Annotated in this window: 109 protein-coding genes, 3 pseudogenes and 1 riboswitch (1 of these 113 only partly in view); of the genes and pseudogenes, 42 read left to right on the top strand and 70 right to left on the bottom strand. The window is 59.6% G+C overall.

What is annotated here, in order from left to right; all coding sequences use genetic code 11:
• The 5 genes from GA0061102_RS02650 to GA0061102_RS02670 all read left to right on the top strand — a co-directional run.
• A protein-coding gene (locus tag GA0061102_RS02650; RefSeq protein WP_092843815.1) for a glycoside hydrolase family 15 protein crosses the window boundary here: on the top strand, positions 1-1,102 show its 3' portion. It extends 1,367 nt beyond the left edge of the window; the window shows 1,102 of its 2,469 coding nt (coding positions 1,368-2,469); the start codon falls outside the window, past its left edge; its stop codon occupies positions 1,100-1,102.
• 16 nt (positions 1,103-1,118) lie between these two features.
• A complete protein-coding gene (locus GA0061102_RS02655; RefSeq protein WP_245297903.1) occupies positions 1,119-3,020 on the top strand; it encodes a GMC family oxidoreductase in 1,902 nt (633 codons plus the stop codon).
• Positions 3,021-3,046: 26 nt separating this feature from the next.
• Positions 3,047-4,387 (top strand): ferritin-like domain-containing protein, encoded by a 1,341-nt coding sequence (locus GA0061102_RS02660; protein WP_092843819.1) that lies wholly within the window; start codon positions 3,047-3,049, stop codon positions 4,385-4,387.
• A complete protein-coding gene (locus tag GA0061102_RS02665; protein ID WP_092843821.1) occupies positions 4,380-4,847 on the top strand; it encodes a hypothetical protein in 468 nt (155 codons plus the stop codon). The genes GA0061102_RS02660 and GA0061102_RS02665 overlap by 8 nt, the downstream gene beginning before the upstream one ends.
• 311 nt (positions 4,848-5,158) lie before the next feature.
• Complete coding sequence (locus GA0061102_RS02670) at positions 5,159-5,389, top strand: DUF2934 domain-containing protein (protein ID WP_092843823.1); 231 nt, start codon at positions 5,159-5,161, stop codon at positions 5,387-5,389.
• Positions 5,390-5,564: 175 nt separating this feature from the next.
• On the opposite strand, the pseudogene GA0061102_RS02675 reads toward GA0061102_RS02670, so the two are convergent.
• A pseudogene (locus GA0061102_RS02675) lies at positions 5,565-5,832 on the bottom strand (transposase family protein); the annotation flags it as partial.
• A 222-nt stretch (positions 5,833-6,054) separates the two neighbouring features.
• Here GA0061102_RS02675 and nuoH point away from each other — a divergent pair.
• The 3 genes from nuoH to GA0061102_RS02690 are packed head-to-tail and all read left to right on the top strand — an operon-like array spanning position 6,055 to position 8,119.
• Positions 6,055-7,056 carry an NADH-quinone oxidoreductase subunit NuoH gene (gene nuoH / locus GA0061102_RS02680; RefSeq protein WP_092843827.1) on the top strand — a complete coding sequence of 334 codons (1,002 nt, stop codon included), beginning with the start codon at positions 6,055-6,057 and terminating at the stop codon, positions 7,054-7,056.
• A gap of 10 nt (positions 7,057-7,066) precedes the next feature.
• Complete coding sequence (locus tag GA0061102_RS02685) at positions 7,067-7,633, top strand: NADH-quinone oxidoreductase subunit I (RefSeq protein ID WP_092843829.1); 567 nt, start codon at positions 7,067-7,069, stop codon at positions 7,631-7,633.
• Positions 7,634-7,678: 45 nt separating this feature from the next.
• Complete coding sequence (locus GA0061102_RS02690; protein ID WP_092843831.1) at positions 7,679-8,119, top strand: CBS domain-containing protein; 441 nt, start codon at positions 7,679-7,681, stop codon at positions 8,117-8,119.
• Positions 8,120-8,133: 14 nt separating this feature from the next.
• On the opposite strand, the gene nuoG is transcribed toward GA0061102_RS02690, so the two are convergent.
• The 15 genes and pseudogenes from nuoG to GA0061102_RS02765 all read right to left on the bottom strand — a co-directional run.
• A complete protein-coding gene (gene nuoG, locus GA0061102_RS02695) occupies positions 8,134-10,740 on the bottom strand; it encodes an NADH-quinone oxidoreductase subunit NuoG (protein ID WP_092843833.1) in 2,607 nt (868 codons plus the stop codon).
• 32 nt (positions 10,741-10,772) lie between these two features.
• Positions 10,773-12,038 carry an NADH-quinone oxidoreductase subunit NuoF gene (nuoF, locus tag GA0061102_RS02700; RefSeq protein ID WP_092843835.1) on the bottom strand — a complete coding sequence of 422 codons (1,266 nt, stop codon included), beginning with the start codon at positions 12,036-12,038 and terminating at the stop codon, positions 10,773-10,775.
• 4 nt (positions 12,039-12,042) lie between these two features.
• Positions 12,043-12,555, bottom strand: a complete 513-nt coding sequence (gene nuoE, locus GA0061102_RS02705) for an NADH-quinone oxidoreductase subunit NuoE (RefSeq protein WP_092843837.1) — start codon at positions 12,553-12,555, stop codon at positions 12,043-12,045.
• A 16-nt stretch (positions 12,556-12,571) separates the two neighbouring features.
• Entirely contained in the window at positions 12,572-13,786 is a 1,215-nt protein-coding gene (gene nuoD, locus GA0061102_RS02710) for an NADH dehydrogenase (quinone) subunit D (RefSeq protein ID WP_092843839.1), read from the bottom strand.
• A gap of 29 nt (positions 13,787-13,815) precedes the next feature.
• Positions 13,816-14,352 carry an NADH-quinone oxidoreductase subunit C gene (locus GA0061102_RS02715; protein ID WP_092843841.1) on the bottom strand — a complete coding sequence of 179 codons (537 nt, stop codon included), beginning with the start codon at positions 14,350-14,352 and terminating at the stop codon, positions 13,816-13,818.
• Positions 14,349-14,852 (bottom strand): NuoB/complex I 20 kDa subunit family protein, encoded by a 504-nt coding sequence (locus tag GA0061102_RS02720; RefSeq protein WP_092843843.1) that lies wholly within the window; start codon positions 14,850-14,852, stop codon positions 14,349-14,351. Before GA0061102_RS02720 ends, GA0061102_RS02715 begins: the two co-directional genes overlap by 4 nt.
• Positions 14,840-15,205, bottom strand: coding sequence for an NADH-quinone oxidoreductase subunit A (locus tag GA0061102_RS02725; protein ID WP_092843845.1), 366 nt, complete (start codon positions 15,203-15,205; stop codon positions 14,840-14,842). Before GA0061102_RS02725 ends, GA0061102_RS02720 begins: the two co-directional genes overlap by 13 nt.
• A 154-nt stretch (positions 15,206-15,359) precedes the next feature.
• Complete coding sequence (locus GA0061102_RS02730; protein WP_092843847.1) at positions 15,360-16,799, bottom strand: NADH-quinone oxidoreductase subunit N; 1,440 nt, start codon at positions 16,797-16,799, stop codon at positions 15,360-15,362.
• Entirely contained in the window at positions 16,796-18,271 is a 1,476-nt protein-coding gene (locus tag GA0061102_RS02735; RefSeq protein WP_092843849.1) for an NADH-quinone oxidoreductase subunit M, read from the bottom strand. Before GA0061102_RS02735 ends, GA0061102_RS02730 begins: the two co-directional genes overlap by 4 nt.
• A 9-nt stretch (positions 18,272-18,280) precedes the next feature.
• Positions 18,281-20,056, bottom strand: a complete 1,776-nt coding sequence (locus tag GA0061102_RS02740; RefSeq protein ID WP_092843851.1) for a Na(+)/H(+) antiporter subunit D — start codon at positions 20,054-20,056, stop codon at positions 18,281-18,283.
• A complete protein-coding gene (locus tag GA0061102_RS02745; RefSeq protein ID WP_092843853.1) occupies positions 20,049-20,303 on the bottom strand; it encodes a hypothetical protein in 255 nt (84 codons plus the stop codon). Before GA0061102_RS02745 ends, GA0061102_RS02740 begins: the two co-directional genes overlap by 8 nt.
• The gene (locus GA0061102_RS02750; RefSeq protein WP_092843855.1) at positions 20,300-21,763 is read right to left on the bottom strand and encodes a monovalent cation/H+ antiporter subunit D family protein; all 1,464 of its coding nucleotides are present in this window, start codon (positions 21,761-21,763) and stop codon (positions 20,300-20,302) included. The genes GA0061102_RS02745 and GA0061102_RS02750 overlap by 4 nt, the downstream gene beginning before the upstream one ends.
• A 4-nt stretch (positions 21,764-21,767) precedes the next feature.
• A complete protein-coding gene (gene nuoK, locus GA0061102_RS02755) occupies positions 21,768-22,070 on the bottom strand; it encodes an NADH-quinone oxidoreductase subunit NuoK (protein WP_092843857.1) in 303 nt (100 codons plus the stop codon).
• A complete protein-coding gene (locus tag GA0061102_RS02760; protein ID WP_092843859.1) occupies positions 22,070-22,570 on the bottom strand; it encodes an NADH-quinone oxidoreductase subunit J in 501 nt (166 codons plus the stop codon). The genes nuoK and GA0061102_RS02760 overlap by 1 nt, the downstream gene beginning before the upstream one ends.
• Positions 22,571-22,832: 262 nt before the next feature.
• A pseudogene (locus GA0061102_RS02765) lies at positions 22,833-23,160 on the bottom strand (IS6 family transposase); the annotation flags it as partial.
• Positions 23,161-23,654: 494 nt separating this feature from the next.
• Here GA0061102_RS02765 and GA0061102_RS02770 point away from each other — a divergent pair.
• Positions 23,655-25,961 (top strand): methyl-accepting chemotaxis protein, encoded by a 2,307-nt coding sequence (locus GA0061102_RS02770; RefSeq protein WP_092843861.1) that lies wholly within the window; start codon positions 23,655-23,657, stop codon positions 25,959-25,961.
• 115 nt (positions 25,962-26,076) lie between these two features.
• On the opposite strand, the gene GA0061102_RS33830 is transcribed toward GA0061102_RS02770, so the two are convergent.
• The gene (locus GA0061102_RS33830) at positions 26,077-26,199 is read right to left on the bottom strand and encodes a hypothetical protein (protein ID WP_280949788.1); all 123 of its coding nucleotides are present in this window, start codon (positions 26,197-26,199) and stop codon (positions 26,077-26,079) included.
• Positions 26,200-26,273: 74 nt separating this feature from the next.
• On the opposite strand from GA0061102_RS33830, the gene GA0061102_RS02775 reads away from it, so the two are divergent.
• A complete protein-coding gene (locus GA0061102_RS02775) occupies positions 26,274-27,209 on the top strand; it encodes an alpha/beta hydrolase (protein WP_092843863.1) in 936 nt (311 codons plus the stop codon).
• A gap of 125 nt (positions 27,210-27,334) precedes the next feature.
• The gene (locus GA0061102_RS02780; RefSeq protein WP_092843865.1) at positions 27,335-28,282 is read left to right on the top strand and encodes a sigma-70 family RNA polymerase sigma factor; all 948 of its coding nucleotides are present in this window, start codon (positions 27,335-27,337) and stop codon (positions 28,280-28,282) included.
• Between the two features lie 375 nt (positions 28,283-28,657).
• Here GA0061102_RS02780 and GA0061102_RS02785 read toward each other — a convergent pair whose 3' ends face one another.
• The 4 genes from GA0061102_RS02785 to GA0061102_RS02800 form a co-directional block, all read right to left on the bottom strand.
• Positions 28,658-28,867, bottom strand: a complete 210-nt coding sequence (locus GA0061102_RS02785) for a hypothetical protein (protein WP_092843867.1) — start codon at positions 28,865-28,867, stop codon at positions 28,658-28,660.
• Positions 28,868-28,912: 45 nt separating this feature from the next.
• Positions 28,913-29,155: a 30S ribosomal protein S21 gene (gene rpsU, locus GA0061102_RS02790; RefSeq protein ID WP_075852593.1), complete on the bottom strand. Its 243-nt coding sequence runs from the start codon at positions 29,153-29,155 to the stop codon at positions 28,913-28,915.
• A 28-nt stretch (positions 29,156-29,183) separates the two neighbouring features.
• A complete protein-coding gene (locus tag GA0061102_RS02795; protein ID WP_092843869.1) occupies positions 29,184-29,471 on the bottom strand; it encodes a cold-shock protein in 288 nt (95 codons plus the stop codon).
• A 110-nt stretch (positions 29,472-29,581) separates the two neighbouring features.
• On the bottom strand, positions 29,582-29,791 hold the full coding sequence (locus GA0061102_RS02800; protein WP_075852595.1) for a cold-shock protein: 210 nt from the start codon (positions 29,789-29,791) through the stop codon (positions 29,582-29,584).
• Positions 29,792-30,010: 219 nt separating this feature from the next.
• Here GA0061102_RS02800 and GA0061102_RS32490 point away from each other — a divergent pair, with 219 nt between their 5' ends.
• Together GA0061102_RS32490 and GA0061102_RS02805 are read left to right on the top strand one after the other, a co-directional pair.
• Entirely contained in the window at positions 30,011-30,463 is a 453-nt protein-coding gene (locus GA0061102_RS32490; protein WP_139115015.1) for a hypothetical protein, read from the top strand.
• Positions 30,430-31,239 carry a class I SAM-dependent methyltransferase gene (locus tag GA0061102_RS02805; RefSeq protein WP_092843871.1) on the top strand — a complete coding sequence of 270 codons (810 nt, stop codon included), beginning with the start codon at positions 30,430-30,432 and terminating at the stop codon, positions 31,237-31,239. Before GA0061102_RS32490 ends, GA0061102_RS02805 begins: the two co-directional genes overlap by 34 nt.
• 530 nt (positions 31,240-31,769) lie before the next feature.
• Here the strand turns inward: GA0061102_RS02805 and GA0061102_RS02810 are convergent.
• The 9 genes from GA0061102_RS02810 to urtA form a co-directional block, all read right to left on the bottom strand.
• Entirely contained in the window at positions 31,770-32,669 is a 900-nt protein-coding gene (locus tag GA0061102_RS02810; RefSeq protein WP_167667879.1) for a shikimate dehydrogenase, read from the bottom strand.
• A 110-nt stretch (positions 32,670-32,779) separates the two neighbouring features.
• On the bottom strand, positions 32,780-33,451 hold the full coding sequence (locus GA0061102_RS02815; protein WP_092843874.1) for a TetR/AcrR family transcriptional regulator: 672 nt from the start codon (positions 33,449-33,451) through the stop codon (positions 32,780-32,782).
• 83 nt (positions 33,452-33,534) lie between these two features.
• Positions 33,535-35,421, bottom strand: a complete 1,887-nt coding sequence (locus GA0061102_RS02820; protein WP_092843876.1) for a bifunctional sugar phosphate isomerase/epimerase/4-hydroxyphenylpyruvate dioxygenase family protein — start codon at positions 35,419-35,421, stop codon at positions 33,535-33,537.
• A gap of 108 nt (positions 35,422-35,529) precedes the next feature.
• Entirely contained in the window at positions 35,530-36,870 is a 1,341-nt protein-coding gene (locus GA0061102_RS02825; protein WP_092844234.1) for an MFS transporter, read from the bottom strand.
• 532 nt (positions 36,871-37,402) lie between these two features.
• A complete protein-coding gene (gene urtE, locus GA0061102_RS02830; protein WP_092843878.1) occupies positions 37,403-38,098 on the bottom strand; it encodes an urea ABC transporter ATP-binding subunit UrtE in 696 nt (231 codons plus the stop codon).
• A 1-nt stretch (position 38,099) separates the two neighbouring features.
• Positions 38,100-38,855 carry an urea ABC transporter ATP-binding protein UrtD gene (gene urtD, locus GA0061102_RS02835; protein ID WP_092843880.1) on the bottom strand — a complete coding sequence of 252 codons (756 nt, stop codon included), beginning with the start codon at positions 38,853-38,855 and terminating at the stop codon, positions 38,100-38,102.
• A 4-nt stretch (positions 38,856-38,859) separates the two neighbouring features.
• Positions 38,860-40,020, bottom strand: coding sequence for an urea ABC transporter permease subunit UrtC (gene urtC / locus GA0061102_RS02840; protein ID WP_092843882.1), 1,161 nt, complete (start codon positions 40,018-40,020; stop codon positions 38,860-38,862).
• Entirely contained in the window at positions 40,017-41,642 is a 1,626-nt protein-coding gene (gene urtB / locus GA0061102_RS02845; RefSeq protein WP_092843884.1) for an urea ABC transporter permease subunit UrtB, read from the bottom strand. The genes urtC and urtB overlap by 4 nt, the downstream gene beginning before the upstream one ends.
• Before the next feature lie 70 nt (positions 41,643-41,712).
• Positions 41,713-43,002: an urea ABC transporter substrate-binding protein gene (gene urtA, locus GA0061102_RS02850; RefSeq protein WP_092843886.1), complete on the bottom strand. Its 1,290-nt coding sequence runs from the start codon at positions 43,000-43,002 to the stop codon at positions 41,713-41,715.
• Positions 43,003-43,232: 230 nt separating this feature from the next.
• On the opposite strand from urtA, the gene GA0061102_RS02855 reads away from it, so the two are divergent.
• Together GA0061102_RS02855 and GA0061102_RS02860 are read left to right on the top strand one after the other, a co-directional pair.
• The gene (locus GA0061102_RS02855; protein ID WP_092843888.1) at positions 43,233-46,622 is read left to right on the top strand and encodes a hybrid sensor histidine kinase/response regulator; all 3,390 of its coding nucleotides are present in this window, start codon (positions 43,233-43,235) and stop codon (positions 46,620-46,622) included.
• The gene (locus GA0061102_RS02860; RefSeq protein WP_092843890.1) at positions 46,615-47,538 is read left to right on the top strand and encodes a response regulator transcription factor; all 924 of its coding nucleotides are present in this window, start codon (positions 46,615-46,617) and stop codon (positions 47,536-47,538) included. Before GA0061102_RS02855 ends, GA0061102_RS02860 begins: the two co-directional genes overlap by 8 nt.
• Before the next feature lie 83 nt (positions 47,539-47,621).
• Here GA0061102_RS02860 and GA0061102_RS02865 read toward each other — a convergent pair whose 3' ends face one another.
• Together GA0061102_RS02865 and GA0061102_RS02870 are read right to left on the bottom strand one after the other, a co-directional pair.
• Complete coding sequence (locus GA0061102_RS02865) at positions 47,622-48,053, bottom strand: ArsR/SmtB family transcription factor (RefSeq protein WP_092843892.1); 432 nt, start codon at positions 48,051-48,053, stop codon at positions 47,622-47,624.
• Positions 48,050-48,697 carry a peroxiredoxin gene (locus GA0061102_RS02870; protein ID WP_092843894.1) on the bottom strand — a complete coding sequence of 216 codons (648 nt, stop codon included), beginning with the start codon at positions 48,695-48,697 and terminating at the stop codon, positions 48,050-48,052. Before GA0061102_RS02870 ends, GA0061102_RS02865 begins: the two co-directional genes overlap by 4 nt.
• A 177-nt stretch (positions 48,698-48,874) precedes the next feature.
• Here GA0061102_RS02870 and GA0061102_RS02875 point away from each other — a divergent pair.
• From GA0061102_RS02875 to GA0061102_RS02895, 5 genes and pseudogenes are all read left to right on the top strand, one after another.
• Positions 48,875-49,003, top strand: a pseudogene (locus tag GA0061102_RS02875) (MBL fold metallo-hydrolase); the annotation flags it as partial.
• A 5-nt stretch (positions 49,004-49,008) separates the two neighbouring features.
• Positions 49,009-49,440 carry a YeeE/YedE family protein gene (locus tag GA0061102_RS02880; RefSeq protein WP_092843896.1) on the top strand — a complete coding sequence of 144 codons (432 nt, stop codon included), beginning with the start codon at positions 49,009-49,011 and terminating at the stop codon, positions 49,438-49,440.
• On the top strand, positions 49,437-49,877 hold the full coding sequence (locus GA0061102_RS02885) for a YeeE/YedE family protein (RefSeq protein WP_092843898.1): 441 nt from the start codon (positions 49,437-49,439) through the stop codon (positions 49,875-49,877). Before GA0061102_RS02880 ends, GA0061102_RS02885 begins: the two co-directional genes overlap by 4 nt.
• A gap of 486 nt (positions 49,878-50,363) precedes the next feature.
• A complete protein-coding gene (locus GA0061102_RS02890; protein ID WP_092843899.1) occupies positions 50,364-51,575 on the top strand; it encodes a glycosyltransferase family 4 protein in 1,212 nt (403 codons plus the stop codon).
• A 13-nt stretch (positions 51,576-51,588) separates the two neighbouring features.
• Complete coding sequence (locus tag GA0061102_RS02895; RefSeq protein WP_245297904.1) at positions 51,589-52,629, top strand: NAD-dependent epimerase/dehydratase family protein; 1,041 nt, start codon at positions 51,589-51,591, stop codon at positions 52,627-52,629.
• A gap of 182 nt (positions 52,630-52,811) precedes the next feature.
• On the opposite strand, the gene GA0061102_RS02900 is transcribed toward GA0061102_RS02895, so the two are convergent.
• Together GA0061102_RS02900 and GA0061102_RS02905 are read right to left on the bottom strand one after the other, a co-directional pair.
• Positions 52,812-53,282: a chromate resistance protein ChrB domain-containing protein gene (locus GA0061102_RS02900; RefSeq protein WP_092843901.1), complete on the bottom strand. Its 471-nt coding sequence runs from the start codon at positions 53,280-53,282 to the stop codon at positions 52,812-52,814.
• Between the two features lie 14 nt (positions 53,283-53,296).
• Positions 53,297-54,247 (bottom strand): Fe-Mn family superoxide dismutase, encoded by a 951-nt coding sequence (locus GA0061102_RS02905; RefSeq protein WP_245297905.1) that lies wholly within the window; start codon positions 54,245-54,247, stop codon positions 53,297-53,299.
• Positions 54,248-54,358: 111 nt separating this feature from the next.
• On the opposite strand from GA0061102_RS02905, the gene GA0061102_RS02910 reads away from it, so the two are divergent.
• From GA0061102_RS02910 to GA0061102_RS02920, 3 genes are read left to right on the top strand one after another with little or no spacing between them, the layout of a single operon-like run.
• Complete coding sequence (locus GA0061102_RS02910) at positions 54,359-55,348, top strand: chromate resistance protein ChrB domain-containing protein (protein WP_092843904.1); 990 nt, start codon at positions 54,359-54,361, stop codon at positions 55,346-55,348.
• A gap of 18 nt (positions 55,349-55,366) precedes the next feature.
• A complete protein-coding gene (chrA, locus tag GA0061102_RS02915) occupies positions 55,367-56,782 on the top strand; it encodes a chromate efflux transporter (RefSeq protein WP_092843906.1) in 1,416 nt (471 codons plus the stop codon).
• A gap of 52 nt (positions 56,783-56,834) precedes the next feature.
• A complete protein-coding gene (locus tag GA0061102_RS02920; RefSeq protein ID WP_092843908.1) occupies positions 56,835-58,040 on the top strand; it encodes an MFS transporter in 1,206 nt (401 codons plus the stop codon).
• A gap of 326 nt (positions 58,041-58,366) precedes the next feature.
• Here the strand turns inward: GA0061102_RS02920 and GA0061102_RS02930 are convergent, their stop codons facing one another.
• From GA0061102_RS02930 to GA0061102_RS02945, 4 genes are all read right to left on the bottom strand, one after another.
• The gene (locus GA0061102_RS02930; RefSeq protein WP_092843912.1) at positions 58,367-61,537 is read right to left on the bottom strand and encodes an efflux RND transporter permease subunit; all 3,171 of its coding nucleotides are present in this window, start codon (positions 61,535-61,537) and stop codon (positions 58,367-58,369) included.
• On the bottom strand, positions 61,534-62,961 hold the full coding sequence (locus GA0061102_RS02935) for an efflux RND transporter periplasmic adaptor subunit (RefSeq protein ID WP_245297906.1): 1,428 nt from the start codon (positions 62,959-62,961) through the stop codon (positions 61,534-61,536). The genes GA0061102_RS02930 and GA0061102_RS02935 overlap by 4 nt, the downstream gene beginning before the upstream one ends.
• Positions 62,958-63,362, bottom strand: a complete 405-nt coding sequence (locus tag GA0061102_RS02940) for a FixH family protein (RefSeq protein ID WP_425348508.1) — start codon at positions 63,360-63,362, stop codon at positions 62,958-62,960. Before GA0061102_RS02940 ends, GA0061102_RS02935 begins: the two co-directional genes overlap by 4 nt.
• Before the next feature lie 131 nt (positions 63,363-63,493).
• Positions 63,494-63,880, bottom strand: a complete 387-nt coding sequence (locus tag GA0061102_RS02945) for a hypothetical protein (RefSeq protein ID WP_092843914.1) — start codon at positions 63,878-63,880, stop codon at positions 63,494-63,496.
• Between the two features lie 674 nt (positions 63,881-64,554).
• Between GA0061102_RS02945 and GA0061102_RS02950 the strand changes: the two genes are divergently transcribed.
• From GA0061102_RS02950 to GA0061102_RS02960, 3 genes are read left to right on the top strand one after another with little or no spacing between them, the layout of a single operon-like run.
• Complete coding sequence (locus tag GA0061102_RS02950; protein WP_092843916.1) at positions 64,555-66,051, top strand: sugar ABC transporter ATP-binding protein; 1,497 nt, start codon at positions 64,555-64,557, stop codon at positions 66,049-66,051.
• 16 nt (positions 66,052-66,067) lie between these two features.
• Positions 66,068-67,138, top strand: coding sequence for an ABC transporter permease (locus tag GA0061102_RS02955; protein ID WP_092843918.1), 1,071 nt, complete (start codon positions 66,068-66,070; stop codon positions 67,136-67,138).
• A 38-nt stretch (positions 67,139-67,176) separates the two neighbouring features.
• Entirely contained in the window at positions 67,177-68,271 is a 1,095-nt protein-coding gene (locus GA0061102_RS02960) for an ABC transporter substrate-binding protein (protein WP_092843920.1), read from the top strand.
• A 51-nt stretch (positions 68,272-68,322) separates the two neighbouring features.
• Here GA0061102_RS02960 and GA0061102_RS02965 read toward each other — a convergent pair whose 3' ends face one another.
• The 5 genes from GA0061102_RS02965 to GA0061102_RS02985 form a co-directional block, all read right to left on the bottom strand.
• Positions 68,323-69,348, bottom strand: coding sequence for a LacI family DNA-binding transcriptional regulator (locus GA0061102_RS02965; RefSeq protein ID WP_092843922.1), 1,026 nt, complete (start codon positions 69,346-69,348; stop codon positions 68,323-68,325).
• A 133-nt stretch (positions 69,349-69,481) separates the two neighbouring features.
• On the bottom strand, positions 69,482-69,814 hold the full coding sequence (locus GA0061102_RS02970; protein ID WP_092843924.1) for a hypothetical protein: 333 nt from the start codon (positions 69,812-69,814) through the stop codon (positions 69,482-69,484).
• On the bottom strand, positions 69,811-70,698 hold the full coding sequence (locus GA0061102_RS02975; RefSeq protein WP_092843926.1) for an NAD(P)-dependent oxidoreductase: 888 nt from the start codon (positions 70,696-70,698) through the stop codon (positions 69,811-69,813). Before GA0061102_RS02975 ends, GA0061102_RS02970 begins: the two co-directional genes overlap by 4 nt.
• Positions 70,695-71,237 carry a gluconokinase gene (locus GA0061102_RS02980; RefSeq protein WP_092843928.1) on the bottom strand — a complete coding sequence of 181 codons (543 nt, stop codon included), beginning with the start codon at positions 71,235-71,237 and terminating at the stop codon, positions 70,695-70,697. The genes GA0061102_RS02975 and GA0061102_RS02980 overlap by 4 nt, the downstream gene beginning before the upstream one ends.
• Positions 71,206-71,964, bottom strand: coding sequence for an SDR family oxidoreductase (locus GA0061102_RS02985; RefSeq protein ID WP_092843930.1), 759 nt, complete (start codon positions 71,962-71,964; stop codon positions 71,206-71,208). The genes GA0061102_RS02980 and GA0061102_RS02985 overlap by 32 nt, the downstream gene beginning before the upstream one ends.
• An 86-nt stretch (positions 71,965-72,050) precedes the next feature.
• Here GA0061102_RS02985 and GA0061102_RS02990 point away from each other — a divergent pair, with 86 nt between their 5' ends.
• Entirely contained in the window at positions 72,051-72,998 is a 948-nt protein-coding gene (locus tag GA0061102_RS02990; protein WP_092843932.1) for a 2-hydroxyacid dehydrogenase, read from the top strand.
• Between the two features lie 10 nt (positions 72,999-73,008).
• Positions 73,009-74,040 carry an L-idonate 5-dehydrogenase gene (locus GA0061102_RS02995; protein ID WP_092843934.1) on the top strand — a complete coding sequence of 344 codons (1,032 nt, stop codon included), beginning with the start codon at positions 73,009-73,011 and terminating at the stop codon, positions 74,038-74,040.
• 64 nt (positions 74,041-74,104) lie between these two features.
• Here GA0061102_RS02995 and GA0061102_RS03000 read toward each other — a convergent pair whose 3' ends face one another.
• Entirely contained in the window at positions 74,105-74,524 is a 420-nt protein-coding gene (locus GA0061102_RS03000; RefSeq protein ID WP_092843936.1) for a GlcG/HbpS family heme-binding protein, read from the bottom strand.
• Positions 74,525-74,614: 90 nt separating this feature from the next.
• Between GA0061102_RS03000 and GA0061102_RS03005 the strand changes: the two genes are divergently transcribed.
• On the top strand, positions 74,615-75,505 hold the full coding sequence (locus GA0061102_RS03005; protein WP_092843937.1) for an SMP-30/gluconolactonase/LRE family protein: 891 nt from the start codon (positions 74,615-74,617) through the stop codon (positions 75,503-75,505).
• 78 nt (positions 75,506-75,583) lie between these two features.
• Here the strand turns inward: GA0061102_RS03005 and GA0061102_RS03010 are convergent, their stop codons facing one another.
• The 6 genes from GA0061102_RS03010 to GA0061102_RS03035 all read right to left on the bottom strand — a co-directional run bounded on the left by GA0061102_RS03010 (position 75,584) and on the right by GA0061102_RS03035 (position 80,224).
• Positions 75,584-76,258 carry a 4-carboxy-4-hydroxy-2-oxoadipate aldolase/oxaloacetate decarboxylase gene (locus GA0061102_RS03010; protein WP_092843938.1) on the bottom strand — a complete coding sequence of 225 codons (675 nt, stop codon included), beginning with the start codon at positions 76,256-76,258 and terminating at the stop codon, positions 75,584-75,586.
• A 95-nt stretch (positions 76,259-76,353) separates the two neighbouring features.
• The gene (locus tag GA0061102_RS03015; RefSeq protein ID WP_092843939.1) at positions 76,354-77,190 is read right to left on the bottom strand and encodes an ABC transporter substrate-binding protein; all 837 of its coding nucleotides are present in this window, start codon (positions 77,188-77,190) and stop codon (positions 76,354-76,356) included.
• A 31-nt stretch (positions 77,191-77,221) separates the two neighbouring features.
• Positions 77,222-77,989, bottom strand: a complete 768-nt coding sequence (locus tag GA0061102_RS03020; protein WP_092843940.1) for an amino acid ABC transporter ATP-binding protein — start codon at positions 77,987-77,989, stop codon at positions 77,222-77,224.
• On the bottom strand, positions 77,986-78,744 hold the full coding sequence (locus GA0061102_RS03025; RefSeq protein WP_092843941.1) for an amino acid ABC transporter permease: 759 nt from the start codon (positions 78,742-78,744) through the stop codon (positions 77,986-77,988). The genes GA0061102_RS03020 and GA0061102_RS03025 overlap by 4 nt, the downstream gene beginning before the upstream one ends.
• On the bottom strand, positions 78,741-79,448 hold the full coding sequence (locus GA0061102_RS03030) for an amino acid ABC transporter permease (protein WP_092843942.1): 708 nt from the start codon (positions 79,446-79,448) through the stop codon (positions 78,741-78,743). Before GA0061102_RS03030 ends, GA0061102_RS03025 begins: the two co-directional genes overlap by 4 nt.
• Complete coding sequence (locus GA0061102_RS03035) at positions 79,445-80,224, bottom strand: SDR family oxidoreductase (RefSeq protein WP_092843943.1); 780 nt, start codon at positions 80,222-80,224, stop codon at positions 79,445-79,447. The genes GA0061102_RS03030 and GA0061102_RS03035 overlap by 4 nt, the downstream gene beginning before the upstream one ends.
• Positions 80,225-80,465: 241 nt before the next feature.
• On the opposite strand from GA0061102_RS03035, the gene nac reads away from it, so the two are divergent.
• Positions 80,466-81,371 carry a nitrogen assimilation transcriptional regulator NAC gene (gene nac, locus GA0061102_RS03040; RefSeq protein WP_092844240.1) on the top strand — a complete coding sequence of 302 codons (906 nt, stop codon included), beginning with the start codon at positions 80,466-80,468 and terminating at the stop codon, positions 81,369-81,371.
• A gap of 62 nt (positions 81,372-81,433) precedes the next feature.
• Here nac and GA0061102_RS03045 read toward each other — a convergent pair whose 3' ends face one another.
• The 8 genes from GA0061102_RS03045 to GA0061102_RS03080 form a co-directional block, all read right to left on the bottom strand.
• The gene (locus GA0061102_RS03045) at positions 81,434-82,639 is read right to left on the bottom strand and encodes a pyridoxal phosphate-dependent aminotransferase (RefSeq protein ID WP_092843944.1); all 1,206 of its coding nucleotides are present in this window, start codon (positions 82,637-82,639) and stop codon (positions 81,434-81,436) included.
• Positions 82,640-82,686: 47 nt separating this feature from the next.
• A complete protein-coding gene (locus GA0061102_RS03050; protein ID WP_092843945.1) occupies positions 82,687-83,454 on the bottom strand; it encodes a 5-oxoprolinase subunit PxpA in 768 nt (255 codons plus the stop codon).
• Between the two features lie 23 nt (positions 83,455-83,477).
• Complete coding sequence (locus GA0061102_RS03055) at positions 83,478-84,473, bottom strand: 5-oxoprolinase subunit C family protein (RefSeq protein WP_092843946.1); 996 nt, start codon at positions 84,471-84,473, stop codon at positions 83,478-83,480.
• Positions 84,470-85,177, bottom strand: a complete 708-nt coding sequence (gene pxpB / locus GA0061102_RS03060) for a 5-oxoprolinase subunit PxpB (RefSeq protein ID WP_092843947.1) — start codon at positions 85,175-85,177, stop codon at positions 84,470-84,472. Before pxpB ends, GA0061102_RS03055 begins: the two co-directional genes overlap by 4 nt.
• Positions 85,174-85,602 (bottom strand): acetyl-CoA carboxylase, encoded by a 429-nt coding sequence (locus tag GA0061102_RS03065; protein WP_092843948.1) that lies wholly within the window; start codon positions 85,600-85,602, stop codon positions 85,174-85,176. The genes pxpB and GA0061102_RS03065 overlap by 4 nt, the downstream gene beginning before the upstream one ends.
• A complete protein-coding gene (locus tag GA0061102_RS03070; RefSeq protein WP_092843949.1) occupies positions 85,599-86,990 on the bottom strand; it encodes an acetyl-CoA carboxylase biotin carboxylase subunit in 1,392 nt (463 codons plus the stop codon). Before GA0061102_RS03070 ends, GA0061102_RS03065 begins: the two co-directional genes overlap by 4 nt.
• Positions 86,990-87,430 carry an acetyl-CoA carboxylase biotin carboxyl carrier protein gene (locus tag GA0061102_RS03075; RefSeq protein WP_092843950.1) on the bottom strand — a complete coding sequence of 147 codons (441 nt, stop codon included), beginning with the start codon at positions 87,428-87,430 and terminating at the stop codon, positions 86,990-86,992. The genes GA0061102_RS03070 and GA0061102_RS03075 overlap by 1 nt, the downstream gene beginning before the upstream one ends.
• 361 nt (positions 87,431-87,791) lie before the next feature.
• Positions 87,792-88,274: an Lrp/AsnC family transcriptional regulator gene (locus GA0061102_RS03080; RefSeq protein ID WP_092843951.1), complete on the bottom strand. Its 483-nt coding sequence runs from the start codon at positions 88,272-88,274 to the stop codon at positions 87,792-87,794.
• 172 nt (positions 88,275-88,446) lie between these two features.
• On the opposite strand from GA0061102_RS03080, the gene GA0061102_RS03085 reads away from it, so the two are divergent.
• From GA0061102_RS03085 to GA0061102_RS03105, 5 genes are all read left to right on the top strand, one after another.
• Positions 88,447-89,226 (top strand): ABC transporter ATP-binding protein, encoded by a 780-nt coding sequence (locus GA0061102_RS03085; RefSeq protein ID WP_092843952.1) that lies wholly within the window; start codon positions 88,447-88,449, stop codon positions 89,224-89,226.
• A 43-nt stretch (positions 89,227-89,269) separates the two neighbouring features.
• Positions 89,270-90,043, top strand: a complete 774-nt coding sequence (locus GA0061102_RS03090; RefSeq protein ID WP_092843953.1) for a transporter substrate-binding domain-containing protein — start codon at positions 89,270-89,272, stop codon at positions 90,041-90,043.
• A gap of 12 nt (positions 90,044-90,055) precedes the next feature.
• Positions 90,056-90,781, top strand: coding sequence for an ABC transporter permease (locus tag GA0061102_RS03095; RefSeq protein WP_092843954.1), 726 nt, complete (start codon positions 90,056-90,058; stop codon positions 90,779-90,781).
• 11 nt (positions 90,782-90,792) lie between these two features.
• Positions 90,793-91,482, top strand: a complete 690-nt coding sequence (locus GA0061102_RS03100; protein WP_092843955.1) for an ABC transporter permease — start codon at positions 90,793-90,795, stop codon at positions 91,480-91,482.
• Between the two features lie 62 nt (positions 91,483-91,544).
• Positions 91,545-92,465 carry a homocysteine S-methyltransferase family protein gene (locus GA0061102_RS03105; RefSeq protein ID WP_092843956.1) on the top strand — a complete coding sequence of 307 codons (921 nt, stop codon included), beginning with the start codon at positions 91,545-91,547 and terminating at the stop codon, positions 92,463-92,465.
• Positions 92,466-92,534: 69 nt separating this feature from the next.
• Here the strand turns inward: GA0061102_RS03105 and ribB are convergent, their stop codons facing one another.
• The 7 genes from ribB to GA0061102_RS03140 form a co-directional block, all read right to left on the bottom strand.
• On the bottom strand, positions 92,535-93,161 hold the full coding sequence (ribB, locus tag GA0061102_RS03110; RefSeq protein WP_092843957.1) for a 3,4-dihydroxy-2-butanone-4-phosphate synthase: 627 nt from the start codon (positions 93,159-93,161) through the stop codon (positions 92,535-92,537).
• A gap of 112 nt (positions 93,162-93,273) precedes the next feature.
• A riboswitch (FMN riboswitch) is annotated at positions 93,274-93,419 on the bottom strand.
• Between the two features lie 106 nt (positions 93,420-93,525).
• Complete coding sequence (locus tag GA0061102_RS03115; protein ID WP_092843958.1) at positions 93,526-94,308, bottom strand: SDR family oxidoreductase; 783 nt, start codon at positions 94,306-94,308, stop codon at positions 93,526-93,528.
• A 75-nt stretch (positions 94,309-94,383) separates the two neighbouring features.
• Entirely contained in the window at positions 94,384-95,121 is a 738-nt protein-coding gene (tpiA, locus tag GA0061102_RS03120; protein ID WP_092843959.1) for a triose-phosphate isomerase, read from the bottom strand.
• Between the two features lie 4 nt (positions 95,122-95,125).
• Positions 95,126-95,914 carry an SDR family oxidoreductase gene (locus GA0061102_RS03125; RefSeq protein ID WP_092843960.1) on the bottom strand — a complete coding sequence of 263 codons (789 nt, stop codon included), beginning with the start codon at positions 95,912-95,914 and terminating at the stop codon, positions 95,126-95,128.
• A 20-nt stretch (positions 95,915-95,934) separates the two neighbouring features.
• Positions 95,935-97,413, bottom strand: a complete 1,479-nt coding sequence (locus GA0061102_RS03130) for a sugar ABC transporter ATP-binding protein (protein ID WP_092843961.1) — start codon at positions 97,411-97,413, stop codon at positions 95,935-95,937.
• A gap of 28 nt (positions 97,414-97,441) precedes the next feature.
• Positions 97,442-98,371, bottom strand: a complete 930-nt coding sequence (locus GA0061102_RS03135; RefSeq protein ID WP_092843962.1) for a sugar ABC transporter substrate-binding protein — start codon at positions 98,369-98,371, stop codon at positions 97,442-97,444.
• Positions 98,372-98,486: 115 nt separating this feature from the next.
• Positions 98,487-99,467: an ABC transporter permease gene (locus GA0061102_RS03140; protein ID WP_092843963.1), complete on the bottom strand. Its 981-nt coding sequence runs from the start codon at positions 99,465-99,467 to the stop codon at positions 98,487-98,489.
• A 224-nt stretch (positions 99,468-99,691) separates the two neighbouring features.
• Between GA0061102_RS03140 and GA0061102_RS03145 the strand changes: the two genes are divergently transcribed.
• From GA0061102_RS03145 to GA0061102_RS03160, 4 genes are all read left to right on the top strand, one after another.
• Positions 99,692-100,501 (top strand): transketolase, encoded by an 810-nt coding sequence (locus tag GA0061102_RS03145; RefSeq protein WP_092843964.1) that lies wholly within the window; start codon positions 99,692-99,694, stop codon positions 100,499-100,501.
• A complete protein-coding gene (locus GA0061102_RS03150; RefSeq protein WP_092843965.1) occupies positions 100,501-101,457 on the top strand; it encodes a transketolase family protein in 957 nt (318 codons plus the stop codon). Before GA0061102_RS03145 ends, GA0061102_RS03150 begins: the two co-directional genes overlap by 1 nt.
• A 65-nt stretch (positions 101,458-101,522) precedes the next feature.
• A complete protein-coding gene (locus GA0061102_RS03155; protein ID WP_092843966.1) occupies positions 101,523-102,989 on the top strand; it encodes an FGGY family carbohydrate kinase in 1,467 nt (488 codons plus the stop codon).
• A 22-nt stretch (positions 102,990-103,011) separates the two neighbouring features.
• Positions 103,012-103,965, top strand: a complete 954-nt coding sequence (locus GA0061102_RS03160) for a sugar-binding transcriptional regulator (protein ID WP_092843967.1) — start codon at positions 103,012-103,014, stop codon at positions 103,963-103,965.
• A gap of 2 nt (positions 103,966-103,967) precedes the next feature.
• Here GA0061102_RS03160 and GA0061102_RS03165 read toward each other — a convergent pair whose 3' ends face one another.
• Entirely contained in the window at positions 103,968-104,456 is a 489-nt protein-coding gene (locus GA0061102_RS03165; protein ID WP_245297907.1) for an FAD-binding oxidoreductase/lyase, read from the bottom strand.
• Between the two features lie 87 nt (positions 104,457-104,543).
• On the opposite strand from GA0061102_RS03165, the gene GA0061102_RS03170 reads away from it, so the two are divergent.
• Both GA0061102_RS03170 and GA0061102_RS03175 read left to right on the top strand, forming a co-directional pair.
• Positions 104,544-104,783 (top strand): hypothetical protein, encoded by a 240-nt coding sequence (locus GA0061102_RS03170; RefSeq protein ID WP_092843968.1) that lies wholly within the window; start codon positions 104,544-104,546, stop codon positions 104,781-104,783.
• Between the two features lie 781 nt (positions 104,784-105,564).
• Complete coding sequence (locus GA0061102_RS03175) at positions 105,565-106,275, top strand: gamma-glutamyl-gamma-aminobutyrate hydrolase family protein (protein ID WP_092843969.1); 711 nt, start codon at positions 105,565-105,567, stop codon at positions 106,273-106,275.
• A 231-nt stretch (positions 106,276-106,506) separates the two neighbouring features.
• Here GA0061102_RS03175 and GA0061102_RS03180 read toward each other — a convergent pair whose 3' ends face one another.
• Positions 106,507-107,766, bottom strand: a complete 1,260-nt coding sequence (locus tag GA0061102_RS03180) for a dihydrolipoamide acetyltransferase family protein (RefSeq protein WP_092843970.1) — start codon at positions 107,764-107,766, stop codon at positions 106,507-106,509.
• A gap of 2 nt (positions 107,767-107,768) precedes the next feature.
• A complete protein-coding gene (locus tag GA0061102_RS03185; protein ID WP_092844242.1) occupies positions 107,769-109,847 on the bottom strand; it encodes a transketolase C-terminal domain-containing protein in 2,079 nt (692 codons plus the stop codon).
• 121 nt (positions 109,848-109,968) lie between these two features.
• Here GA0061102_RS03185 and GA0061102_RS03190 point away from each other — a divergent pair, with 121 nt between their 5' ends.
• A complete protein-coding gene (locus GA0061102_RS03190; protein WP_092843971.1) occupies positions 109,969-110,436 on the top strand; it encodes an Lrp/AsnC family transcriptional regulator in 468 nt (155 codons plus the stop codon).
• A gap of 358 nt (positions 110,437-110,794) precedes the next feature.
• Here the strand turns inward: GA0061102_RS03190 and GA0061102_RS03195 are convergent, their stop codons facing one another.
• On the bottom strand, positions 110,795-112,777 hold the full coding sequence (locus GA0061102_RS03195) for a copper amine oxidase (protein WP_208858603.1): 1,983 nt from the start codon (positions 112,775-112,777) through the stop codon (positions 110,795-110,797).
• Positions 112,778-112,807: 30 nt separating this feature from the next.
• Entirely contained in the window at positions 112,808-114,217 is a 1,410-nt protein-coding gene (locus GA0061102_RS03200; RefSeq protein WP_092843972.1) for an aldehyde dehydrogenase family protein, read from the bottom strand.
• Positions 114,218-114,323 lie beyond the last annotated feature (106 nt).

Raw genomic sequence — 114,323 nt, forward strand, 5'->3', positions numbered from 1 at the left:
TTCGCCCTCCACCTTGGCCTCCAACATTGCCGGCCTCATCTGCGCCGCCGATCTCGCGGAACATAGCTGGGGTGATCCCGCAACCGCCCAGTTTCTGCGAGAACACGCCGACTTCCTCGAATCCCACCTGGAAACTTGGTGTGTCACCACTGAGGGTAGTCTCGTCGCCGGGATCACGGAATATTATATCCGCATTCTCCCTACACAGGTGAAATCGGTCGGCAACAACCGCAACCCTTCGCTGCCGGAGGACCCCAACGCGGCCACCGTTTATCTCAAGAACATCCCTCAAGGAGGCGCGTTTCCCGCCCGAGACGTGGTCGATGGCGGCTTCCAGGAGCTCGTCCGTCTCGGCATCCGTTCCGCTGACGACCCCATCATCAAGAATACGATCAACGTCATCGATGCCGTCCTCAAGGATGATCTGCCGAACGGCCCCTGCTACCGCCGCTATAACCATGACGGCTATGGGCAAGGCGACCAGGGCCAGGCCTTTGGTCCGCAAGGCGTCGGTCGGCCTTGGCCCTTGCTCACGGGAGAACGCGCCCATTATGAAGTCGCCGCCGGACGGGATGCGAAGCCTTATATTCGCTATCTGGAGGCCTTTGCCGGCACACGCGGCTTGCTCGCGGAACAGCTTTGGAATGCCCCCGACCTGCTCAATATTTATCCTCCGCTTATAAAGGGCGGCCCAACCGGATCCGCCATGCCTCTGGCTTGGGCCCATGCCGAGTATATCAAACTTGTCCGCTCTGTCTCCGATGGCCGGGTCTACGACCGACTCGATATCGTCGCCGATCGCTATCAAAAACCGCACCCCAAGAGTTTGCTCGAGGTGTGGAATTTCGATCGCCAATTCCTGTCGATGAAGGCCGGCAAGACGGTCCGAATTCCCATGACGACACCGTTCCGTCTCCGGTGGACTGATGATGGTTGGAACAGCTGGCAGGATATCACCACCACGGACACCGTCGTCGGCATCCACTATGTCGACCTGCCTACGCAAGTTGCTCAGGCAGGCTCATCGCTCACCTTCACCTTCTTCTGGCTCTCCAGCCAAATCTGGCAGGGGAGCAACTTCTCAATCGATCTTCACCCCTGAAACACGCGGCGAGCCCATGTCCCAGCACATGTCAGATGCAGAACATCACAGCGCGCCCCTGGCGCCCACCATTGCTGCGGAAGAAGCCGCTGCAAAGAGTTACGATGCCGTCATCGTCGGCGCCGGCATTTCCGGCGCCATCCTGGCGCACGAGCTCACAAGCAAGGGATATCGCGTCCTTATCCTGGAGGCAGGGCTCGGGCGCGATCTTTCGCAGGACGGCTATCAACGGTACCTGGAAACGTTCTATTCCAACCCAAACAAGGACAATAACGCACCCTTTCCGCGCAATCCCAATGCCGAAATGCCCCGTGGTCCCGACCTGCGGAAGCTCGCTCCCGGAGAAACAAATACCGAAGCCTATTGGGTGCAATCCGGCCCTTATGTCAGCGATTCGGTTTACACGCGTGTACTCGGCGGTACCACCGTCCACTGGGAGGCCAAGGCCATTCGCATGCTGCGGGAGGACTTCAGGCTGAAAAGCAATTTTGGCCAAGGCCTCGACTGGCCGATCGGTCTCGACGATTTGATGCCCTTCTACGACAAGGCGGAGTTCGTCCTCGGCGTCTCGGGTGATGCCGCAGCCCAGAGAAAGGTTGGTGTGGAGTATAGCAGCGACGACTACGTCTACCCGATGGTCGAGCTGCAAGCCAGCTATCTCGATCAGATCGTCTCCAACGGCCTCAAGGGCATGCAGGCGCAGATCGACGGCGAAAAGATCGACATCGATTGGATCACCTTTCCTCAAGCGAAAAATGCCGATCCCAATCCCGACTATGCCAAATGGAACGACGGCCGCCCTTATCAACCGGTGGGCGCCATCAGCATGCACCAAAACCAGGAAGGGGAACGGTGCCAGGGCAACACCAACTGCGTACCGCTCTGTCCCGTCCAGGCGCGATTTGATGCACGCAAGGTCCTGATCAAGGCAATCAAGACCGGGCGGGCCGAGCTCGTCAACCAGGCTGTGGCGAGCCGCGTCTTCATTCATCCGGAAACGGGGGCGGTGACGGAGATCGAAGTCAAGCGCTACGAAGATCGCAAATCCCCCAATTACAAGAGCTATCGGGTACGGGGCAAGATCTTCATCCTTGCAGCGAATGCCGTCGAGAATGCTCGGCTTATGCTCGCCTCCGCGGTCCAGAACGGACAAGCCGTCAACGATCTTATGGGCCGCCATCTCATGGACCATCCATACCTGCTGTGCTGGGGTCTCCTCCCGGTCGACGCCGGCGTCGGGCGCGGTCCCTCCTGCACCTCCGGACTTTGCAATTTCCGCGGCGGCAATTTTCGCCGGAAATTCGCTTCCTTTGCCGCCGACATCCACAATGATGGCTGGGGTTGGGCGACCGGTTCCCCCGGCGCCGATCTCACGGAGTTCGTCGACGCTCGGAACCTTCACGGTCGGGCTCTCCGCAAAGAGCTTACCGAGCGCCTTTCCCGGCAGCTATTGCTCGCCTACATGATCGAAATGCCGGCCGATCCAGAAAGCCGTGTCACAGTCGACGAGCAATACATCGATCGATTGGGCAACATGCGGCCCGTCGTTAGTTTCAAGCTCTCCGACTATAGCATGGCTACCGCCGAGTTCGCGCGTGGGCTTTCGAAGGAGATCTTCCAGAAACTGGGTGCGCGAGATTACACCCAGTACAATAGTTCGGATTACGGCTACGTCACCTACAACGGCAATGGTTACGCCATCCGGGGCGGCAACCATCTCTCGGGCACGCACGTCATGGGCACCTCGAGCAGCAACTCTGTCGTCGATGTCGATCAAAAGTCTTGGGATCACCGAAACCTCTACATCATCGGCCCAGGCAGCATGCCTTCGATCGGATCTTCCAATACCACTCTCACGACGGCGGCGCTGTGTCTCAAAACGTCTGAAGCGGCCCTTAAACACCTGACATATCTGTGATCAATCAATAGGAGCGTAGCGCCATCATGCAAACGCCAAGCACTGTAATCGAGAATGTCGAGCAGCTGAAAGAATACCTTCAGGTCGCCATTCAGCTCGAGCATGCCACGATTCCGCCCTATCTCACCGCCGCCTATAGCGCGAAGATCGAGGTCAACAAGCCTTCCATCGACATCATCAGTGCGGTCGCCAAGGAGGAAATGCTCCATTTGACCCTTGCGGCCAACCTATTGAACGCTATCGGCGGTCAGCCCGATCTCATCTCGGCCGATTTCGTCCCGCATTACCCCGCGCATCTGCCCACCGGTCAGGACGACTTCGATGTCAGCATCGAAAAACTCTCCGATCACGCCCTTCAAACATTTCTCGCGATCGAACGGCCGACCTCGCTAAAACCCGAACAGGCGGATGCTGTCCAGTACATCGAGAAAACTATTCCTGTTTCAGGCCAGCACATCGATAAACCCATGCTCGAGAGCGAAAATCCATTGGTCCCGATCACCGAGGCGGGGGACGGAAACTATGAGTTTCACTACAAGATCGCGGTCGTCCCGCATCATCAGCTGACCGCCTATCGTCGGGGGATCTCGGAGGCAGGCAACTCGCTCGTGCCTCGTGTGCCGACAACGAGCTCGCCGGAACACCATCTTGAACTTCATTATTGGAGCATCGGTGAGTTCTACAAGGCCATTCACCTCGGCTTCGTCGAGCTAGCTAACAAGATGGAAATGAAAGCCCTCTTCGCCGGCGATCCGAAGAGGCAGGTCGATCCTAAATACTACTATTCGGCCGGCGGTGAATTGACGGCCATTACCGACCTCAAGAGCGCTCTCATGGCCATCGACTTCATTGCCGACCAGGGTGAAGGCAGCAATCAGCGCGTCTATGACGCGGAGGGCGAACTTGCCCATTATTACCGGTTCGATCAAATCCTGAAAAAACGGTACTACCGGGATCCGAGTCGGGATGGCGCTCGCGATAGCGCCGGGGATCCTCAAGGCGGGAGGTTTCCAGTCGACATGGAAGCGGTTTTTCCGATCAAGGCCAATGCAAAGATCAGCGACTACGACGGCTATCCAGAGCTGAAGGAAAACGCTCTTCTCTTCAACGGCCAATACAAGCGTTTCCTCGGACACCTGAACACAGCCTTCAATGGTCAACCGGAACTCTTGGGTGGTGCGTTTACCGCGGAGATGTTCCGCATCAAGGTCGCCATGGAACGGCTCATTCACTACCCGATTCCCGGTACCGGCGAAAATGCGGCGCCCACCTTCGAGATGGACCAATTCAAAGACCCACCGGCTGTATTGCCGTCGTCGTCCGCACCCGCTCCAGCCACTCCTGCTACAAGCGTGTCCCATGTCTGATCATTTTGAGAATTTCCTCCGTCTCTCCGTGCGGCTCTGCGGAATATCGAGCTATGATCTGATGGGAACCGGCTACGCCAGGCGTTACTTCGAGACGATCGAGCGCATCATTGGCCATGATCTGCTTCATCGGCTGCTGGAGACATTCAGCGCCCTGCCCTCTGCCTCGACCGATAAGGCATTGAAGGCGGCCATCCTCAATCATCCGGAATTCGGTCCGATAGCCCGCAATATCATCAAGCTTTGGTACACCGCGACCTGGTTTCAGCTACCACCCACATGGCGGGAGAATTTTGGCGCGCTGCATGAGGACCGGACCTTTGTTCCTTACCCCTATGCCTACACCGAATCTCTGCTCGGACCTGCCGTCGGCGCCCACCCGGCCGGCGCTAAGCCGACAGGCCATCAATCTTGGACACTCCCTCCGGTGTTTCTGCCAATTCCACCCGAGTGCGAGTAACCCTATCGGCGTTGCCATGTTTGGATGACGTCCGTTCGGTAATGTGATTTTGGCCATACTTACACTTCGTGGGCCGGATGCTGTCATGTCGCGCGGTCTTTTATATTTGCCTGCTTGATTGCGTGGCCTGCTGCTGGCTTTTCGATGTGCTCGCCCCGACAAATTCCGGGCTTTTCTTCATGTGAGCAAGGCTTGCCAATCTGTTTGTGAAGTTCGGGACACAACCTGTAATCCGTCGGCACCATTATTATCCCGCACCGAGAACATTCATCCTTACCCGCAGTTCGAAACGTCCACTAAGGAGGAGAAAAATGACGGATGAACGGTTCGAATGGATCAGCAAGCGAGCCTATGCCATTTGGGAGGCAGCCGGGCGCCCCTTGGGACACAGCCAGCATCATTGGGAACAGGCGGTCAGCGAGCGTGAGATCATGGAACGAACGCGAGCGTCAGTCGATGGCGAGGAGATACTTGTAAGGCTTCGACAGAAGACTGCAATGAACCAGCCTGAGCGCAATGCACCCTATAGCGCCAGAGGCTAGCGCCCAACGGCCGTCGCTTCGAATAAATCCTGTTCACAGGCAATTCTTGCCGCGCATATTCCTGTTCCCACCCTTGAGCACAATCGTCGATCATGCCGCCTCTTAAGGCGATCTCCCAATTCTGCGTTCCATCGCGGCTCGACTCGGCCGACGTGCCGTTTTGCATTTAATCAGGGTCTTCCTCAATTTGCCGTCTGCACTGCCGATATGTGCAACGCCAGCGGCTTAGCTGGAGCCTCACCGTCGCGGCATGACCTTGGATCGAGAGGTCTTGAAGACTGCGGTACGACCAGCCGTGCCGATTTCTGCTCCAGCATCCGCAATCAGGGCATATGCCCGGACGTTGGCCCGCGAGCAGACACAACCCATTTGCCTTCATCGCCAAATACGATGCTCTGCACTGTGACACCCGGACCGGGCGACCATTTCGATTTCGTTCGCATGCCGGCCCGTAGCCGCGTCATCGCCAATGGGCTGTTAACCACACAAAGTGAGGAAGACCCTGGTTAACTGCCAAACCACATAATAGCCAGGTCGGCATAATTGTAATGGCATTGTCTGAGGGGCGTCGCCGCTGTAGCCTGACGCGTGCGCAAAGTGCTATAATGCATAGCCGGAGCCAAAGTCCGGTCGCGTTTCAACCCGTGAATAAGTAGCCGCGGATCATGGAACTCATCGTCGCCCTTGGCTTGATCGTCTTCAAGGTCGCGTTTCTGATTGCGATCCTCCTGCTGCTGCCCTTGCCGCTAACCTGGCTGGAACGAAAGATCGCCGGGCACATGCAGCAGCGGATGGGGCCGATGCGTGTGGGGTGGCACGGGCTGCTGCAGCCGATGGCAGACGGAATCAAGCTCTTAACCAAAGAGGACCATATCCCGGCCGAGGCCGACCGCTTCCTGTTCAAACTGGCGCCAATCCTGGCGCTCGTCCCGCCCTTTGTGGTGTTCGTCACAATCCCCTTTGGCGAAACTGTCTCGGTCCTCGGCGCAGAGATCACGCTTTACGTCTCCAACATGAATATGGCGCTCCTTTTCGTCTTCGCGGTGATCGGGATCGAGGTCTATGGCGTCATCTTCGGTGGCTGGGCCGCCAACAGCAAATACGCTGTCCTGGGTAGCCTCAGGACCTGCGCGCAGATGATCAGCTACGAAATCCCGATGGGGTTCGCAGTCATCGGCGTGGTCATGTTGGCGCAATCCATGAGCCTGCTCGACATCGTGAGGGCACAAGCCAATCTCTGGAACGTCGTCTACCAACCGGTCGGCTTCTTCGTGTTCTTCGTCGCCGGACTGGCCGAGGCGCAACGCATTCCCTTCGACCTGGCTGAAGCGGAAGGCGATCTGGGGGCCGGGTTCCATACCGAATACAGCGGTATCCGCTTTGCGTTTTTCATGATCAGCGAATATGCCATCGTGTTGCTGGTATCGGTCCTGGTGGTGATCCTGTTCTTCGGCGGCTGGAACGGCGTGCTGGTCCCCTTGCCATCGCTCCTCTGGTTTCTGCTCAAGGTCGCATTCTTCGTCTATTTGTTTATCTGGTTCCGCTTCACTTTCCCCCGCTACCGCTACGACCAACTGATGGCGATCGGATGGAAAGTCTTGCTTCCTCTTTCGATGGCGAACATAATTATAACCGGTGTACTTTTGGGGGCCGTAGCGGCTCCCTAGCGAGGCGGCGATGTCGCGCGCACAGGACAGAGTTGGAGCATGGATTGGCTGGGCGTTCTTCGCCGATTTGGCGAACGCTTTGGTTCTGACCTTCGGCTACATGTTCTCCAGATCCGTGACCATGCAGTATCCGGACAAGGAAAAATGGTTGCCCTATTCGCGCTATCGCGGGCATCACTTCCTTACGCGTGATGAAGAGGGCGAGATCAAGTGCGTGGCCTGCGAACTCTGCGCGCGGATCTGTCCCTGCGACTGCATCGAAGTCGTCCCCTACGAGGACGAGAAGGGTAACCGGCACCCGGCCAAATTCGAAATCGACACGGCCCGGTGCCTGTTCTGCGGACTGTGCGAGGACGCTTGCCCGGCGGACGCAATAGCGCTTGGGCAGCAATATGAATTCTCGAGTTTTTCTTCCCGCGACTTGGTGATCGGGCGCGACGACTTGCTCGGCAAGCCAGGCAAGGCGGCAACTGGCGGCGGCGTAGTCGCTGCTCGCCTGAACACTGAAAAGGCCGTTCTGGTCGAGACGAGCGAGTCGCAGGGGTACAATTGGTGGCGGAATATTCGGCGAACGTAAACGCGCGCAATCCGTCAAGCCGAAGCGCGCAGACAGGAGGCTCAGATGCTTGTCGGCGAAATCATGAAGAACAAGGGTGTCGGTGTCATCGCGGTTGCTCCCGATCAAACGATGGTGGAGGTCTTGAAGTTGTTTCGCGACAACAATATCGGCTTCGTCGTCGTCAGCCGACCGAGTGGCAAACACGTGGGTACGCTGTCGGAGCGGGATTGCTGCAATGCGGTGGCGGAATACGGGGCCGAGGCGACGATGATGCGAGCCGCGGATATCATGAACCGCAACGTGGCGACCTGTTCGGTCCGGGATTTGCTGCCCGTCGCGATGGGGATCATGACCCAGCGGCGTACGCGTCATGTGCTGGTCATGGATGGGAACGATGTCGTCGGCGTGGTCAGCATCGGCGATGTGGTAAAACACAGGCTCGACGAAGCGCAGCGCACGGAGCAGGATCTGCAGGATTACATCTGCGGGAACAGGTATCACTAGTCTAATAGGACGGGTCAGGGCAAGCGACCGGCCATGTCTTGGTCGTGATCCTCAGGGCTCGACGCAGAGCCGGTGGGGCGGGCGGCGGCCGTGGCTGGATGAACCTCCACTGGACACGGGTATTCGCCCCGCCGCATCAATCCGTTGAGACGCAGGGCTCTGTAGTTTTCGGGAACAAACACAACGCCCATGGGAAAACGTTTGTTGACTTTGAGCTTCGCAGTCAATTCGCCCTGAGCGGATCGCACGACCACCTGATCGCGATCCGAGAGGCCAAGTTGCGCGGCATCCTGTACGCTCATCTCCACGTAGGGATCATCCGCGACCGTATTCAGGATCTCCGAGCGTTCGGAAAGATATCCGTTGTGGAACAGGCAGTCGCCGGTAACCAGCATGAGTCGGTCAACTGCTTTCGGGACAGATGGCGGCGCGAAGAGCTCGCCACCCGGGGGCGTCGGGACCGCTTTGGTGAATGCACCGTCGGCGGCAAGCGCTTCCGGCGTCAACTCATGGTAGGCGGGAACCAGCCGGACAATCTCGTCGAAAATCTCGCCTTGCGTGGCCGGCTGCAGCGCTTGGTTGCGGAGCGCCGCGACGAAGTCGAAGATCGCCAAATTGCCTTGCGCCTCGAACGCGGGTTCGCGGAATTTGCGGACCTTCTGGGTCCGGCCTTCGTTGTTGGTGAAGGTGCCGGATTCCTCGCCGTAACCTGCCGCTGGCAGGACGACCTCCGCCAGGCCCGCTGTATCCGTGAGGAAGGCGTCCTGAACAATCAGGAGATCGGCGGCGCCAAGTGCCTGTGTCACGAAATCCCTGTCGGGATAGGCGATCAGGGGGTCGGCTCCGGCGATGTAGAGTGCGCCCATCCGCCCACTGATGCAGAGCTCCAGCATGGCGTCGAGACCCGCGCCGGGTTCCGATGGGATTTCGGCGCCCCAGTTCCGTGCAAGAGTTATGCGCACCGCATCATCGCGGACCGCCCGCAGCCCTGGCAGAGCCGCCGGCAGAACCCCCATGTCCCAGGCACCCATCTGGTTGGCACGGTCGAAGAGGAACTGCATTGCAGGGCCCTTGTCGAGCAGGCGGAGAACCAGCAGCAGGTTGTTGAGCTGCCGCAGCGTCGCGTGCGCTTTCGGTGATCTCAGGAGGCCGATGCTGACAAGCACGGTGACGCTGCGACCTTCCTTGAGTGCCGTGGCCAGACGATCCGGCCCATCACTGCCGTTGCTCGCCGCCGGCCTTGCGATTGTCGCGCCGAACTGCGCTAAAGCATCGCCCGGCAAGGTCTCGCCGGCGGCTGCTACGAGCCCTGCTACCACCGCCGCAAGGCAAGTCGCTTCTCCGCCCGGGGGAACGCGAACGACCGTCCGGGCATCTGCGTCCAAACGGGATGGCCGTGCCGAGAGCATAAGCAATGTAGTCTGCCGCCTTCGCGCGCCGTCCCGCAATAGGTATTCGGTGACCGGGTTCTCCTCTGTGACGTTGCCGCCAACGATGAGGACGCAGTCGTTGCCGATCACTTCGTCGAGCGGCGCGCGGCTGTAGAATCTTGCCACCAACGGACCAAGTATATCAAAGGGCGTGGACCAGCGTGTCGAGCAGTCGATGTTGTTGGTCCGGAACACCGTCCGCATCAGCTTCTGGAACTGATAAAGCACCTCGTTGGGCAGGCGCGGCGAGGCCAGCCCGCCGGCAACCTTGCTCTCGACAGCCGACAGCCGCCGGCGCAGATAGTCCCCCGCTTCGTCCCAGGATACCGGAACCAGGGCGCCGTCACGACGGATCATCGGCCGCCTGATCCGGTCCCGGCTCACGATGAAATCGAGGCCGAAGCGTCCCCGCACGCAAAGCGTTTCGTGGTTGACCCCTTCGTCCCATTTCGAGCGCACCCGCATGAACTCACCCTTGCGCGTGCCCACCGTGAGCTGGCAACCGGTGCCACAATGCGGGCAGACCGTGTCGGTCTCGACCAGGTCCCAGGGCCGCGCCTTGTAGCGATAGGGGAAGCTCATCAGCGCACCGACCGGGCAGACCTCAACGCAATTGCCGCATTGGTCGCAACTCGCGAGACTGCCCTCGAAGCCGGTGACGGCGGTATCCATGCCCTTTTCGACGGTACCCAGGGCAACCGCGCCGACGACCTCCTCACACATCCGGACGCAGCGCTGGCACTGGATGCAGCGGTTAACGTTCATGATGATGACCGGGCTGAGACGGATATCCTCGGAGTGGAACACACGTTTGTCATCGCGAAACCGGCTTTCGCGGGGCCCGTAGGCCATCACCATGTTCTGAAGCTCGCATTCGCCGCCCTTGTCGCAGATCGGGCAATCGAGCGGGTGATTGGCGAGCAGCATGTCGAGCATGGAAGAGCGCGTTTCCTCGATCAGCGGCGTGTTGGTCCGCACCACCATACCGTCGATGACCGCAGTGGCGCAGGACGGCTGCAGCCGCCGCTGCCCTTCGATCTCCACCAGACACATACGGCAGGAGGCCAGCGCCGGCAGGCGCTTCAGATAGCAGAAAGTGGGGATGTCAATGCCCAAACGCTGGGCGACCTGCAGCACTGTCGAGCCAGCCTCAACTTCCAACGTCTGTCCATCGATCATAACGCTAACCATACGTCCTCGCAGTCCTATCCCAGCGCACTCCCTTAGTGAAACGGGCACCTCCGCTCCTCGATATGGGCGACGAACTCCTCGCGGAAATGCGCGAGTGCAGCCCGCAATCCCATCGCTGCGCCGTCCCCCAAGGCACAAAACGTATTGCCGAAAATGCCTTTGCAGAGCATCTCCAACTGCTCCAGATCGCCGGGTGCGCCGTCCCCGGCCTCAATCCGGCGCAGGACCTTCACCACCCAGTTCAATCCTTCCCGGCATGGCGTGCACTTGCCACAGGATTCATGGTGGAAGAACTCGATGATCCGGGTGGCGACCTTGACCATGCAGGTTGAGTCGTCGATCACGACAACGCCAGCCGAACCGAGCATCGAGCCGGCAGCAGCCAGCGAGTCGAAATCCATTCCCACCCCCAGCCCATGCTCCGGAATTACCGGCGCTGAGACGCCGCCCGGGATCACCGCCTTGATTCTACGTCCCGGCAGCACGCCCCCTGCGTGGGTCTCGACCAGTTCGCGCAGCGGTATCCCCATCGGCAACTCGTAGAGGCCGGGTTTGCGCACCTGGCCGCTGACGCAGTAGAGCTTCGGGCCGGGGCTCTTATCCGGGCCGATGCCGCGAAACCAATCCGGCCCCCGCATAACGATATGCGGCACGCAAGCGAGCGTCTCGACATTATTGATCACGGTAGGGCTGGCGTAGAGCCCGGCCACCGCCGGAAAGGGCGGCTTCAACCGCGGCTGCGCCCGCTTGCCTTCGAGCGACTCGAGCATCGCAGTCTCCTCGCCGCAGATATAGGCGCCAGCGCCGCAGTGGATGTGGACGGTGAAATTGAAATCCGAGCCCAGAATGCTCGTTCCCAGATAACCTTTTTCGTGAGCCTCTGCGATCGCCTGCTCAAGATGACGGATCGCCGTCACATATTCTCCGCGGATGTAGACATAGGCGGTTTGGGCCCCGATCGCGTAGGCGCTAACCGCCAGCCCCTCTATGAGTTGATGCGGGTCGCGCTCCATGATGATCCGGTCCTTGAAGGTGCCCGGCTCGCCTTCATCGGCGTTGCAGCACAGATATCTCGGCTTGTCGCCCCGCTTCGGCACGAAACTCCATTTCATGCCCGTAGGGAATCCGGCACCGCCGCGACCGCGCAGGTTGGATCGTTTGACAAGGTCGACGACCTCGTCGGGCGTGTACTCGCGCAACACCTTCGCCAGCGCCTGGTAGCCGCCGCCGGTCTCATAGGTCGACAGCAAGTGACTGCCCGACATGCCGACATTTTTGAGAAGAACTGGCTCGAACATGGCGTTATTCTCCCGGCGGTCGCGGAGCGGCGTGCTCAACGCTCGCTACTCGTTCCGCCTTTGCCCGGAGGCCGTCCAAGAGTGCGTTTATCCGCGTGACATCGAGGTTGCCGTGGTAGTCGTCGCCGACTTGCATCACCGGCGCCATCTCGCAGGCGCCGAGGCACTCGACAGTCGAAAGCGTGAACAGCCCGTCCGGGGTGGTGTCGCCCTTCTTGATCCTCAGCACCGCTTGCAGATGCTTCAGCAGGTCCTCGGATCCACACAACATGCAGGAAATATTGTCACAGAGCTGCAGGTGGAACTTGCCCACCGGCTCGGTATGAAAGAGCGTGTAAAAGGTCGCCAGCTCGTAGACCCAGATCCGCTGGACTCCGAGAATGTCGGCAACCTCCTGCAGCACCGGACCAGGCAGATGGCCATGCTCCTTCTGCGCGATCAGAAGCGCGGGCATGATCGCGGAGCGCTGGTCGGGATACCGCGCCGCCACCTCTTCGATCTTTTCGCGCATGGTCATCGCGTCCAAATCCCTGCTACTTGTCCACCTCCGCCATCACGGGGTCGAGGCTGCCGAGCACGGCGATCATGTCCGCCAGGTAGCGGGCGTTGGTGACCCCGAAGAGTGCCTGAAGGTTGACGAACGACGGTGCCCGCACCTTCATGCGGAACGGTTTTGGCGACCCGTCGCTGATGATGTAGAAGCCAAGCTCGCCCTTTGGCGCCTCGATCGCCGAATAGACCTCGCCCTTCGGCACCTTGAAGCCATAGGCCGACAGGTCGAAATGCTGGATCAGCGCCTCCATCGAGCAGTGCACCCGACGCTTGTCCAGCGGGAAGGCGATTGTCGGCATGTCGATCTGGAACGGCCCCTCGGGCATCTGGTCGATGCATTGTTCGATAATCCGGAGGCTTTCGCGCATCTCGTCGACCCGACACCGCCAGCGTGCATAGCAATCGCCCTCTTTGCGGGTGATGACGTTGAAATCGAGCCGATCATAAATTTCGTAGGGTTCGTCACGGCGGATGTCCCAGTCGACGCCCGAGGCGCGCAGGTTCGGGCCGCTCAGACCGAGATCGATAGCGTCCTCGGCCGAGATCACGCCGACCCCTTTCGTGCGCTTGAGGAACACCCGGTTGTTCTCGAGCAAGAGTTCATAGTCGCGAATCCGGTTCGGGAAGATGTCGCAGAACTCCCTGATCTTGGGCAGGAAACCATCAGGCAGGTCCTCGCGCACCCCGCCAACCCTGCAGAAGGACGTGTGCATGCGCGCACCGCTGATCATTTCCAACAGATCCATGATCATTTCGCGCTCGCGCATGACATAAAGCAACGCTGTCATCGCACCGAGGTCCATCGGCAACGCGCCGGTGATCAGGAGATGACCGGAGATCCGCGCCAGCTCGGCCATCATCACGCGGATATACTGCGCCCGCAACGGTGCTTCTATGCCGAGGAGTTTCTCCACCGCCAGCGCAAAGGCCAGGTTGTTCGACGGCGGACAGAGATAGTCGAGACGATCCGTCAGCGGGAAAATCTGCGTATAGGTGAAGCTCTCTGCCAGTTTTTCGGTGCCGCGATGGAGGTAGCCGATATGCGGGTCCACGCGCTCGACATACTCGCCGTCCAGTTCGAGGACAAGCCGAAGAACCCCATGAGTGCTGGGGTGTTGCGGGCCGAGGTTGAGAAGCACTTCCCTGGTATTGAGCGCTTCGCCTTCTGGCCTGCTGAGCTCGGTGACTTCGGTCATCTCAACTTTCCGGCGTCGAACGGCCTCCCTTACGGAATGTCCCTGGTGGCGAGGTCGGGTTGTGTTGGTGGCGGACCTTCCGCACCAAAGGGATTCAACTGATCCTTGTAGCCACGCAGGGGGAAATCCTTGCGCTGGGGAAAGCCCTCGAAGCCCTCCCACATGTAGATCCGGCGCAGATCGGGATGTCCCTCGAACCTGATGCCATACATGTCCCAGGCTTCGCGCTCATGCCAGTTGGCCGTGCGCCAAACTCCCGTGACTGAGGGAACCTGCGGAGGATCGCCGAGCCGGCACTTGATGCGAACCCGCCACCTGTTGGGCAGCGAATAGAGGTGGTAAACCGCCTCGAACCGCGGCGTTTCGGGATAATGATCAACCCCGCAGATGTCCGAAAGGAAATTGAACTGCAGCGCCGGATGTTCTTTCAGAAACCGGCAGAACGCGACGATCTCCGCAGGTGGAACAGCAAAAACGTGAGTGCCGTGTGCGGCGCCGAGATCCTCGATTGCTCCCCCGAAACGCTCCATGATCAGAGCGCGATTGAGAGGCGGCTCCACACTCATGACGTTGCAACCCGATCGAGAGGCGTCCGGGCCAGCGCGCGGGACCTCTTGATCTTCTCTTGAAGCAGGAGGAAGCCGTGCATCAGCGCCTCAGGCCGGGGCGGACAGCCGGGCACATGCACGTCGACGGGCACGAAGGTTTCCGACCCCTGTACCACGGCGTAGGTGTTGTAGACTCCGCCCGAAATAGCGCAGGTGCCCATTGCAATCACCCAGCGCGGCTCCGGCATCTGGTCGTAAAGCCGCCGCACGACGGGCGCGAATTTCCGGGTCACGGTGCCGGCGATGATCATCACATCGGACTGTCGCGGCGAAGGGCGAAACACCACGCCGAACCGGTCGAGATCATAGCGGGCGCACCCCGCCGAGATCATCTCGATAGCACAGCAGGCAATTCCGAAGGTCTCGGGCCAGAGCGCCGATCTCCGGCTCCAGCCAATAATGCTATCGGCCGTGGTGAACAGCACGCTATCGCGGATCGCGTTGTTTACGCCTCCCATTCCAGCGCTCCCTTCAGCCAAGCGTAGGCGAAGCCCACGAGAAGCAGCAACATGAAGACGAACATCTCGACATAGCCGACCAGCCCGATTTCTTTCAGGACGACAGCCCAGGGAAAGAGGAACATTGCCTCGACATCGAAGACGACCAGCAAGATGGCAAGAATAAAAAACGGCACCCTGAAGCGACCCGCGGCGGCCTCGCCCGCCGCGTCCATGCCGCATTCATAGGGCATGTTCTTCGCGGCATAAGGATTGGACGGTCGCAGCAGCGAGGAGACGAAAAGCGTCGCCCCCGCCACCAGAACAACTCCAGCGACCATGAAAAGAACCGGCAAGAATTCCATTGCAGTCATATCGCACTGCACCGGTCACCCAACTGGGGGCTTTCCTCGGACGGCACCGACCTCGTTTGGGACCGGTAGCGCGGTCGCCCCGGCAAGCGCTTGGGCAATCCTTTCTTGAAGCGTCAGTTTATTCCGTCGGGCGGATCATTGCAAATCCAATCGATCAGCCGCCAAATACCGAATGTTGGGCAAGCCTCAGAAACCACGACGGAAATAGGCCGATACCGATGGTGCCGGCGGCGGTAAAGGCGAGCGTGGCGCGCACCAGGGGCGTCAGCGCCGGGGCAAAGACCCTCCCTGGCTCGCGCATATAGATCACCATGACGATGCGGATGTAAAAGTAGGCAGCAACGACGCTCAGCAGCACTGCGATCACCGCCAGCACGACGAAACCTCGATCGACGAGCGCGACCAGCACATAGAACTTGGCGAAGAACCCGGCCGTCGGCGGAATGCCGGCCAACGAGAACAGAAAGAGCAGCATCAGAAGGGCAAGCCCGGGATGCGACTTGGCCAAACCCGCATAGTCTTCTATGGCCTCGCCCGAAAAATCGGCATTCCGCATCATGATGACAGTACCGAAAATTCCGAGATTCATGAAAGAATAGATCAGCAGGTAGAGCATCACGCTGGCGATGCCGTCCGGGCCGCCGGCCACCACGCCGAAAATGGCGAACCCGGCATGGGCTATGCTGGAATAGGCCAGGAGGCGTTTGATGTTATCCTGTACCAGCGCCACGAAACTGCCGAGCGCCATCGTCGCCACGGCAATGACTGCAACGATGATCCAAACGTCCGAGGCTGCGACCAGAGGGTTGAGGAACACCCGCAGGATTACCGCGAACCCCGCCGCCTTGGGACCTACCGACATGAAAGCGGTGATCGTCGTCGGCGCGCCTTCATAAACGTCCGGCACCCACATATGGAACGGCACCGCGCCGACTTTGAAAACCAGCCCCGCGACAATGAAAACCACCGCCAGCAGCAATCCGGGATCGAGTGGACCGCCTGTCACCGCCGCAGCCATCCCGTCCAGTTGCGTCGTACCGGTCAGCCCATAGACCAGAGAAACGCCGTAAAGGAAAATCCCCGTCGAGACCGAGCCGAGGATCACATATTTCAGCGCCGCTTCATTCGACCGACGCTGCTGGCGCAGGAAGCCAGTCAGCACATAGGTGCAGAGCACCATCAGTTCGAGACCCACATAGATCGACAGGAGATCGGTCGCCGACGCCATGATCATCATTCCTGAAAGCGCAAAGAGCAGTAGAACATAGTATTCGCTGCTCCCGATCCTTTCGATATCGGCATATTTTCGTGAAAGGAAGAATGTCAGAATGGTGGCTAGGTAGAACACGAACTTGAAGAAGACCGCAAAGCGGTCGGTGATGAACATACCGGCATAGGCGGGCCGCACCTCGCTTGCCAGCATGAGCGTACCGAGAGCGGCAATCAACACGACTGCGACGGAGGCCCAGACAAGGAAATATTCCTGTTCCTTGCGCACAAACTGTCCCAGAATCAGCAGAATGCAGGCCCCAGTGACCACCACGATTTCGGGCACACTCGCTAAGATCGACTGGACAAGCGCGGCGGCGGTCATTGGCCGCTCCCCCTACCATGCACCTGCGCCAGCAGATGCTGCACCGAAACATCGATGATGTTGAGAAAGGGTTTCGGATAGAGCCCGACCCAAAGCACGAAGACGGCTAGCGGCAAGATCGCAATCATTTCGCGGGCATTCACGTCGCGTACCTTGACCCGGACGCCGACGCTGGGCGGACCGAGTGCGACTTTCCCATACATGCCAAGCAGATAGGCGGCACCCAGCAATGCACCCGAAACAGCGGCGGTACCGGCCGCCAGGTTGGCCGCAAACCCGCCCGACAGCACCAGCAACTCGCCCACGAATGAATTCGTCCCCGGCAACGCCATCGACGACAGGGTGAACAGCGCAAGGAACGCGGTATAGACCGGCGCCAGCTTCATCAGCCCGCCATAATCCGCGATGCTGCGAGTATGCGTCCGCTCGTATATCAGGCCGACGAAGAGGAACAACGCGCCCGTCGTTACGCCATGATTGAACATTTGCAGGATGCCGCCTTCGAGCCCGCGGAGGTTCAGCGCAAAAATTCCGAGCGTCACGAAGCCCATGTGGCTGATGCTGGAATAGGCCACCAGCTTCTTCAGGTCGTCCTGCGCCAGCGCAAGCAACCCGCCATAGACGATCGCAACCGCCGAAAGCACGAGCATCAGCGGCGAATAATGCACCGAGGCCGCCGGCAGCATCGGCAGGGAGAACCGCAGGAATCCGTAGGCGCCCATCTTCAGGAGCACACCGGCGAGAATGATGCTGCCCGCCGTCGGCGCCTGCACATGAGCGTCCGGCAGCCAGGTGTGGACCGGGACCATCGGCACTTTGACCGCGAAGGCGATCAGGAAGGCAAAGAACAGCCAGGACTGGACCTGGAACGGCAAATCCTGCGCCGTCAGGGCGATAATGTCGAAGGTCTTGCCGCCATGGAAATAAAGCACGATGACACCGATCAGGAACAGGAGGCTGCCCGCCAGCGTGTAGAGGAAGAACTTGAATGCGGCATCGACCCGTCCGTCGCCGCCCCAGATGCCGATGATCAGGTACATCGGGATCAGCATCGCCTCCCAGAAGACGTAGAACAAGAACAGGTCGAGCGCGCAGAACACCCCCAGCATCAGCGCCTGCATGACCAGCAGACTGACCATAAACTCCTTTACCTTGCGATCGATCGCGACCCACGAGGCGAGCACGCAGATCCAGCCCAACAGCGCCGTCAGGAACACGAAGAGTGCGCTGATCCCGTCGATGCCAAGCGCATAAGCGATGCCGAGAGCGGGCACCCACGGGCGTGTCTCGGTGAACTGCATCGCGTGGCTGGTGGTGTCAAAGCTAGCCAGCATGACGATGCAGAAAGCGAGGTCGAGGACGGTGACGCAGAGCGCCGTCCACCGCACTGTGTGGTCGCCGCGCAGAAACATCAGAACCGCCGCCCCGGCGGCAGGCGTGAATACGATGAAGCTCAGGAGCGGGAACCCCATGCCACCCCCCTACCGCCATGCCACTGCGAAGACAACGATGGCTGCGGTCACACCGACGATCATGGCGAGCGCGTAATGGGTGACGACGCCGGTCTGGAGCCGCCGTAGCCTTGCGCCGCCACGTAAGATCGAGCGGGCAACGCCGTTTACGACGGCGTCGACGCCGGTGAGATCGATCCGCAGTCCCGCCCGCGCCGCGCCATGCAGGAAGGGCAGGGCTGCGGTCTCGGACACGTCGCTCACCGCCTTTTCGTAGCGCGCCAGCGGTTTTTCGGCGAGCCACATAAAGTATCGCGCGCCCTTGCGATAGAACCAGTCGGTGTCGATGCTGATCGTGTTCTCGGGGTCGAGCGCCTTGAGGAACAGCACGAAGCCCAGGGCGGTGAACATCAGCAGACCGAGGCTCTCCGTGACATGGAGGCCTGTATAGGGTTCGAAGTCGACCGGATAGGGCAGAAGCGCATAGAGCGGCTGGGGGAACACTCCGATCGCAATGCAGAGCACCGCCGCCATGGCCATCGCAACCAGCATGTTGCGCGGCGGCTCCCGCGCCTCCAGTTTCCGATCCGTGCCGAAAAACATGTAATACGGGAGCTTGAGTCCGGTGTGCAGGAACGTCCCAGACGACGCCATCGTCAGCGCCAGCACCACCAGCGCCCGATGATCCGCTCCAGCAGCTGATATCACCATCGATTTGGTGACAAAGCCCGAGAAGAACGGAAATGCCGAGATCGCGAAAGCGCCGACCATGTAAAGTGCCACGGTCAGCGGCATGGTCTTGTAGAGCCCGCCAAGCTCGGTGAGCTTGCGCCGCCCGGTGACGTGGATCACCGCCCCGGCCCCCATGAAGAGCAGCGCCTTATAAAGGATATGCGCGAAGGCATGACTAGTGGCTCCGTTCACCGCCATCTCGGTGCCAATGCCAATGCCTGCCACCATGTAGCCCACCTGGCTGACGATGTGATAGGCCAGGAGGCGCCGGCAGTCGTTCTCCAGCACCGCATAGATAACACCGTAAAGCGCCATCGCCGAGCCGAGCCAAACCAGAAGCTCGGTGCCCGGAAACGCCCGCGCCAGGACGTAGACCGCGGTCTTGGTGGTGAAGGCGCTCATGAACACCGCGCCGGTGACGGTCGCCTCCGGATAGGCATCGGTCAGCCAGGCGTTGAGCGGCGGCACCGCCGCGTTGAGGACGAATCCGGCAAGGATCAGATAGGCGCCCACGCCCATCCCGCCTTCGATCGAGCCCCGCGCCATCGGGCCAAAGAGCAGCGAACCGGTGGCGATCCCGTGGAGAATGATGCCCCCGAGCAGAACGACACCGCCGGTGATATGGACCATGAGATAGCGGAACCCTGCCCGGATCGCCGGTCCGCCGCGCTGCGCGAAGACCAAGTACGCAGAAGCGAATGCCATGGCTTCCCAGAACATGTAGAGGGTCAGGTAGTCGCCGGCAAATACCACGCCGAGTGCGCCGCCGACATAGACGAAGGCTGCCACGTGCTGGCCAGCATCCGTCAAGTGCAGCGCATAGACCATGCCGATCAGCGCCATGATGGTGAAAACGGTGGCAAAGACGATGCTCAGCTTGTCGACCTTCGCGATCAGGATTTCCTGCCCGATGAACCGCGCTTCGCCATAGCTGCCCGGCTGCATCGTGAGCACGGCGAGGATCGCCAGGGCCGGGATCAGCAGCAGATAGGCCTTGCGGATCGACCCGCTGAGGAAAGGGATCGGCAGAGCGCCGAGAATGAAGAGCAGGGCCGGATGGATGAAGTCAGTCATAATAATCCTCGCGCCGCATCAGCCCGACCCGATGGCCGAGAAACTTGGAAACGAAGATGAGCAGTATGCAGGAGCCGAAGCCGTAGACGGCGGACCAGCCAGGCAGGCGGTCCCACAGGTATTCCGCGTGTTCGCGAAAGACCAGAAAGTCAGCCGCGAAGATCAGAACGAGCACCAGATAGAACAGTCGGCGCCGGCGCCTCGCATAGTCTTCGTCACCAAAGAAGTGGATGACATGCTTGATCATCTGACCACTCCGTCCGCCAGGGTGAGGAAATAGCCGGGGAAGATGCCCATCAGCACCGACAGGATGGCGGTCGCGACGAGCGGGATCGTGACCATCGGAATTTCACGGACCGTCGGAGGGCTTTCCTGCGCCTCCGTCCCGAAAAAGGCGGCATAGCTGACCGGCAGGAAATAGGCGGCGTTCAGGATCGAGCTCGCCAGGAGCACGACAAGGAAGGCGATCTGCCCCGCCTCCACGGAGCCCAACGTCAGATACCACTTGCTGACGAAACCCGCGGTCGGCGGCACCCCGATCATGCTCAGCGAGGCGACGAAAAAGGCACCCATCGTCCAGGGCAGCCTGCGGCCGATACCGGCCATGTCGCTGATGTTTCGCTTGCCGGACGCGCAATAGATCGACCCGGCGCAGAAAAAGAGCGTGATCTTGGAGAATGCGTGCGCAGCGATGTGGATAATGCCACCGACCATCGCGACCGGCGACAGCAGAACCGCGCCCAGCACGATATAGGAGAGCTGGCTGACTGTCGAATAGGCGAGCCTCGCCTTCAGGTCGTCCCGCGTCAGAGCATAGACCGATGCCATCAGGATCGTGAACGACAACAGATAGGCCGTAGCGATGCCGAGACCCAGCTCCCCGACCAGCTTGACGCCGAAGACATGGAAAACAACCCGCAGCAAGCAGAACACGCCCATCTTGACCACTGCCACTGCATGCAAGAGCGCGCTGACCGGCGTCGGCGCCACCATCGCGGCGGGCAGCCAGGCGTGTATCGGCATCACCGCAGCCTTGGCGAAGCCGAAGAGATAGCAGAAATAGACGACCGTCAGTAGCGGCGCCGAGGCATTGACGCCCGCCAAAAGCCCCCCCTGTCTAAAATCGAGCGATCCTGCGATGGAATAGGTCAGCGCCAGCGCGGCGAGCAGCACGCTTTTTGACGCGCCCATCAAATAGACGAGGTACTTGCGGCTGCCCGTCCATCCCTCTTCGTCCTCATGGTGGTAGACGAGCGGATAGGTAACGAGACTTAGCGCTTCGTAGAATATGACCAAGGTGAACAGATTGGCGGCGAAGGCTCCCCCGACGGCGGCCGCGAGGCTGGTGGCGAAGCAGGCAAAGAACCGGGTCTGCGCATGCTCGTTCAGGTGCCGCATGTAGCCGATGGAATAGATCGCCGCCACGATCCACAGCAGCGACGAGACGGTGGCGAAAACCATGCCGAGCGCATCAGCCCGGAAAGCAAAGTCAATCCCCGGCAGGATCTCGAACAGGCGCAAATCGACGGTCCCGCCCGAAAGCACCGTGGGTGCCATCGAGGCGACAATGGCGAACAGGACGATTGCGGCCAATGGCGAGACGGCATCGCGGAGTTTCTCGCGGTTGTTAAGAAGCAGAATTGCTAGGGCCGCCAGGCCTGGGACGGCGACGGCTAGTAGTGGCCGGATCGATATCACCGGGTCCAAGCCGCTATCCTTTCATCATGGTCACGTCGTCGACCTTGAGGGTGGATTTATTCCTCACAAGGGCGACTAAGATGCCGAGGGCGACGGCAACCTCCGCCGCGGTGATTGCGATGACGAAGATCGCGAAAATCTGCCCGCGGAAATTGTTGTAGTAATGCCCGAAAGCGATGAAATTGATGTTGACCGAGTTGAGTAGCAGCTCCAGCGACATCAGCACAACCAGAATGTTGCGCCTGAGCAGTACGCCCGCCGCTCCGATTACGAACAGGGCCACGCCGAGCAAAATATACCACCAGAGCGGGACCATCACCCCGGCTCCTTCCGCGCCAGCACGATGGCGCCGACCAGGGCGGCCAGCAGGATCACGGAGGCAGCTTCAAACGGCAGAAGATAGTCGGCAAAAAGTGTCGTGCTGAGCTGCCTAATCTCATCGCCGCCAGGCGTAGCGACGGTCGCTGTGGCCGAAAAGCGGCCGCTCCAGAGCACCAGCGCAAGCATCTCGGCCCCAAGCAGAACGAGCAGCACGAGGGCCGGCAGGTTGCCGCCCGGCAAGAACCGCTGCAACACCGCTTCGCGCACATCGATCATCATGATCACGAATAGGAACAGGACCATGATCGCGCCGACATAGACGAAGATCTGGATGACCGCGAGGAACGGAGCCTCAAGCAAGACGAAGATTGCGGAGATCTGCAGGAAACAAGCCATCAGCGCCAATGCGCTGTGAACCGGATTCCGCGCCAGGACCATAGTCAGTGCCGCGATCACGGACACCGTTGCGAACAGAAGAAAGAACCCCTGATCCATCGACGCAACCCTCCCCCGCGAGCTGCCGCTCGGCGCGAGACGGCCGGATTTGAGGTAGCTCCGCACTTCAGGTGCATTTACAAATTGTGCGCCAGTATTGTCTTTTTCACAAGATTATTGTCGTTGGCGGCGCGAAACTAGGCCGGCCCGGATGTGACGAAAGCCGCGCGCGAACTGCGCTCTTTCGACTGTGCTTCTGTAACGGGCCTTTGCTCGTCAAGTCCCTCAGCACCAAAATCTCGTCACCAGGTCATGCTTCTATCCGTGTTGGCGACAGATAGAAATCAATCGTATTCCCGAATTTGTCGACGGCCCTATAGAGGTATGGCCATTGACCGCGGAGCTTCACACAGGTTTCATCGATGCACAGCTCGTCGATTGTGGACGGCGCCAGTGCCAGCGCAGCCGTTTTTCGATCTCAGGCGGCACTCCTGGACCCTGCGGTCGATCGTGCAATGATCGACCGGTGCGCCTCGTTCACCCATCATCTGTTCAAGATCGCGGTAGCTGACACCATAACGGCAATACCAACGGACCGGCCAAAGGATAATCTCACCCTCAAAATGACGCCACTTGAAATCCGACGTCACCAGCGCCGGCAATCAAATGACGTTTTCGCCAATCAGCCCGATTTTTTTGCAACGGAGCCAGGTAGTGCCCTACTGAGGGTCTTGAACGGAATCGAACCGCCGCCTGGATATCGGTGATGGGATAAGGTCTTATTCTGGAACAGAAATCAGTGATTATCTACCAGCTGAAAGATCAACATCAATTGTGCCCTGTCAACGGCGCTAAATGGACTGTGGGCAAAGTGACAATCCGCACCAATTAAGCCGGAAAATGTGTGTTCTCGATAGTATTATTGCAACGACCGTAAGCAGCGCAACGTGGCGAGAGTGAAAGCCCACTATATCAGTAGGGCTGTTTACGGCTATTTAAGCTCCATGGCTGACTTTTGATCCGCAAGATGCGCATGTGAGTTCCCTTCCAGAGAAGGCAGGGCTCCTGTGTTTTGTTTATAGGTCAGCCGGCTGGACGCCCCGCGCCCCGCCGATATGGGACGTTCCGGAAGGCAACATCGTTCATGATTCAGAGATTTCAATCCCTGTCCTTCAAGGTCATCGCCACCTTCATTCTACTGACCGCACTGTCGATCGCGGTCATCAACGTTCTCGCCTATTTTGCGAGCAACCGCATTTCCAGCGAACAGGCGCTCAAGGCAACGGAGAGTGTCCTGATCTTCCGAGGCGACATGCTGCGGGATCAACTGGACCAACTGGAAAACCAAGCAAACTCGATTGCGCGTATCGAAGCGATACAGATGTCGATAACAAAGCTGAAAAGCGGCTGGAACTCCATCGGGAAGACCGGCGATGCCCGCACCGAATTGAAGAAGGTGTTCATCACCAACAATCCGAACCCGGCCGACCAGCGCGAGAAGCTGATGAAGCCAGAGGCACCAAGCGGCTTTTATTATTCCAACCATGAGGCGACACAGAGCGAGGTCGCGCGTGACCTTGAAAGCACCGCCTTCAGCGACCTGTTGATTGCAGATCTCGACGGCAACGTCCTCTACTCCTATAAGAAGAATGACGATTTCGCCGAGAACCTGAAGGCCGATGTGTGGAAGTCGACCGGCGCCGGGCTCGCATTCGCAAAGGCTATCGAAAACACCGCCAAAGCGACTGACAATTCCGCGCCGACTGGCTTCTCCGGTCTTCGCATCGATGCAAGAAGCGGCAAGTCGGCGATCTTCTATGCTGTGCCAGTCGTCAGGCTTGGTGCCGCGAAGGGCATTATCCTCTTCAAGGTGCGCGACGATATCATCAGCAGCATCCTCACCAAGGGCATCGCGGCCGGCAGCACAGCGCAGGCCGCTATCATCTCGGAAGACGGCTCGGCTATCGGCGTGAACGCGGACGATCAGCTTGTGACGCTTGATGCCGCGCCTTTCACATTCGCGAAGGACGCGCTTTCGGCAAAAACCATGACGGTCAGCGACTTCGATCGTGCCGATGGTTTGGCGCGGGCCTATGTCCGCGGTATCGACTACAAAAATTCCCGCTTCCTTATTGTGGAAAGCGTGCGTCTCAGCGAACTAAATGCCGGCTCTCTCGAAATCGCAACCTTGTTGACGATGATCGCGTTCGGCGTTCTCGCCTTCATGGCCGCGGCGACCTGGGTCATCACCAAACCGCTGTTCTCGCCGCTTGCCCGCCTTGCCCGCGTCACCCGCGATGTTGCCGATGGCAATCTTGACGTCGAGATCGGCAGCCAGAATCGCGGCGACGAGATTGGCACGATGGCGAAAGCACTGGCACGATTCAAACAATCGCTCATCGAAAGCCGCGAGCTGGAAGCTGCCAGCAATGACATGCGTATGCATGCCGAGCGGGATCGCCAAAAGCATATGGCCGAGCGTGAAGCTGAGGCACAGACACTGCAGGAGGTCGTTCAATTGATCGACGATGGTCTGCGCCATCTGGCCAGTGGCAACCTTGCCTATCAGATAGAGACCCGTTTCCCGACCGAACTCGAAGGCCTTCGCATAAATTTCAACGATGCATTGACGGCCCTCAGCGAAACGATGACGGCGATCGGAGGAAACTCCATGGCGATGCGTGCAGGCTCAGAAGAAATGCGCACCGGTGCCGACGAACTAGCCGAACGCACCGAACGGCAGGCTGCCTCGATCTCCGAGACGGCAAGCGCGATCGATGCGATCACCCAGTCGGTTCGCATTCAGATCGAGCGCGCTGAGCAGGCCGAACGTATTGCCCGCGACGCCAAGCGGGAAACCGTGGGGTCCAGCCAGATTATGCGAGAGACGATTGCCGCGATGGAAGCGATCCGGGCTTCGTCGCGCCAGATCAACTCTATCATTGCCGTGATCGACTCGATTGCCTTCCAGACGAACCTTCTGGCGCTCAACGCCGGGGTCGAGGCGGCGCGCGCCGGTGAAGCTGGCAAGGGATTTGCCGTCGTTGCGATGGAAGTACGCGAACTGGCCCAGCGCTCGTCCGGCGCAGCAAAGGAGATCACGAGCTTGCTGCAAAAGTCCACACATGAAGTTGAAACGGGCGTATCGCTCGTCGAGCGTGCCGGCGCCGCGCTGACCGGTATCGGCAGCCACGTCGAGGCAATCAACGGCCAGATCAGCGAGATAATGGAAACAACCAGCGAGGAAGCTGACACGCTGCGTCAAATCAATGTGGCCGTTTCCGAACTGGACGCGATGACGCAGCAAAATGCCGCCATGGTCGAGGAGACGACCGCAGCCATCCACCGGCTTGCCGCGGAAGCTGCCGAAATGGACGTTCAATTGGCGAACTTCACGCTGACACAGGAGCATCGGGGTGCCGAAGTACACGTCTTGAGACGTCGGGCGTAGGTGTGCTTCAAGGAAGAGCTCATAGACCGGATAGGGCCACTTGGCTTGATCCAGGTTGCTTGCAGCGGCGCGAAGATTAGCCGCTGCTCGGTCGACATTGCCGGCCCCGCGGCAATCACAGCAAACGCAACGCTACCGACGAGCGCGGCCTTACCGAAGCGAGGATGCCGAGCTGCTCCATGGCACCCGTGTCAAGTCGCTTCTCGCCTCCGTCATCGACCCGCGTATCCTTTTTCATCTCGGTCTCGTCTTGAGGATAACGTGCTGCCCAGATTGGCGGCCGGCAATCCGAGGCAGAAGGAGACCCATGAAATGGCAAGTAAGCAAAGCGAAGCGAACAAAAGGCATTACGAGACTCTTACGACCCATGCGCAGAACGGCGAACAACTGTCGCCTAAGGAGGCCGCCGCCTGGAACGACGCCGAATGGACCAAGCTGACGGCGGAACCGGGTGGCGTGGACTTTCTGGAGGTGGAGGTTGCCGACAGGCCGGCGCTTTGGATCGTCCCGAAAGGTGCTACGCATGACCGTGTCATCTTCTATATTCACGGCGGCGGATTTGTAGGTGGCTCAATCTACACCCACCGCAAGATGATCGCCCATCTCGCCAAGGCGGCCGGCTGCCGAGCCCTCGCCATCAGCTACGACTATGTTTATCAGGGGCGGCACTATCCCGCCCAGCGCAATCAGGCCGTTGATGCCTATCGCTGGCTGCTGGATCAGGGCATCGAGCCTCAACATATCGCAGGCGCCGGGGATTCAGCCGGCGTCACAATTCTATTTGGCGCACTTCTGGTGTCCCGTGATCGGGGGTTGCCGCTTCCAGCTGCGATCATCAGCATCTCCGGCTGGTACGACCTGGCAGCAAGCGGCGCGAGCTACCAGTCGAACAGCCAGAAGGATCTCTTCTTCCAGAAGGGAACGGTCGAGTGGCTGGCCGGCTTGGTGCTCGCCGGGGTAGACCCACGCGACCCCTATGCGAGCCCGCTCTACGCAGATGTCGCCGGCTTCCCGCCGATCTTCCTGCAGGCCGGTGGCGATGAAACACTGCTCGACGATAGCCTCGTCTTTGCCGAACGCGCCAGGACTGCCGGCGTCGATGTAAGGATCGATGTATTTCCGCAGATGCTTCATTCCTTCCAGATGATGGCCGGCCGCGCCCCTGAAGCGGACGATGCGATCGGCAGGTTCGCCGCGTGGGTAAGGCCGAAGCTCGGGCTACCCGGGACGGAAAGCAACGCCTCATGATTATCACGAGGCAAAAGGCCGGCGGACCGGATTTCCTTTGCTCTGTCGGCTCGGGTACGATGAAGGCGGCTAGGGAGCTTGCGACAAGGGTCGCAGCTCCGTGTGCGATTTTGGATGGATAAAACATGAAGTCTCAGCCGCGCGTCAAACCCACCGGTCTCTTCGATGTCCAATATGCCGCTTTTCTTAAGACGGTCTCGCATCTGCGCGCCCGGCTTCATCGCTATTGCACACGCATGGTCGGCTCGGCCATGGATGGCGAGGATATCATGCAGGAAGCTCTGTTCGAGGCCTATCGCAAGGTCGATCAGCTGGAGGATCCCGGAGCTTTGCAGGGGTGGTTGTTCCGCATTGCGCATAATCGGTGCATCGACTTTCTGCGCAATCGCAAAGCGCGGGAGCGGGCCGAGGCGAATTATGCGGAGGAGGAGATCATCCTGCCGGTCGAGCCGACCGGGTTCGGCGCTGGCCGGGCGATCGAGCGCCTTGTCATCCATCTGCCGCCGAAAGAACGGGCCTGCGTGCTGCTCAAGGATGTATTCGACTATTCGCTGGAGGAGATTGCCGAACTGGTCGATTCGACTGTCGGCGGCGTCAAATCGGCGCTCAATCGCGGCCGGACGAAGCTCGCTTTCTTGCCTGCACAACCCTCCGCACCTGTCGCGATTGTCGCGCCCGATCCCCAGTTGTCGCGGCTGCTGAACCGCTATGTCAATCTGTTCAATCAACGCGACTGGGACGGCGTTCGCGCGCTCGCAAGCGCCGACGCAAGACTGCGCGTGTCCGATTGCTTCAATGGCCTGCTGGTCGATTCGCCCTATTTCCTTGAGTTCGACCGGGCACAGACGCCATGGCGAATCGACATCGGCGAGGTCGAAAGCGAGACCGTGCTGATCGTTCTATTCGAGAAGCACGATGGCTGGATGCCGACCTATCCCGTGCGCGTGCACGTTCGAGATGGTTTGATCGACGCCATTACCGATTACTATGCCTGCCCATGGTTGTTGCCGGCAGCGGATAACGTTCGCGTCAATGGCCGCCCGATTTTCGATAAGGTCGAGAGAGGCTCATAATGGGCCTCCGCCAGATCAGTTGTCTTAAACGGATTAGAACCTGCGGCCGTTCCGTCGCCAACGACCTGAAATCCCGCGTCTTCACCTTGATCACGTCGAGATGCAGATAGAGATCAACGATAGACGAGAACCGACATGCCACCGTCGGACGGAGATGCCCACGGTAACGTGCCACAAGCAGTCACTCATTTGAGGACTGGTATATTTGCCCATCTTGCCGGAATAGTGCCTGCGGTTACCCTGAACAGAGGAACGCATAAATCCCCTTGCGGTGGGGCTCCATGGCGACGTGGTATGAGGTGAGCGGACCTCGAACCGCGTTGTCCGCTCACAAAGGGTACGATCGAAGGGCGCGCGGCCGCACTCGGGCAATCGCTATCCCTTCTTGCTCTTCCTTTTTGCCTTCGGCGCTGGCGCTGGCTCCGTCTCCTGCGCCAAACGGAGCGCACGAAGCCTGTCCGTTTTTTTCTGCCGAGCAGACGCCTCATCGGCCAGGATATCCCTGGCAATCGATGTCGTCTGCTCGGACTTGGCCAGTGCCGACAGCTTTTCAGGCTTGAACAGATTGTCTTTCGTCTTTGTCATGCTTCCTCCATTTCAGCAGGCGCGTTTTCCAAAAGACGGCGGACGTTAGCGAGCTCGCGCTATGACTTTCTTCTTGGGTGCAGGCAGCAGGCCTTCACGCTGAGCCTGCTTACGGGCAAGCTTCCGGGCGCGGCGGATCGCCTCGCCCTTTTCGCGGGCGCGCTTTTCGGACGGCTTTTCATATGCGCTGCGGGCCTTCATTTCCCGGAACACGCCTTCCCGCTGCAATTTCTTTTTGAGGACGCGGAGCGCTTGATCGACGTTGTTATCTCTGACCAGAACCTGCAAAGTGTCTCCTTCTCAGCTCGCGCTGCGTTTATTTCTTGGTACGGATTGCATTCGAGTTGATCCAACTCGATTTCGATGCTTCCGGTACGTCGGGTTGGGATGGCAAAAGCGAGGATGGTGACGCTTCAACGTCGATATCATCCTGACGGATGCTCCGCTCGTAACTCTCGTTTTGGAAGCGGACGCGGTAGTGAACAACGCCCTGCGAGACCGGCAGGACAGACACAATGCCGCCGGCGCCAGTGGGTTGGGCATTTCCAAAAATTCCGGGCTTCAGGACGATGCTGTCGCCCGGCCGGTAACGACCATGTGCCATGTCGTTCTCCGCTTGAAATGAAAAACAAAAGGCCGGGACGTATCCCGACCTTCCTCGGTCATGGCTTCAGCGCACCAGTACATCCGTGGTCGCGCGTAACCGTGACAAACTTATGCGGCCCGAAGATTGTCAGCCGAACTCTTGCCAGATCTACGATCCTGCACGATGTCGTAAGTGATCTTCTGACCATCGTTGAGCGAACGCATACCGGCACGCTCCACCGCTGAGATATGGACAAAAACGTCCGTGCTGCCATCGTCAGGCTGAATGAAGCCGAAGCCCTTGGTGGAGTTAAACCATTTCACAGTACCAGTGTTCATAACGATTTCCTTTCAAAGCAATCGTTGTTTGTTCCGCGATACCTTGCGGAGTTAGATCGATTATTTGAGAGGAAATCCGATAGAGCCCTGCGGCTCTTGAGCGTCATCACAAGCAATGGTCGATACCGGTCACTATAGGTTCTATTCGGAATTTTGGCAACAGTGGCGGTCAGAATGACAGTTCCCTGCGCTCGGCGCGCTTTCGGACAGGGGACGATCATGGATAGGAAGATCGACGTGTCAAAAGATCCGCGCCTTCGCGCTTCCGATATCGACACCAGTGCGCTAGGCGCATGTGCGTCGAAGGGCGTAAAACTACTCGATGATCTTGATACGGCGGTGTCGGCTCTCATGACGCTTCCGCGCGATCTGAACGGACAAGGGATAGAGAAAGCGGTTGCAGCATGCCGCCAAGTGCACAACACGAGCGGCAGCGAGACTTTTGCAAGGGCGAGTCTTCCCGACAGTCGCGCACGCTATATGCCGATGGCGACCAGAGTTTGCAGCGCGGCGAAACGACGTGGCGGGCCGGGAGCGGAATTCAGCATCGACTCTCCCGAATTCGCCCGTTTCCAAATGCTCGCGAAAGAGATATTTTGGGGGATGTCAGGCTGCTCATCAGACCGTGGAGAAGCGCCATGTCATCGACCATTGATCCATTCGCAGATCTAAAGACGCGCCAGCGCGAAATGTGGGCGTCGTTTGCGCCGACCGCTACTTTCACCACGCCGGTTGCCGCACATCTCGTCGAGTTCGCGGAAATCAAACACGGCGAGACCGTGCTCGACGTCGGAACCGGCACAGGTGTCGTTGCGATTACGGCAGCGCGGGCGGGCGCTTTGGCGACGGGACTCGACCTGACGCCAGCTCTGCTCGACGTCGCGCGCGAGAATGCGCGGATAGCTAAGTTAGCCAACACGCAATGGCTTGAAGGGGACGCCGAAAGTCTTCCATTCCCTGATGGCCACTTTGATGTCGTTGTTAGCCAGTTCGGTCACATATTTGCGCCCCGACCTGAAGTGGCCGTCGCGGAAATGCGCCGTGTTTTGAAGCCAGGCGGTCGCATAGCATTTGCGACTTGGCCGCCGGAGCATTTCGTCGGCCGCCTGTTCAGTTTCGTTGCTAAGAACTCGCCGCCACCGCCACCAGGCGCCGCACCACCGCCACAATGGGGCAGCCCGGACATCGTTGCTGAGCGCCTCGGTGACAAGTTCGAGGCACCGTTTTTTTCCCGCGGTGTCATGCAGTTTCCGGCTCTCAGCCTGTCGCATTATCGAGAATTTATGGAGCGCTCGGTAGGCCCAATGCAGAAATTGATCGAGGCCTCCGCCAACGAGCCGGAGCGGCTTGCTGCCTTGCGCGCTGGGTTCGAAACGCTCGCGGCGCCCTACTACTTCGGCAACATGATCCGCCAGGAGTATCTGCTGACCCGAGCCAAGGCACGCTGAACGGTTGGAGCGAAGCAGCAACGATCGTTCCGCCCTCTAACCTATCGCCCGCCATCCCTTGCGCTGTCGCATAAGGGACGCCAACCTTGAATCAGCTCTTGTCGGCACTTATTCGCTCAAGATCAATGGAGAGCCAGTCGAAGGCAGCATAGGCCGCGATGCGTTCGAGTCCATGGCCACCCCGCTTTTGCGGCGCTGCAGACATCGTTGGAGCGCGCAATTGCCGATGTACGCGTTCCGGTTTCCGAGCTGGACGCGATCATTCTCGTTGGTGGTGCCCCGCGGTATGCCGATGGTGCATTCGCTTGTGGCTCGCCTATTTAGCGGCTGCCTCTCGTCAATATCGACCCCGACAGGACGATCGCACTTGGAAACGCGATCCAACCCATCAATTCCCGGGACTAAACAGCTAGCGGTGCTTTGGAGGTAGAGGTGATTAGCGCTGGTATGCCCTTCAGAGCCGCAATCGGTCTGACACTGCCCACGAGCTGCGGCTCGTGAATTCAAGCCCTTCAATCACCAGCCACCTTCTAGGAGCGCAGCGAATTGAAGTGCTGCATCATGCGCTCGGCCGTCGGATGGATGCCCGTGAACAACTCGAAAGCCTTCACCGCCTGGAATACCGCCATGCCGCCGCCATCGAGAACGCGGCATCCTCTTGCATTTGCAAGCTTCACCAACTCGGTTTCGATTGGAAAATAGACGATTTCCGCGACCCAGAGGCGATCCGATAGAAGTTCCGCGTCGAGCGGCAGCCCTGGATGAGCCACCATGCCGGTCGGCGTTGCGTGAACCAAACCGTCCGCGACGTCCATAGCCGCAGCAAGATCATGACCAACGGAGAAGCAGCAAGCGCCATGTGCCGGCTGAAGTTGATCCACGAGCGCCTTTGCCCGCGCAGGATCCAGATCGAATATCTCTATGGAATTCGCGCCCATCTGGGCCACGGCATGTGCAACCGCAACGCCGGCGCCGCCCGCCCCCAATTGCACGACGTGCTTGAGCGAAGCGCCACTCAGCCCGCGCCTAAAACTTTCGGCGAACCCCCACCAATCGGTATTATGGCCGATCCTTCGCCTTCCCTGAAAGACGATCGTGTTGATGGAGCGCAGCGTCTGGGCATCGGGCGACAGCTCATCCACCAGCGCAACTGCCGCCTGCTTGCAAGGGTGGGTAATGTTGAGGCCGGCAAAGCCCTGCGCCTCGGCCTCATTGACAAGGGCCGGGAGATCCGAGACCGAGAGGCCACGGAGGTCCAGGTCAATGAGATCGTAGCGATAGGATAGCCCGCAATGCTCGCCTTCGCGCATGTGCATGGCCGGCGTCAGCGAGCGGCCTATGCCCGCACCGATCAATCCGACGTGAAGCTGGCGCGGAACAATGGCAGTTTGAGTATTCAATGTTTCCTCCCGAGCAGCAAATAAAGCCATGCCGCAGACTTGACTTCAAAATGTACGAACTAGTCCGTGAAGTCAAGATTGGGCACGGTTTCGCGCTGCGATAAAAATCGCTGGCCTCAATCAAAGGGCTCGGCTCACCATCAGATCATGTCGGAGGATGGATTTTTCAGAAATGCAAGAATGGCATCGATTATCAAAGACTTATGTCTCTTCTTCAACGCCTCCGAGGAAAGGTCGCGTTCGAAGATCGCCCCAAAGGTATGGCGATTTGAAACGCGAAAGAAGCATTGCGCGCTGATCATCATGTGCAAATCGACTGGATCCACCCGGCGCACGAAACTGCCATCGGCGTAACCCCGTTCGAGGATTTGCGTGATGATATCGATAACTGCGATGTTCATCTGCGACAGGACGACGGAACGCTTCATATGTTCGGCACGATGGATGTTCTCAATGCTGACCAAACGTACGAAATCCGGATTTTGATCGTCATGATCGAAGGTGCTGGCGATCAATTGGGCCATTGCCTGAATGGGCGGCATATTTTCGAGATCAAGCTCGCTCTCAAGGGTGCGGATCTTCGTATAGGCTTGCTCAAGAACGGCGAGATAGAGACCTTCCTTACTGCCGAAATAGTAATAAATCATGCGCTTGGACGTCTTGGTGCGCTCGGCGATCTCATCCACGCGCGCACCGGAAAATCCTGCTGCGACGAATTCTTCGGTTGCGATCTTGAGAATATTTTCTTTGGTCGCGTCTGGATCGTTCTTTCGCGTAAGGCGCTCGATCTTGGCCACTTGCGCTTTGGTCATGCCTTGCTCGTCTTCCTGGGTCTGCCCTTGCCCATCATTGAAGATCAAAGCTTTAACACAGGCTTCACACCAATGGGGAGAGCCTAAAGTTTCGGCAGACCAATCGGCCGCAGATGCCGCCTTAGCGCAGCTATGCGAAATATGGCATTCGCCGCGCCATACCCGCGATAGCCGCTGCGTTGGACAATTTCGAAGAAGAAACCTTCGCCATAGGTTGGGCTATAGAGTTGGAAATATTCCCCATGGTCGTCACGATCATAAAGGATATTGTGGGCCTTCAGACGATCCGTGAAAGCCGGATCCAGGCCGAACCTTGCCTCCAGATCGTCGTAGTAGTTGGGCGAGATCGTCAACGTGGCAAAACCATTGGCCGACAAGGCAGCAGCCGTTGCGAAGATATCATCGGTCGCGAAGGCAAGATGTTGAATACCCGAGCCGAAGGTCTCAGCGATGAAGTGGCCAGCCAAGGTATTGCGATTTTCCGCGCCGTTCAGCGTGATGCGCAACCTGCCCGAGGCATTTTCGACGACCTGACTGCGAACGACGCCGGCCGGATCGATAATGTCGACCATCGGCGTCTTATGCGCATCGAGGATCGCCGTGTAGAAAAGCAACCAAGTCAGCAATTCCTCGTATTTCATGGTCTGTGCAACGTGATCGATACCGGTCAGGCCAACCGGCTGAAGATCGGCATCGTCGTTAACTGGATCGAATTCGATCTCCCATATGCGTGCGAGCGCGCTCCTGCGGTCGAGGAAATATAAGATGCCGCCGCCAACACCCCTTACGGCCGGCATTTCGATCTCGCCCGGATTCAATGGCTGCTCAAAACGTTCGGCGCCAAGGGCCACGGCCCGTGCAATCGCGGCCTCGGCATCATCCACCCACAATCCCATCGCATAGGCCGACTGCCCATGCAAAGCATAGGAGGCACCGGCAAAACCATCCGGATCGGTATTGACGACAAGATTGATGTCACCTTGCCGGAAGACATCGACACGCTTGGTCTTATGGCGTCCAACATGACGAAAGCCCAACGCACCCAGCCGATCGGAGAGAACGGATGTCTCGGCTTCGTCGACAGTAAATTCGACAAAGGCAATGCCGTCCACGGCAGCGCGCGCGGGCATGGATGGCAAGGTAAGGCTACCACTCTTCGCGCGACGAACCTGATCGCCGAGATAGAGGAGTGAACGTCGGCCATCGACGGCGATGGCGGTCGGCGAACCGCCGCGAAACTGGTCGTTGAAGATCTCCAGAGAGAGATAGCCGTCATAGCCGGTCGCCGCCACGGCATTCATGAAATCGAGCACAGGAAGGTCGCCCTCGCCCGGCATATTGCGGAAATGACGGCTCCAATAGAGAAGGTCCATGTCAATCAACGGCGCATCGGCAAGCTGAATGATAAAGATCTTCTCCTTCGGAATCGACCGGATCGAATTGACATCGATCTTGCGCGACAGCGTGTGAAAGCTATCGAGGATAAGGCCGATATTCGGATGATCGGCGCGCCGGACGATTTCCCAGGCATCGCGGTGATCGTGAATATGCCGTCCCCAGGCAAGCGCCTCATATCCGACACGCAGGCCGCGCTTGGCCGCTCTTTCACCGAGTTCGAAGAAATCGGCCGCTGCGCGATCGATACCACCCAGCGCCGCCGAAGACACATTCGAACATACCAGCACGAGATCGGTGCCCATCTCCTGCATCAGGTCGAACTTGCGTTCGGCGCGATCGAAGGTTCGGCTGCGCAATGGTTCGGGCATGCCTTCAAAGTCCCGGAACGGTTGAAAGAGCGTGATCTCCAGCCCATGATCCCTGACCATCTGGCCAACCTGACGCGGCGATTCGTCGAAGGCGAGGAAATCATTTTCGAAAATTTCAACGCCGTCGAAACCCGCCTTGGCGATAGCCTGAAGCTTTTCCTTGAGGTCACCACTGATCGAAACGGTCGCGATCGAGGTTTTCATCGTATCAACTCATCCTTTCGGCGACTTCCAACAATTTCGTCCGCGATCGCGTGACGCGCATGCCATTTAAAAAAGGTGCCGGCGCAATGCGCCGGCACTGAACCATGCTCAGATCGCGCGATCGGCGTGTCGTCCAGCGGCCGCGAAACTACGCCCATCCCGGCCAAGCTGATCGATTGGGGTCTTGTAGGTCTCAGTCGCAGTGGCGGCGGAAACCGCAGCGATCAAGGCCGTGATCGAGGTGAACGCGGCAACCGGTATCCATCCCATCGGTCCGGACCCCATCAAGGCGGCGCTGATCGTCGGTGCGAAACCGCCCAGCGCAAAGCCGATCTGGGTGCCGACTGCCATGCCGGACAAGCGTACGCGCGTATTGAACATTTCTGCATAGAGTGCCGGCCAGACACCATTGGAAGCGCTGTAGACCACGCCCGAAAGCAGAATGCCGAGGACGAAGACGAGCGCGATATTGTTGTGGCTGATTGCCCAGATATACGGCCAGATCAGAATAGCACAACCAATGGCACCGGAGATGAAGACGGGCTTTCGGCCGATGCGGTCGGCCAGGATCGCCCATGCCGGGATTGCGCCGAGCGCCACGATATTGGCGAGCACGAGCACGGTCAGCATCACGGAGCGGTCGATGTGCATGGTATTAACGGCGTAGGACAAGGTAAAGACGCTAAAGATCGTGCTGACGACGGAAATCAATGCGGCAAAGACGATGCGCAGTACATCCGCCCAATAATTCGTGATCAGGGAGACCAGCGGCAGTTTGGCAACCTCGCCCTTCTTTGTTTCCTCGAGGAAGGCGGGCGTTTCGGCCAGCGTACGGCGAACCCAGAATCCGACGATGACCACCACGAAGCTCAGAAAGAAGGGAATGCGCCAGCCCCACGACATCAGGGCAGCTTCGTCAAGCTTCCCCAGCGGTATGAAGACCAGGGTTGCAAGGATCAATCCGGCCTGCGTTCCGCTCAGTGTGAAGCTGGTGAAAAAGGCGCGCCGATTTTCAGGCGCGTGCTCAAGCGTCATCGAACTGGCGCCAGCCTGCTCGCCGGCAGCGGAGATGCCTTGCAGCAATCGCGCCAAAACCAGAAGTATCGGCGCAAGAATGCCGGCTTGACCATAGGTCGGCAGGCAGCCGATGATGAAGGTCGAAAACCCCATGAGCAGAAGCGTGAAAGTCAGCACCTTCTTGCGACCGAACTTGTCGCCGACATGCCCGAGGATCACCGCACCCAACGGACGCATGATGTAGGCAACGCCGAATGTGGCAAACGAGGCAATCGCCGCCGTCTGCGGGTCTTCCGCCGAAAAGAATATCTTCGGGAAGATCAGCGCCGCTGCCGTTCCATAGACAAAGAAATCATAATATTCGACTGCGCTTCCAAGCCAGCTCGCCAGAGCGGCGCGCTTGGGTGTTTTATATTCCACTGGTGTTTTCATCATTGTTCCTCCCCGGAGCATTTCGGTTTCGAAGAAATGCCGCACCCTCAAGCGCGCCAGCTTCCGCCCGCGCTCTCCCGCATGACATCCAAGATGTGTCTTGGCGGCCATCGGCGCTGCCTGTCGCAGCGCCCGTCACTCCTCGAGGGAAATAATGTACGAACTAGTTCGTTTTGTAAAGCGTCACCATTTCGCGATGGTTCGAAACTTGATCGCAGGCGCGATAGATCACGACGATCCTCGCGATACAGCCATGGGTTCCCGGCCAGGATAATGATTCTTGGAGACGTTGCTCAGCAAATAGGCGAGCTCTCATTCAATCAGGTAGCAACCGACGCCACTATCTCACCTTTGCAGATGAGGTCACCGAGCCCGAATCCGTTTGATGGCGAAGCAGGAAAGCGTGTCGAAGCGCATCGCCACTGACAAACCTCGCTCTTAGGAACGCCGCGATCGAAACGGCAGCCTAAGTCGGGGTTACCTTGCCGAAGCCGGCCCTTTCGACCTGCCTTTACATCGCCATATTACCCGCTCAGACGGTCAGATGCTTGCGGGCCTCCGGCGTATCCAGCGTCTCCGCCAGCCCCTCATGCACGATCTCGCCGCGATCCATGATGTAGACATAATCGGCAAGCTCGCGGCAGAAATCGAGATATTGCTCGACGAGCAGGATCGCCATGCCGGAGGAATCCCTGAGATAGCGGATCGCCCGGCCGATATCCTTGATAATCGAGGGCTGGATGCCTTCGGTCGGCTCGTCCAGCACCAGGATCTTCGGCCGCGTCACCATGGCCCGCCCAATGGCCAATTGCTGCTGCTGGCCGCCCGAGAGATCGCCGCCGCGGCGTGACAGCATGGATTTCAGCACGGGAAACAGACTGTAGATATCATCGGGAATGCTGCGGTCGCGGCGCGAGAGCGGCGCATAGCCGGTCTCAAGATTTTCCTTCACGCTCAACAATGGAAAGATCTCACGGCCCTGCGGCACGTAACCGATGCCCTGTTTGGCGCGGGCAAAGGGCGCCATGCCATTCAGGGTCACGCCGTTGAAGGCGACTGTTCCCGCCGACAGCACATGCTGGCCGGTGACGGCACGCAAGAGCGAGCTCTTGCCGACGCCGTTGCGTCCGAGCACACAGGTGATCCTGCCCATCTCGGCCTTGATCGAGATGCCGCGCAGAGCCTGGGCGGCGCCATAATGCAGATTTGCGTTTTCGACTGTCAGCATCTCATCGCCCCAGATAATTCTCGATCACCTTCGAATCGCTGCTGACGAAATCGATCGAGCCCTCCGCCAGCACCGAGCCTTCGGCCAGGCACGTCACCTTGACCCCAAGATCGCGGATGAAGCCCATGTCATGCTCGACCACCACGACGGAACGCGTCTTGGCGATCTCCTTCAGCAATACCGCGGTTTCCGCCGTCTCGGCATCCGTCATGCCGGCAACGGGTTCGTCGACCAGCAACAGCTTCGGCTCCTGCGCCAGCAGCATGCCGATCTCCAGCCATTGCTTCTGGCCATGCGAGAGATTGGCCGCCAGCTCGTCGCGGCGATGCGAAAGCCGCACCGTCTCGAGGATTTCGTCAATGCGGTCGCGATCATCAGGCGTCAGCCGATAGAACAGCGTCGCAAAGACGCCGCGGTTGCGGTTGAGCGCCAGTTCAAGATTGTCCCAGACCGTATGGCTCTCGAAGACGGTCGGCTTCTGGAATTTGCGGCCGATGCCGAGCTGGGCAATATCGGCTTCGTCCCTCTTGGTGAGGTCGATCTGGCCATTGAAGAACACCTCGCCCTCGTCGGGCCGCGTCTTGCCGGTGATGATATCCATCATCGTCGTCTTGCCAGCGCCGTTCGGGCCGATGATGGCGCGAAGCTCTCCCGGTTCAATGACCATGGACAGTGAATTCAAGGCCTTGAAACCATCGAAGGAGACGGAGACATTGTTGAGATAGAGCATACTGTTGGGCTTGATATCCGGGATCATGATCTCACTCCGCCGCCTGTACGGGCTTGCTGGCTTCGTCTTCTGCGGCCTTGGGCTGCGGACTGGCCGGCTTAGGTTTTCTAGCCATATAAGGGCCGATCGTTCCGACAATGCCCTTCGGCAGGAATAGCGTCACCGCGACGAACAGGCCGCCGAGCGCAAACAGCCAGAAGCTGGGAAACAGGCCGGTGAAAACAGTCTTGCCGCCATTGACGAGTATCGCGCCGATGATTGGGCCGATCAACGTTGCCCGACCGCCGACTGCCGTCCAGATGACCACCTCGATGGAGTTGGCCGGAGCGAACTCGCCGGGGTTGATGATGCCAATCTGCGGCACGTAGAGCGCGCCGGCAATGCCCGCCATCATGGCCGACACCACGAAGACGAAGAGCTTCACATGCTCGACGCGATAACCGAGGAAGCGCGTACGGCTTTCCGCATCGCGCACGCCGACCAGCACCTTGCCGAATTTCGACCGCACGATAGCCGAGGACAGCATGAGGGCGAGCGCCAGGAACAATGCTGTCATGGAGAAGAGCACCGCACGCGTGCCATCGGCCTGGATGTTGAAGCCGAGGATGTCTTTGAAATCAGTCAGGCCGTTATTGCCGCCGAAGCCCATGTCGTTGCGGAAGAAGGCAAGTAGCAGCGCATAGGTCATCGCCTGCGTGATGATCGATAGATAGACGCCATTGACGCGTGAGCGGAAGGCGAACCAGCCGAAGATGAAGGCAAGCAAACCGGGTGCGACGAGCACCATGAGCGTGGCGAACCAGAAGTTATCGAAGCCATACCAGAACCAAGGCAGTTCCTTCCAGTTCAGGAACACCATGAAATCAGGCAGGAGCGGATTGCCGTAGGTGCCGCGCGAACCGATCTGCCGCATCAGATACATGCCCATCGCATAGCCACCGAGCGCGAAGAAGGCGCCATGGCCGAGCGAGAGAATGCCGCAATAGCCCCAGACGAGATCAAGCGCCAAGGCGAGCAGCGCGTAGGTCAGATACTTGCCGAACAGCGACATCAGATAGGTCGGCACATGCAGCGCACTGGTTTCGGGCAGGGCCAGGTTCGACAGTGGCACGAGTACAGCGACGGCGAGCAGGATCGCAATGGCAATGCTGATGCGGCGGTCGAGCGAGCGCAGGATGAAGGCGGCGATCATGCTTCCACAGCCCTTCCCTTGAGCGCGAAGAGACCGCGCGGACGCTTCTGAATGAAGAGGATGATGAGAACGAGCACCAGGATCTTGCCGAGCACCGCTCCTGCATAGGGTTCGAGGAACTTGTTGAGGATACCGAGCGAGAAGGCGCCGACCAGCGTCCCCCACAGATTGCCGACGCCGCCGAACACCACGACCATGAAACTGTCGATGATGTAGCTCTGGCCGAGGTTCGGCGAGACGTTGTCGATCTGCGAGAGCGCGACACCCGCCATGCCGGCAATGCCCGACCCAAGAGCGAAAGTGAAGGCATCGACCCAGGGCGTGCGGATGCCCATCGAGGAGGCCATGCGCCTGTTCTGCGTCACCGCCCGCATCTGGAGGCCGAAGGCCGAGCGCTTCAGGAGAAGCAGCAGCGCCACGAACACGCCGAGCGCGAAAACGATGATCCAGAGACGGTTCCAGGTGATCGAGAGGTAGCCGAGATCGAAGGAACCGGACATCCACGAGGGATTGCCGACTTCCTGGTTCGTCGGCCCGAAGATCGATCGCACCGCCTGCTGCAGGATCAGCGAAATGCCCCAGGTGGCAAGCAGCGTCTCCAGCGGCCGGCCATAGAGAAAACGGATGACGCCGCGCTCGATGACGAGGCCGACCGCACCGGTTACGAGGAAGGCGACCGGCAATGCGATCGCCAGCGACCAGTCGAAAAGCTCCGGATAGGAGCTGCGGATGACGCTCTGGACCATGAAAGTGGAATAGGCGCCGAGCATCACCATCTCGCCATGCGCCATGTTGATGATGCCCATGACCCCGAAGGTAATGGCAAGCCCGATGGCGGCCAGAAGCAGCACGGAGCCGAGCGACAGGCCGTACCAGACATTCTGCACCGCATCCCAGAACTTCAATTGTTCCTGAATGCCGGCAATGGCGGCTGCAACATCCGGCTTGAGACTATCGTCGACGGAAACCGAGGAGAGGATACCGATGGCGTCGCGGCCACCTTCGACCTTGATCGTCTCGATCGCAGCCTTCTTGTCTTCCACCGGGCGGTCGGAGCCAAGTATTGCAACAGCCCTTGCCCGTTCGAGCACGCCACGAATTTCTGCATCCTTCTCGCTCTGCAGCGCGGTCTCGACCGCCTCCAGCGAATCCGCGCTCGGCGCCTTCAGAATGGATTGCGCCGCCTCCAGGCGCGTGGCGCGATCCGGGCTCATCAGCGTCAACCCGCCAAGAGCCGCGCGAACCGCACGGCGCAGATTATTGTTGATCTTGATCTTGCCGAGACTGTCCTTGGTTTCCTGTCCGGCAGCCTGACCGGTCACCGGGTCCACCAAGGCCATCATGTCGCCAGAGGACTTGGCGATGAATACCTGGCTGTCAGATTTTCTCACATAGAGATCGCCGTCGGAAAAAGCCTGCAATGCCGGAACGACCTTCGGGTCGCCCGTCTTCGCAAGGTTTTGCACGATCTCGCCGGCCTTCTGGAAATTGGCCTGGCCGAGCGAATTGATTAGGCCGTGGGCATCCTCCTGGGCGCGCAGGCTCGTGGCCGTCAGCGCCAAAGCCAGGCAGAAGCAGGCAACCAGCGCCAAGGCCATGCGGTAAACGAATTTGTCGAACATTATTGTCCCCTCAGGCTGCCGCGGGCAGAAAAGCCTGCCCGCGGCGGTCTTGTGTCAGGTCCGCCGAAATTCAGGAGCCTTTGCCGCCGCACTTGCCGGTGGTAACATTGAAGTTGCCGCAGTTCATCGGCATGCGCCAATCCGAGATCAGATCCTTGCTGTCAGGCAGGTAGTTGGACCATTCCTTGCCGACCACCGCAGGGGTCTGCGAAACGACGTCAAACTGGCCGTTTTCCTGCACTTCGCCGATCAGAACGGGCTTGGTGATGTAGTGGTTCGGCATCATGGTAGCGGTGCCGCCGGTAAGGTTCGGTACGGAAACACCGACGAGCGCGTCGATGACCTTGTCCGGATCGGTTGTACCGGCCTTCTCTACGGCCTTCACCCACATGTTGAAACCGATATAGGCGGCTTCCATTGGGTCATTGGTCACGCGCTTGTCATTCTTGGTATAGGCGTGCCACTCCTTGATGAAGGCGGCATTGGCAGGTGTGTCGACGGACTGGAAGTAGTTCCAGGCGGCCAGATGTCCCACAAGCGGCTTGGTGTCGACGCCGGCCAGTTCCTCTTCGCCGACCGAGAAGGCGACGACCGGGATATCCTCGGCCTTGACGCCCTGGTTGCCGAGTTCCTTGTAGAAGGGAACGTTAGCGTCGCCGTTGATGGTCGAGACGACGGCTGCCTTCTTCCCGGCTGCGCCGAAAGCCTTGATCTTCGAGACTTCCGTCTGCCAGTCGGAAAAGCCGAATGGCGTGTAGTTGATGATGATGTCTTCGTCCTTGACGCCCTTCGACTTCAGATAGGCTTCGAGGATCTTGTTGGTGGTGCGCGGATAGACATAGTCGGTGCCTTCGAGCACCCAGCGCTGCACGCCTTCGTTCTTCATCAGATAGTCGACGGCGGGGATTGCCTGCTGGTTCGGGGCTGCGCCCGTATAGAAGACATTGCGCTCGGACTCTTCGCCTTCGAACTGGACGGGATAAAACAGGATCGAATCCAGCTCCTTGAAAACGGGCAGCACGGACTTGCGCGAAACAGAAGTCCAGCAGCCGAACACGGCGGAGACCTTGTCCTTCTGGATCAGTTCGCGGGCCTTTTCGGCAAAGAGCGGCCAGTTGGAAGCCGGGTCGACGACGACAGGCTCAAGCTTCTTGCCGAGAACGCCGCCCTTCTTGTTCTGCTCGTCGATGAGCATCAGCATAGCGTCCTTCAGCGTCGTTTCCGAGATCGCCATGGTGCCGGAAAGCGAATGCAGAACACCGACCTTGATGGTGTCATCGGCTGCGAAAGCGCCGTGGAATGCGGTCGTGGACATGATGGCGCCAAGCAGCGCGCCGGAGACGAGAGTCTTGAATTTCATCCGTAGTTCCCCTCTTTTTATCTGCCGCAACGGCCGGTAAACGAAGATTAACCGTTGCCTTCCGCGACTATCCGGCAGCCCTTGGGGAAACCACATACGTAATATGACGTAGGCGCCGGGGCGAAATGTGCAGCATTGGGCACCTTCATGCCCTTAAGCGCCGTATCGATCCATGTTACGACATCGCTGGACTGCCGGAATTATTGTGGCAGGACGGTTGAAGGGTAAGCATGGCTGCGCGGCAACGCATCATTCCGGTAAGACGCGAGTATAACCGCTGGGTCGCGAACCAGACGCTGGAAGACTACGCCCTGCGTTTCACCGCCAAGAGCGCACGCCAATTCTCCTCGCAACGCATCTCGCAAACCGCGATCGGCGCAATTTCCTTCCTGGCGCTGGAGGCGATCGGTGGCGCGATCACGCTCTCCTATGGCACGACCAACGCCTTCTACGCCATCATCGTCGCCAGCCTCGTCATGCTGGCAATCGGCCTGCCGATCAGCCGCTATGCCATCCGCCACGGCGTCGACATCGACCTTCTGACGCGCGGCGCGAGCTTCGGCTACATCGGCTCGACCATCACTTCGCTGATCTATGCCAGCTTTACCTTCATGCTGTTTGCGATCGAGGCGTCGATCATGTCCGGCGCCCTGGAACTGACACTCGGCATACCCGTCTGGATCGGCTATATCCTCAGCGCCGTCATGGTCATCCCGCTTGTCACCCACGGCGTCCGCCTCATCAGCCGGTTTCAGCTACTGACGCAGCCATTCTGGATCGTTCTCAACGTCCTTCCGTTCGTCTTCATCGCCTTTGCCGACTGGGGGAAGTTCGATCTCTGGCGCGCCTTTGCCGGCATTCATCACGCAGCCGGCGCGCCGGGCGGCGCCGCACCTTTCGATCTGGTGGAATTCGGTGCCGCTTCCGCCGTCATCCTCGCACTGATGTCCCAGATCGGCGAACAGGCCGACTTCCTGCGCTTCCTGCCGCCGGAAGGCCACAGCAAATGGCGCCATCGCCTGGCCGTCTTCCTTGCCGGGCCGGGATGGGTCATCATCGGCGCGCCGAAGCTGCTGGCCGGCTCCTTCCTCGTCGTTCTGACGCTAACCTCCGGCGTGCCGGTCGATCGCGCCGCCGATCCCGCACAGATGTATCTCACGGCCTTCGGCTACATGATCCCCTGGCACAATGCAGCGCTGCTCTTGATGGCGGCCTTCGTGATGATCTCGCAGCTGAAGATCAACGTCATGAACGCCTATGCCGGCTCGCTAGCATGGTCGAACTTCTTTTCGCGGCTGACGCACAGCCATCCCGGCCGCGTCATCTGGCTCGTCTTCAACGTCGCCATCGCGCTGCTGCTGATGGAGCTCGGCATCTACCGGCTGCTGGAGGAGACGCTTGGCATCTTCTCGATCATCGCCATGGCCTGGCTCTGCACCATCTCCACCGACCTCTTCATCAACAAACCGCTGGGGCTGGCACCGCCCGGCATCGAGTTCAAGCGCGCGCATCTCTACGATATCAACCCGGTCGGCCTCGGCGCCATGACGCTTTCGGCGAGCATCGCCCTCATCGCGCATTTCGGCGCTTTCGGCTCGATCGCGGCATCGCTTGCGCCCTATATCACCCTGATCGTTGCACTCATCGCTTCGCCCGCCATCGCCTTGGCAACCAAAGGCAAATACTATCTTGCCCGCAAGCCGCGGCAGAGCTGGAAGAACCTCAGCACCATCACCTGCTCGATCTGCGAGCATCCGTTCGAGCCGGAGGACATGGCCTGGTGCCCGGCCTATGCCGCGCCGATCTGCTCGCTCTGCTGCTCGCTCGACAGCCGCTGCCACGACATGTGCAAGCCGAAAGCGCGGCTCAATACGCAAATCGCTACCGTCGCAAAGACGCTGCTGCCGGAAAGCATCGTCGCGAGGCTCGCCACGCGCCTCGGCCGCTACGGCATTGCCGTTGCCCTGGCAGTGACCGCCATGGGTGCGATCCTGGCGATGATCGCCCATCAGGTCGGCGCCGGCTCGCCCGAGACTGCTTCCGTGGTCAACCGCACCATCCTGATCGTCTTCTTCGTCTTTGCCGTCATCGCCGGCGTGGCCTGCTGGTTCTACGTACTTGCCCATGACAGCCGCGTTGTCGCCGAGGAAGAATCCTCGCGCCAGAACACGTTGCTGCTGAAGGAAATTGCCGCCCACAAGAAGACGGACGCCGCCCTGCAGAGCGCCAAGGAAGTGGCCGAAGCCGCAAACCGCGCTAAGAGCCGTTATGTCGTGGGCTTGAGCCATGAACTGCGCACGCCGCTCAATGCTGTGCTCGGCTATGCCCAGATCCTGGAGCGTGACGAGACCATTCCGGCTCCCCGACAATCTTCCCTGAAGGTCATCCGGCGCAGCGCCGAGCATCTTTCCGGTCTGATTGACGGATTGCTGGATATTTCGAAGATCGAAGCCGGCCGCCTGCAGGTCTACTCCAACGAGATCAACATTCACGACTTCCTTGATCAGATCGTCGACATGTTCCATCCGCAGGCGCAGGCGAAGGGGCTGGCCTTCATCCACGAACGCGCCGCCGCCTTGCCCGACTATGTCCGCACCGACGAGAAACGGCTGCGGCAGATCCTCGTCAACCTGCTTTCCAATGCCATCAAATTCACCGATGCCGGCAGTGTTCGTTTCGAGATCGGCTATCGTAATCAGGTCGCTACCTTCACCGTTTCGGACACGGGCCGGGGCATTGCCGAGAAGGATCTTACCCGCATCTACGAGCCCTTCCAGCGCGGCGAGGCCGATAGTGTAAGACCCATGCCCGGCCTCGGCCTCGGCCTGACCATCACGCGGCTCCTCACGAACACGCTCGGCGGCGAGATCTCCGTCGCGAGTGAGAAGGACAAGGGCTCGACCTTCAGGGTGCGCCTGATGCTGTCGGCAGTGCTTCGCCCGATGAAGCCGCCGCCTCAAGAGCAGCGGGTTGTCGGTTATGAAGGTCCTCGTCGCACCGTCGTCGTCGTCGACGACAATGAGGATCATCGCGAGCTGATGCGCGAGGTTCTGTCACCACTCGATTTCATCGTGCTGACCGCCGCCGGCGGCCCCGACTGCCTGACGCTGATCGAAGGCATCAAGCCGGATCTCTTCCTGGTCGATATCTCCATGCCCGGCATGAACGGCTGGCAGCTTGTCTCGCGGCTGAGAGAAAGCGGCCAGAAGGCGCCGATCCTGATGCTGTCGGCCAATATCGGCGATGCTGCCGCCGCGACCGACAGCGACGACAGCCATAACGATGCCATCACCAAGCCGGTCGATATCCGCCAGCTTCGCGATAAGCTTGCGCTGCATCTCGGGATGAAATGGATCTATGCCGACGCCTCCGTCATCGTTGCGCCGAAGCCGCCGCCACCATTGAAGAGCCCGGGCATAGAGCATGTCCACGAACTGATGCGGCTCGGCGAAATCGGTTACATCAGAGGCATCGAGGCCAAGCTTGCGGATCTCGCCAAGCTTGACCAGAACAAACCCTTCACCGACGCTTTGCGTACCCATGTCCAGACCTTCGATCTCGATGGCTTTATGAATGCGCTGCGCACCTTCGACACCGAAAAGGCAGATCAGATTGGCTGAGCCCACCCTCCCTCGCGACATAGTCTTGCTGGTGGACGATTCGCCCGAGGCACTCGGCTTCCTGACTGATGCGCTCGAGCAATCCGGCTTCTCCGTGCTGATCGCCACTTCCGGAGCGGCGGCATTGAACATCGTCGAGCGCATCACGCCCGATCTCATCCTGCTCGATGCCGTCATGCCGTCGATGGATGGTTTCGAAACCTGCCGCCGGTTAAAAGCCAATGCGGGCATCGCCCAGATTCCCGTCGTCTTCATGACCGGGCTGACAGAAACCGAGCATGTGGTGCATGCGCTGGAATCCGGCGGCGTCGACTACCTCACCAAGCCGATCAATGTCGACGAACTGCGCGCCCGCATTCGCGTTCACCTGCGCAATGCCCGCTCCGCCCAGAGCGCGCGAGTGGCGCTCGATGCGGCCGGCCGCCATCTTCTCGCGGTCAAGGGCAATGGCGCCATCCATTGGTCGACGCCGCAAGCAACGCGCCTCATCAACGCTGCCACCGGCAGCGACGACGGCCTGGACCTTGCCTCGAAGCACATCGCGGCCTTCATGCTGGAACGCGAGCGGCTCGGCCCGGCGCGCGACAACATCGTCTCCATCAGCAATGGCGGTCAGGCCGCCCTGCAATTCGCCTTCCTCGGTACCATCGGGCCTGACGAATATCTGTTTCGCCTGACGGCCACCAACCAACGCGCCGACGACGAAATCCTGCGCCAGCATTTCTCGCTGACGCAGCGCGAATCCGAAGTGCTGCTATGGCTCGCGAAGGGCAAGTCGAACCGCGACATCGGCGAAATCCTCGGTCTTTCCGCTCGCACGGTGAACAAGCATCTGGAACAGATCTACGTGAAGCTCGGCGTGGAGAACCGGGCATCGGCAGCCGTGAGGGCCGCACATGTCCTGCATGAAGCTTAGGTGGGAAGTCATGGCCGGGGGCGCTCGTTCGCTGGTTCATTCCGGGATACGGGCCCCTATGGAGATCGCATCCTGAATGACCGTCAATCGATCTTTTCCAGTCGTGCCCAATGCGCCATCTCGCCCGGAAAGCCCGCGCCGGCGTTACGGCTTGACGGCGCGAATGCCGGCCTGGCGGCAATTGCTTGTGCTGCGACAGCCGGAACGGCACCGCAAAACATCTGCATCAGCATCTGCATGACGACAGCGACGCGATCGTCGGCGATCGAATAGTAGATCTGTCGGGATTCGCGGCGGGTTTGGACAACGCCCGCCTGACGCAGCTCGCCCAGTTGCTGCGATAGCCCCGGTTGCTTCAGCCCCAGATCATCCTGGATCTCGCCGACAGAGCGCTCCTTTTGCGCAATATGGCAAAGCAGTATCAAGCGGCTCGGCGTGCCGAAGAGGCGCATGAAGTCGGCAGCTTCCACGGCCTTGTCCTGCATCGCTTCAAGGGAAAGGGATGTGTCGGTCACGCGCGGCGCTCCCGATAATACCAGGATTGGCCCTCGACCAGCTGCTCGGTCTCATCCAGCGAGATTGCCGCCGGTTCGATCAGCGCGTCACCGGGGCGCCATCCCTCCGGCGTCAAGGCACATTCCCGTTCCGACGTCTGCAGCGCCTCCACCAAACGCAGCAGTTCCTCGACTGAACGGCCGACATTCATCGGATACCAGACGATAGCGCGGATGATGCCTTCCGGATCAATTGCGTAAGTCGCGCGGACGGTGCCGCTATTTTCGGAAGACGCGTCCAGCATGCCGTATGCCTTGGCTATCACCATCGCCGAATCTTCAATCAGTGGGAACATCACCTTGATGCCGAAGCTACGCTCGATGTCCCGCAACCACGCGAGATGAGAGTAGAGGCTGTCGACCGACAGCCCCAACAGATCGCAATTCAGCTTGGCAAACTTATCCCGAGCCCGCGTGAAGGCGATGAGCTCACTGGTGCAGACCGAGGTGAAGTCTGCCGGATGGGAAAAGAACAGAATCCAGCGCCCCCGATAGCTCGACAGGGAAACTTCGCCAGCTGTCGAGCGTGCGGTAAAGCCCGGAGCTTTATCGTTCAGACGCAGCCCCGCCGGCACTCCGCCCAGGTTCGAATTCGTTGCATCCATTTCCCGCCCTTTCCGTCGAATAGCTCAACTTGGTTGTAACGCAGGCTTAGTTTCAAGACCATCGAAAATACATAATTGCACAATTAGTGTAAATATGTATTTTAAAGACCATGATAGGAGGAAACCATGGCCGACCCCATCCTTGATCCACATCTCTCTCAGGCTTTTGAAATCATTCGCGACGCGACGCTGGCAATGCCGAAGCTCATCCTGCCCTCCGTGCAGATCAACATGCGCGGCGGCAAGCTGCCGCCGGTCGAGGACAACGGCGTCCATTACCTGAAAATTCCAGTCAACGCCTTGTAGCCGCCATGTCTGAACTCAATTTTATCTGGCCGCTTTCCGGTGGTCTTCTCATCGGTCTCTCGGCTGCTCTCTTTCTGCTGCTGAACGGCCGCATCGCCGGCATATCCGGCTTGACCGCCTCAGCTTTCGGATGGACGGGCGTCGGCATCAGCCTGCCAGGCATCGGCTTTCTCTGCGGGATACTCGCAGGAGCCGCGATCGCGTTCGCCTACATCCGGCATGTCGACCTGACGATCACAGCCTCGCCGGTCCTTCTGATTATTGCCGGCCTGCTCGTGGGTTTTGGCACGCGGCTTGGCTCCGGCTGCACCAGTGGTCACGGTGTCTGCGGTCTGGCCCGGCTGTCACCACGATCGATTGTTGCAACAATGACATTCATGGCCGTTGCAGCGGCCACAGTCTATGTAACGCGTCATGTGATCGGGGGCCTGTCATGACCGGCCGTATCCTTGTTTCGATCGTCTGCGGCATCCTGTTCGGCGTTGGGCTTGTCGTCTCCGACATGGTCAACCCGGCGCGCGTTCTGGCTTTCCTCGATGTTGCAGGCGCCTGGGATCCGTCGCTTGCCTTCGTCATGGGCGGCGCCCTCGTCCCGTCGTCTATCGCTTACGCAATCAAGCGCCACCGCACGCGACCGACATTCGACACTCAATTTAATGTGCTGACGAGCCGCAGGATCGACAGATCGCTCGTCTCCGGTGCGGTGCTGTTCGGCCTCGGATGGGGATTGGTGGGGTTATGCCCTGGTCCTGCAATTGCATCCCTTGTCACAGGTCGCTGGGAGGCGGTTCTCTTCGCCGCAGCGATGCTCGTGGGCATGTTCGCTTATCGCACCGTGTCGTCCCGGCAAAACGTGCCGCTTCGGGTTCGCTGAAAGAGGAAAGCTCTATGAATATCAGCAGGATCAACGACAGCATCAGCGTCTCGCCGCAGATCAAGCTCCAAGGCAGGCCGATGGCGTGACAGACGGCGCCGATATCACGACGAAGAAAGCGGGCGGAACGAGCCCGGAATTAATGGCATCATCGATCCACCGCCCGTCGAGTTTCATCGAAGCTCCGCTCCGCAATACACCGCGAAACCGTATGGCGAAGCTGTGCAAAGCAGCAAAGGCTTTTGACCCCTGCTCACGGGCATCGACTTTTCCCGCCTGATTGATCGTCAGCTCACCGCGTCGGAGCGCGAAACACGATGCACCACAACCTTTGCATGCATTCCATGCAACCAGTCGCTTTAATGCGAAAGAATGAATTGAATTCTCCCCCGAACAGGCCTCTGAATATCGGCTAGGGGGCATGATGTAAAAGGCGAATCCCTTTCGTCCGGTCCTACAAACCAATGGTGGCGGGCTACCGGTTCGATGCGGCTTATTCTTGTCAACGATGTCTCGGTCATTCGTGGCGGTGCGACAAAAGTAGCGTTGCAATGCATTGATGCGAGCAGACAGGCGGGAATGAACTGCACCATCCTGGTCGGCGATGACGGCCAGGGACTTAAGCCGCGCTTTACGGACGTCCGCACGATTGCGCTTGGCGAACGGCCTCTTCGTGATGGTCCCACCTTCGCCGATATCTTCGAGAAGAATTATAACAAGCGTGCCTACGAGGCGCTGGACGGTCTGTTGAAGGAAACGGACGAGGAGACCGTGGTGCATGTGCACGGCTGGTCGCAGATTCTGTCGCCGTCGATTTTCTATGCACTCGCCAAACACAAGGCCAAGGTCATCATCACGGCCCATGATTTCTTTCTTACCTGTCCGAACGGCGGGTTGATCAACTTCCAGAGTGGAACGGTCTGCGATGTCCGTCCGCTGTCGGCTGCGTGTCTGACGACCAATTGCGACAAGCGAAACTATCTCCACAAGCTCTGGCGCTTCCGCCGCACTCTGACCCAACGTGGCGTCGGCGAGGAGTTCTGGAGCCGCGTCGGCATCGTGCTGGCACATGAGAGCATGGAGGCCTACCTGCATTCAGGCCCGCTGCAACATTTTCTGACCCTGCGCACACCGACCGAGCCATTAACGCCGGTGCCCGTGGAGGCTTGGCGCAATCACCGCACGGTCTTCTTGGGGCGCATGTGCTGGGAAAAGGGCGTCCGCACTCTCGCCGACGCGTTAAACAAGACCGGGCGAACGGCGACGCTGATCGGCCGCGGACCGCTGCTCGACGAAATGCAGAGGGCCTTGCCGCATTGTTGGGTGCCGGGCTGGCTGGCCGACGAAGAGGTGACAGCGCTGGCGGGAGAGGCCCGCGTCTTTGTCATGCCCTCCCGCATGCCCGAACCCTACGGGCTGGTGGCCGCCGAAGCGCTGATGTCCGGCATTCCCGTCATCGTCAGCAGCAACGCGTTGATTGCTGCCGAGATCGAGCGGAACGGCGCGGGATTGGTCTTTAGAAGCGGCGATGCCGGTTCGCTGGCGGAGCGGCTGGCGAGCACGGATGACGACGGATTGATGCGCAAACTTTGCGAGGGCGCGCTCGCGCTTGGTCAGCGGATTGCACCCAGCAAGGCGGAATGGGGCCGGCGCATGGTCGATATCTATATAGGCAGGAGCGGATTCTTCGCTCATTGATGGGGGCAGTCACATGGCGCGGGCATTGGTAACGGGAGGCTGTGGTTTTGTCGGGCGACATCTGATCAAGCGGCTTGTGGCCGAGGGGTTGGACGTCGTCTGTGTCGATCAACTGGTGCAAGGAACCGGGGCCCGGCACCCCGATCTCTGGCAGCGCTTTCCCCGATCGGGCTTTACGTTTTTCGAGGAAGACTGCCGAGCCTTTTTTGCCCGTCGCCAGGAGCATTTCGACTATGTTTTCCATCTCGCCGCATTGGTCGGAGGCCGCGTGACGCTGGAGGCGCGTACGCTCGACGTCGCCGAGGATCTGGCGGTGGACGCGGAATTGTGGAAATGGGCAGCACGCGCCAAACCCGGCTGTGTCGTGTTCTTCAGCTCCAGCGCAGCTTATCCTGTGTCGCTGCAAACCGTCGCCAACCATCGGCTGCTTTCGGAAGATATGATTTCTTTCGAGGCAGCCATCGGCGTGCCCGATCTTAGCTACGGCTGGGCGAAACTGACCGGCGAATATTTGATGAAGCTCTATGTCGAGCGTTACGGCAATCGGGCGGTCGCCTATCGGCCGTTCAGTGGCTATGGCGAGGATCAGGATCTTGCCTATCCGTTCCCGGCGATCTGTCGTCGTCTGCTTGAAGAAAGAGGCGCTGCGGAAGTCTCCGTCTGGGGTTCCGGCCGGCAATGCCGGGACTTCATCCATGTTGATGATTGTATCGATTTCATTTGGCGAACCAAAGAGCTATTGCCGGATGGCGCCAGCCTCAATCTTTCAACCGGCAGGGCTACTTCCTTTATGGAATTGGCGGGAACCATTGCCCGGCAGATCGGCTGGAATCCTGTCGTGAACGGCCTCTGCGATCGCCCTGAAGGCGTCTTCTATCGCTGCGGCAATACCGATCTGCAGCGCTCCTACGGACTCGCACCACGCATCAGCCTGGAGGAGGGAATCGACCGGATGCTTGATCACCTAAGCAAGGAGCAGGAGCTGCACGCAATCGCTATCTCAACACGTCGCACCCCTGAGCCTTCTCTGAACCACAAACGGCGAAGCTCGTAGCGGATCATTTGATGCTCATTCTCGATTTTCCACACGGCATGTTCAACCGAGCGCCTTGCCAACCACCGTCAGTCTGGGTCGGCATGCGCCGACGTAATAAAGATCGACAGCAGGATTGCGCCGATGGCTGGTCCTGTTCGGATCGTCTTGCTCCTTCGTGACCGCCCCAATTTGGGTCGAGATCAAGCCGCGGTCGGCTTTGCAACAGGCGGCCAGCTATGCGTCTCGGCCTTGCGCCGCGAGGCCCAGGCATAGAGCGCGTCATAGATCACGAAGCCATGCCTCAGCACCTCGTGATCGTCTGGCGTCAGGTCCCGCAGCCCCATGGAGATCGCGAGCAGTCCTGCCGATTGCGGCGTGAGGTCGTGTCGATCAGTATCGGCCCCACGAACAATTGCGGCGATCGTCGCGATTGCCGGATCGCTGCCGAGACCGTGTTTCGCGACGAAGGCATCGAAGCTGCATCCCTCACCCGCATGGGTGTATTCGACGTCAGGCACGTCGTACGGAATGGCTCCGGTCTCCTGCGCCACCCTGATCACCTGGTCGGGCGGCACGAACAGGAACTCAGATTCCTTATCGATGAACCGCGCGATCAACCAGGGGCAAGCGATGCGGTCGATGACCGGGCGTTCGCGAGTAACCCATTTCATGGACTTGTCCTCCTTTAATGGTTTTCAGCAGTTGCGAATGGAACCGTCGGACCGCCGATCGCATGCCAGGCGGCAATTCCGCCGGAGAGCCCCTGCGCGTCCAGGCCTCGGCGGCGCAGCTCGGCAACTGCATCGCCGCTGACCTGGAAACCATAGACGCAGTAGACGACGATCGGCTTGTCCTTGGGCAGTTCGTCAGCCCAGTCGGTGATCGTCTCCGGAGGCAGGACAATCGCGCCCGGCAACATATCGTTTCGCTTCGGCAGATCCTCGGCGAGACAGACATCAAGCACGACGATGTCTTCCCGCCCTTGAAAGCGCGAGAGCAGATCCTCCGGGGCGACATCCTGGCCGCGCACCGTCGTCTCCGCCGGGATGACATCGGCCAGCCGTTCGGTCGTCCGCCGGAAGCGGCCGGCGACGCGCTCCCAGTGGATGTTCCGCATGAAGGCGTCGACATAGGCGCCCGCCTTGGCCCCGAAATCGAGATGGTAGGCGTGCTCGTACATGTCGAGAGCCAGGATAGGAATGCTTCCGGCCAGGCAATTTGTGTGATCCTGACCCCATTGGATCATCAAACGACGATGGCGTTCCGACCAGACCAGCAAGGTCCAGCCTGACCCGCCCGCCTGCGCCTTCGCGCAAGCCGAGAATTTCGAGCGCCACCCGGCGACGCTGCCGAAATCGCGCTCCAGCGCCGTGGCCAGATCTCCGCCAGCATCCCCCGATCCGCCGAGACCGTCGAAGTAGATCTCATGGAGAATGGCGGAGTTCGCCGCGACAAGCTCCTCCCGCTTCAGGCCATTGATGTCGAAGACGGGCGCGGCGCCCCAATCGAGCTCGTCGAGCCGTCGTTCGATCGCATTCAGGCGGCGGACAGCGCCTCCGTAGTTGTTCTCGTAGTGGCTCGCAAGCAGTCGCTCGGAAAGACCATCGAGCCGCGGCGGTTTGAAAGGGAGTGGCATGATCCGGTGCATGGCGCCCTCGCTGAGGTGAGCAGGATTGCCCTGACGCTACGCCTGAATCGAAAATGATACAAGTGTTGCATTTTTAAGTTTTGATGATACGGTTTGCATATGAAAACTGATGCAGTACCCGCCGAGCGCCGCTGGCTGCTTTTGATTTATCAACTGCCGAGCAAGCCGGCCTACTTCCGGGTGAAGGTCTGGCGACGCCTGCAGCGTATCGGCGCCGTCGCCGTCAAGAGCACGGTCTACGCACTGCCGGCGAACGTCGAGACACAGGAGGATTTCGAATGGTTGCTGAAGGAGATCGTCGAAGGCGGCGGTGAGGCCATGGTGTGTGAGGCGCGTCTGATCGACGGTCTATCAGATTCCCAGACGCACGCATTGTTCGATGCGGCCCGCGACGAGGACTACGAGGCGATCGCCGCCGAGACGCGGGCGCTTTCTGCACGAAGGGAGGCTGCTGACACAGCCACTGACGAAACCGCGGAGATCCGCTCGCAGACCAATCGTCTGCGCAAGCGCCTCGCCGAGATCGCAGCGATCGATTTCTTCGGAGCGACGGGCCGCCTTTCGGCGGAGAGCTTGATTGCGGAACTCGAGCAAGCGCTCGCAAAGGACAAGGACATGGTCGAAGAGCAACCCAAAACGCCATCGCTTGCACCAGCCGATCTGAAGGGGCGCATCTGGGTCACGCGCAAGGGCGTGCATGTCGACCGGATCGCCTGCAGTTGGCTCATCCGTCGCTTCATCGATCCGGATGCCACGATCCGCTTTGCACCCGGCAAGGGATACGTCCCCAATCCGGGTGAAATTCGCTTCGACATGTTCGAGGGCGAGATCACCCACGAAGGCGATCGCTGCAGCCTTGAGGTCCTTCTCGCCATGGCAGGCATCGCCGATCCCGCGCTGCAGGCGATCGCCGAGATCGTCCACGACATCGATCTGAAGGATGCAAAATTCGGGCACGAAGAGACGCCCGGCATCGCCAGCCTGATCGCCGGCATCTGCGCCGCCAACCCGCAGGACGAACAACGCATCCTCCATGGCGGACCGGTCTTCGACAACCTTTACCAGTATTTCCGCGCAAGGCGCGGCTGACACAAGGGGGCACCCGCCATGAGCAAGATTGAAAGCCTCCAAGCCACCCCGCCCCCGCACGCTGGCGAGCCGCCTCACGGTATTTCATTTGGCGACGCCGTCCGGGTCTGGGCGCGCGTGGCAGCCCTAAGCTTTGGAGGTCCCGCCGGTCAGATCGCGGTCATGCACCGCATCATCGTCGAGGAGAAGCGCTGGATCGGCGAGAACCGCTTTCTTCAGGCGTTGAACTATTGCCACCTTCTGCCGGGGCCAGAGGCGCAGCAGCTCGCCATCTATATCGGCTGGCTTCTGCACAAGACAAAGGGCGGCTTGGTCGCAGGCATTCTGTTCGTAATTCCCGGTCTTATAGCCATCATGGCGCTGAGCTGGATCTACGCCATTTTCGGCAACGTTGGAGCGGTTCAGGCCCTGTTCTTCGGGCTGAAGGCAGCCGTGCTGGCGATCGTCGCCGAAGCCGTGCTCCGGATCGGCAGGCGCGCCCTGAAGAACAGCGTCCTGAGAGGACTGGCTGCGGCAGCCTTCGTGGCGCTGGCATTCTTCCACATCCCATTCCCGCTGGTCGTTTTTGCCGCCGCCATCATCGGCTACCTCGGCAATCGAGCCGGATGGGCGGCATTCGCGCCAGGCGGAAGCCACGCCAAGGTCGGCGGGAAACAGGTCGCCGATGCTGACACCGCCCTTGGCGAGGAAACGCCTGCGCACGCACGGCCCTCGATAGGATGGTCTCTCAAGGTCGCCGGGGTCTGCCTGTTGCTATGGCTCGCCCCTACACTGATTTTATGGGCAGTGTTCGGATCCGGAAACATCTTCACGGACATCGGCTTCTTTTTCTCGAAGACTGCCGTCGTGTCGTTCGGCGGCGCCTATGCGGTCCTCTCCTACATAGCGCAGCAGGCCGTCGACCACTACGGTTGGCTGAAACCCGGAGAAATGCTCGATGGCCTCGGCATGGCGGAAACGACGCCGGGACCGTTGATCATGGTCACCCAGTTCGTTGGCTTCATGGGCGCCTATCGCGCACCCGGTTCGCTCAATCCCTTGCTTGCCGCCACGCTCGGCGGATTGCTGACCACTTGGGTGACATTCGTCCCTTGCTTCCTTTGGATCTTTCTCGGTGCGCCGTTCATCGAAAGCCTGAGAAGCAACAAGGCATTGTCGGCAGCGCTTTCAGCCATCACCGCTGCCATTGTCGGGGTGATCCTGAACCTGGCGGTGTGGTTCGCGCTCCACGTTCTGTTTTCTCAAGCATACCCGATCCATGGGTTTGGGATCAGCTTCGACGCACCGGTCCTGAGTTCCCTGAACATCGCCTCCTTCGTGCTGACGCTCGGTGCGATGATCGCTGTGTTCCGTTTCAAGGTCGGTATGCTCACGGTGCTCGCCGCCTGCTCGATCCTCGGGCTCGTCTATGGCGCCGTCATGGGATGGGTCTAACGATCAAGGGCGGGAAAGCAGTCTCCTCGAACATCAGGAACGATTGAACCTCATGACATCGGCGCAAGGCATCCGCCCCGCCACATATCTGTTTGCGGCGCGGGCGTTACGCGACTTCAGCGACGGCTTCGTGGCAATCCTGTTGCCGGTCTATCTGCTCGCCCTGGGATTCTCGCCATTGCAGGTCGGCGTCATCGCCACGGCGTCCCTCTTCGGCTCGGCACTCCTGACGATCGTCATCGGCTTCCTTGGCACGCGCCACGATCTGCGCAGTCTCCTCTTGGCGGCCGCCACTCTGATGGTTGCGACCGGCATGCTCATGTCCATGGTAAGCGATTATGCGCTGCTGCTGGTGGTCGCGTTTGCCGGGACGATCAATCCTTCGGCCGGCAGTGTGAGCATCTTTGTCCCGATCGAGCATGCGGTGCTGGTCCGTGAAACGACCAATGTCGATCGGACGGGAATGTTTGCCCGCTACAGCTTGATCGGAGCACTTGCCAGTGCCGTCGGTGCGCTCGCCGCGGCCCTGCCCGACCTGATGATCCGCATAGGACTTGTGCAACTGACCGCCATCAAGCTGATGTTCGTCCTGTACGCCATCATCGGCATCCTGGGTGGGCTTCTGTACGCTCGCATACCGCCTCATCCTGCCCGTCATGAAGCCAGCGGATCGTCCGCACTTGGGCCCTCGCGGGGCATCGTGTTGAAACTCGCAGTGCTCTTCAGTCTCGACGCCTTTGCCGGCGGTTTCGCCGTTCAGTCGCTCCTTGCGTTATGGCTGTTCGAGCAATTCAGCCTGTCGCTCTCGCAAGCCGGGATATTTTTCTTCTGGTCGGGCGTGCTGTCGGCATTCTCATTTCCCGTCGCTGCATGGCTGTCGAAACGGGTCGGGCTCATCAACACCATGGTGTTCACCCATATTCCCTCCAGCATTGCCCTGGCGCTCGCTGCATTCGCGCCCACCTTGCCGCTGGCGCTGACCCTGCTTCTTATCCGGGCGGCACTCTCGCAAATGGACGTACCAACGCGCTCATCCTATGTGATGGCGGTCGTGACAGAGGCCGAACGCGCTGCAGCAGCGAGCTTCACGTCCGTGCCGCGAAGCCTTGCGGCGGCTGCAAGCCCCGCACTGGCGGGCGCTCTCTACGCCGCATCTCATCGCTCCTGGCCGCTGCTCATCTGTGCGGCGTTGAAGGTGACCTACGACCTGTTGCTGCTACTTCAGTTCCGACGACACAAGCCACCCGAAGAGTGCTGAGTTAGCAATGACGGAAAGACGGTCCAAGAACGAGCTATCGTGCCGGGACCGCTTTCGAGCATGCCAAGGTTCGCACCCTGAGGGCTCGCTCCGCCCTGTCGGCGATCGGGGTTACGCTCGGCGAGCCGGTAAAGGAATGAGGCGTTCGGGCGTCTAACCCGCGCCGTGAACCATCTGTCCACGGCGCGAGAACTTCAGTGGTAGAAAAGATATTTGATCAGCGCAGCGGCTGCGAGAGCGGCGAGGATGACCCCGAGGAGACCCACAAGGCCCATCCCCCAGACCATACCGATACCCATCATATCACTCATTTCCGACGTCTCCTTTCATTCAGCCGCCTCAAGTCTGTCTTTGTCCTCGTCAGCGGACGGACGGGAGAAGGATGCAGATGGTAGCCGCCTTCCCTTGACCAGACCGTAGACGGCTGGGATGACAATCAACGTCAGCAGCGTCGACGACACCATGCCGCCGATCATCGGTACGGCGATGCGCTGCATGATTTCCGAGCCGGTGCCCGTTCGCCAAAGAATCGGTACAAGCCCCGCCATTATGGCGACGACCGTCATCATCTTCGGTCTGACACGCTCGACGGCACCGACCATGATCGCCCTGTTGAGATCCAACCGGGTGAATGTACGCTCTTCCCTTTGGCAGGCTTCGCGCTGCTCCTTCATCGCGTGATCGAGGTAGATCAGCATGATCACACCGGTCTCAGCCGCCACACCTGCCAGAGCTATGAAGCCGACGGCAACCGCCACGGAAGCATTAAAGCCCATCCACCACATCAGCCAGATGCCGCCTACTAGCGCGAACGGCAGCGACAGCATGACGATCATTGTTTCGGTCAGAGCCTTGAAGTTCAGGTAGAGCAGCAGGAAGATCAGCGCCAGCGTCAGCGGCACAACGACCGCCAGTCGCGCTTCGGCGCGTTCGAGATATTCGAACTGGCCGCTCCAGGCGACGGAATAGCCGGGTGGCATCTGTAGCGATTTCGCTACTGCCTGCTGCGCTTCGGCGACATAGCCGCCGAGATCACGGCCCGCTATGTCGACATAGACATAGACTGCAAGCTGGCCATTTTCGGTTCGGATCGTCGTTGCCCCGCGGGTCAGCTTCACATCCGCGACCTCTCCGAGAGGAACAGTGCCGCCGCCGGGCAGAGAGATCTGAACGTCCCTGGCAATCGCCTGCGGATCGCTTCTGAGCGCTCTCGGGTAGCGCACCGCCACGCCATAGCGCTCGCGCCCTTCCACCGTTGACGTTACGACCTCTGAACCGAGCGCCATTCCGATGACGCTTTGCACGTCGTTGACCGTTAACCCATAGCGGCCGAGCGCAACGCGGTTTGGAACGATGTCGAGATAATATCCTCCGATCACCCGTTCGGCATATGCGCTTAATGTTCCCGGAATACCCTTCAGCACGCCCTCGATCTGGCGAGCGATCTTTTCCATTTCGCCGAGATCGGTGCCGTAGACCTTGACGCCGACAGGTGTTCGAATGCCCGTCGACAACATGTCGATGCGGCCGCGTATCGGCATCGTCCAGGCGTTGGACACCCCGGGGAATTGCAGCGCGGAATCCATCTCCTGCTTCAGGCTGTCGATCGTTACGCCCGGCCGCCATTCCGATTTCGGTTTCAGCGTGATGATTGTCTCGAACATCTCCGTCGGCGCGGGGTCTGTTGCCGTCAGGGCGCGACCCGCCTTGCCGAAGACGGTCTGAACTTCCGGGAAAGACTTGATGATGCGATCCTGCGTCTGCATCAGCTCGCCCGCCTTGGTGACCGAGATGCCGGGCAAGGTGGTCGGCATGTACATTAGCGTGCCCTCGTCAAGATTGGGCATGAACTCGCTGCCGATGTGCTGCGCCGGCCACAGGGTAACCGCCAAGATCGCCAAGGCCGCGACAATGGTCAGCGTCTTGGCTCGGAGGACGCCCGAGATGATTGGGCGGTAGATCCAGATCAGGATGCGGTTCACCGGGTTCTTCTGTTCGGGCACGATACGCCCACGGATGAAGAGCACCATCAGCGCCGGCACCAATGTCACCGACAGCAGCGCTGCCGCAGCCATAGAAAAGGTCTTGGTGAAGGCGAGTGGGCCGAACAGACGGCCTTCCTGCGATTCCAGCGTGAAGATCGGCAGGAACGACACTGTGATGATCAGGAGGCTGAAGAAGAGCGCCGGCCCGACTTCGCTTGCCGCCTCGACCAGGATTTCCACCCGCGGCTTGTCGGGCGGCGCACGTTCGAGATGCTTGTGGGCGTTCTCGATCATGACGATGGCCGCGTCGATCATCGCGCCGATGGCGATGGCGATGCCGCCGAGGCTCATGATGTTCGCGCCGAGGCCAAGCAGCCGCATGGCGATGAAGGCGATCAGGATGCCGACGGGCAGCATGATGATAGCGACCAAGGCGCTACGAACATGCAGAAGGAAAGCGATGGTCACGAGCGCCACAACGATGGATTCCTCGACCAAGGTGCCCTTGAGCGTCTCGATGGCGGCTTCGATCAGGGTCGAACGATCGTAGACCGGTACGATGTCCGTGCCGGCCGGAAGACTGCCCTTGATCTGCTCCATGCTCTTCTTGGCATTGTCGATGACGGTCAATGCATTTGCGCCGAAACGCTGCAGCACGATGCCGCCCGCCACTTCGCCCTCGCCGTTCAGCTCGGTGATACCACGCCGTTCGTCCGGGACGAGTTCCACCCTGGCGACGTCGCCAAGACGCAGCGGCACGCCATTCTGGCTCTTCAAGACAATGTTCTCGATATCGGGAATGCCCTTGAGATAGCCTCGTCCCCGCACCATGAACTCGAATTCTGACAGCTCGATCGTACGCCCGCCGACGTCGGTATTGCTGGCGCGAACCGCGTTGGCGAGATCGTTCAGCGACACACCCTGGGCCTTGAGGCGAGCAGGATCGACCACGATGGAATACTGCTTGACGAAGCCGCCGACGCTCGCGACCTCCGCCACGCCCTCGGACTTCGACACGCCAAACCGCACGACCCAGTCCTGCAGCGATCGCAATTCGGCAAGCGACAGCTCCTTGGCAACAAGCGCGTATTCGTAGACCCAGCCGACGCCCGTCGCATCAGGCCCAAGCGTGGGTGTGACGCCCTGTGGCAGGCGGCTTGAGGCCGCATTCAGATATTCCAGCACGCGGCTGCGCGCCCAATAGGGATCGGTACCGTCATCGAAGATCACGTAGACGAAGGACACGCCGAAGAAGGAGAAGCCACGCACGACCTTCGACTTCGGCACTGTCAGCATCGACGTCGTCAATGGGTAGGTAACCTGGTCTTCGACGACCTGCGGAGCCTGTCCGGGATACTCGGTGTAGACGATAACCTGGACGTCAGAGAGATCGGGAATGGCGTCGAGCGGCAACGAGCGCAGCGCGTAGATGCCACTCGCCACCGCGAGCGCGGCTCCGACAAATATCAGAACGAGGTTATGGGCGGACCAGGAGATGACGCGTGAGATCATGGCTTGGCCTCCTCAGTCATGGCGCTGAGCGCCGAATTGAGATTGCTCTCGGCATCGAGCAGGAAATTGGCGGAGACGACGACCTTGTCGCCGGCGGCGATACCGCGGCGAATTTCGGTAAGGTCGTCGCCGCGCACGCCAAGTTTGACGTCCTTCGGCTCGAACCGACCCTCACTCTTGTCGACGAAGACAACCTGGCGGTCTCCCGTGTCAATGATCGCGCTGTTGGGCACCGCGACCACCGGCCCTTGAATTCCGGCCTCGATCTCGACATCCGCGTACATGTTGGCCAGCAGCACGCCGTCCGGATTGGGAAGCTCGATGCGGACCCTGGTCGTACGCGTCTGCATGTTCACTTCCGGATAGACAAGATCGACCGTGCCTTCGAATGTCCTGCCGGGCAGACTGCGGATCTTGACCTCTGCCGGGGCGCCGATGCGCACCGACGCCAGGTCGTATTCCGGAACATCAGCGATTACCCAGACATTGGAGATATCGGCAATACGGAACAAGACATCACCGGGTTTTGCCATCATGCCGGCCGTTGCAACTCGCTCGAGGACAACGCCGTCGCGCGGCGACGTGTAGGTCATACTCGCCGGCACCTGACGTGTCTTGGAGATGGTGTCGATAACCTCTTGCGGGACGCCGAGGTTCCTCAGCCTAAGCGCAGGGCCGGCATCGTCGCTGCTGCGACTGGCGGCATATTCCGAAGCCACGGTGGCGATGTCCTTCGAGTAGAACCGGAAGAGCTTCTCTCCCTTGGCGATGCGATCCCCTGTCGTGACACTGGCGACGTCATCGAGGAATGAATCCGTTCGCATCGAGATGATGCTGACGCGGCGTTCGTCGAGGACGATTGTGCCAGGGATCTGCACCTTACGGCCGACGCCTGCCATTCCGGCAATGACCGTCTTCACGCCTGTGCGTTGCAGCTTGCCGAGCGAAACCTTGACGGTGGAGGAGTTGGCTTGTTCTCCTTCATAGACAGCAATGTAGTCCATCCCCATCGAGTCCTTCTTCGGCACCTTCGACGTGTCGGGAAGCCCCATCGGATTGCGATAATAAAGAATGCGGCCCTTGTGGGAGGGAACGGGAAGCGCGGCATCGGTCGTCTTCGTCGACGAGGAGGCATTCTCCTTGTCGTCGAAGCTCACATCTTCACTGGCACGCACTGAAACGAATGGGCGACCGTCGTTCGCATCTCTCGGGACAGACGAGAACTGCGGAAGGCCATCCGGATGACGGTAATAGATGATCGCGCCCGCGGGCGCGGCCTTCTGTGCAATAGGCGTGGCAAACGCCTTCTCGACCGGGCCGATGCCGACAATGGAGCCCAGGTTGTTCGTGCCAGCCCAATAGCCTCCCCCGCCGAGCAATACGGCGAGGAAGAGCGTGGCTGCCACACGCGATGGCAAGTTCAAGGGGTTGCCTTCAGGACGATTTCGCCCTGCACGGTATCCGGTTCACCCTGCACCTTGGCGGCAAGCTTGAAGCGCCAGCCACCAGCCATCGTGAAGTCGGTCTTGAAAGCGTAGACGCCCGGCTCCGTCGAAGATGAGGTCTCGACAGGGGTGGTCATCATCTCCATGCCTTCGGGGGCCATGTCCATGCGGGTCGTGAAGATGACGGCGTCGGGAACGGGCTTGCCTGTCCGCTTGTCAACGAGGCGGACAAGGAATAGCGATCCTTGGCCTTGCTTGACATTGGGCGAAACCGGTTGGAACTCGTAGTCCCGCGAACTTGCGAGGGATACGGTCGCGGAGCCGGCAACCAGAATCCCGGCGAGGAGCATCGCTCCTCCGGAAAGAGAAAGCTTGGTCATGATTAAGATCTCATCGGGACGGATCTTCGCGATCACGTCCTTGGGTCAATGTTGATTGCCTGCGGGTTTGTGCGAACACGTTCAAGCGTCCGGCAAACGCCGCGGCATGCTTCAGTATTGAGCTATTGAGATCAGGCTTTGGGAGGACGGGCCGGAGGCTCGAGAAGAGCCGATGTCAGTTGTGCTGCAGGCAAAAGGTCGTAGCGATGTGATTGCCAGACTTCTGAGAGTGACAACGAACCGTTATGCGAAGTGTCTGCGGAAAAGGATGTCGTGCACAACAGAGCCAGGAGACAGCCTTTGAAGCAATCGGGCTTGAGGGGTTGCTTCTGCGGGCAACATGGCATCTCCTCTGCCATATTCATGCCGGGCGCCATGGCGTTGCTCATCGCAGCCATCGTGTTTGGAGCGGGTAAAGCCATTGCGCTGCCTGCGAGCCCAATGCTCATCGGCCCGATGAGGACCGCGAGCATGGCAACGCACAGGAACAGACGACGGATGGTCCACGCGAGCTTCATTCTTAGAGCTTTGCCACGCCGCATGGCGATTTGGAAGTGCTTCACGGAGATGTGTTGGGACCGCCCTACCGCGGTGAAAGCCGTTAATCAACCTCTGCCGCCGGCGGAGTTGATCGCAAGCGTTTGACCCTTGGGAACCGACACTCCACTCAATCGACCGAGCTTTTCGACGAGGGCGACAAATGCCAGCTCTTAGACGGATTCGAGCCGCGAACACCGCAATTACCCAATGCCGTTTGCCGTAGATCACTGCAGCGTCAAATGTGAAAGTCATGAAAGGGCGCTTCCCCATCGCTATTCTCGTTAGGACATCACGCTTTTGAAAAGGGCGCGGCGTCGTGATGGGTGCACAGTATCAGAACTTCTCAAGTATTTTTTTCGATTAACTCGCGTTATCTTCAAACAAAATAGAATATACATTAAATACAACGTCATCAATAAAGTGATAAATCTGTATACATCGCCATTGTAAATGCCGTATAGCATCGTAAAGTCATATTATTATTTGATATCTTCCGATTTACTTCACTGAACAATTGAAAGACTGGCAACAATAGGCTGGTCACCTCTTTTAATCGCAAATTGGGAATCCTGCCATAAGCGCAGCACTGAAGCCCTTGACGGAATGTTATCGATAACATAGCCTCCGTCATCGAAGCTTTGGGAGGAGCGGAATGGACAACGGAAAGCTGCTCGAATTTTCCGACATCACCAAGGAATTTGGCGGAACGCGCGCGCTGTCGAACGTATCGCTCGACTTGCAGCGTGGCGAAATCCTGGCATTGCTCGGAGAGAATGGCGCCGGCAAATCGACACTCATCAAGACCTTGGCCGGGATCTACAAGCCGGATGGCGGGCAGATCCTGTTCCGCGGCAAACCCTATCATCACCGCCCGCCGCAACCCAACCAGCGTCAGCCGGTCGCCTTCATCCATCAGGATCTCGGGCTGATCGAGTGGATGACCGTGGGTGAAAATGTCGGGCTTGCGCAAGGCTATTCCCTGCGCGGCCGGTTGATCGACTGGCGCGCGACTGAGCGGCGCACCGCAGAAGCCCTCAAACTGGTCGGCTGCGACTTCGATCCATCGACCCGCGTCCAGGAACTTACCCGCACCGAAAAATCGCTTGTTGCGATCGCCCGCGCACTCGCCGTCGAGGCGGACGTTCTGGTCCTTGACGAGCCGACCGCCAGCCTACCCGCCGACGAAGTCGAGAAGCTGTTTGCTGCCATTCGTCCGCTGAAAGAGCGCGGCGTCGCCATGATCTATGTCTCGCATCGGTTAGACGAGATCTTTCGCATAGCCGACCGTGTCGCGGTTCTGCGTGACGGCCAGTTGGTAGGCCAGAAGCCTGTTTCCGAGACAACGCCCGATGAGCTCATCCGCATGATCGTCGGACGCAAGGCCGATCAGCTGTTCGTCAAGGCTGAGAAAAGCGTGGGGCCTGCGATCGTGTCGGTGAGGGAGCTTTCCTGCCGCAGCGCCGGACCGGTGTCGTTCGATATCCGCCAGGGCGAATTGCTCGGTCTTGTCGGCTTGCGGGGCGCCGGCCAGGAACTGATCGGGCGCGCCTTGTTCGGCTGCGAGCCGTCGCAGGGAAGCGTGCGGTTGAATGGGGCCGAGCCTGACCTTTCCAGCACGGTTGCAGCGATGACCTCCGGGATCGGGCTGATCGCCAGAGACCGGACCGAAGAGTCCGTCGCCATGTCGCTCAGCCTGCGCGAAAATACCTTCCTCAATCCAGGCGCGTCAGGGCGCAGCCTGTTCTCCTTCCTGTCGCCGCGCCGGGAAGCGGAAATGGCCTATTCCCTCGGCAGCCGGGTCGGTCTCAGGCCGAATGACCAGAGTCTTGCCATCGAGGCGCTGTCGGGCGGCAATCAGCAGAAGGTCGTTGTGGGACGCTGGCTGGCGACAGGCCGCAAATTGCTGATCGCCGAAGACCCGACCGCCGGGGTCGACGTCGGTGCCAAGGCCGACATCTATCGGCTTATCGCCGAGGCCGTTGAAGCGGGCCTCGCCGTCCTCGTCGTCTCCACCGATTTCGAGGAAATCGCCCATATCTGCCATCGTGCCCTCGTGTTTTCGCGCGGAAGGATCGTGCGCGAGCTCGCGGGCGCCGACCTGACAACACCGGCGGTCATCGCCGCCGCATCTGCATCCGAAGCGGCCTGAACCGGAGAGGAACACCATGCAATCGATCGAATCCAACGCGCTCGAGCCGACCCGCGCCGAGCTTGCGACCATGAGCTTCGGCCAGAAGATCCAGCGCCTGCTGCCGGTCTATGGCCTCGTCATCCTGACCGTCTTCCTGATCCTGCTGTTTTCCATTCTGCTGCCGCAGACGTTCCCGACAATGCTCAACCTGCGTTCGATCATTTCGGACAAGACGATCATCGCCATCCTGTCGCTGGCGGCGATGATCCCGATGGCCGCCGGCCGCATCGATCTGACGATCGGCTATGGCATCGTGCTCTGGCATGTGCTTGCGATCAGCCTGCAGACGATGTTCGGGCTGCCCTGGCCTATCGCCGTGCTGATCGTGATCGCCCTAGGCGCGCTGACCGGCTTCCTGAACGGCCTTCTGGTGGAGATCGCCAAGATCGACAGCTTCATCGCAACACTTGGCACCGGCACGGTCCTTTATGCGATCGCACTCTGGCATACTGGCGGCCGTCAGGTGGTCGGCATGCTGCCGCAAGGGTTTTACGCGCTGAATGGCACGATGGTCTTCGGCCTACCGATCACCGGCATCTATGTTCTGGCACTTGCCTTCGTCATGTGGATTGTCCTCGAATATCTGCCGATCGGCCGTTACATCTATGCGATCGGCGCCAACCCGAAGGCTGCGGCCCTGAACGGCATCCCCGTCCGCCGCTTCGTCATCGGCGCCTTCGTCACTTCGGGCACGCTTGCTGCCATCGCCGGCGTCCTGCTCGCCTCCAAGCTGCGCATCGGCCAGGCAAGCGTCGGACTTGAATATCTCCTGCCCGCATTGGTGGGCGCCTTCCTCGGATCGACCACCATCAAGCCGGGCCGCGTCAACGTGTGGGGCACGATGATCGGCGTCATCATCCTCGCCGTCGGTATTGCCGGCATCCAGCAGTTCGGCGGCTCCTTCTATGTCGAGCCTCTGTTCAACGGCGTCACTTTGCTGGTCGCCATCGGCATTGCCGGCTATGCGCAGCGCCGCCGCAGCCATGCCGGGCGCATGGCGCCGGCCCAGGCATCGCAACTCTCCGCCAAACCGGCGGAGAAGTGACAATCATCTCAGTTCAAATGTCCAAGGGAGGAGAAGACATGAACCGTAGACAATTCCTGCAAGCCACGACGGCAGTGCTGGTGCTGTGTGCCAGCCAGGCCTATGCCGATCCGATGGCGGATGCAAAGGCCGTCGCCGACAAATATGCGACGCCGGTCACCAAATGGGACGGCCCGACGACCGGCCCGAAGGCGCAGGCCGGCAAGACCATCGTCGTCCTGGCGGGCGACCTCAAGAATGGCGGCATTCTCGGCGTCAGCAACGGTGTCGAGGAAGCGGCAAAGGCGATCGGCTGGCAGGTGAAGGTTCTCGATGGTGCGGGCTCCATCGGCGGACGCACGGCCGCCTTCGGCCAGGCCATGGCGCTGCAGCCAGCCGGCATCATCATCGACGGCTTCGATGCCGTCGAGCAGGGGCCTGCGCTGGAGCAGGCAAAAGCCGCCAAGATCCCATTGGTCGCCTGGCATGCCGGCCCGGTCATCGGTCCCGATGACAAGAATGGCCTCTTCGCCAACGTCAGCACCGACGCCATGGAAGTCTCCAAAGCGGCTGCCGACTGGGCATTCGTCGATGCCAAGGGCAAGCCGGGCGTCATCATCTTCACCGACTCTACCTATGCGATCGCCATCGCCAAGGCCGACAAGATGAAGCAGGAGATCGAACGGCTTGGCGGCAAGGTGCTCGAATATGTCGATACCCCGATCGCCGAGACATCACAGCGCATGCCGCAGCTAACCACCTCGCTCCTGCAGAAATATGGTGACAGCTGGACGCATTCGCTTGCGATCAACGACCTCTATTTCGACTTCATGGGGCCTTCGCTTGCCTCCGCCGGCAAGGGCGGCACCGATGCGCCGATCAATGTTGCCGCCGGCGACGGTTCACAGTCGGCCTATGAACGCATTCGCGCTGGCCAATATCAGAAGGTGACGGTTGCCGAGCCACTCAATCTCCAGGGCTGGCAGCTGGTCGACGAACTCAATCGTGCTTTCGCCGGCGAGAAATGGTCCGGCTATCTGTCGCCGCTGCATGTTGTAACGTCCGACAACATCCAGTCCGACGGCGGCCCGAAAAACACGTTCGATCCGGACAACGGCTACAGAGATCAGTATAAGAAGATCTGGAGCAAGTAATCCCGGTAATGGGAAATGGCGCGGCTTGCAGGCCGCGCCATTTCGCTCAGCTTATACTGACAGCCGCCGGCTGCTTTCGCGCGCGATCAGCTGCGGTGAAATCTTAACGTCGGCGACCGCCTGCGTATCGTCCAGAATATCGAGGATCAATTGCGCGGTCCGCTCGCCGATTTCCCGCGCGAAAGCGTTGATCGTCGTTAGAGTCGGCACGCAGACCTCGCCGATTTCATAATTGCCAAAGCCGCCAATGGAAAAGCGCTCAGGCACGGAAATTCCGAGCCGGCGACATTCCGTCAGTGCACCGTAGGCAGCAAGATCCGAGACACAGACGACAGCCTCCGTATCCGGATAGAGTTCGATCAGCTTCGCCATGGCGTCGGCGCCTTCCCGCATCGAAATCGGCGGCGATCCCGCCGCGATCAGCCTGGATGCATCGAGGCCATGCGCTTGCATTGCCGCGACAAAGCCTAATCTGCGCTCGCTACCACGCGAATCCCGCTCGACATCGCCGCCGATGAAGGCGATGCGCCGACAGCCGAGCGCGACGAAATGATCGACCATATCCCGCATGACGGCCCTGTTGGAAAAGCCGACATAATGGCCGATCGGATCGGCCGGGATGTCCCAGGTCTCTATGACGGGAATGGCCACGGTCTGCAAAAGCCGGCGTGCGCGCTCCGTGTGCACACCGCCAGTCACGACGATCGCCTGGGGCTTCCGGCGGAGCAATTGCTCGATCAACCGCTCCTCTTCTTCGACGTTGTAGTTGGTATAGCCAAGCAGGATCTGCATGTCCCGTCTGGACAAGGTATCTGAGAGGCCACCGACCGTATCGGCGAAGTTCGCATTGTTGATGGAAGGGATGGTGACTGCGACAAAGCCGGACTTTTGCGAACGCAGGTTGGAAGCCGTGCTGTCGAAGACATACCCAAGCTCTTCCGCAGTTCTGAGGATAGCTTCGCGGGTCTCCGGGCTGACCAGAGTGTCGGCCTTGAACGCGCGCGACACCGTCATTGGAGAAACCCCCATGACGCGGGCTATATCTGCCATAATAGGCTTTTTTCGATCGTTACTCATTAATGGCCTATGTTATCGTTACCATCAGAGTAATATGCCTCTCCCCTGAATGACAAGAGGCACTGCCGGGTGTCGCGTTAAACGAGCACGGAGCCTTTACGGCTCCGTGCCGGAAAACATCGTAAGAAACATCCTATAACTGGAACTCATGTGCGAGCGTCACATGATGGTGGATGCGCCCCTCGAAAAAGCGCGACAGCACCGCTTCCGTCGCAGCCCGTGCCTCCGTCCGCACCGGGCTTGCGAGAGCTTTTTCCACGGCGGCCATGTCCGGATAATTGACCGCTAAGATCATCGGGAATTCAGGTGCGCCTTCGTCGCGGGCCTCGGCAAAGGTAACCCGTACGTCGAGAGCGCCGGGAAACTGCTTCCATTTCGGCAGAATGGTTTCCATGACCGCCGTTCGAAACGCCTCTGCCTGCCCGTCCCTGACCTTGCCTTCGAATAATGCGTATCGGGTAATCATCCGGCGATCTCCTTGTTCGGCCCTTTGAAGAATTCCATCAATGCCGCCTGATCTTCACCGCCGAGCCCGGAAGCCGTCAGCATGCGGTGGATCTCGGCGCAGACCGCCGTCAACGGCATTGCGGTATTGGTACGGCGGGCGAGATCCTGAGCCCCGTTCAGATCCTTGACCATGTTGTCGATCCGGCCGGTCCGGCGATAATCCTTGGTCACGTAGCGCGGCATATATTCCTGCAGAATGGCGCTATCGGCCCTCCCACCCTTCAGCGCCTGCGGGATCTTGGCGGCGTCAACGCCGGCATCGAGCGCCAGTTGCGTTGCTTCGGCGACCGCGAGGAAGTTCAATGCGCAGAGAACCTGATTGATGAGCTTCGTGGTCTGGCCCGCACCGACGGGGCCCATATGCGTGTAGTTCGATGCCACATGGCGCAGGACCTGATGTGCATCCAAGACATCTTGTTCGCCGCCGCCGGCCATCAGGGTCAATTGCCCGATCAGGGCCTTCGGCGCGCCGCCGGAAAGCGGGCTGTCCACCCAGCGCAGTCCCTTCTCTGCCGCTTCCGCGGCCAGCCCCTTGGTCGCGTCAGGATCGATCGACGACATGTCGATGATCAGCGTACCCGACCTTGCGCCTGCAGCAACGCCTTCTGGTCCGAATATCGCGGCATGGACAATCCGAGGCGAATTGAGACTCAGGATGACGGCATCGGAAACGGCGGCCGCGGCGGCCGCACTGACAGCTGCCGTGGCACCTTTTGCGGTGAGTGCGGCCAGTTTATCCTTGTCGAGGTCGAAAACCGTCAGCTGATTGCCGGTCTCGACCAGCCGGGTGCCGATCGCTCCACCCATTGCACCGGCGCCGATCAGCGCCACCTTGTTGCTCATGATTGCGTCTCCTCCAAACTTTCGATGATGGCCGCAACGACGGCATCCAGCGACCGATCAATATCGACGATGATTGCCTGTTCGTCAGCGCCGGGCGGCTCAAGCGCGGCAAATTGACTGTCGAGCAACGCGGGCGGCATGAAATGGTCCACCCTTGTCTGCAAACGTCTCAGGATAGTTTCCCTCGCGCCGGCGAGATGAATGAAGGAAACCGGCGCGCCGACGACGTCGCGGATCCGGTCGCGATAGCTGCGCTTCAACGCCGAACATCCAATCAGCATCGTATCATCCGCCAAAGCCAGGCATTGACCGATCTTGTCGAGCCAGGGCCACCGATCGGTATCGGTCAGCGGAATGCCGGCGCTCATCTTGGCGACATTGGCCGCAGGATGAAGATCATCTCCGTCGACATAGGTGCCGCCAAGACGTGCCGCGAGCGCCGTGCCAACCGATGATTTGCCGCAGCCGCTGACACCCATGACGACGAAGCGACGCGGCACAGCGCCATCAGAGAGAGGCTGTGATGCCGCCGTCGACATAGAGCACATGACCGTTGACAAAGGAGGAGGCATCGGAGGCGAGGAAGATGCAGGCGCCGACCAATTCTTCGACCTGCCCCCAGCGGCCGGCCGGCGTACGCTTCTCGAGCCATGCCGAGAAATCGGCATCGGCAACGAGCGCTGCATTCAATGGTGTATCGAAATAGCCGGGCGCAATGGCGTTGCATTGCAGCCCGTATTTGGCCCAATCCGTCGCCATGCCCTTCGTCAGATTGCCGACAGCGCCCTTGGTTGCCGTATAGGGCGCGATCGAAGGCCTAGCCAACGCCGTCTGCACACTTGCAATGTTGATGATCTTGCCTGCCCCGCGCTTGATCATGTGGCGCGCAACGGCCTGGCCGACATTGAAGACGCTCGAAATGTTCGTCCGCAGCAGCCGTTCGAAGGCATCGGCGGGAAAGTCCTCGAGCGGCGCGCGAAATTGCATGCCGGCGTTGTTGACGAGAATATCGATCGCGCCCGTTTCAGCCTCGAAAGCATCGACGGCGCGCTGCGCGGCGTCATGATCGGTGGCGTCGAACGGCAGGACATATGCTTTGCCTTCAAGTCCTTCGGCCGCCCTGGCAAGCTTTGCCTCATCGCGGCCGTTGAGTATCAATTCCGCGCCCGCAGCCGCCAGTCCCCTGGCAAGCGCAAGCCCGATGCCCTGGGAAGAACCCGTCACCAGGGCGCGCCGCCCTTTCAGATCGAAAAGACCAAGAGACATCGTTTCCTCCGTTTTTTATCTCGACAATGATTGCCTCCCTTGTTTATGTTATCGATAACATTTGATGTCAAGAGAGGACGTAAAAGATGGACAAGCCACCGATCCTGCAGATTGGCCCTTACCCGCAATGGGATCAGGAACCGCTCGACGCGGCGTTTCAGGTCCATCGCTATTTCGAGGCTGCCGACAAGGCAAAACTGCTTGCCGAGGTCGGATCGTCGATCAGGGCCATTGCAACGCGGGGCGAGCTCGGCGCCAGCCGGGCCATGATCGAAGCCTGCCCGAATCTGGAAGTCATTTCGGTCTATGGTGTCGGCTTCGATGCTGTCGACCTGCAAGCCTGCCGAGAACGCGGCATCCGTGTCACCAATACCCCCGACGTCCTGACCAATGACGTCGCGGACCTGGGGATTGCCATGATGCTCTGCCTGTCGCGCGGCATGATTAGCGCGGAAACCTGGGTGCGTGACGGCAGCTGGGCGCAAAAGGGTCTTTACCCCCTCAAGCGCCGGGTCTGGGGGCGGCGCGCCGGCGTACTCGGTCTCGGCCGCATCGGCTTCGAAGTCGCCAAACGCCTGAAGGGCTTCGACATGCAGATTGCCTATTCCGATGTCGAGGCAAAGCCCTACGCATCCGACATGACGTTCGTGGCTGATCCGGTCGAGCTGGCTAAACAATCGGATTTCCTGTTCGTGACGCTCGCCGCTTCGGCCGCAACCCGGCATATTGTCGGTCATGAGGTGATCGAGGCGCTCGGGCCGGAAGGCATGCTGATCAACATATCCCGCGCTTCCAACATCGATGAAGAAGCATTGCTGGAGGCGCTGGAGACAGGCAAGCTCGGATCGGCGGCGCTTGACGTCTTCGAAGGCGAACCGAAGCTTGATCCGCGCTTCCTGGCGCTCGACAATGTGCTCCTGCAGCCCCACCATGCTTCGGGCACGATCGAGACGCGCAAGGCCATGGGTCAGCTCGTGCGCGACAATCTCGCTGCCCATTTCGCCGGCCAGGCTCTGCCTACACCCGTTCTTTGAGGAGGAAGACATGAAAGCCATCGTCGCTCACGCCGCCAAGGATGTGCGGATCGAGGATCGCCCGGAGGAAGAACCGGGCGCGGGAGAAGTGAAGCTGAAGCTCGCGACCGGCGGTGTCTGCGGCAGCGATCTGCATTACTACAATCACGGCGGCTTCGGCACGGTGCGCCTGAAGGAGCCGATGATCCTTGGGCATGAGGTCAGCGCGACCGTCATCGCCCTCGGCCCCGGCGTGGAAAGCCTCGAGGTCGGCCAGCTCGTTGCCGTTTCCCCTTCCCGACCCTGCCGGACCTGCCGCTACTGCCTGCAGGGATTGCCCAATCAATGCCTCAACATGCGCTTCTATGGCAGCGCCATGCCCTTCCCGCATATTCAGGGTGCATTTCGCGAGACGCTCGTCGCCGACGCCATCCAATGCGTGCCCGCCGATGGCCTGACCCCGGGCGAAGCAGCGATGGCAGAACCCCTGGCGGTCACCTTGCACGCAACCAGACGCGCGGGCGAGATGCTCGGCAAGCGCGTTCTCGTGACCGGCTGCGGCCCGATCGGTGTCCTGTCGATCCTGGCGGCACGCCGGGCAGGTGCTGCCGAGATCGTGGCCACCGATCTTTCCGATTTCACACTATCGCTTGCCAGGACGGCGGGCGCCGACAGGATCATCAACACGAAGAATGAGCCCGAAGCCCTTGCCGCCTATTCCGCAGATAAGGGCACTTTCGACGTACTCTATGAATGCTCAGGCGCAGCCGCAGCGCTGGTCGGCGGCATTGCCGCACTTCGCCCGCGCGGCATCATCGTACAGCTCGGCCTCGGCGGCGACATGAGCCTGCCGATGATGGCGATCACCGCCAAGGAACTGGAGCTGCGCGGCTCGTTCCGCTTCCACGAGGAATTTGCCGTCGGTGTCGACCTGATGCGCAAGCGCCTTATCGATGTGCGGCCGCTTATAACGCATACCGTGCCGCTTGCCGACGCCATCAGCGCCTTCGAAATCGCCTCGGATCGAAGCAAGGCCATGAAGGCGCAAATCGTCTTCGCCTGATCCCGCGCGAGCATGTGTGAAATCCGCCCGTCGCAGGACAGGCGGATTTCACACGAGATAATATCTAGTCGAGATCCGCGCCAATCGCCTTAAGGGCAGCGCGTGCCACCTGTTCGTCCTGTTCGCCGGAACCCGATCCCACACCGATACCGCCAACAAGCACGCCTGAAACACGGATCGGCAGGCCGCCACGCAACCCTGTCGCATCCCCTTTCGTTGCTGCTGCCAAGAGCAGCCTGGCATGCTCAGGCAAGGAATGGCTCGGCGCGCCGATGGAAGCAGCCGTTTGCGCCTTGGCAAGCGCGCTCTTCAGCGACTGGAAACGCGAACCTCGCATGCGGAAGGAACCAAGCGTTACCCCGCTCTGATCCACGATGACAATGCATTGCGGTTGCTGCATTTCCGATGCCGCGGAGATAGCAGCGGTCAGCAACGTCATCACGCCTTCGTCGCTCAGGACACTTGATGTCAGAATATGGTTCATACACTATCCTCCCCGCTTGCGGACTCATCCGAATATGTTATCGATAACACGTTTACCGGACGATGTAACCTTATGGGAGGTGTTGTCACAATGTCGTTCTTCGAGATCATGGATCCCGCTTTTGGGAAGTTCGTCCTCGGCAACGCTCCCGTCAAACAAATTGCCACCGGCTTCGATTGGGTGGAGGGGCCGGTCTGGTTCGGGGATCTGAATTGTCTGCTCTTCTCCGACATCCCCAACAATCGCATCATGCGCTGGATACCCGGCGTCGGCACCAGCATCTTCCGCGAGCCTTCCAATTTTTCCAATGGCCATACCCGCGACCGGCAGGGCCGCCTTGTCAGCTGCGAGCATGGCGGCAGGCGTGTGACGCGCACCGAATTCGACGGATCGATCACGGTCATCGCAGACAGCTTTCAGGGCAAGCGTCTGAATTCGCCCAACGACGTTATCGTTGCCTCCGACGGCGCCATCTGGTTCAGCGACCCTCATTATGGCATCGCGACGGACTATGAAGGTCACAGAAGTGAGCAGGAGCTGCCGTGCAATGTCTACCGTGTCGACACGTCCGGCACGATCTCCGCCGTCCTGACTGATTTCAATTGCCCGAACGGGCTCGCATTCAGCCCGGACGAGAAGAAGCTCTATGTCGCCGACACCGGCCGCATGCACGCCAGCGATCCGCAGCACATCCGCGTTTTCAATGTCGGCGAAAACTGGCGCCTATCGGGCGGTGAGGTATTCCATGTGATCTCGCCTGGTTGCGCCGATGGCATGCGGCTCGACAGCGACGGCAATCTCTGGTCGTCTGCAGCCGATGGCGTTCATTGCATCGCGCCCGACGGCCATCTCATGGGCAAAATCCTCGTGCCCGAAACCGTCTCCAACCTCTGCTTCGGCGGTCGTGGCAAGCACAAGCTTTTCATGACGGCGACCACGAGCGTCTACGCGATCTCACTGAACCGGAGCGGCGCACTCTGATAAAGGGCTCGCCACGAGGCCGCGAATATGGCCGAAGCAATAGCGATACAACTTGAAAGCGATGACCTGAAAAAGTCGTCAGCCGGCCACGATTAGACCTTTGGCCTTCAATACGGGTTCAAGTTTGCTAACTTCTATCACCGTCTTACCCTGCTTATAGGCTGCGATATAACCTGCTTCGGCATCTTCACGCGCCTGCGAAAGCCGCGCTACCTCTTGCGCTTCCTCTCTGCGAACGACAACGAGACCATCCGCGTCTCCGACGACGATATCGCCCGGATTGATGATCTCTCCGCCGACGATGATCTGATCGTTGACCGCCGCGATCGTCTCCTTGACCGTGCCTTTAATGCAGACGCTGAGCGAGAAGACTGGAAACCCGAGCTCTCTCAACTGAAGCGTGTCGCGGACGCCAGTATCGGTCACCAATCCGCCGATGCCCTTGGCAAGGCACGCATTGGCCAGAACGTCGCCGAATGAGCCCGCTTCCTCGTATTCGCCGGCGGACACGACGATGATGTCGCCCGGCTTGGCGTAGTTTATCGCAAGCTGCAGCATGATGTTGTCGCGCGGCGCGCACTTCACCGTGAACGCCGGCCCGCAAAGCTTCATGCGATAGTCCACGGGCTTCAGGCGCGAGGAAAGTGCGCCGCGGCGACCCTGGGCCTCATGGATCGTTGCAGGAGAGAATTTGGAGAGCGCTTCGATGTCTGCTTTGCTCGGTCGCTCGGTGATATCTTTGATGTGGGTCATGGAAACTTCTCATGGTTAGGCCGGCGGCGCATACCGCCGCCGGAAATCAACAACGTTGTTCGGATGGATAATTGATCTGGCGCTGGAATGCGGCGTTAGGGAATTGGGTCGAATTTCAATTCCGAGATCGGTACGACCTTTTCGTTACGCGTCATTTTGTATTCGGTATTCGGACCGAGCCATTTTTCCCAGATCTTGTTGATCTCGCCTGCCTCGTCGAGCTTGTGCAGGACTGCGTTGATCTTTGCGGTCAGCGCAGGCTGGTCCTTTTGCATGCCAATGCCGACGGGCTCCAAAAGCATGGGCTCATCGATCATGCGCATTTGCTTGCCCTTCGTCTTTGACTCGTTGACAAGCAGCGTCGTCGTCATTGTATTGGCCACCAGGCCGCGCGCCTTTCCCTGTTGAACGGCAAGATAGGCGGACCCGGTATCCTGGAAGGTCAGCGGATCGGATTTGTTGAGCTTGATCGCCAGCTCCGAGGTCGAGCCCTTGGTCGAGGCAAGACGTTTGCCTTCGAAATCGGCTTTCTTCTTGCCGGCGTCATCGGCGGGAACAATGAGCATTTCCTTGGCAACATAATAGGGATCGCTGAACTGGATCTGCTCAGCGCGGCTCAGCGTATAAGCAAGGTTGGCGACGGTGATGTCGACGCGGCCAAGCTTGACCTCCGGGACACGCGCTTCGACCGAGATCGGCTTGATCTCGGCTTTCACGCCAAGTTCATTTGCAATCGCCTTGCATAGATCGACGTCAAACCCAACCATTTCGCGGGTCTTCGGATCCGGTGAGGAGAACGGTGGCACGTCGGCATAGGTCGCGCAGCGGAGTGTCTTTGCCGTCATGATCGTATCGAGTTGGTCGGCCTTGGCCGGCATGCCGGCAGCGACGCCGGCGAGTGCCAGCGCTGCGGTGAAGCATTTCCAATTCATTGCTGTTCTCCTTGTTATTGATTTGTGATGCTCAGTGGCGCAGATCGGAAAGAAAGCGCTGCGCTCTGGGATGACGAGGATTTTTGAAGAACTCCTCCGGGGGAGCAGTCTCCAGAATCTCGCCGGCGTCGATGAACCAAATCCGGTCGGCGACATCGCGGGCAAAGCCCATTTCATGCGTGACACAGAGCATGGTCATTCCTTCGGCTGCCAGGCTTTTCATGACGCTGAGCACTTCGCCCACCATTTCGGGGTCAAGTGCGCTCGTCGGTTCGTCGAAGAGCATGACGGGCGGCTCCATGGCGAGCGCACGGGCGATTGCCACGCGTTGCTGCTGACCACCGGAAAGCTGACCGGGATAGGAATTCGCCTTGTCGGCAAGACCAACACGATGAAGCAGTGCAATGGCTTTCTCGCGCGCCACCTTTGCCGATACGCCCTTGACCCGGATCGGCGACATGGAAACGTTGTCGACAACCGACAAATGGGGAAACAGGTTGAAATTCTGAAAAACGAACCCGATCCGGCTGCGCAGCCGATTGAGCTCGGCAGCGCCCATCGGGGCATGAATATTCTTTCCTTCGAAGCTTATCGAACCGCTATTGATCTCCTCCAGCCGGTTGACCGTGCGGATCAGGGTTGACTTGCCGGAACCGGACGGCCCGCAAATAACGACCACCTCGCCGCGGCTGACATCGGCATTGATGTTGTTCAACACCGGGTAATGACCGTAACTCTTGCAGACGTCTAGAAGACGTATCTCCTGAGCGTCCTGCTGCCCGAAAACTGGGATGCTCATAGCTGCTCCGTAAAAGTTTTGAGGGGAACGACATCCGTGCGAAGGCGAGCCCTGCTTGGCCCTGCACGTCGGCGAGCAATTCGCTTTTCAACGCTGTTGGCGATGTAGGTCAGGCTCCAGCAAAGGAGATAGTAGACCACGGCGAGGATGAAGAAGACCTGGAAAGGCTGCGAGAGAAGTTGGTTGTTCACCTGGCTTGCCGCAAAGGTCAGATCCGGCACATTGATGACGTAACCGAGCGTTGTGTCCTTGATCGTCGAGACGAAAGTCGAGATCATGCTGGGGATCATATTGTAGAGCGCCTGCGGCAAGATCACGAAGCGCATCGCTCCGATGTAACTGTGGCCGAGAGCCCGGGCTGCGTCCATCTGCCCTTGACCGAGTGAAACGATACCCGCCCGTACGACCTCGCTGAGAAACGCCCCTTCATAAATCACAAGCGTTACCAGCATGATCAGGAAGCTCGGCACATCAGCGCCGGTCCAAAGCGGAACGACAAAGTAGGACCAAAGGATCAACATCAGAAGCGGAACGCCGCGTGTGATGTAGACCAGGCCGGTTACCGGCCATCTCAGAACCGCCCATTTGGAAAGGCGCGCCATGGCGAGCAGGATACTGACAGGGAATGCGAGCAAAATCGCAAGTACTGAAAGGATAAGCGTATTGGCAAGGCCACCCAGCGGGCCGTTGGGATACTGGCCGATGAGCAGCAGAAGCCAATAATCATGGATGATTTTGATGATGTCTTGGATCACGCCCGCGCCCTCCGCACCGGATCCGAGCGCACGGAGAGATACGCACCCAAAGCCATGATGATGAGCGAGAAGAACAGATAAATCACGGTGCCGACCAGATAGATTTCAAAAGTGCGGAAACTGACGTTGTCGATTTCCTTTATCGCATGCGTAAGCTCAGACGCACCGACGACAATGGCGAGACTGCTGTTTTTGAAAAGAGACACACTGTGATTGATCAGCGGCGGCAGTGCATTACGCAGGCCCTGCGGCATGATCACGAAACGCATTGCGGAGAGATAGCCATGCCCGAGCGCTTTGGCAGCCTCCATCTGACCGGGACTGACGGAGCGCAAGCCGGACCGCAAGTCCTCGCTGAAATAGGCTGCCTGGCACAATCCAAGTCCGATGACGGCGAATATGGCTTCGGCGTTATGGTTGGCGAGCCAGTCGGTGATGCCTTGCGGCATCAACGAATAGATCCCGAAATACCATAGCATGAGCTGCACAAGCGTCGGAACATTGCGGTGATAGGAGACGTAAGCTTTTACGATGGGGTCGCCAACACGAAGTGGCGACATCCGGAGCGCAAAAAGTAACATGGCGAGCGTCATGGCAAGCAGCCAGGAGCCGAGATAGATGACGAAGGTCATCTCGATACCCTGCAGGAGCATCGCCCGATAGTCCGGATTGGTCAGGATGGCGGAAAGATCGAACCCGCTCACCGCTTCGCACCTTCCGCGTCATATGTGGCGGCAGGCGTCTCAGGTTTCGCCGTCTGCAGGCCGCCCATCACCTGCAATGTCGGGGTGATCTCCATGTGGCCGATATTGACCGCGACCGGCGCTGAAATCGCAAAGGCGATCGCATCGGCGATATCGGTGGCCTGTGGCAGCTCAAATCCATCGATGAAGCGTTCGCGCACACTGGGGTCACTGCCATGGACGTGGTTGAAAATATCGGTCGCAACGCGGCCAGGGCAGATTTCTGTTACGCGGACGCGCTTGCCGAATGCGTCGATGCGCAGCTGGTTCGACAGCATCGCAACGCCGGCCTTGACGGCATGATAGGTGGAGTTGCCGCCGAAATTGTAGTTGCCGGCAATCGAGGAGATGTTGATGACATGTCCGCGGTCGCGGGCCACCATTCCGGGCACGATCAGACGGCAGATGTGCAGAACGGCGCGGAGATTGACGTCGATAAGGAGATCGATGTCCTCTTCGTCCGCCTGAAGGAATTTCTTCGGCCGGTCGACGCCGGCATTGTTCACAAGAATGTCGAACTGAACGCGGCTTGCGAGATCGGCGATGGCTGCACGATCCGTCACGTCGACAACGTGCGCGATGCATCCCGTACGCTCGGCCAATTCCTGCAAGGCACCGGCGCTGCGGGCGATCGCATGCACTTCGATGTCCTCGCGGCAAAGCCGCTCCACCACCGCAGCACCGATACCGGATGAAGCGCCGGTGACCAGCGCGGTCTTGTAGTCGGAGAATGACATTCTGATCCCCTTTTTGTTGGTGTGGACATTAGCGGAGCTTCAACTGCTTGCCTAAGACCGATTACTTTTGGAGTAATAAGCAAGTTTTATGGAGGCTGGTCAGCCACGAGCGCGCGGGCTTTTACTGCGGGCGATTGCACCTTTTTGCAAAAGTCCGCATGGCTTTCCGACATCGGCCCTCGTTGCAAAACGGATGCGCGTCTGCAAACATGCCCGCAAAGACAGAACAGCGCCGAATGCCATGGATATCAGACGCTTCAAATCCTTCATCGCCATCGTCGATAGCGGCAGCATTACGCGGGCTGCCGATATCCTGCACCTGGCCCAGCCGGCACTGAGCCAGCAATTGGCGGCGCTCGAGGAGCATTTCGGTCAGAAGCTCCTGATCCGAAGCCAGCAGGGCGTCAGCATGACCGATGCCGGACACGCGGTCTACCGGCACGCGCAGATCATTCTCCGTCAGATGGAACAGGCACAGGCAGATGCGGCGGCCGCCGGCAATTCGCTTGCGGGGCGCGTTTCAGTCGGCCTTGTGCCTTTCAGCAGCGCCGCCACGCTTTCCGTCGATCTACTGACGGAGACAAGGAAGAGGCACCCCGGGATTCTGCTTCATCTGACTGAGAGCGTCGGTCAGACCTATAGCCAGATGATCATGAACGGCCGGCTGGAAATGGCGCTGATCCACGGTATCGGACCGATCAAGGGCGTAAGATTCGAACCGATCCTCAGAGAGGAATTCTACTTCGTTGCCCATCGCAATTTGGCAATCGATTCGGACCCGAAGCCCCTGCCGGTCAGCGCACTGGATGGCATGCCTATGTTGTTGCCTCCGGCTTACAATTTCGTACGCCGGGCCGTCGATGCCGCCTTCACGCGCAGCCGGATCAATCTCAAGGTCGTGGCCGAAGTCGAAATCGTGCGAACCCTGGCGCGCGCAGTCGGCGCCGGACTTGGTGCCACCATCATGCCAAAGGCGATCGCCGATCGCATCGTATCGGAATCGAGCGACCCTCTCGTCTGCCGGCTCGTCTCGCCGCGGATCGAGGAAACGCTGTCGCTTTGCACGTCCGATCAGAATTCACTGTCGGAGCCGGCATTTGCCGTCAAGGACATCCTCGTCGAACTGACCGAGCAGCTGAAATTCTAGGGTTCGGGAGTGTTCCCGACGCCCTTCGGCCCGGAAATCGGGCCGAAGGGCGCGGTCATCTGTCAACGCATATCGCGGCAGAACTGAGCGATACGGGCGCAGCCCTCGCCAAGCATTTCCATGCTTGTTGCATAGGAGATGCGGAAATAGGGGCTCATGCCATAGGCGGCACCCTGTACCGTCGCAACGTGGTGCTCATCCACGAGCGCCATGACGAAATCGACGTCCGTCTCGATCTTGCGTCCACCCTTGGTGGTCTTACCGATCAGGCCGGACATATTGGGATAGATGTAGAAGGCACCCTCGGGCTTGTGGCAGCGCAATCCTTCAATCTTCGACAACTGCTCGAGAACGAAATCACGCCTTTCCCTGTAGATCGCCGCCCGCTCCTTCAGCAGATCCTGCGGACCATCCAGCGCAGCAATCGCCGCCGCCTGCGTTACCGTCGTGATGCCGCCGCCATTCTGACCGTTAACGTTGCTGATAGCGGCGATCAATTCCTTCGATCCGCTGGCGCAATATCCCAAGCGCCAGCCCGTCATGGCATAGGCCTTGGAGACGCCGTTCATCGTCAGGACGCGATCATAAAGCCTGGGTTCGGCATCGGCGATCGTGCAGAATTCGAACCCGTCATAGACCAGGTGCTCGTAGATATCGTCGGTCAGGATCCAGACATGCGGATGGCGCAACATGACTTCAGCGATCGCGGCCATTTCCGCGCGCGAGCAGGCTGCACCCGTCGGATTGTTCGGGAAGTTCAGGATAAGCCACTTGGTACGCGGCGTAATCGCAGCTTCAAGGTCCTCGGGACGCAGCTTGAATCCAGCCTGCTCGAAGCAAGGCACGGGAACCGGGACGCCGCCGGCAAATTTGACAATGTCGGCGTAGCTGACCCACGACGGCGTGGGAATGACGACCTCGTCACCGGGATTGCAGGTGGCAAGCATCGCATTGAAGATCACCTGCTTGCCGCCGCCTGAAACGACGATCTGGCTTGCATCGTAGTCGAGGTTGTTGTCGCGCTTGAACTTTCTGCTGATCGCAGCCTTCAGCGCCGGCGTACCGTCCATCGGCGGATATTTGGTATCGCCAGCGAGCGCTGCGGCATGAGCCGCCTCGATCGCATGACCGGGCGTTGGGAAGTCCGGCTCCCCGGACGAAAGGCTGACGACCTTGATGCCCTTGGCGGCCAGTTCCCTGGCGCGCTGCGTCATGGCGGCGGAAGCGGATATGGAAACATTCTTGAGGCGATCGGCTATGGAAGGCATTGGCGTCATCTTTCGGTGGAAATGGAAAATTTGGTTGCCCGGGACAATCAGGATGCAAGCTCGGCTGCAGCCGCAAGCGTGGCGCCGGAAGCCTCGATTTCGCTGCGGATGATCCGGGCAAGCTCCAGCGAGCCGGGTGTATCACTGTGCACTAGGATCGACCTGGCAGGCATTGCAAGCGTCGTGCCGTCGATAGCCTCGACGCTACCGTCGGTCAGGAAACGACGTACCCGCGCCCGGACCGCAGCCTCATCCTTGACCAGCGCGCCGGGCACGCCGCGGGCGACGAGCTTGCCGCCGGCATCATAGGCGCGGTCGGCCAGAAATAGCGCCAGCGTCTTAAGTTTCGCGCGCTTTGCCGCCTTTTCGATTTCGCTGCCGGCCGTCACGAATATCGCGAGACGTGGATCCACAGTAGAAATCGCATCCATCATCAGATCGGCGAGCACGGCATCACGATCGACCATGTTGCCCATGGCCGCATGAAAGCTGAAATGTCCAACAGTCATGCCTTCGCTTTTGGCGATCGCGATCAATGCGCCGAGCTGGTAAAGCATCTGCTGTCGAAGTTCGTCCGGCTGGAACGGCATCTCGCGCCGGCCGAAACCGGAGCGATCCGGCAGGCCCGGATGCGCGCCGATCCCCACGTGGTATTCCTTCGCGAGACGCACCATGCGCGCCATCGTGTCCGGATCACCGCCATGAAAACCGCAGGCGATGTTGGCCGACGAAACGATCTTCATCATCGCTTCGTCATCGCACAGCCGATAAGGGCCGAAACCTTCGCCCATGTCGGAATTCAGATCGATCTTCACCGCTTCCTCCTTTTCACTTGCCGTCAGGTCATCGCCTTCAAAGCACGCTTGACCATTTGCGAGGTCTTCCTGACATCCTCAACATAGCGGGCAACAGCCTGTTCAATCGCGCGGGCCTCGGCGTGCGTGGAGCGCACAAATCGCAACCGGCTCCCGATCCGAGCCTGGCCGAGCCGCCACAGATCGCATTCGATGACACCGGCGATCTTGGGATAGCCGCCCGCAGTGTTGGCATCGCTCATTTGAATGATCGGCTCGCCGCTGGGCGGGACCTGAATCACGCCGGGCACCACGCCATGGGAGCGCATCTCGACCGTCGCCGTCGGTTTGATCGGTTCGCCGGACAGGCGATAGCCGGTGCGGTCGCTGCTCGACGATATCCTCCAGGTCTGGCTCCAGAAAGCCTCGCCATCGGCGGCGAACAGCTCATGTTCGCCAGCGGCTATAGCGCGGATCGGCAGCGCGCCGTCGATGGGACCCGGGAAGGCATCACGCAGAGCTACAGCCGGCTCGATGACCGCAATGCCGCTTGCCGGCGGGGGAAGCACATCAGAAGGCGTGCCGAATTCAATTCTATCGCCCTTGATGAGCGGCCGACCGGCATTCCCGCCAAAGCCGCCGCGCAGGGAAGTGCTACGCGAGCCCATGAGGATCGGGACATCCAGCCCTCCACGAAACACGATATAGGCGCGGGCCAATCTCGGCGGCTGTCGGAGCTCCAGGATCTGACCCGGCTCGGCGACATGGGTACACCATGGAAACAGTTCCCGACCGTCGAGCATCGGATGGCCGTCCGTACCCGTGACGCCAAAGACGCCACCGGTCTCGAACCGCAGTTTGAACGGAAAAGTCTGAACCTCTATTGCAGCCGCATCGTCGTTATTGCCGACGAGGATATTGCCGATCTTCACCGCAAGAGGATCCATCGCGCCACTGGCTGAGACGCCGATATCGCGATAGCCGGGACGGCCGAGATCCTGGACGGTGTTGAATGGGCCTGTTTCGACGATCTCGATCATAGCTCGATCCTTGCCGGCAGAAAGCGCACGGTATCGCCGGGTGCCATCAGGGCCGGCGTCGCGGAGGTCGGATCGAACATCTGCAGTTCCGCATGGCCGAGGGAATTCCACCCGTTCGGACCCGTCAGCATCGCAACGCCTGTCTGCATTCCGCCGATCGTCACGCTGCCCTTCTCCATCCGCAATGAAGGAACGGTCTTGCGAGGCATGTAGATGCGCGGATCGAGCCCGTGCAGGTAGCCGAAACCGGGGGCACTTCCCAATGCAAAGACGCGATAGCTTGCCTCGTGGTGAATGCGCACCACCTCGCGGTCGCTCAATCCGCAAAAGTCGCAGATAGCAGGAAGATCGATTGCATAAGCGCCGCCGTAGTGAACGGGGATTTCGATGATTTTCCCCGCCAGGTCGAGGCTTTCAGCATTGTTCCATGCTTCGAGGAGCCGGCCCGCAACGATTTCAGGATCCTCCGGCGTCTCCTTGAAGATCGCCAGGAGATTGGTCATGCCGGGGATCACTTCCGCGATATCAGCCCAACCCTTTACCCTTTGCGCCAGGGCCCAAATCCATCGCTGCGCAGGGAGATCGAATTCACCCGGCGCTTCGAGCAGGAAGGATCTAGCCCCGATGCAAGAAACTCGTGCCCGGCCTTTTGTGGCGGGAACGATTTCGCGCGACGACGCGAGAGTGTTCGATGTTGCAATCATGATATCGGCTCGATTTCGAACAGGGGATCACCAAATCCGGTGAGCGCATCAGGCTCCACCAATAGCTTGGTCAGCAAGCCGGACCGGCCAGCAAGGATAGGAAGCAGAACAGAATCGATGCGGATGAAGCCGATCACCTCCTCGTCGGCAACAGTGCGAGGCAGGCGCTCGGCTCCATCGGAATCCGAAGGGTGCAAAGGATAGAAATGACCTGCCATCGGCGCTTTGACCGTTGTCGCCAGTGTCACGGCTAAGCCCGGCTGTGCGTTTCCCGTGAGACTGATTTGGGCGCCCGCCTCTTTCGAAACCACGATGCGCAGATTGCCGTCGGGCCTCGAGATTTCCAGACCGTCCACTCCTGCTGCTGTCAATGCATCAGCTAGGAATACGATGGTCGCTAGATCGGTGAAGTCGATCGCGCTCATGCCGCCCTCCGATGCTTGAGCCACTGCTCCAGGTAGTGGATGTCCGTCCCACCGCGGACGAAGCCTTCGTCGTCGAACAATGCGCGCAGCAATGGCAGGTTGGTGGAAATCCCTTCTATTCGGGTGGCGGCAAGCGCGTCGCGCATTTCTGCCATCGCTTCCGCACGATTGGGCGCGTGGACGATAAGCTTGGCGATCAGCGAGTCATAATAGGGCGAAACCCGATAGCCGGCATGGATATGGGTATCGACGCGGATGCCCGGCCCTTCCGGCAGGGCAAGATCGGAGATCGTGCCTGCCGAAGGCAGGAAGCTTTCGGGATCCTCGGCATTGATACGGCATTCGAACGAGTGGCCGGTACAGATCACATCGCCCTGCGCCGTTTCCAGGGTAAGCCCTTGAGCGACCTGTATCTGTGCCTGAACAATATCGATCCCGCTGGTCATCTCGGTGACGGGATGCTCGACCTGCAGGCGTGTGTTCATTTCGATAAAATAGAACGCGCCATTCTGGTAAAGGAACTCGAAAGTCCCCACACCACGATAGCCGATTTGCCTGCAAGCTTCGACGCAAGCCATACCGACGGGTTCGATCGTTTCTAAGGGAATCCCGGGTGCCGGTGCCTCCTCGACGACCTTCTGATGCCGGCGCTGCATGGAACAATCGCGATGCCCAAGCCAGATGGCGTTGCCGTGGGTATCGCAGAGCACCTGAATCTCGATATGGCGTGGATGTTGGAGGAACTTCTCCATGTAGAGCGCTGGGGAACCGAAAGCCTGACGGGCCTCCTCACGCGTCAAAGCGATGGCCTCGTGCAGCTGGCCTGCCTCGGGAACCACTCGCATCCCTCTTCCGCCTCCGCCGCCTGCGGCCTTTATGATCACGGGATAGCCGATCTCCTGTGCAATGCGTTCGACGGAAGCCGCATCATCCGGAAGCGACGTGTCTGGGCCGGGCACACAAGGTACACCGGCGAGAATCATCGCCCGTTTTGCCGCTATCTTGTCGCCCATGGTCGCGATCGAGGAAGCTTCAGGACCAATGAAAACAAGGCCGGCCTTCTCGACGGCTTCAGAGAAAGCGGCGTTCTCCGCCAGAAACCCGTAGCCGGGATGGATCGCGCCAGCTCCGCTCAAATGTGCAGCAAGCAAGATCGCATCCTGATTGAGATAACTGCTGGCTGCATTCGAGGGTCCGATGCATAGAAAGCTGTCGGCTGTCTTGCCATAGGGCGCCTGCCTGTCCGCTTCGGAGCAGATCGCGACCGTCTTCAGGCCAAGTTCGCGGCAGGCACGCTGAATTCGTGCAGCAATCTCGCCCCGATTGGCAATCAGAACCGTATCGAAACGCCGTGCCGCCAGGTCTGCCTTGTCGAGAGGTTCCACCATCACGCGATCTCCGCGAGCATGTCGCCCGTCTCGACTTCGCCGCCATCCACTTCGGTAAGGCGCATAATGCGACCGGCCTGCGGCGCGGCGACCTTGTTGAAGACCTTCATCGCTTCGATGATGAAAAGGGTCTGCCCTTCCTCCACCACATCGCCGATCTTAACGAAAGGTGCCTGCCCCGGCGCCGGTGCGCGATGCAGGACGCCGAAGATCGGCGCCTTTACGGTGACGATCGAAGCCTGGGTATCTGCCGAGGCGTCGCGACTGCGTTCAGCAGGACTAGTTGGCGACCTCTCGAGCGCTTTCGCCGAAGCGATCGGAGCAGCCTTACCCGGCGTACAGAAAATTCGAACTGTAACGTCTTTTTCCGTTACCGTGAGTTCGGTAACGTTCGATCGTCCAACAAAATCGATCAGCGTTTTTATCTTCGACAGGTCCATGCGAGCACTCGGTATTTCGGAGTACCTCGCGCAATCCAATTCATGACGACTGCGTTTGGCTGACGTTCTCCGTACACGATGACTCTCGCGATGGGGTCAGAAGAACTTTTGATGACGCAGGTCAGCAGCCGATGGGATAGCTGAGCCCAAAAGGGTCTTGGTCGATTTCTACCGACCAGAATCGGGCTCTTCAATTGCTGGGCCACCTTCCAGGGCGCGGCGAATTGAAGTTTGATGTCATAGGATCTTCCGCCCCCCGGATTCCGGTGAGCAGCTCGAAAGCGTTCGCGGTTTGCAACCTCACCATGCCGGCCCGCGCCGCACGTATCAAACCGTCGATGGTCAATGCGGCAGGCCTCGATCAGCCTGCGTTGCCGCCATCTGCAAGCGGAACGAACAGACCGAGCTTCACGTCTCGCAACACCACGTTCGTATGCATGCGCCGGATCTGAGGATTCTCCGCCATGATCACGGCGGCGATGTCGTCATAGTGCTCGACATCCCGAGCGGTGACGATCGCGACGAGGTCGACGGCACCTGTGACATAGTAGACCTGCTGGATATGATCCTGCTTTTCTGCCCAAAGGCGAAACTTGGCAAGAGCATCGTAGTTGTCCCGCTCGATCTCCATGCCGACGATGAACACCATCGGGGTGCCGGTTGCCTTGCGGTCCACAACCGCGATTTCCGCCCTGATGATACCGTCTTCGCGCAGCCGTTTCAGGCGCCGTTGCACAGCGGATGTCGAAAGGCCGACCTCCTCGGCTATCGCCTCGGCAGTGAGCTGACAATTTCGCTGGACGATATCGAGAATATCGCGATCAAAACGATCCAGATTTTCCATCCGCATTCCTCTGACCGGCTGGCGAAATTACGTGACGACATCTCTATTCTATCATAAAAGATGCAAATGGAATACATTTTTGCGTTTTTTATGCAAAATAATCTGAAATTGTGCGCAAATTCCGCTCTCCTTCGCGATATTCTCCGCAAATTGTTTTCTAGTGGAATTGGGTATGACAGAGCTGTCCTCCCAGGCGCTCTGTGTGGAAGATCTTCACAAGAGCTTTGGGTCACATCAGGTTCTCACGGGCGTTTCAACCACGGCCAATCAAGGGGACGTGATTTCCATCATAGGCTCGTCCGGGTCCGGAAAGAGCACGTTTCTGCGTTGCATAAACCTGCTTGAGATGCCCGATCGCGGACGCATCGTTGTCAACGGTGAGGAGGTCGCCCTGAGGCAGGGACGCCAGGGACAGATGCAGCCGAAGAGTTGGCGGCAGATAGAGCGGATGCGCAGCGGGCTGGGAATGGTGTTCCAGAGCTTCAATCTCTGGGCCCATATGACCGTTCTTGAAAACATCATCGAGGCGCCGGTGCATGTCTTGGGCGTCCCCCGTCGCGAGGCGATCGAGAAGGCACAGGCTCTTCTTGGCAAGGTCGGTCTCTACGATAAGCGCGATGCCTATCCGGCCTTTCTTTCCGGAGGTCAGCAGCAGAGAGCAGCGATTGCTCGCGCACTCTGCATCGATCCGGCGGTGATGCTCTTCGACGAGCCGACATCGGCGCTCGATCCTGAGCTGGTCGGCGAAGTGCTCAAGGTCATCCGAGATCTCGCCGAGGAAGGCCGAACCATGCTGCTGGTCACGCATGAGATGCGCTTTGCCCGCGATGTCTCGAACCACGTTCTCTTCTTGCATCAGGGACGCATCGAGGAGGAAGGGCCGCCCGCGCAGGTCTTTGACGCTCCGCTCAGCACTCGCTGCCGTGAATTCACCGGCATGCTGTCGGCCTGATCCTCCCTCCATTCACAGACAACAACCCCAGGAGAACCCTTATATGAGACTGATTTCCACTTTGCTTGCCGGGCTTGCCTTCACGCTCTCTTCCGTGACGGCACAGGCAGAAGTTCGTTTCGGCATCATGAACGAATCCTATCCGCCCTTCTTCGCCAAGGACGCTTCCGGCAAGTGGCAAGGTTGGGAAATCGACATGATGAATGCCGTTTGCGAGCAGATGAAGGAGAAGTGCTCGATCGTTGAACTCTCCTGGGATGGCCTCATCCCTGCACTTCAGAGCAAGAAGTTCGATGTGATCTGGTCATCGATGTCGAATACCGCCGAGCGCTCGAAAGTCATCGATTTCACCGACAAATATTACAATACGCCCAGCACGCTGATCGGCCCGAAGGACCAGAAGCCCGGCGCGACCGCAGACGATGTCAAAGGCAAGACCATCGGCATCCAAGTATCGACCATTCAGTCGGAATACTACAAGAAGTACTTTGCCAAGGTCGCGGAAGAGAAGACCTACCAGACGCTCGACGAGGCGTTTCAGGATCTTGCCGCTGGTCGCATCGACTATGTCTTTGGTGATTCACTTGCTCTCGATGCCTTCCTGAAAAGCGATGGCGGCAAGGATTGCTGCGCCAAGATGGGCGACGTGGCCGACGACAGGGAAATCCTCGGAGCGGGCGTTTCCGGCGGCCTTCGCAAGGAAGACACCGAGCTCAAGGCAAAGCTCAACGCAGCGATCACCGCGGTGCGCGTCAGCGGCAAATACGACGAAATCAGCAAGAAGTACTTCGATTTCGATATTTACGGCGCCAAGTAAGAAATCGCGACGATGGCGATCTCCCAACAAGGCATTCTGGACCTGCTCTCCCCCTATCCGCCGGGATGGGGTGGAGTGCTCTTGACCGGAGCCGCCTCCACGGTCGCCATCTCCGCCGGCGCTTTTCTGATAGGTCTTCTGCTTGGTACGGGCGGTGCACTGGGCAAGCTTTCCGGCATTAGGCCGCTCAGCCTTCTGCTCGAACTCTACACCACCGCGATCCGCGCCATCCCTGAGTTGATCCTGATCGTCGGGCTCTATTATGCGGGGACGGATGGCCTCAATCGGCTCCTTGCCGCGCTCAATCTGCCGGCGTTCGAATTGAACGGCTTTGCGGTCGCAGTCGCCGTGCTCGGTTTCGTTCAGGGCGCTTATATGACGGAAGTGCTGCGCGGCGCGATCCTTGCGATCCCGATTGGCCAGATCGAGGCGGCAAAGGCTTTCGGCATGGGGCCGCGTCTGCGTTTCCGCCGCATCATCCTTCCCGCCCTGTTGCCAAACGCCCTACCGGGCCTCGCCAATCTATGGATGTCGGTCACCAAGGACAGCGCTCTTGTCGCCGTCGTCGGCTATCAGGAACTGGCTCTCGCCACGCGTCTCGCCGGCGCGAGCACGAAGCATTACTTCATCTTTTTCCTGGCATCCGCCCTCATCTATCTCGCTCTCACACTCGTCTCTAATGCCATGTTTAATCTGGTCGAGCGTCGGGTACGGCGCGGCCAACCGAAGCCGGCGTGAGGAGTGTTGGCATGACCTTCTCATGGATAACCTCCTATTGGCCGCTTCTGTTGACGGGGGCCGTGCAAACGCTGTCGCTGCTTGCGATTTCGGTCGTCTTCGGTTTCATCATCGCAATCGGCCTTGCCTTCGCCCAGGTCAGCGGCGGCCCGTTTCTGCGAACTCTCGCTCGCGGCTATTGCACTTTCTTCCGAGGCACGCCGCTGCTGATACAGCTCTGGCTGCTCTATTACGGTGTCGGTTCTTTTTTGCCGATGATCCCTGGTATCCGTCAAAGCCTGTTCTGGCCGATCTTGCGCGAGGGCTTCTTCTTTGCAGCCGTCAGCTTCACGCTGAACTATGCAGCTTACGAGGCGGAGGTTTTGCGTGGCGCATTGCTTGCCGTCCCGAAAGGCGAGCTGGAGGCAGGCCGCGCATTCGGGATGCGACCGTTCACACTGACCAGGCGCATCTGGCTGCCGCGTGCCATTCGCATTGCATTGCCGACGATCGGCGGCGAAATCGTCATGCAGCTGAAGGCGACACCGCTCGCCTTCACCGTCACGGTGATGGATCTTTACGCCGTTGCCACCAAGGTGCACCAGGACACGCTGCTCGTCTACGAGCCGCTGATCGTCGTCACCGTCTTCTATCTCATTCTCACCGCCATCGTCGCACGAGCCTTCCGCTTTCTGGAAGCGCAGGTGCCGGTGCGGCGCTAATCACGGCACGAAGGAGAGATCAGACCTCTCCGCAGATCCGAACTATTCTGGAGATCCCATTCATGAGCAAACTCTTGATCCTCGACGGCGGCATGAGCCGCGAGCTCCTGCGGCTCGGAGCCGAACTGAAGCAGCCGGAATGGTCGGCCCTCGCCCTGATCAATTCGCCCGATATTGTCCGAAGGGTTCATGACGAATTTATCGCCGCAGGCTCTGACGTCATTACGACGAATAGCTATGCACTCGTACCGTTCCATATTGGCGAGGAACGATTCCGGAAGGAAGGGGCTGCCCTGATCGCACGCTCGGGGCAATTGGCCCGCGACGCTGCCGATGCGTGCAAGGATCGGAAAATTCTGGTCGCCGGTTCGCTGCCACCCATCTTCGGTTCCTACGAGCCGCAGAATTTCGATCCGTCGCGGGTGCAGGACTATCTCAAGGTCCTGGTGGAAAACCTCGATCCCTATGTCGATGTCTGGCTCGGCGAAACCCTTAGCCTGATTGCCGAAGGGCAAGCCGTTCGTACTGCAGTCGCTGAAACCGGCAAGCCATTCTGGATCTCCTTCACGCTGGCGGATGATACTGCGCAAAGGAATGGCGCCTCTCCCAGGCTCCGCTCTGGCGAGTCCGTCGAGGATGCGGCTCTATGGGCCGCCTCGTCCGGCGCCGACGCACTCCTGTTCAATTGCAGCAAGCCGGAAGTCATGCGGGAGGCCGTCGATACAGCAGCGGAGGTCTTCAAGCGGGGCGGCGACAATCTACAGATCGGCGTCTATGCCAATGCCTTCGAGGGAGAACAAGGCGAGTCTGCCGCCAACGAAGGCCTTCATGCAACCCGACAGGATCTGAACGACGACGCCTATTCACGCTTCGCCTGCTCATGGATCGATGCTGGCGCGACGATGGTCGGCGGTTGCTGCGGGATTGGCGCTGGGCATATTCATCGGTTGAAGAATGCTCTCCTGCGTCCTCAAGGAGCGTAGGAGAGCCTCGCGCAAACACTGATCCGGAAGGCGGTTGACCCTAAGGATGGTTCTTTGGGACCCGAACGATCAGGCAGCCTTGGAGGAGGCACCCGCAGTCCTGTAGGCTATCAGATCTTCGATCGTGATAAGATGAAGGCCATGCCGCTCGGCGAAGGTTTCGAGTTCGGGCAGACGGGCCATGGTGCCGTCGTCGTTTGCCACTTCGCAGATGACACCGGAAGGCGAAAGGCCGGCGAGCCTGGCAAGATCTACGGCCGCTTCCGTATGCCCGGGGCGAGACAAAACGCCATTTGGATGCGCGCGAAGAGGAAAGATATGACCGGGCCGGGCAAACTCTTCCGGGCGCGCGCCATCCCTGACCAGAGCCTGAACCGTTGCCGCCCTGTCGGCGGCGGATATTCCGGTCGTGGTTCCCGGGATGTAGTCGACTGAAACGGTGAATGCGGTCTTCAGGACTTCCGTGTTGCGCGGCACCATCAACGGGATGTCGAGCTCGTCAAGCCTCTCACCTTCCATCGGAACGCAGATCAGACCACGCGCGTGGTTCATCATGAATGCGATCGCCTGTGGCGTGACCGCTTCCGAGGCAATCACGAGATCGCCTTCGTTTTCGCGGTCGCGATCATCGACAACAACCACGATCTCGCCCCGCGCAATCGCTGCGATCGCATCTTCAATTTTCGAAATTGCCATTTTCCTGCCTTTCAAGGGTTGCCGTTCAGAACGGCGTACATGGCCTGTCAAAGCCACCATTTTCCCTTGGGCGAACAAGCATGTGAACGCCACCACGAAGCGGCGTCTCCTGCGTTGCCCTCTTCCATCCGGACTATGACCGTCGGCTCCGGCATCTCACCGGATCTGCTGACCCTTCGCAGATTGCGAAAGCGCTCGCGGGCTCCGAGTTGCCTCGATACCGCCGGTGGGGAATTACACCCCGCCCTGAGAACGTCTCTAAGATAGATGAGGATCATCTCGTTCCGCAAGAGGTTGATGGACCTTCGGCTTTCGAGAATTCGGCTTTCCGTGTGAAAACACAGTTCCTCTTTGTTGAACGAAGCTAGGACATGATCAAACCACCGTCGACATTGATGGTCTGTCCAGTGATATAGGCCGCATCGTTGCTGGCAAGAAAAGTGACGAGACCTGCAACGTCTTCACCCGACCCGGCCCGTTTCATCGGAATGCCTTCGACCCATTCCTTCATGAGCTCGCCGGGACCGTAATTACCCAGCAACTTGCCCCATGCCTGGTCGTTATAGGCCCACATGTCGGTTTCGATGATGCCGGGGCAAAAGGCGTTCACGGTAATGCCCTCGATCGCAACTTCTTTCGCAAGGCTCTGGGTAATGCCAACGACGCCCATCTTCGATGCCGCATAATGCGGCGTGTAAATGAAGCCGTCGCGCGCCTGGCCGGAGGCTGTATTGATGATGCGGCCACCGCGGCCATGCTTGCGCATGCGGGCAATTGCCTCCTGGGCGCAGAGGAAGACGCCTTTGGTATTGACGGCCATGACCTTGTCCCATTCGCCCTCTGTCATATCCTCGATGCGGGTAATGGTGATGACGCCGGCATTCTGAATAGAAACATCGATGGCGCCGAACGCCGTCTCGGCAGCTGCGTAGAGACCCTGCACGCTGGTCTTGTCCGTCACGTCGCCGACGAAAGAAATCGCCTTTCCGCCATCGGCCTTGATCTGCTCGGCGACCGCATGGACGGAATCCTCGTTGGCGGAGACCACAAGATTGGCACCCTCTCGCGCAAACCGTTTGGCGATCGCAGCGCCGATGCCGCGGCTCGCGCCGGTGATGACGACGGTCTTGTTTTCGAAGCGTTGCATTCCCTGTTCCTTTTGCGGCTACGGCCAGGCGCGGCGTGATTCAAGGGCCGATCATCCCGCCTGCTGTTTGCGACTTCAAACGGCGGCCAAGATGATCTCGGCGAACTCCGACGCCTTCAGCGACGCCCCTCCGACCAGAGCGCCATCGACGTTGGAAACACCAAAGATCGCCGCTGCGTTCGACACCTTGACCGAACCTCCATAGAGGATCCTGACAGAGTACCCATCTTCTCCCAGCCGCTCTCCGAGCGTCTGCCGGATGGATAAATGCACCTCCTCGATCTGTTCGAGGCTCGGAACCAGTCCGGTTCCGATCGCCCAAACCGGTTCGTAGGCGATTGCCGTGTTCGAACTGGTCGCCGTGTCGGGAATTGATCCTTCGAGCTGGGCGCGAACGACATCGATCGCTCTTCCCTCATCCCGTTCTGCACGCGTCTCCCCGATACAAATGATGCTCGTCAGACCTGCCTTGTGGACTGCTGCGGCCTTGCCCGCGACTGCGGCATCCATTTCCTTGTAGGCGGAGTGGCGTTCGGAATGCCCGAGGATCACGAAGCGCGCGCCGATTTCGGCGAGCATCTCTGCGGAGACGTCTCCAGTGTAGGCACCTGAGGTCTGCGCATGGCAATCCTGTGCGCCGACGGCGATCGCCGCGCCTTTGGTACACTCGACGGCCTTCTCGACCAGCGTGAAGGGCGGGCAGACGACGATGTCGCGCGCCGCCTCGCCCGTTAGTCCCTTCAGCGCCTCGATCTCAGCCAGGGAGGAAGCGAGACCGTTCATTTTCCAGTTGCCTACGATCAGCTTGCGCATGACATCACCAGCAGCAGAAGCCGCCGTCGACGAGCAGATCGACGCCCGTCACGAAGCTTGCGGCATTGGATAGCAGGAAGACGGCAGGACCGACCATCTCGTCGACACCAGCCATGCGCTGCATCGGCGTCTGCTCCTCGAAGAGCTTCGTCTGATGGACCATTTCCGGACGCGTGTTCATCGGCGTCGCCGTATATCCCGGCGAGATGGTGTTGACGCGGATCCCACGGCCGACCCACTCCATCGCCAGCGACTTCGACATATGGATCACGCCGGCCTTGGAAGCGTTGTAATGCGCCTGGCTGAGGCCGCGATTGACGATCACGCCCGACATGGAGGCGATGTTGACGATCGATCCGCGTCCATTTTTCAACATGGCGCGTGCTTCCGCCTGGCAGGACAGGAAGACGCCTTTCAGGTTGATGTCCATCAACGTCTGGTATTGGTCCTCCTCCATCACCTCCGCGGGGCTGGCGTTGGCGATACCGGCGGCGTTGACGGCAAGTGTCAGCGCACCGAGTTCCGCCTCGGTGCGCGCGACCGCCTCCTCGAGAGAAGACCTGCTGGTGACGTCAGCCGCAATCTGGATGGAGCGACGGCCGGCCGCCTTGATATGCGAGGCCGTATTCGCCAGGCCATCGTCCGAGCGACGATCAAGAAGCGCGACCTCGGCTCCACACTGCGCGAGGCCGATTGCGATACGCTGCCCAATTCCGCTTCCAGCTCCGGTCACGAGGGCGACCTCTCCGCTGAGATCGAAAAGCCTCGGGGCATTTAGAGTGATGTCGGACACCGCTCTTCCTTTCTGTTTGTCTAGATTGTCGCCAGTTCCATGACCGAGACGTCGTTGGCCTCGTCACGGTTCAAAATACCTGCCTGCTTGCCCTGGGCGAGCACCAGAATGCGGTTCGACACGCCGAGAACCTCCTCGAGATCGGAGCTGACGACAATGACCGCCACCCCCTGTTTCGCGAGGTTTACGATGATGTCGTAGATGCTCGCACGGGCGCCGACGTCGATGCCTCGGGTCGGTTCGTCGAGCACCACGACCTTGGGATCACGCATCAGCCACTTTGCGATGACGACCTTTTGCTGGTTGCCGCCCGACAGGTCCGAGGCAAATTGTTCGGCGCGACCTTTGACGCCGAACTTCGCCACCGCCTTCTCGGCGAAGGCACGCTTGACGCGCGATGTGATCCAGCGTCCGCCGAGCTTGTCGAGATTGGCGTAGATGATGTTCTCACTGATGCGATGGCCTACGACGAGGCCCTGCTCCTTGCGGTCCTCGGGCACCATCACGATACCCTTTGCGATCGCATCCGCCGGATCGCGAAGCTTGAGTTCCTCGCCTTCCAGCTTGATCGAACCAGCGCTGATCGGATCGGCACCGGCAATAGCGCGGACAAGTTCCGTGCGGCCGGCACCAACCAGTCCGGCGATGCCGAGGATTTCACCCGCACGAACGTCGAACGTCACGTCCCGGAAGGAGTCGTCAGGCGAAGTCAGTCCGCTGACCTGCAGCACCGGACGATTAGTCGGCTCAGGAAGAGCCGGGAACATCCGGTCCAGCGAGCGGCCGACCATGCTCTCGACGATCGTGCGAACGGGTGTCGCACTGTCGGCAAACTCCTGGACGCGCTCGCCGTCGCGCAGAACGACGATGCGATCGGTGATCTGCCTGATCTCCTCCATGCGATGGGAAATGTAGATGATGCCGACGCCTTCGGAGCGAAGCTTCCTCACCTGCTCAAACAGGGCTTCCGTCTCCGCACCGCCGAGTGCGGCAGTCGGTTCGTCGAGGATCAGCAGCTTGGCATTGAGCGCCAGCGCCTTGGCGATTTCGATGAGCTGCTGATTGGCTGTCGACAGGCCCGCAACCTTGCGCGTCGCCGGAATATGCAGGTTCAGGCGAGCGAGCTGTTCCTGCGCACGCCGGACCATCTGGGGGCGATCAACGGCCCCATTCTTCATCGGCCATCGCCCGATAAAGACATTCTCGGCAATCGAAAGATGTGGCAGGAGCTGCAATTCCTGATGGATCAAGACGACGCCCTTGTCGATCGCGTCGCGCGGAGTGGCTGGGGCATAAGGCTGCCCCAGCCATGTCATCGTTCCTTCGGAGGGCGTGCGTGATCCGGCGACAATGCCCGACAGCGTGGACTTGCCGGCGCCGTTCTCGCCGAGAAGCGCGACCACTTCACCGGGATAGACATCCAGGCTGACATTCTTCAGCACCTGAAGCGATCCGTAGCGCTTGGATATGCTCCTCAGGGAAAGAACGGGCTCGGTCACGGCACACCTCCTCAAGATTTCGGCACGATTACGGATGGTTGGCGATGAAGCCGGCCACGTTTTCCTTGGTCGTCAGCGTGGCGTCCATGAGCTGCACTGGAGCCACCTTCTCACCAGCAACCAGCTTGACGGCATTGGCGACCGCGTCGCGGCCCATTTTCTGCGTCTGCTGTGTCGCGGTGACGTCGAAGACACCCTTGCTCAGCGCTTCCAGAGCGGCCGTATCGCCATCGAAGCCGCCGACCACGATCTTCTGGGATGGGTTTGCAACCTTGATCGCCTGTGCAGCGCCAAGTGCAAGCGCATCTGCCTGAGCAAATACGATCGATACATCCTGGTTTGCTTGCAGCATGTTCTGCATGATCTGGAAGCCCTCGTCCTGGGCCCAGATGTTGGAGTATTGCTCGGCAACCACCTTCACGCCGGGATTGGCCTTCAACGATTCAGCACAGCCCTTGCTGCGGTCAACTTCGGGCGTAGTGCCCTTCTGGCCGTGGATGATCACCATCTTGCCCTTGCCGCCGGCTTGCTTGAGAATGTGGTCGCAAACGGCCTTGGCGGATGCGACGGAATCCGTGGCAAGGAAGGTGTCGCCCGGCGCGCCCTCGGCGTTACGGTCGACATTCACGACTGGAACGCCGGCATTCTTGGCGAGCTTGACGGGGACACTCGCGGCCGCCGCGCCGGCGGGGATGTAGATCAAGGCGTCGATGTTCTGGGTCAAGAGGTCCTGGATCTGGTTGACCTGGGTCGGGCCGTCGCCCTTTGCATCCACGGTCACCACCTGGATGCCGCGCTTCTTGGCCTCATCCTCGACGGACTGCTTGATCTGGTTGAAGAAGTTTGCCTGCAGGTTTGCGACGGCAAGGCCGATTTTCTTGGCCTCTTTCGCTTGAACGGAACCCAGCGACATCGCCAGCACGGCGGCCGAGGCCAGAAGAATACGCGCAAGTTTCATTTTATTTCCTCCTTTTTGCAGTGAACCCTTGGGTACATCCTCCCCCTCGGGCAAGTGATCCGCTCCAAACCTTTCGGAGAGGAACTGGTGGAGGTCCGCCAGGCGGACCTGAATGTCAGGCCCGCCGCCTGCGGATCGTTTCAGCACCGACCGCAAGCACGATGACGATGCCGATGATGACCTGCTGCAGGAATGGCGAGACGTTGAGCAAGTTAAGGCCGTTGCGCAGGACGCCGATGATCAAGACACCGATGAGCGTGCCGCCGATGCCGCCGGATCCACCCGACAGGGAGGTTCCCCCGATGACGACGGCCGCAATCGTGTCGAGTTCGTACCCAAAGCCGCTGGACGGCTGAACAGAGTCTAGACGCGCCGCCAGCACGATACCGGCCAGACCGGCAAGCACCGCGCTTGCGACATAGACGGCGATCGTCACGAGCTGGACATTGATGCCGGCCAGGCGGGCAACTTCCGGATTGCCGCCCACGGCATAGAGCATACGACCCTCGGAGCGGAAATGCAGGAACACCCAAGCCACGGCGACAACCGCCAGCATCAGGAAGACCGTCGCCGTCAGCACGCCGAAATGGCGATCGATCGCAAGCATCATGAACCAATCGGGGAATCCGACGATCTGCTGTCCGTCCGTGATCATGTTTGCGACGCCGCGTGCTGCTGACATCATCGCCAATGTCGCGATGAAGGCCGGAACCCTGAACAAGGTGACGAGAAGTCCGACGATCAGCCCGCTGATCGCGGAGGCGACCAGCGCCACGGCAATCCCCGCGACAAGCGGCAGACCTGCGATATTTGCCGTCCAGCCCATGACCATCATGGCGAGCGCGAGGACCGACCCGACTGAAAGGTCGATGCCGCCAATCAGGATGACGAAGGTCATGCCCACGGCCATGATCCCGAGCACGGTGATCTGGTCGAGAATGTTGAGGCCGTTGCGGAGCGAAAGAAACGCATCGGTGCTGAAGCTCAGGAAAACACAAAGGGCCAGCAATCCAACGAGCGGTCCGGTAGCGCCGGCGAGCTTGCTCAGCCATGTCACGGACGGACGGCTCTGTTCGTTGACGTCGATCGCCACCATCATTCCTCCCTGGAGCCCGAGGCCAGCAGCCAATGTCTGGGCGCTGATTTTTCAAGATAGCATATTTATTCACATATGCTGGAAAATTCATTAGCAACTCACTTTGATGCTGTCAACCGGGTCTTTTCGCCCTGTTTTGGCAACAAGTCGCCTATAAGGGCTTGACTAACTATCTTTTTCTGCAAAAATATAAATACATGAATATTTATTCACACGAGGAAACGATGGAGCCTTCCGAACTTGAACGTGTTGCTCGTCAGATACGTCTGCGAGATCTCCAGGCAGTCTACGAGGCAGGTGCCGGACACATTGGCGGTGAGATGTCCGTGATCGACCTCCTGACCGCGCTGTACTTCCGTGTGCTGCGTATCTGGCCGGACCAACCGAAACATCCTGATCGGGACAGGTTTGTGCTTTCGAAGGGACATACCGCATGTGCGCTCTATGTCACTCTGGCGAAACGCGGCTTCATTCCGGAGGAAGAAATATCGACATTCCTGAAGCCGCATTCGCGGCTCAATGGCCACCCCAATTGCAATAAGGTGCCGGGCGTCGAAACCAACACCGGCCCTCTGGGGCACGGCCTACCGGTGGCGGTCGGCATGGCCAAGGCGGCGAAACTGTCAGGCGCCGGCTACCATACTTATGTGATCACCGGCGATGGCGAGATGCAGGAGGGCTCCAATTGGGAAGCGATCATGGCAGCAGCACAGTTCCGGCTGGACAACCTTACCCTGATTGTCGACCATAACAGGTTCCAGCAGGGGGCGGCGCTTTCGGATACGAACGATATCGCACCGCTTCGTCCGAAGCTCGAAGCTTTTGGCTGGGAGGTTAGCGAAATCGACGGCAACAACATGCGCGAGGTCGTCCCGGCACTCGAGCTTCGAAGCGACCGCCCCCATTGCATCGTGGCCCATACCAACAAGGGACACGGAATCTCTTTCATGCAGGACCGAGTCGACTGGCATCATAAGGTTCCGAGCAAGGAACAGTATGAAGTCGCATTGGCAGAATTGTCGGAGACGCTCTAATGAACGCGCCAGTGAATGCACCCAAGCTCCATGACTGCCGAGACGCCTTCGCATCGACACTCGAGCGCCTCGCCGCCGAGAACGAAACGATCGTCGCGGTCTGCAACGATTCGGTCGGATCTTCGAAGCTCGGCGGCTTCAAGTCCAAGTTTCCCGACCGTCTGGTCAATGTCGGCATCGCCGAGCAGAACATGGTCGGCGTCGGCGCGGGTCTCGCCAATGGCGGACGCCTTCCCTATGTCTGTGGCGCCTCGCCGTTCCTCACAGGCAGATCGCTGGAGCAGATCAAGGCCGATATCTCCTACTCAAATGCCAACGTCAAGCTCGTCGGCATTTCGTCGGGCATGGCCTATGGCGAGCTAGGCCCGACCCATCACTCGATCGAGGATTTCGCCTGGACGCGCGTTCTGCCCAACCTTCCCGTGATCGCGCCATGCGACCGCATCGAGACGGCGGCAGCGGTGGAATGGGCAGCGAACTACAACGGCCCCTGCTTCCTCCGCCTGTCGCGCGTCGGCGTGCCAGACCTTCTGCCGGAGGGCCACAAGTTCGAACTTGGAAAGGCCAATCTGCTGCGTGAAGGTTCAGATGTCACACTCATCGCGAACGGTACTCTGACCCATCGCATGATGAAAGCAGCCGACACTCTCGCCCAACATGGCATAAGGGCCAGGGTGCTCAATCTCGCCACGGTCCGCCCGATCGACGAGAGTGCCGTCATTGCGGCCGCCAAGGAAACCGGCGCGATCGTGACGGCGGAAGAGCATTCGATCTTCGGTGGGCTGGGATCGGCCGTGGCCGAGGTTGTCGTCGACAACGCTCCGGTCCCGATGACGCGCCTCGGCGTTCCCGGCATCTACGCACCAACCGGCTCGGCCGAGTTCCTGCTCGACGAATTCGGCATGGCTCCGTCAGCCATTGCAGACGCCGCGCAAGCGCTTATCAAGCGCAAATAGACAAACAGCACGCATTCGAGCCGGGGCGGATTGCCGCCCCGGCCTTGTCATCAGTGGAGGATATAATGCGGGCCATTCTGGCAATCGACCAGGGGACCACCAATTCCAAGGCAGTCCTGATCTCTGAAAGCGGAGACATCATTGCCAGAGGCTCGGCTCCAGTGGGCATCTCCTATCCAGAGCCCGGCTGGGTCGAACAGGATCCCGACCGGATCTATGCATCCGTCTGCGAAGCGATCGCCCTATGCCTGCAAAACGCGCCCGGCTCGACGATCGAAGCGGTGGCAATCTCCAACCAGCGGGAATCGGTCACCGCCTGGGATGCCGAAACGGGCAAAGCGCTTGGACCTGTGCTCAGCTGGCAATGCAGGCGCACGGCGCCGGATTGCGAGCGCCTCATCGCCGGTGGGCATTCGGGGCGCGTCGAGGCGCTTACCGGTCTTCCCCTCGATCCGATGTTTCCAGGCCCAAAATTCCGATGGCTTCTTGACCGGGCCGCGCATGGGCGACGGGTCCGTATCGGTACGATCGATAGCTGGCTCATTCATTGCCTTACCGGCGGCCGCAAGCATGTGTGCGACGCCTCGAATGCAGCGCGAAGCCAGCTGTTCGACCTCGAGGCTCAAACCTGGAGCGAGGAGCTGGGCGCGATTTTCGGGGTCGATATCCGGCTCCTTCCCGAAGTGCTCGACAGCTCCGCAGACTTTGGAACCACGCATGGTCTTGTCGGCGTTCCGGACGGCACGCCGATCAGATCGGCCATCGGGGACAGCCATGCGGCCTTGTTCGGCCACGGAGCCTTCAACCCGGGCGATGGCAAGGCGACCTTCGGAACCGGGTCCTCGGTCATGACCACCCTTCCGCGTTTTATTGCGCCACGCAATGGCATTACCACCACCGTCGCCTGGCGCATCGCCGGTCAACCGACCTTCGCGTTCGAAGGCAACGTCCTTGTTTGCGCTGCGAGCCTACCGTGGATGGCTGGCATTCTAGGCCTTCCGGATGTTGCGTCCCTTGTCGACCTTGCGGCAACTGCCGAGCCGGGCGGCCCCGGATTCGTACCCGCCTTCGTCGGGCTGGGTGCGCCCTACTGGAATTCCGACGCGCGCGCTCTCTTCTCGCAGATCAATTTCAGCACCACCCGCGCGCAGATGGCGCGCTCGGTGACCGACTCGATCGCCTTGCAGGTTCATGACGTAATCACGGCGATGCGGACACAGAGCGGCGGCGAACTCGGCACGCTTTACGTGGATGGCGGGCCGAGCCGGAACCGTTTCCTGATGCAATGCGTATCGAACCTCGTGCAACACGCCACCATCCAGTGCGAGGCACCGGAGGCCTCTGCGCTCGGCGCGGCCTATCTCGCTGGTCTTTCGATCGGCCTGTGGCGGGACCTCGATGCCATCGCAGCGCTTCCGAGAAGCACTGCGGTCATCGAGCCGGAAAACATCGACTATACGGCCCTCCTGAATGGGTGGAATGATGCTCTGGCCCGCTCGACGTTGCGGGCAACTCCGGTTAAAGGTGAATAAAAATTCACCCCGGGGATCAACGATGGCTCGCCTTAACGAACTCCGCCTCATCTCAAGAGTTGCCCAGATGTACCACATAGAGGGCAAACGGCAGGCGGAGATCGCCCAGCACCTTCGCCTATCGCAGGCAACCGTTTCACGAATGCTGAAGCGGGCCGAGGCAGAAGACATCGTGCGCACAAGCGTCATCCCGCCCGTCGGCACCTACAGCGACCTCGAAGGAGCGCTGCGCGAGAAGTACGGTCTCCCCGAAGCCATCGTCGTCGAATGCACCGAGGACCGGGACGGAGCCATCATGGCCCGGATCGGCGAAGCTGCTGCGCATCTTCTGGAGGTTACGCTTGCGCCCGGCGAGATCATCGGTGTATCGAGCTGGAGCCAAACGATCTTCAGGATGGTTGAAAATATTCATCCCCAGAAGAGCGCCCAGGCAAAGTATGTCGTTCAGACACTTGGCGGCATGGGCGACCCGTCGGTCCAGACGCATGCCACCCAGCTTACCACTCGCCTCGCACGACTGACCGGCGCAGAGCCGAAGCTTCTTCCAGTGCAAGGTGTTACGACCTCGCGCGAGGCCAAACTTTTGATGCAAGCGGATCCGTTCGTGCGAGAGACGATGGATCTCTTCGGCAGCATCACGCTCGCCATCGTCGGCATTGGAGCCGTCGAACCATCAGAACTGCTTGCAAGATCCGGCAACATCTTTTCGTCGCGGGAGCTTGCCGACCTGGCTGAGGCTGGTGCTGTCGGCGATATATCGCTGCGTTTTTTCAACAAGGACGGCAAGCCGGTAAAGACGCCGCTCGACGAGCGCGTCATCGGCCTCCCACTTGAGGATCTCGAACGGGTTGATCGGGTCATCGCGCTCGCCGGCGGCGCAAAAAAGACTGCGGCGATCGCCGGTGCCTTGAGGATCGGAGTTATCGACACTTTGATAACGGACAAGTTCAGCGCCGAGCGCCTGGTCGAGTCATAAAGTCAATGGCTCAAGCCAGGTCTGCTCGGGCAACTCAGGCGGCGAGCATTGCGCTGACCAACCGAGCTGACCGCGGCGCCAGGGTCAACCAGACCGGCAACCCGTAGCCGATCTTGCATCGGACAAAGGTAGAAGCCATACGCTGTCGGACAGACCGGCCGCTCGATCGGCAGTCCCGGCATGTCACATTCAATATGGTAGCCGCGCTCAGTATCCAGTTGCACGGTCGTCATTGCCTCCGGTGCCCGAACGAATTCCGTACCTGCCCGCCTGACGGCCGAAGACAGGAGGCGCATCACCTCGCCGGGATAGCTGAGGTTGATGGCTTTGGGAAAGAAAAGACCACCCTCAAATCCGCTGAGACGCGGCTCAAGCTGCACAACGTCGCTCGCCGAGAGAAGCTCTTGTGACACACCATAGTTGCAACGCAATCTCCTCTGTCTGATTTGAAAATCGGTAGCTGCGTTCGCCCCCTTGCGATGGTTATCCATCACCGCCTAAGCCAATTCGTTCGGATTGCGTTCATGTGAACTGGATATAGTGCCAGGAAATAACTGAGTGATCCTTGCGGAAAGGCCATGACTCCCAATCATGCGGCCTTTCGTTCGTCAGGCGTGGTTCTGACGAGGGAGATGATGATGGAATATGATGAAAACTCGAAACTTGAGCGCCGGCAGTATGTTCGAAAGGCAGTTCTGACGATCTTTGCCGGCGCCGCCCTCGCGGCCCTTGGAGCATGGCTTGTCCAGCCTGAAACGGCCTCGGCGAAGCTGCATCTGCCTTCTCCGGATTCAAAGGCATCGACCGTTTCGCTTTAGGGATCCTCTCGCAAAGACCTGATGGCTAGGTTTAGGGTAACCGTCGCTTCCCGCAACGCCAGCCCGTCAACGTGTGCCGTGGCTCGAAGACGCCAGCGATACGTTCCGTTCGGCTGTCCAAGTGTTCGGCAGATTTGAGGATATGATCCAGGTCAACGCGATTACGGAGACAAGACCTAGCCACGTCTCCCACGACTGCTGACGAAACGGCAGCGGCCAGCGCGATCGGGAGAGCTTTGGATCAAATGGCATCCGTCAACCCCTTGCTTTCGTGAAAGCCATCAGCATTGAGGCAACGGGTCTGGATCAATACCATGATCGCCTCCTCTGTCTTCGCGTCCACTCCACTCACCTACCTTACGTCTGCCAAGTTCCAATTGTCTAGTGCTCATATCGACAATATCTAGTAACGGACCCAGCGGCGACTAGTGGAGTTTTCAATTTCAGCTGATTGCGTAGCAAATATTTCTGCAAACGACCTTCATGGCAGAGACTTGCGAATGCGCTTTATGAGATTTGCCTGCCGACGAGCTGCAAACGGCGAGATCGATGGTTCGCCAAGGCGCGCAAGGCATCCGACTGCTGCGGCCCTTCGATCGGATCAAGCACCTGCTGTGCGTGATCCGAAGCCAGCGAGTGCCTGCCCGACCGATCCCATCGCAACCCAGGTGGCCCTGCCCGCGCTCCATCAGTCTGGCCATCAAGCGCCGACTATGGTTTCATGGTGCCAGCCTGTTGAAAACATTGTGCTGCAACCGCCAAAGTCAGGAGGCCTTACCTTATGCGTCAGCCCCGCATAGCCGTCATTCTCGACGAAAATACCAGTACGGGCGGAACCCGCTACGAGGCGGGCAAAGGCTATTTTCGCGCCATGCGAGACGCGGGAGGTCTTCCCTTTGGCATTCCATATGTGCCCGAGATCGTCGACATTGTTTTGAATGAGTTCGATGGTCTTGTGTCCGTGGGCGGCCGGTTTGCCTATCCCGACGACTGGTACATCACTGGCGAAGTGTCGAAAGCCCCGCCTTCGGAACGTCTCGATGTAGAAAGGGCAATCGTTGAGGGTTTCCTTAAGCGGGATAAGCCCATTCTCGGCATATGTGCCGGCATGCAGATGCTTGCTTGCCTGAATGGTTGTCGCCTCACGCCGGATCTACGCGCAACCTTTCCGACCGCGGGTGAACATGACAAGCGAGACCATCGTCATCCTGTCGACATTCTCCCAGAATCCCGTTTGGCGGAGATCATCGGCAAACCCCGTATCGAGGTGAATACCTTCCATCGTGAAGCGATTGCGCAGCTGTCAGCCGCCGTGATTGCAAGCGCCCGAGCCGAAGACGGCATCATCGAGGCGATTGAAGTCGTCTCCGCCTCCTTTGCGATCGGCCTACAATGGCATCAGGAGCAATTTGCGGAGACGGATCACCCGGGAAACGCTGTTTTTCAGAGCTTCGTGGAAGCGGCATCTGGCATCAAGCCGGTCGGCCGGTGAGGTTCGCAGCCTATTGCGATAAAATTGCCGAACCCATTTCTGCCTATCTTTTGCTGCCCGCTGTTTCCAGCATTGTGATTTTCGCGCCGGCAGATGCGACCAGCCGTAAACGCGAAAAATTGCAAAAGATGGTGCACCGACTGCCGCTTATGGGAATACGGCCGTCACAGTCACCGACGGATCGATTATGTGGGATACCCGCCGGGTCCGTCGATTGCGGGAGCTTGAAAATCAAACTTCGAGTTCATTGGGCCAGGACTCCAGGGTCCGAACGAATTCGGTAAGCCACGCGTTCGTTTGATGACCGTCGAGAGAGCGGTGATCAATGGTGAGCGACACGTAGGCCATCGGCCGAATTTGGATGGTGTCGGCTCCGTCGACCTCCCGCACAACGACGCGCTTCTCAAGCTTGCCGACACCCAGGATGGCAGACTGCGGCTGATTGATAATGATCGGCGCCGCCAGCAGAGAGCCAGATACACCGTGGTTGGAGATCGTGAACGTTCCACCTTTCAAATCATCAGGTTTCAGCATGTTGCTGCGGGCGCGGCTCGTCAAATCTTGGAGCCGAGCGGCTATTTCCCGCAATGAGAGACGCTGCGCTTGGCGGATCACCGGGACCACAAGGCCTTTGTCTCCGAGTGCCGCTCCAACCCCGATGTTGACGTCGTCGAAAATCTCCAAGCTGTCGTCGTGCCACTGGCTGTTCACCTCCGGAACGACCTTCATGGCAGCAACGCAGGCCGCCACGATATAGGCGGTATAGGAGAGGTTTATCCCTTTCGCCTTCATCGCACCCTTATGAGCTTCGCGATGACGCCTAATGGCGGTGAAATCAGCTTCGAAGACTGCCGTGACCTGTGGCGCAGTCGCTAGCGAGCGTAACATGTGCTTTGCAATCGCGAGCCGCATTGCAGAATGCGGAATTTTCCGAGATGCATCGCTCGTCACGGATATCGACGGCTGGACCGACGGAACGGCGGCGCTCTCATTTGGCCCGACGGGTGTCGGTGCTACTACGGGAGAAGGTTCGACGACTGGTTCAGCCCTATTGCGATCGTGGGCCTGATCCATGTCAGCTCTTGTCACGCGGCCGTCTTTGCCGGTCCCCCTGACGGTCGACGGGTCAATGCCATATTCCGCGACTGCGCGGCGCACAGCCGGTGAGTAATGCTCGTTTACCTCATGCGAGCTGATTTTACTTTCGACCGACAAGGCCGGCGCTGCCGCTTGATCCAACGGATCAATATCGCCGGCGGTCATGCGGCCGAGAACCGAGCCAGGCGTCGCATCATCGCCGTTATTCATGCTGATTTCGGTCAAAATGCCATTGCAGGGAGCGGGAACTTCCTGGGTGACCTTGTCCGTTTCAAGCTCAACCAGAGCGTCGCCTTCCTCAACTCGGTCGCCGATCCGCTTCAGCCAGTTTCTGACGACGGCTTTGGTCCCCTCCTGCTCAATCGGAGCCAGGATATCGATTGCATCGCTCATTCTCAAAACTCCAAAAGCTCAGCAATTCGCTTCGCGATGCGTTCAACAGACGGCACAGCCCAATCCAGGAGAACAGGATTGTGTGGACTAGGGATATCCGGCATGGTCAGACGAGAGATTGGTGCGTCGAGGTCCATAAAGGCCTTGTCGGCTACAACAGCAGAAATTTCGGCACCGAAACCCGCAGAGCCAAGGTCTTCATGGACGATCAAGCAGCGACGGGTCTTTCTGACCGAAGATAGAACTGCGTCCTGGTCCCACGGCATCAATGTTCGCAAGTCGATAACGTCGGCAGAGATGCCCTCGGCCGCATCCTCGCAGCGTTGAACCATAGCGCCCCACGTCACGATGGTTATGTCGGAGCCCGTGCGAGTGAACTTCGCCTTCCCGAAAGGAAGAGTGAAATTGTCACCGGGATATGGGCGACGAGCCCAGGCGTGATCGAGCATTGCGCGGTGCTCGAAGAAGATGACCGGATCATTTCCTCGAAGCGACGTGCGGAGCAGGCCGACCGCGTCTTCCGCGTTCGACGGAACTGCCACCTTCCACCCAGGCTGGTGGACGAACGCAACCTCGTTCGTCTGGCTGTGCCACGGGTCGCCGCACTTGAAGAAGCCGCCTGGCATGCGAACGACGATCGGCGCAGCGAACCGATTGTTCGTACGCCAGCGGATCGTGCCGCAATCGTTGATTTGCTCCGTTGCGGGTTCGGCATATTTTCGGAACTGGATTTCAGGAACCGGTACCAAACCGGCGAGTGCCATTCCAACCGCGCGGCCGATGATGCCTTCTTCCGACAAGGAGGTGTCGAAAACGCGCTCGCTTCCGAATTTCTCCTGGAGGCCGAGGGTCACCGCGTGAACTCCGCCCTTAGGGCCAATGTCCTCGCCAAAAATGACAACCCGGTCGTTGATCGACATTTCCAAATCGAGCGTCTTGCGGATCGCTGTCACCATGTTGATCCGGGGTCCGGAAGTCTCCGGGATCTCGGAACCTGCCGGAGGAACGTAACCCGCTCGATACTGGCCACCCATCACCTGCATTTCGCCGTTGAAGAAAACATGGTTCGTCACCGTGGCAGGGTCTGCAACCGGGCGGCCTTCGGCGGCCTCGCGGGCGGTTTCGGCGGCCTCACGAGCTTTACCCTGCGTGGCTTCCCATTCGTCCGCTGTCATTACCGTTGGAACGAGATACTCCTTCAGACGGGGGAGCGGATCACGTTCCCATTCCTGACGAACGATATCTTCGCTTTTGTAAGTTTGAGTGTCCTGGAAGCTATGGCCCTGCAGGCGCGGAACGGTAAGGCGCAGCAATGCTGGCTTGCGTTTGTCGCGAACGTAGGTGACGGCTTCCTGAGAGAGGCGTGCTGCTTCTGCAGGGTCGCAACCGTCGCCGTCGAAGATTTTGAGATCTTTCCAACTTGCCAGGTTCGCAGCGATATTCCCGCCCGGTGTCTGCATCGTGGAAGGAACGGAGATGCCAAAACCGTTGTCCTCAACATAGAATAGCATTGGGAGGAATTGTGTCGTTGCTGCCGTGATGGCCGCCCAGAAGCCGTTGGACGCGACCGATCCGTCACCGCCTAACGCCACGCCGATGTCGCGGTCGTACTCCTTCCGACCCAGCGTCGTCGAATAATATTTCATAGCCTGGGCCCAGCCGGCCGTGGGCGTGTATTGAGCGCCGACGCCGCCGCACATTGGCAGCGCGGATGCACCTGAGAGATTTGGATAATTGAAGACCACGCCAATGTCGCGTCCGTCGGAGTACCCGCCAGCGCGACCCATTGCGGAGCCGAGGGCGTCGGCAGGGTCCACACCAAGTGAGAGAAGAAGCGGACGGGACCGATAATAACCACAGGTCGCGTCGTGGAGACCCGTCAACTGCATACCCAGAAGGATTTGCGCCATGTCGTGCCCACGGGCCGAAAACTGATAGAGCACCTTCTTTTCCGGCACGAGGCGCTTTTCTTCCATCTCGTCCAAGGCCCGAGAAAGATGAAGAAAGTAAGCGGCTTTCCGCCAGTCGATCCGGTCGTCCGGCGAGTTCCGCTCGTGACTTTTGACGGCTACCTGATCCATGAAAACCTCCCGGGAATACATCCCACTCAGCCTATTCGAACGCCGAGTTGATTTCCTTTCAATTTCGACGGAAATCGCCTATGGTATGAAACATTCATTTCATATGATATGGGTTTTCTGAATGGAACAAGTCACACTTGATAATGTGGACAAAGCGATACTTCGCGTTTTGCAGGATCATGGCGACATAAGCCAGGCGCTGTTGGCGGAGAAGGTCGGAGCCTCGTCGGCCTCTTGTTGGCGGAGAATAACGAAGCTGGAAGAGGCAGGAGTGCTGCGTAAAACCGTCCGGCTTGTCGATGCGGACGCGATCGGCAAAGGGCTCAATGTCTTTTGTCAGGTCAGGATGAAGTCCCACGATCCAGGTGCCAGGCATGACTTCGAATTGTTCATCAATAGCCATCGAGAGGTGCTCGAATGCTACTCGATGTCTGGCGAATGGGATTATGTCATTCGTGCTGTGGTCGGTGATGTTCGTGAGTATGAAGCACTGCTTATGAGAGGAATTTTGACGCATGAAGCGGTGCTAACGTCGTCGTCTCATTTCGCCCTGAAGACGGTAAAATATACCACGGCTCTGCCCATTTGACCGGGCCGCATCCAGTCCAAAATAAACGCGGACAAGCTGTGCCGCTCAGATAAAACAGGAATCGACGGCGAGATGCCGGTGGGTGTTTTCTGCTGATGATATTGCGATAGGCAATCGAACCAACTTCGAAATGCTCGATCAAAGGAGCCCAATTTTTCGCCCCTCGGTCGCCGGAGATGGAAATGTTTGCGGAAAGATCGACGGAAGTTCTCGGCAATCATCTCGATGCTCGAGCCGGTCCTTCGCCAACGGGCGGTCTTGCATCGTTTGTCCAGATCGTGCGGGAGTACGTGCTTTGGAGGAAAGACCCGCCAGCTTGACGCGAGCGGGCCTTCTTAAACAGCTTATCTGCCTGCCATCACTGGGCGTCGCGGATGGTCAACGCCGGGTTATGGGCGAAGAAGTTATGCGGCTCGATGTGGATGGTCTTCCACTCGGTCGACATCACCGGCCAGTCCTCCATGCGGGGGATATGGTGGAAGCCCGCGGTGAACCAGGTCACGATGTCCTTGCCCATCAGCGGCTTGTTCGCCTTGACCCATTCCGGCAACGTGTCCGAACCGTCGCTCTGCATGGCGAATTTGCCACCGGCATACTGCTGGTCCGGGTCATACACCGTGTTCCAGACCGAATATTCGATATAGGCGTTGCGCTTCATCGGCGGGTCCTTGGCAAAATCGAAGGGACCGTAGGCCACATCGCCATGATGGATCATCCAGCCCGGCTCCTGACCGAGATAGCCCTTGCGGGACGGATCGGAGATCATGAAGTAACGCGGCTTCATCGCCGAAAGCTGGTAGCGAGCTTCCATCTCGGTCTTCGGCATCGTGTGCTGCACCTCCCACATCGACCGGCGCGGGTTCTTCGGATCGACCTTGGAAGGCACGATATCCATGGTGCCGAAGTGGTTGACCGGCTGGTCGACGTCGAAGTCGATGCGGAAGTTGAAGTAGTGGTCGTGGTTGGCAGCCACCAGGTTCGGGGCGATCAGCGTACCGTGCGCAGTGTCTGCCGCCGCTGTCGCGTCGTCCATCGAGGTCGAGGCCACACCCTTCACGGCATCGAGACCGGTCGCGCCGATCATGATGCGGATCTGGCCGTCCTGCTGCAGCCGGTAGTCCATCAGATAATCGTAGTTGCCGACTTCCGATGCTGTGCGCACGACCAGCTCCGTCGCCGGGCGGCCTTCGGCCGGAAGCGGCTTGTCGGGCGTCTGGGCAAAGACTTCGAAGTGACGCCAGGCCGGGTCGCCGATCGAGCGCTCGAAGATGCAGATCGCATTCGGGATCGTCAGCGGGTTGCCCTTGTCGTCTGCGATGGTCGCCGGCAGAAAGGTGGCGTAGCTCGGGCAGTCGACGCCAGCGCGCAGCGGGCTCAGGAACAGGCCGAAACCATACTCTCCGCTATCCATATAGGTGCGCCAATACCAGCCCTCGGTCGGGTCCATGTAAGGCACGAAGACTTCCGACAGGTGCGACTGGTAGATGACCGAACGCCACGCGTCGCCGTCCTTGACGTCGAGATTGGAAAGCACCAGGCCCGGGCGCTTGTCGACGCGGAAGTTGAAGCGCCAGATATCCCAGTCCAGATGAGTGCCGTTGATCTTGTAGTTCGGGCCGCCCTCCTGGGAAAGCTTGGCCATGTTCATCGGCGGGCGCAACGGCTCGCGTGCCCCGACTTCCTTCTCGGTATAACCCCAATTGTCCTTCGGGCCATCGATGGCGCCGGTGTCGATGACCTTCAGCACCTTCTTCTTGCCGATGTCGTAGACGGCGAAGAGGCCTTCGATCGGCTTGGCGTAGTAGTTGGAGCCTTCCGGAACGCGATAGCACGGCACCTTCATCAGACGGGAATTCTTGTATTCCTCGGTGAAGAAGTTACCTGCCGTCAGCGGCAGGCAGAAGGCCTGCTCAGGCGTCAAGCCACGCTTCTTCAGGCCGGCCACCATCTCCGGGTTCTGGAGCGCGCCAGCCAGCGCGTCCATGAATTCGGTGAAGAGGACCATCGGCTGGCCCTTGATCAGCGTCGTCCTCTCGACCTTGCCGGTCGTGATGTTGACGACCGCTTCCTTGAAACCCTGAGGGCTCGTCAGCTGCACCTTCGCCTCGCGGTCAAGCGGCTTATCGCCGTCTTTCCAGGAAAGCACGTCGGCCTTGGCCGGCTCCTTGAGCTCGATCAGCGGATAGAGCGTGTTGTCGTCCACCACCTTCTCGTCGCGCAGGATCCTGTTGATCTTCTGGTATTCCTCTGCCGTCAGCCCATCCAACGGATGGGCGAACACGGCGGGCGCGCCAAGTGCCAGCACGAGGCCGGCCGAGGCGAGATATCGTCTTATTCTCATTGTCTCCTCCCTTGTGTTCTCGTCGATGCATCAAGCAAACACCACCTGGATGTCCGTGTATTCCTGCAGGCCTTCTTCAGCGAATTCGACGCCGAAACCGGAGCCCTTGACGCCACCGAACGGCGCGTTCGGCTGAATGGCGCCGTGCTTGTTGATCCAGACCGAACCGCATTCCATACGGGCCGCGACCTTCCTGGCAGCGGCGATGTCGGAGGACCAGACTGAGCCGCCGAGGCCATTCGGACTGTCGTTGGCCATGCGGATCGCGTCCTCGACGTTCGAGTACTTAATCACCGGCAGCGCCGGGCCGAACTGTTCCTCGTCAACCAGAGCGTCGCCGTTCGAAAGGCCAGCGACGATGGTCGGCGGAAAGAACAGGCCCTCGCCCGCATCGCCGCCGAGCAGCACCTTGCCGCGGCTCTTGGCGTCGGCCACCAGGCGGCTGACCTTGTCGAACTGCACGCGGTTCTGGATCGGCCCGAGAATGCTGCCCTCCTCCAGGCCGTTGCCGACCGGGATATTCTTCGCATAGGCGACAAGCGCCTCGCAGACGGCATCGTGGATCGATTCATGTACGTAGAGGCGCTTCATGGCAGCGCAGGTCTGGCCGTTGTTGATGAAGGCGCCCCAGAACAGGCCCTCGGCGATCGCAGCCGGATCGGCATCGGGCAGCACGATGCCGGCATCGTTGCCGCCGAGTTCCAGGGTCAGGCGCTTCATTGTCTCGGCAGCCGAACGCATGACCTTCTGGCCGGTCGCGCAGGAGCCGGTGAAGACGATCTTGCGGATATCCGGGTGGGCGGACATGGCGCCGCCAAGGTTGAACTCGCCGCTGTCGTCGCCGGTAACGACATTGAGCACGCCCGGCGGCAAGACTTCGTTCATGATCTCGACCAGCCGCAGCGTTGCAAGTGGCGTCAGCGGCGACGGTTTGATGACGACGGTATTACCGCTGCGCAGCGCCGGCATGACGTGCCAGATCGCGATCATGACCGGGAAGTTCCACGGCGTGATCGAGCCGACGACGCCGAGCGGCTTGCGGTGGAGTTCGATGCGGCCCTGCTCGTTGTCCTGGAGCACCTTGACGGGCAGTGAAAGCCCGGTCGTATATCCGGCCCACGCAACCGTGCCGCCGAGCTCCCAGCGAGAGCCGAGGCCGTTCAGCGGCTTGCCCTGTTCGCGGGTCAGAAGCTCTGCAAGCTCGCCGGCATTTGCCTCGATGCGGGAGGTGACCATCGCGCAGGCCGCCTGCAACTCCTCGTCGCTCTTAGCCGACCAGGCGGGGAACGCGGCCTTGGCGGCAGCAACCGCAGCATTGAGTTCGGCCGCACCCATGTTCGGCGCGCGGCCCACTTCCTCGCCCGTCGCAGGATTCAACACACTGAAACTTTTCTCGCCGTTGACCGGCCGACCATTGATCGTCGCGCTATGGAGCGTCATCCTCGCCTCCTCCGTTGCGGGTCCCGGCCACATGCGGAACCGATGACGAAAGAGCCTAGGCGAAGTGCCGGGTTTCGGCTTGGACGGAAGCGTCCGTCGCGTTGGA

The sequence above is a fragment of the Martinezella miluonensis genome (assembly GCF_900094545.1).
Classification (GTDB): domain Bacteria; phylum Pseudomonadota; class Alphaproteobacteria; order Rhizobiales; family Rhizobiaceae; genus Rhizobium; species Rhizobium miluonense.

Coding starts and splice junctions, on each gene's coding strand:
- ribB (WP_092843957.1), bottom strand. CDS start 93,161: ATGGCAATTTCGAAAATTGAAGATGCGATCGCAGCGATTGCGCGGGGC.
- urtD (WP_092843880.1), bottom strand. CDS start 38,855: ATGATCCCGGATATCAAGCCCAACAGTATGCTCTATCTCAACAATGTC.
- GA0061102_RS02770 (WP_092843861.1), top strand. CDS start 23,655: ATGATTCAGAGATTTCAATCCCTGTCCTTCAAGGTCATCGCCACCTTC.
- GA0061102_RS02670 (WP_092843823.1), top strand. CDS start 5,159: ATGACGGATGAACGGTTCGAATGGATCAGCAAGCGAGCCTATGCCATT.
- GA0061102_RS03190 (WP_092843971.1), top strand. CDS start 109,969: ATGGAACAAGTCACACTTGATAATGTGGACAAAGCGATACTTCGCGTT.
- GA0061102_RS03150 (WP_092843965.1), top strand. CDS start 100,501: ATGAACGCGCCAGTGAATGCACCCAAGCTCCATGACTGCCGAGACGCC.
- GA0061102_RS02735 (WP_092843849.1), bottom strand. CDS start 18,271: ATGGGGTTCCCGCTCCTGAGCTTCATCGTATTCACGCCTGCCGCCGGG.
- GA0061102_RS03000 (WP_092843936.1), bottom strand. CDS start 74,524: ATGAACCATATTCTGACATCAAGTGTCCTGAGCGACGAAGGCGTGATG.
- GA0061102_RS03035 (WP_092843943.1), bottom strand. CDS start 80,224: ATGTCATTCTCCGACTACAAGACCGCGCTGGTCACCGGCGCTTCATCC.
- GA0061102_RS03100 (WP_092843955.1), top strand. CDS start 90,793: ATGACCTTCTCATGGATAACCTCCTATTGGCCGCTTCTGTTGACGGGG.
- GA0061102_RS02990 (WP_092843932.1), top strand. CDS start 72,051: ATGGACAAGCCACCGATCCTGCAGATTGGCCCTTACCCGCAATGGGAT.
- GA0061102_RS03195 (WP_208858603.1), bottom strand. CDS start 112,777: ATGAGAATAAGACGATATCTCGCCTCGGCCGGCCTCGTGCTGGCACTT.
- GA0061102_RS02760 (WP_092843859.1), bottom strand. CDS start 22,570: ATGGATCAGGGGTTCTTTCTTCTGTTCGCAACGGTGTCCGTGATCGCG.
- GA0061102_RS03185 (WP_092844242.1), bottom strand. CDS start 109,847: ATGGATCAGGTAGCCGTCAAAAGTCACGAGCGGAACTCGCCGGACGAC.
- GA0061102_RS02690 (WP_092843831.1), top strand. CDS start 7,679: ATGCTTGTCGGCGAAATCATGAAGAACAAGGGTGTCGGTGTCATCGCG.
- nuoG (WP_092843833.1), bottom strand. CDS start 10,740: ATGGTTAGCGTTATGATCGATGGACAGACGTTGGAAGTTGAGGCTGGC.
- GA0061102_RS02685 (WP_092843829.1), top strand. CDS start 7,067: ATGTCGCGCGCACAGGACAGAGTTGGAGCATGGATTGGCTGGGCGTTC.
- urtE (WP_092843878.1), bottom strand. CDS start 38,098: ATGCTGACAGTCGAAAACGCAAATCTGCATTATGGCGCCGCCCAGGCT.
- GA0061102_RS03140 (WP_092843963.1), bottom strand. CDS start 99,467: ATGGTGGCGATCGACGTCAACGAACAGAGCCGTCCGTCCGTGACATGG.
- GA0061102_RS03105 (WP_092843956.1), top strand. CDS start 91,545: ATGAGCAAACTCTTGATCCTCGACGGCGGCATGAGCCGCGAGCTCCTG.
- chrA (WP_092843906.1), top strand. CDS start 55,367: ATGAGCAAGATTGAAAGCCTCCAAGCCACCCCGCCCCCGCACGCTGGC.
- GA0061102_RS02890 (WP_092843899.1), top strand. CDS start 50,364: ATGCGGCTTATTCTTGTCAACGATGTCTCGGTCATTCGTGGCGGTGCG.
- nac (WP_092844240.1), top strand. CDS start 80,466: ATGGATATCAGACGCTTCAAATCCTTCATCGCCATCGTCGATAGCGGC.
- GA0061102_RS03015 (WP_092843939.1), bottom strand. CDS start 77,190: ATGAATTGGAAATGCTTCACCGCAGCGCTGGCACTCGCCGGCGTCGCT.
- GA0061102_RS02720 (WP_092843843.1), bottom strand. CDS start 14,852: ATGGGAGGCGTAAACAACGCGATCCGCGATAGCGTGCTGTTCACCACG.
- nuoD (WP_092843839.1), bottom strand. CDS start 13,786: ATGACCGAAGTCACCGAGCTCAGCAGGCCAGAAGGCGAAGCGCTCAAT.
- GA0061102_RS02945 (WP_092843914.1), bottom strand. CDS start 63,880: ATGAAGCTCGCGTGGACCATCCGTCGTCTGTTCCTGTGCGTTGCCATG.
- GA0061102_RS02870 (WP_092843894.1), bottom strand. CDS start 48,697: ATGGATGCAACGAATTCGAACCTGGGCGGAGTGCCGGCGGGGCTGCGT.
- GA0061102_RS03115 (WP_092843958.1), bottom strand. CDS start 94,308: ATGCAACGCTTCGAAAACAAGACCGTCGTCATCACCGGCGCGAGCCGC.
- nuoK (WP_092843857.1), bottom strand. CDS start 22,070: ATGGTCCCGCTCTGGTGGTATATTTTGCTCGGCGTGGCCCTGTTCGTA.
- GA0061102_RS03090 (WP_092843953.1), top strand. CDS start 89,270: ATGAGACTGATTTCCACTTTGCTTGCCGGGCTTGCCTTCACGCTCTCT.
- GA0061102_RS02775 (WP_092843863.1), top strand. CDS start 26,274: ATGGCAAGTAAGCAAAGCGAAGCGAACAAAAGGCATTACGAGACTCTT.
- GA0061102_RS02900 (WP_092843901.1), bottom strand. CDS start 53,282: ATGAAATGGGTTACTCGCGAACGCCCGGTCATCGACCGCATCGCTTGC.
- pxpB (WP_092843947.1), bottom strand. CDS start 85,177: ATGATTGCAACATCGAACACTCTCGCGTCGTCGCGCGAAATCGTTCCC.
- urtC (WP_092843882.1), bottom strand. CDS start 40,020: ATGATCGCCGCCTTCATCCTGCGCTCGCTCGACCGCCGCATCAGCATT.
- nuoE (WP_092843837.1), bottom strand. CDS start 12,555: ATGACCATGCGCGAAAAGATCGAAGAGGTGGCGGCGCGGTATCCCGAC.
- GA0061102_RS03005 (WP_092843937.1), top strand. CDS start 74,615: ATGTCGTTCTTCGAGATCATGGATCCCGCTTTTGGGAAGTTCGTCCTC.
- GA0061102_RS02910 (WP_092843904.1), top strand. CDS start 54,359: ATGAAAACTGATGCAGTACCCGCCGAGCGCCGCTGGCTGCTTTTGATT.
- nuoH (WP_092843827.1), top strand. CDS start 6,055: ATGGAACTCATCGTCGCCCTTGGCTTGATCGTCTTCAAGGTCGCGTTT.
- GA0061102_RS02895 (WP_245297904.1), top strand. CDS start 51,589: ATGGCGCGGGCATTGGTAACGGGAGGCTGTGGTTTTGTCGGGCGACAT.
- urtA (WP_092843886.1), bottom strand. CDS start 43,002: ATGAAATTCAAGACTCTCGTCTCCGGCGCGCTGCTTGGCGCCATCATG.
- GA0061102_RS02950 (WP_092843916.1), top strand. CDS start 64,555: ATGGACAACGGAAAGCTGCTCGAATTTTCCGACATCACCAAGGAATTT.
- GA0061102_RS03095 (WP_092843954.1), top strand. CDS start 90,056: ATGGCGATCTCCCAACAAGGCATTCTGGACCTGCTCTCCCCCTATCCG.
- GA0061102_RS02825 (WP_092844234.1), bottom strand. CDS start 36,870: ATGAAAACACCAGTGGAATATAAAACACCCAAGCGCGCCGCTCTGGCG.
- GA0061102_RS03145 (WP_092843964.1), top strand. CDS start 99,692: ATGGAGCCTTCCGAACTTGAACGTGTTGCTCGTCAGATACGTCTGCGA.
- GA0061102_RS03180 (WP_092843970.1), bottom strand. CDS start 107,766: ATGAGCGATGCAATCGATATCCTGGCTCCGATTGAGCAGGAGGGGACC.
- GA0061102_RS02975 (WP_092843926.1), bottom strand. CDS start 70,698: ATGAGCAACAAGGTGGCGCTGATCGGCGCCGGTGCAATGGGTGGAGCG.
- GA0061102_RS02800 (WP_075852595.1), bottom strand. CDS start 29,791: ATGAACACTGGTACTGTGAAATGGTTTAACTCCACCAAGGGCTTCGGC.
- GA0061102_RS02995 (WP_092843934.1), top strand. CDS start 73,009: ATGAAAGCCATCGTCGCTCACGCCGCCAAGGATGTGCGGATCGAGGAT.
- GA0061102_RS03085 (WP_092843952.1), top strand. CDS start 88,447: ATGACAGAGCTGTCCTCCCAGGCGCTCTGTGTGGAAGATCTTCACAAG.
- GA0061102_RS02955 (WP_092843918.1), top strand. CDS start 66,068: ATGCAATCGATCGAATCCAACGCGCTCGAGCCGACCCGCGCCGAGCTT.
- GA0061102_RS02805 (WP_092843871.1), top strand. CDS start 30,430: ATGTCATCGACCATTGATCCATTCGCAGATCTAAAGACGCGCCAGCGC.
- GA0061102_RS02940 (WP_425348508.1), bottom strand. CDS start 63,362: ATGACCAAGCTTTCTCTTTCCGGAGGAGCGATGCTCCTCGCCGGGATT.
- GA0061102_RS02965 (WP_092843922.1), bottom strand. CDS start 69,348: ATGAGTAACGATCGAAAAAAGCCTATTATGGCAGATATAGCCCGCGTC.
- GA0061102_RS02880 (WP_092843896.1), top strand. CDS start 49,009: ATGTCTGAACTCAATTTTATCTGGCCGCTTTCCGGTGGTCTTCTCATC.
- GA0061102_RS03175 (WP_092843969.1), top strand. CDS start 105,565: ATGCGTCAGCCCCGCATAGCCGTCATTCTCGACGAAAATACCAGTACG.
- GA0061102_RS02960 (WP_092843920.1), top strand. CDS start 67,177: ATGAACCGTAGACAATTCCTGCAAGCCACGACGGCAGTGCTGGTGCTG.
- GA0061102_RS02780 (WP_092843865.1), top strand. CDS start 27,335: ATGAAGTCTCAGCCGCGCGTCAAACCCACCGGTCTCTTCGATGTCCAA.
- GA0061102_RS03070 (WP_092843949.1), bottom strand. CDS start 86,990: ATGGTGGAACCTCTCGACAAGGCAGACCTGGCGGCACGGCGTTTCGAT.
- GA0061102_RS03165 (WP_245297907.1), bottom strand. CDS start 104,456: ATGGATAACCATCGCAAGGGGGCGAACGCAGCTACCGATTTTCAAATC.
- GA0061102_RS02815 (WP_092843874.1), bottom strand. CDS start 33,451: ATGACCAAAGCGCAAGTGGCCAAGATCGAGCGCCTTACGCGAAAGAAC.
- GA0061102_RS03045 (WP_092843944.1), bottom strand. CDS start 82,639: ATGCCTTCCATAGCCGATCGCCTCAAGAATGTTTCCATATCCGCTTCC.
- GA0061102_RS33830 (WP_280949788.1), bottom strand. CDS start 26,199: ATGAAAAAGGATACGCGGGTCGATGACGGAGGCGAGAAGCGACTTGAC.
- GA0061102_RS03020 (WP_092843940.1), bottom strand. CDS start 77,989: ATGAGCATCCCAGTTTTCGGGCAGCAGGACGCTCAGGAGATACGTCTT.
- GA0061102_RS02980 (WP_092843928.1), bottom strand. CDS start 71,237: ATGTCGACGGCGGCATCACAGCCTCTCTCTGATGGCGCTGTGCCGCGT.
- GA0061102_RS02725 (WP_092843845.1), bottom strand. CDS start 15,205: ATGACTGCAATGGAATTCTTGCCGGTTCTTTTCATGGTCGCTGGAGTT.
- GA0061102_RS02985 (WP_092843930.1), bottom strand. CDS start 71,964: ATGTCTCTTGGTCTTTTCGATCTGAAAGGGCGGCGCGCCCTGGTGACG.
- GA0061102_RS02855 (WP_092843888.1), top strand. CDS start 43,233: ATGGCTGCGCGGCAACGCATCATTCCGGTAAGACGCGAGTATAACCGC.
- GA0061102_RS03135 (WP_092843962.1), bottom strand. CDS start 98,371: ATGAAACTTGCGCGTATTCTTCTGGCCTCGGCCGCCGTGCTGGCGATG.
- GA0061102_RS02665 (WP_092843821.1), top strand. CDS start 4,380: ATGTCTGATCATTTTGAGAATTTCCTCCGTCTCTCCGTGCGGCTCTGC.
- GA0061102_RS03065 (WP_092843948.1), bottom strand. CDS start 85,602: ATGAGCGCGATCGACTTCACCGATCTAGCGACCATCGTATTCCTAGCT.
- nuoF (WP_092843835.1), bottom strand. CDS start 12,038: ATGTTCGAGCCAGTTCTTCTCAAAAATGTCGGCATGTCGGGCAGTCAC.
- GA0061102_RS02795 (WP_092843869.1), bottom strand. CDS start 29,471: ATGGCACATGGTCGTTACCGGCCGGGCGACAGCATCGTCCTGAAGCCC.
- GA0061102_RS03155 (WP_092843966.1), top strand. CDS start 101,523: ATGCGGGCCATTCTGGCAATCGACCAGGGGACCACCAATTCCAAGGCA.
- GA0061102_RS02930 (WP_092843912.1), bottom strand. CDS start 61,537: ATGATCTCACGCGTCATCTCCTGGTCCGCCCATAACCTCGTTCTGATA.
- GA0061102_RS02970 (WP_092843924.1), bottom strand. CDS start 69,814: ATGATTACCCGATACGCATTATTCGAAGGCAAGGTCAGGGACGGGCAG.
- GA0061102_RS02920 (WP_092843908.1), top strand. CDS start 56,835: ATGACATCGGCGCAAGGCATCCGCCCCGCCACATATCTGTTTGCGGCG.
- tpiA (WP_092843959.1), bottom strand. CDS start 95,121: ATGCGCAAGCTGATCGTAGGCAACTGGAAAATGAACGGTCTCGCTTCC.
- urtB (WP_092843884.1), bottom strand. CDS start 41,642: ATGTTCGACAAATTCGTTTACCGCATGGCCTTGGCGCTGGTTGCCTGC.
- GA0061102_RS02810 (WP_167667879.1), bottom strand. CDS start 32,669: ATGGCTTTATTTGCTGCTCGGGAGGAAACATTGAATACTCAAACTGCC.
- GA0061102_RS32490 (WP_139115015.1), top strand. CDS start 30,011: ATGGATAGGAAGATCGACGTGTCAAAAGATCCGCGCCTTCGCGCTTCC.
- GA0061102_RS02660 (WP_092843819.1), top strand. CDS start 3,047: ATGCAAACGCCAAGCACTGTAATCGAGAATGTCGAGCAGCTGAAAGAA.
- GA0061102_RS02885 (WP_092843898.1), top strand. CDS start 49,437: ATGACCGGCCGTATCCTTGTTTCGATCGTCTGCGGCATCCTGTTCGGC.
- GA0061102_RS02655 (WP_245297903.1), top strand. CDS start 1,119: ATGTCCCAGCACATGTCAGATGCAGAACATCACAGCGCGCCCCTGGCG.
- GA0061102_RS03170 (WP_092843968.1), top strand. CDS start 104,544: ATGACTCCCAATCATGCGGCCTTTCGTTCGTCAGGCGTGGTTCTGACG.
- GA0061102_RS02785 (WP_092843867.1), bottom strand. CDS start 28,867: ATGACAAAGACGAAAGACAATCTGTTCAAGCCTGAAAAGCTGTCGGCA.
- GA0061102_RS03010 (WP_092843938.1), bottom strand. CDS start 76,258: ATGACCCACATCAAAGATATCACCGAGCGACCGAGCAAAGCAGACATC.
- GA0061102_RS02820 (WP_092843876.1), bottom strand. CDS start 35,421: ATGAAAACCTCGATCGCGACCGTTTCGATCAGTGGTGACCTCAAGGAA.
- GA0061102_RS03200 (WP_092843972.1), bottom strand. CDS start 114,217: ATGACGCTCCATAGCGCGACGATCAATGGTCGGCCGGTCAACGGCGAG.
- GA0061102_RS02715 (WP_092843841.1), bottom strand. CDS start 14,352: ATGAGTGTGGAGCCGCCTCTCAATCGCGCTCTGATCATGGAGCGTTTC.
- GA0061102_RS02905 (WP_245297905.1), bottom strand. CDS start 54,247: ATGCCACTCCCTTTCAAACCGCCGCGGCTCGATGGTCTTTCCGAGCGA.
- GA0061102_RS03080 (WP_092843951.1), bottom strand. CDS start 88,274: ATGGAAAATCTGGATCGTTTTGATCGCGATATTCTCGATATCGTCCAG.
- GA0061102_RS03055 (WP_092843946.1), bottom strand. CDS start 84,473: ATGATCGAGATCGTCGAAACAGGCCCATTCAACACCGTCCAGGATCTC.
- GA0061102_RS02745 (WP_092843853.1), bottom strand. CDS start 20,303: ATGATCAAGCATGTCATCCACTTCTTTGGTGACGAAGACTATGCGAGG.
- GA0061102_RS03075 (WP_092843950.1), bottom strand. CDS start 87,430: ATGGACCTGTCGAAGATAAAAACGCTGATCGATTTTGTTGGACGATCG.
- GA0061102_RS02740 (WP_092843851.1), bottom strand. CDS start 20,056: ATGACTGACTTCATCCATCCGGCCCTGCTCTTCATTCTCGGCGCTCTG.
- GA0061102_RS02730 (WP_092843847.1), bottom strand. CDS start 16,799: ATGACCGCCGCCGCGCTTGTCCAGTCGATCTTAGCGAGTGTGCCCGAA.
- GA0061102_RS03160 (WP_092843967.1), top strand. CDS start 103,012: ATGGCTCGCCTTAACGAACTCCGCCTCATCTCAAGAGTTGCCCAGATG.